70 protein-coding genes, 2 tRNA genes and 1 pseudogene are annotated in these 86,737 nt (G+C 64.9%); 22 read left to right on the top strand and 51 right to left on the bottom strand.

Annotated elements, in window-relative coordinates; genetic code table 11:
- Both VGG53_RS08425 and VGG53_RS08420 read right to left on the bottom strand, forming a co-directional pair.
- Positions 1-284: MoxR family ATPase (locus VGG53_RS08425; RefSeq protein WP_331517588.1), on the bottom strand; the 284-nt coding region annotated here is incomplete at its 3' end.
- Between the two features lie 21 nt (positions 285-305).
- Entirely contained in the window at positions 306-1,553 is a 1,248-nt protein-coding gene (locus VGG53_RS08420; RefSeq protein WP_331517587.1) for a glutamate-5-semialdehyde dehydrogenase, read from the bottom strand.
- A gap of 200 nt (positions 1,554-1,753) precedes the next feature.
- Here VGG53_RS08420 and VGG53_RS08415 point away from each other — a divergent pair, with 200 nt between their 5' ends.
- The gene (locus tag VGG53_RS08415; protein ID WP_331517586.1) at positions 1,754-3,190 is read left to right on the top strand and encodes a hypothetical protein; all 1,437 of its coding nucleotides are present in this window, start codon (positions 1,754-1,756) and stop codon (positions 3,188-3,190) included.
- 10 nt (positions 3,191-3,200) lie between these two features.
- Here the strand turns inward: VGG53_RS08415 and VGG53_RS08410 are convergent, their stop codons facing one another.
- The gene (locus tag VGG53_RS08410; protein ID WP_331517585.1) at positions 3,201-4,601 is read right to left on the bottom strand and encodes a mechanosensitive ion channel family protein; all 1,401 of its coding nucleotides are present in this window, start codon (positions 4,599-4,601) and stop codon (positions 3,201-3,203) included.
- Entirely contained in the window at positions 4,598-6,778 is a 2,181-nt protein-coding gene (locus tag VGG53_RS08405; protein WP_414688918.1) for an adenylate/guanylate cyclase domain-containing protein, read from the bottom strand. The genes VGG53_RS08410 and VGG53_RS08405 overlap by 4 nt, the downstream gene beginning before the upstream one ends.
- A gap of 141 nt (positions 6,779-6,919) precedes the next feature.
- Between VGG53_RS08405 and VGG53_RS08400 the strand changes: the two genes are divergently transcribed.
- Positions 6,920-7,774: a ribokinase gene (locus tag VGG53_RS08400; RefSeq protein ID WP_331517584.1), complete on the top strand. Its 855-nt coding sequence runs from the start codon at positions 6,920-6,922 to the stop codon at positions 7,772-7,774.
- Positions 7,775-7,896: 122 nt separating this feature from the next.
- On the opposite strand, the gene VGG53_RS08395 is transcribed toward VGG53_RS08400, so the two are convergent.
- The 4 genes from VGG53_RS08395 to VGG53_RS08380 are packed head-to-tail and all read right to left on the bottom strand — an operon-like array spanning position 7,897 to position 11,387.
- A complete protein-coding gene (locus VGG53_RS08395) occupies positions 7,897-8,568 on the bottom strand; it encodes a TIGR04282 family arsenosugar biosynthesis glycosyltransferase (protein WP_331517583.1) in 672 nt (223 codons plus the stop codon).
- Positions 8,565-9,227: a glycosyltransferase family 2 protein gene (locus tag VGG53_RS08390; RefSeq protein WP_331517582.1), complete on the bottom strand. Its 663-nt coding sequence runs from the start codon at positions 9,225-9,227 to the stop codon at positions 8,565-8,567. The genes VGG53_RS08395 and VGG53_RS08390 overlap by 4 nt, the downstream gene beginning before the upstream one ends.
- Positions 9,228-9,252: 25 nt before the next feature.
- A complete protein-coding gene (locus VGG53_RS08385; RefSeq protein WP_331517581.1) occupies positions 9,253-10,281 on the bottom strand; it encodes an NAD-dependent epimerase/dehydratase family protein in 1,029 nt (342 codons plus the stop codon).
- Positions 10,278-11,387, bottom strand: a complete 1,110-nt coding sequence (locus tag VGG53_RS08380) for a hypothetical protein (RefSeq protein WP_331517580.1) — start codon at positions 11,385-11,387, stop codon at positions 10,278-10,280. Before VGG53_RS08380 ends, VGG53_RS08385 begins: the two co-directional genes overlap by 4 nt.
- A gap of 235 nt (positions 11,388-11,622) precedes the next feature.
- On the opposite strand from VGG53_RS08380, the gene VGG53_RS08375 reads away from it, so the two are divergent.
- Genes VGG53_RS08375 through VGG53_RS08360 form a run of 4 tightly spaced genes read left to right on the top strand, consistent with a single transcriptional unit; the run spans position 11,623 to position 15,651 of the window.
- Positions 11,623-12,321, top strand: coding sequence for a class I SAM-dependent DNA methyltransferase (locus VGG53_RS08375; RefSeq protein ID WP_331517579.1), 699 nt, complete (start codon positions 11,623-11,625; stop codon positions 12,319-12,321).
- Complete coding sequence (locus VGG53_RS08370) at positions 12,318-13,682, top strand: molybdopterin-dependent oxidoreductase (protein WP_331517578.1); 1,365 nt, start codon at positions 12,318-12,320, stop codon at positions 13,680-13,682. The genes VGG53_RS08375 and VGG53_RS08370 overlap by 4 nt, the downstream gene beginning before the upstream one ends.
- Positions 13,683-13,692: 10 nt before the next feature.
- A complete protein-coding gene (locus tag VGG53_RS08365; protein ID WP_331517577.1) occupies positions 13,693-14,244 on the top strand; it encodes a hypothetical protein in 552 nt (183 codons plus the stop codon).
- Positions 14,245-14,295: 51 nt separating this feature from the next.
- Entirely contained in the window at positions 14,296-15,651 is a 1,356-nt protein-coding gene (locus VGG53_RS08360) for a hypothetical protein (protein WP_331517592.1), read from the top strand.
- 29 nt (positions 15,652-15,680) lie between these two features.
- On the opposite strand, the gene VGG53_RS08355 is transcribed toward VGG53_RS08360, so the two are convergent.
- From VGG53_RS08355 to VGG53_RS08345, 3 genes are all read right to left on the bottom strand, one after another.
- Complete coding sequence (locus tag VGG53_RS08355) at positions 15,681-17,723, bottom strand: NAD(+) synthase (protein WP_331517576.1); 2,043 nt, start codon at positions 17,721-17,723, stop codon at positions 15,681-15,683.
- Between the two features lie 52 nt (positions 17,724-17,775).
- Positions 17,776-18,969, bottom strand: a complete 1,194-nt coding sequence (locus tag VGG53_RS08350) for a PPE family protein (protein WP_331517575.1) — start codon at positions 18,967-18,969, stop codon at positions 17,776-17,778.
- Positions 18,970-19,050: 81 nt separating this feature from the next.
- Complete coding sequence (locus tag VGG53_RS08345; protein ID WP_331517574.1) at positions 19,051-20,253, bottom strand: PPE family protein; 1,203 nt, start codon at positions 20,251-20,253, stop codon at positions 19,051-19,053.
- A gap of 421 nt (positions 20,254-20,674) precedes the next feature.
- Here VGG53_RS08345 and VGG53_RS08340 point away from each other — a divergent pair, with 421 nt between their 5' ends.
- Both VGG53_RS08340 and VGG53_RS08335 read left to right on the top strand, forming a co-directional pair.
- On the top strand, positions 20,675-21,214 hold the full coding sequence (locus VGG53_RS08340) for an isochorismatase family cysteine hydrolase (protein ID WP_331517573.1): 540 nt from the start codon (positions 20,675-20,677) through the stop codon (positions 21,212-21,214).
- A gap of 18 nt (positions 21,215-21,232) precedes the next feature.
- Entirely contained in the window at positions 21,233-22,081 is an 849-nt protein-coding gene (locus VGG53_RS08335; RefSeq protein ID WP_331517572.1) for an NAD-dependent protein deacetylase, read from the top strand.
- On the opposite strand, the gene VGG53_RS08330 is transcribed toward VGG53_RS08335, so the two are convergent.
- Positions 22,078-23,337: a cytochrome P450 gene (locus VGG53_RS08330; protein ID WP_331517571.1), complete on the bottom strand. Its 1,260-nt coding sequence runs from the start codon at positions 23,335-23,337 to the stop codon at positions 22,078-22,080. The two genes, VGG53_RS08335 and VGG53_RS08330, sit on opposite strands and share 4 nt — an antisense overlap.
- Before the next feature lie 98 nt (positions 23,338-23,435).
- On the opposite strand from VGG53_RS08330, the gene VGG53_RS08325 reads away from it, so the two are divergent.
- Entirely contained in the window at positions 23,436-24,071 is a 636-nt protein-coding gene (locus tag VGG53_RS08325) for a TetR/AcrR family transcriptional regulator (protein WP_331517570.1), read from the top strand.
- Here the strand turns inward: VGG53_RS08325 and proB are convergent.
- The 12 genes from proB to VGG53_RS08265 form a co-directional block, all read right to left on the bottom strand.
- Positions 24,068-25,213: a glutamate 5-kinase gene (proB, locus tag VGG53_RS08320; RefSeq protein ID WP_331517569.1), complete on the bottom strand. Its 1,146-nt coding sequence runs from the start codon at positions 25,211-25,213 to the stop codon at positions 24,068-24,070. The two genes, VGG53_RS08325 and proB, sit on opposite strands and share 4 nt — an antisense overlap.
- The gene (gene obgE / locus VGG53_RS08315) at positions 25,191-26,696 is read right to left on the bottom strand and encodes a GTPase ObgE (RefSeq protein ID WP_331517568.1); all 1,506 of its coding nucleotides are present in this window, start codon (positions 26,694-26,696) and stop codon (positions 25,191-25,193) included. The genes proB and obgE overlap by 23 nt, the downstream gene beginning before the upstream one ends.
- 45 nt (positions 26,697-26,741) lie before the next feature.
- Positions 26,742-27,008: a 50S ribosomal protein L27 gene (gene rpmA / locus VGG53_RS08310; RefSeq protein WP_331517567.1), complete on the bottom strand. Its 267-nt coding sequence runs from the start codon at positions 27,006-27,008 to the stop codon at positions 26,742-26,744.
- A gap of 16 nt (positions 27,009-27,024) precedes the next feature.
- Positions 27,025-27,336 carry a 50S ribosomal protein L21 gene (gene rplU, locus VGG53_RS08305; RefSeq protein ID WP_025736107.1) on the bottom strand — a complete coding sequence of 104 codons (312 nt, stop codon included), beginning with the start codon at positions 27,334-27,336 and terminating at the stop codon, positions 27,025-27,027.
- Between the two features lie 171 nt (positions 27,337-27,507).
- Positions 27,508-30,363, bottom strand: coding sequence for an Rne/Rng family ribonuclease (locus tag VGG53_RS08300; RefSeq protein WP_331517566.1), 2,856 nt, complete (start codon positions 30,361-30,363; stop codon positions 27,508-27,510).
- Positions 30,364-30,658: 295 nt separating this feature from the next.
- Positions 30,659-31,069 (bottom strand): nucleoside-diphosphate kinase, encoded by a 411-nt coding sequence (gene ndk, locus VGG53_RS08295; RefSeq protein ID WP_331517565.1) that lies wholly within the window; start codon positions 31,067-31,069, stop codon positions 30,659-30,661.
- Positions 31,070-31,190: 121 nt separating this feature from the next.
- A complete protein-coding gene (locus VGG53_RS08290; protein ID WP_331517564.1) occupies positions 31,191-31,595 on the bottom strand; it encodes a DUF4233 domain-containing protein in 405 nt (134 codons plus the stop codon).
- Entirely contained in the window at positions 31,592-33,025 is a 1,434-nt protein-coding gene (folC, locus tag VGG53_RS08285; RefSeq protein ID WP_331517563.1) for a bifunctional tetrahydrofolate synthase/dihydrofolate synthase, read from the bottom strand. The genes VGG53_RS08290 and folC overlap by 4 nt, the downstream gene beginning before the upstream one ends.
- Complete coding sequence (locus VGG53_RS08280) at positions 33,022-35,685, bottom strand: valine--tRNA ligase (RefSeq protein WP_331517562.1); 2,664 nt, start codon at positions 35,683-35,685, stop codon at positions 33,022-33,024. The genes folC and VGG53_RS08280 overlap by 4 nt, the downstream gene beginning before the upstream one ends.
- A 64-nt stretch (positions 35,686-35,749) precedes the next feature.
- Entirely contained in the window at positions 35,750-36,322 is a 573-nt protein-coding gene (locus VGG53_RS08275; RefSeq protein WP_331517561.1) for a DUF937 domain-containing protein, read from the bottom strand.
- A 118-nt stretch (positions 36,323-36,440) separates the two neighbouring features.
- Complete coding sequence (locus VGG53_RS08270) at positions 36,441-37,700, bottom strand: trans-acting enoyl reductase family protein (protein WP_331517560.1); 1,260 nt, start codon at positions 37,698-37,700, stop codon at positions 36,441-36,443.
- On the bottom strand, positions 37,697-39,697 hold the full coding sequence (locus VGG53_RS08265) for a S9 family peptidase (RefSeq protein ID WP_331517559.1): 2,001 nt from the start codon (positions 39,695-39,697) through the stop codon (positions 37,697-37,699). The genes VGG53_RS08270 and VGG53_RS08265 overlap by 4 nt, the downstream gene beginning before the upstream one ends.
- Before the next feature lie 99 nt (positions 39,698-39,796).
- On the opposite strand from VGG53_RS08265, the gene VGG53_RS08260 reads away from it, so the two are divergent.
- Entirely contained in the window at positions 39,797-40,192 is a 396-nt protein-coding gene (locus VGG53_RS08260; RefSeq protein ID WP_331517557.1) for a helix-turn-helix domain-containing protein, read from the top strand.
- A complete protein-coding gene (locus tag VGG53_RS08255) occupies positions 40,189-40,722 on the top strand; it encodes a PaaI family thioesterase (RefSeq protein ID WP_331517556.1) in 534 nt (177 codons plus the stop codon). Before VGG53_RS08260 ends, VGG53_RS08255 begins: the two co-directional genes overlap by 4 nt.
- A 67-nt stretch (positions 40,723-40,789) precedes the next feature.
- Here VGG53_RS08255 and VGG53_RS08250 read toward each other — a convergent pair whose 3' ends face one another.
- The 6 genes and pseudogenes from VGG53_RS08250 to clpX form a co-directional block, all read right to left on the bottom strand.
- Entirely contained in the window at positions 40,790-41,476 is a 687-nt protein-coding gene (locus tag VGG53_RS08250; RefSeq protein ID WP_331517555.1) for a transglycosylase family protein, read from the bottom strand.
- 905 nt (positions 41,477-42,381) lie between these two features.
- Positions 42,382-43,002 (bottom strand): molybdenum cofactor guanylyltransferase, encoded by a 621-nt coding sequence (mobA, locus tag VGG53_RS08245; protein ID WP_331517554.1) that lies wholly within the window; start codon positions 43,000-43,002, stop codon positions 42,382-42,384.
- Between the two features lies 1 nt (position 43,003).
- Positions 43,004-44,083 (bottom strand): 2-oxoacid:ferredoxin oxidoreductase subunit beta, encoded by a 1,080-nt coding sequence (locus tag VGG53_RS08240; protein ID WP_331517553.1) that lies wholly within the window; start codon positions 44,081-44,083, stop codon positions 43,004-43,006.
- 46 nt (positions 44,084-44,129) lie between these two features.
- Complete coding sequence (locus tag VGG53_RS08235) at positions 44,130-46,109, bottom strand: 2-oxoacid:acceptor oxidoreductase subunit alpha (protein WP_414688917.1); 1,980 nt, start codon at positions 46,107-46,109, stop codon at positions 44,130-44,132.
- A 293-nt stretch (positions 46,110-46,402) separates the two neighbouring features.
- Positions 46,403-47,499 (bottom strand): annotated as a pseudogene (locus VGG53_RS08230) (MFS transporter).
- Between the two features lie 24 nt (positions 47,500-47,523).
- Positions 47,524-48,807 carry an ATP-dependent Clp protease ATP-binding subunit ClpX gene (gene clpX / locus VGG53_RS08225; protein WP_331517551.1) on the bottom strand — a complete coding sequence of 428 codons (1,284 nt, stop codon included), beginning with the start codon at positions 48,805-48,807 and terminating at the stop codon, positions 47,524-47,526.
- Between the two features lie 207 nt (positions 48,808-49,014).
- Between clpX and mmuM the strand changes: the two genes are divergently transcribed.
- Positions 49,015-49,959, top strand: coding sequence for a homocysteine S-methyltransferase (mmuM, locus tag VGG53_RS08220; RefSeq protein ID WP_414688916.1), 945 nt, complete (start codon positions 49,015-49,017; stop codon positions 49,957-49,959).
- Positions 49,960-49,975: 16 nt separating this feature from the next.
- Here the strand turns inward: mmuM and clpP2 are convergent, their stop codons facing one another.
- The 4 genes from clpP2 to VGG53_RS08200 form a co-directional block, all read right to left on the bottom strand.
- Entirely contained in the window at positions 49,976-50,611 is a 636-nt protein-coding gene (clpP2, locus tag VGG53_RS08215; protein ID WP_331517550.1) for an ATP-dependent CLP protease proteolytic subunit ClpP2, read from the bottom strand.
- The gene (locus tag VGG53_RS08210; protein WP_331517549.1) at positions 50,608-51,213 is read right to left on the bottom strand and encodes an ATP-dependent Clp protease proteolytic subunit; all 606 of its coding nucleotides are present in this window, start codon (positions 51,211-51,213) and stop codon (positions 50,608-50,610) included. The genes clpP2 and VGG53_RS08210 overlap by 4 nt, the downstream gene beginning before the upstream one ends.
- A 95-nt stretch (positions 51,214-51,308) precedes the next feature.
- Complete coding sequence (tig, locus tag VGG53_RS08205) at positions 51,309-52,733, bottom strand: trigger factor (protein WP_331517548.1); 1,425 nt, start codon at positions 52,731-52,733, stop codon at positions 51,309-51,311.
- A 64-nt stretch (positions 52,734-52,797) separates the two neighbouring features.
- Positions 52,798-52,871 (bottom strand) — tRNA-Pro (locus tag VGG53_RS08200).
- A gap of 125 nt (positions 52,872-52,996) precedes the next feature.
- Between VGG53_RS08200 and VGG53_RS08195 the strand changes: the two genes are divergently transcribed.
- Both VGG53_RS08195 and VGG53_RS08190 read left to right on the top strand, forming a co-directional pair.
- Positions 52,997-53,067: transfer RNA gene (locus VGG53_RS08195), tRNA-Gly, on the top strand.
- A gap of 154 nt (positions 53,068-53,221) precedes the next feature.
- Complete coding sequence (locus VGG53_RS08190) at positions 53,222-54,397, top strand: serine hydrolase domain-containing protein (RefSeq protein ID WP_331517590.1); 1,176 nt, start codon at positions 53,222-53,224, stop codon at positions 54,395-54,397.
- A 523-nt stretch (positions 54,398-54,920) separates the two neighbouring features.
- Here the strand turns inward: VGG53_RS08190 and VGG53_RS08185 are convergent.
- From VGG53_RS08185 to VGG53_RS08170, 4 genes are all read right to left on the bottom strand, one after another.
- Entirely contained in the window at positions 54,921-55,247 is a 327-nt protein-coding gene (locus VGG53_RS08185; protein WP_331517547.1) for a hypothetical protein, read from the bottom strand.
- Positions 55,248-55,605: 358 nt separating this feature from the next.
- Positions 55,606-56,406, bottom strand: a complete 801-nt coding sequence (locus tag VGG53_RS08180) for an Fpg/Nei family DNA glycosylase (protein WP_331517546.1) — start codon at positions 56,404-56,406, stop codon at positions 55,606-55,608.
- Positions 56,407-56,411: 5 nt separating this feature from the next.
- Positions 56,412-56,894, bottom strand: a complete 483-nt coding sequence (locus VGG53_RS08175) for a ribose-5-phosphate isomerase (protein ID WP_331517545.1) — start codon at positions 56,892-56,894, stop codon at positions 56,412-56,414.
- Between the two features lie 28 nt (positions 56,895-56,922).
- Positions 56,923-57,534: a DsbA family protein gene (locus VGG53_RS08170; RefSeq protein ID WP_331517544.1), complete on the bottom strand. Its 612-nt coding sequence runs from the start codon at positions 57,532-57,534 to the stop codon at positions 56,923-56,925.
- 99 nt (positions 57,535-57,633) lie between these two features.
- On the opposite strand from VGG53_RS08170, the gene pepN reads away from it, so the two are divergent.
- Positions 57,634-60,216 carry an aminopeptidase N gene (gene pepN / locus VGG53_RS08165; protein WP_331517543.1) on the top strand — a complete coding sequence of 861 codons (2,583 nt, stop codon included), beginning with the start codon at positions 57,634-57,636 and terminating at the stop codon, positions 60,214-60,216.
- A 14-nt stretch (positions 60,217-60,230) separates the two neighbouring features.
- On the opposite strand, the gene VGG53_RS08160 is transcribed toward pepN, so the two are convergent.
- The 3 genes from VGG53_RS08160 to VGG53_RS08150 are packed head-to-tail and all read right to left on the bottom strand — an operon-like array spanning position 60,231 to position 61,605.
- Positions 60,231-60,698: a DUF5130 domain-containing protein gene (locus tag VGG53_RS08160; protein WP_331517542.1), complete on the bottom strand. Its 468-nt coding sequence runs from the start codon at positions 60,696-60,698 to the stop codon at positions 60,231-60,233.
- The gene (locus tag VGG53_RS08155; protein ID WP_331517589.1) at positions 60,685-60,906 is read right to left on the bottom strand and encodes a hypothetical protein; all 222 of its coding nucleotides are present in this window, start codon (positions 60,904-60,906) and stop codon (positions 60,685-60,687) included. The genes VGG53_RS08160 and VGG53_RS08155 overlap by 14 nt, the downstream gene beginning before the upstream one ends.
- Before the next feature lie 42 nt (positions 60,907-60,948).
- Entirely contained in the window at positions 60,949-61,605 is a 657-nt protein-coding gene (locus VGG53_RS08150) for an HNH endonuclease (protein WP_331517541.1), read from the bottom strand.
- A 151-nt stretch (positions 61,606-61,756) separates the two neighbouring features.
- Between VGG53_RS08150 and VGG53_RS08145 the strand changes: the two genes are divergently transcribed.
- The 3 genes from VGG53_RS08145 to VGG53_RS08135 are packed head-to-tail and all read left to right on the top strand — an operon-like array spanning position 61,757 to position 64,824.
- Positions 61,757-62,161, top strand: coding sequence for a globin (locus VGG53_RS08145; RefSeq protein ID WP_414688915.1), 405 nt, complete (start codon positions 61,757-61,759; stop codon positions 62,159-62,161).
- Positions 62,161-63,735, top strand: a complete 1,575-nt coding sequence (locus tag VGG53_RS08140) for a glycoside hydrolase family 13 protein (RefSeq protein WP_331517539.1) — start codon at positions 62,161-62,163, stop codon at positions 63,733-63,735. The genes VGG53_RS08145 and VGG53_RS08140 overlap by 1 nt, the downstream gene beginning before the upstream one ends.
- A 51-nt stretch (positions 63,736-63,786) precedes the next feature.
- Entirely contained in the window at positions 63,787-64,824 is a 1,038-nt protein-coding gene (locus VGG53_RS08135) for a pyridine nucleotide-disulfide oxidoreductase (protein WP_331517538.1), read from the top strand.
- Between the two features lie 6 nt (positions 64,825-64,830).
- Here VGG53_RS08135 and VGG53_RS08130 read toward each other — a convergent pair whose 3' ends face one another.
- The 6 genes from VGG53_RS08130 to VGG53_RS08105 form a co-directional block, all read right to left on the bottom strand.
- Positions 64,831-65,502, bottom strand: coding sequence for a hypothetical protein (locus VGG53_RS08130; protein WP_331517537.1), 672 nt, complete (start codon positions 65,500-65,502; stop codon positions 64,831-64,833).
- Positions 65,490-65,903, bottom strand: a complete 414-nt coding sequence (locus VGG53_RS08125) for a thioesterase family protein (protein WP_331517536.1) — start codon at positions 65,901-65,903, stop codon at positions 65,490-65,492. The genes VGG53_RS08130 and VGG53_RS08125 overlap by 13 nt, the downstream gene beginning before the upstream one ends.
- Positions 65,900-70,714 (bottom strand): NAD-glutamate dehydrogenase, encoded by a 4,815-nt coding sequence (locus VGG53_RS08120; protein WP_331517535.1) that lies wholly within the window; start codon positions 70,712-70,714, stop codon positions 65,900-65,902. Before VGG53_RS08120 ends, VGG53_RS08125 begins: the two co-directional genes overlap by 4 nt.
- A 45-nt stretch (positions 70,715-70,759) precedes the next feature.
- A complete protein-coding gene (gene ettA / locus VGG53_RS08115; protein ID WP_331517534.1) occupies positions 70,760-72,436 on the bottom strand; it encodes an energy-dependent translational throttle protein EttA in 1,677 nt (558 codons plus the stop codon).
- Between the two features lie 139 nt (positions 72,437-72,575).
- A complete protein-coding gene (locus VGG53_RS08110; RefSeq protein ID WP_414688914.1) occupies positions 72,576-72,971 on the bottom strand; it encodes a single-stranded DNA-binding protein in 396 nt (131 codons plus the stop codon).
- A gap of 148 nt (positions 72,972-73,119) precedes the next feature.
- On the bottom strand, positions 73,120-73,845 hold the full coding sequence (locus VGG53_RS08105; protein ID WP_331517533.1) for a hypothetical protein: 726 nt from the start codon (positions 73,843-73,845) through the stop codon (positions 73,120-73,122).
- Positions 73,846-74,047: 202 nt separating this feature from the next.
- On the opposite strand from VGG53_RS08105, the gene VGG53_RS08100 reads away from it, so the two are divergent.
- Entirely contained in the window at positions 74,048-75,802 is a 1,755-nt protein-coding gene (locus VGG53_RS08100) for a hypothetical protein (protein ID WP_331517532.1), read from the top strand.
- 179 nt (positions 75,803-75,981) lie between these two features.
- Positions 75,982-76,476 (top strand): hypothetical protein, encoded by a 495-nt coding sequence (locus VGG53_RS08095; protein ID WP_331517531.1) that lies wholly within the window; start codon positions 75,982-75,984, stop codon positions 76,474-76,476.
- Positions 76,477-76,593: 117 nt separating this feature from the next.
- Here VGG53_RS08095 and VGG53_RS08090 read toward each other — a convergent pair whose 3' ends face one another.
- From VGG53_RS08090 to VGG53_RS08075, 4 genes are read right to left on the bottom strand one after another with little or no spacing between them, the layout of a single operon-like run.
- Complete coding sequence (locus VGG53_RS08090; RefSeq protein ID WP_414688919.1) at positions 76,594-77,817, bottom strand: hypothetical protein; 1,224 nt, start codon at positions 77,815-77,817, stop codon at positions 76,594-76,596.
- The gene (locus tag VGG53_RS24015; protein ID WP_414688913.1) at positions 77,793-78,164 is read right to left on the bottom strand and encodes a YegP family protein; all 372 of its coding nucleotides are present in this window, start codon (positions 78,162-78,164) and stop codon (positions 77,793-77,795) included. The genes VGG53_RS08090 and VGG53_RS24015 overlap by 25 nt, the downstream gene beginning before the upstream one ends.
- A complete protein-coding gene (locus tag VGG53_RS08080) occupies positions 78,112-79,413 on the bottom strand; it encodes an McrC family protein (RefSeq protein ID WP_414688912.1) in 1,302 nt (433 codons plus the stop codon). The genes VGG53_RS24015 and VGG53_RS08080 overlap by 53 nt, the downstream gene beginning before the upstream one ends.
- Positions 79,385-82,009 (bottom strand): McrB family protein, encoded by a 2,625-nt coding sequence (locus VGG53_RS08075; protein WP_331517529.1) that lies wholly within the window; start codon positions 82,007-82,009, stop codon positions 79,385-79,387. The genes VGG53_RS08080 and VGG53_RS08075 overlap by 29 nt, the downstream gene beginning before the upstream one ends.
- A gap of 870 nt (positions 82,010-82,879) precedes the next feature.
- Here VGG53_RS08075 and VGG53_RS08070 point away from each other — a divergent pair.
- A complete protein-coding gene (locus tag VGG53_RS08070; RefSeq protein ID WP_331517528.1) occupies positions 82,880-83,488 on the top strand; it encodes a hypothetical protein in 609 nt (202 codons plus the stop codon).
- Positions 83,489-83,618: 130 nt separating this feature from the next.
- Positions 83,619-86,737 (top strand): DEAD/DEAH box helicase (locus VGG53_RS08065; RefSeq protein ID WP_331517527.1); only part of this gene is annotated, 3,119 nt, incomplete at its 3' end.

Below are 86,737 nucleotides of genomic sequence, written 5' to 3'. Positions count from 1 at the left end.
ATCTGCTTGGCGTGGTTCCACTCGTAGAGCGCACGGGCCTCGTCGACGCCTTCGTAGCACTGCAGGCGGACCAGTTCCGATTCGGTGGCCTGCGCGACGGCGCGGGCCAGTTCGGTCTTACCCACACCGGCCGGGCCTTCCACCAGAAGCGGCTTGCCGAGCCGGTCGGCGAGGAAAACCGCAGTGGCGGTGGCGGTATCGGGCAGGTAACCGGTTTCCGCCAGCCGCCGACCGACGTCGTCGATATCGGCGAACAGCGGGGCAGGCCGCGCGGGCACACTCACTTTTTCGTTCTCCTAAGCAGGTCAGGCCGGGCGGGTCTGACCGTCTCCCCAGACGATCCATTTCGTCGAGGTCAATTCCGGCAGTCCCATCGGACCGCGGGCATGCAGCTTCTGGGTCGAAATGCCGATCTCGGCGCCGAACCCGAACTGCTCGCCGTCGGTGAACGAAGTCGACGCGTTCACCATCACCGCGGCCGCATCGACGCCCTCGGTGAACCGTTGGGCGGCAGCCATATTGGAGGTCACGATGGCCTCGGTATGCCCGGTTCCGTATTCGTTGATGTGAGCGATGGCCGCATCGACCCCGTTGACCACCGCGACGGCGATCTCCATCGTCAGATATTCGCGACGCAAGTCAGCCTCGCCGGGCTCGAGGTGCACCGTCACGCCGGCGTCTTGTAACGCGCCGACAAGCCGCGGCACAGCCCGGTCGGCGATCGCCGCATCGACGAGCAGTGTCTCGGCAGCGTTGCACACGCTTGGCCGACGAGTCTTGGAGTTCAACAGGATTCGCTCGGCCATGTCGAGGTCGGCGGCATCGTGCACGAAGACGTGGCAGTTGCCGACCCCCGTCTCGATGGTCGGCACCTGCGAGTCGCGGACCACTGCGTCGATCAGGCCCGCTCCCCCGCGCGGGATCACCACGTCTACCAGACCGCGGGCCTGAATCAGATGGGTGACCGACGAGCGATCGGCAGCCGAAATCAATTGGACGGCATCGGCCGGCAGGTCTTCGCTCACCAGGGCCGCACGCAATATCGACACCAGCGCCTCGTTGGACTTCGCCGCCGAGGCACTACCGCGCAACAGCGCGGCGTTGCCGGACTTCAGCGCCAGCCCGAACGCGTCGACGGTGACGTTGGGCCGGCCCTCGTAGACGATCCCGAGCACGCCGAGCGGAACGCGCTGCTGACGCAGGGCCAGCCCGTTGGGCAGGGTGTAGCCACGCAGCACCTCGCCCACCGGATCGGGTAGCCCGGCGACCTGGCGCAGGCCTGCTGCGATCCCCTCGACGCGCGGGGGGTCCAGCGCCAGCCGGTCGATCATGGCGGCCGGTGTGCCGGCGGCGCGCGCTACCCGCACGTCCTCGGCGTTGGCCGCCAGTATCTGGTTGGTGCCGACAACGATCGCGTCCGCGGCGATACAAAGCGCCTGGTCCTTGGCGACCGTCGGAAGCGAGGCCAGCACGTGGGCGGCCACCCGGGCCCGGCGCGCCGCGTCGTGCACCTGCTGGCGCACGTCGGGGGCCGAGAAGGCATGCACACTCATTGATCAAGGGTAGCGGGCACGCCATCGGCCGGTTGACACGGCTCTGTGCGACGTTGCGGCCGAGCCGACAACGCGACATCCCAGCTGCAATTGCGGACTGCACCTGACCGCCAATGGGGTACCCTCACCTGCGAAAAAGCTAGCGGGTCAGCATCAACCGAATCGAGACTCCACTGGTCGGCCGTCGTATCAACCGCCCCTTGGCCGCAGCCGCTGGTGGGCTGGTCGGCGCCGCCTTCCTGGCTACGGCCACTACGGCTACCGCCTTCGCCGACAGCTACCAGATCAGTCCCGATCCGAGTTCCAGCGAAGTAGTCACCGGATTTTTCGGCGAACCCGCGACTCCTCCCGCTGTCGCCGGAAGCGTCCAGGGCGGACAGGTATTCGACGTCTTTGACAAGACCACCGGTCAGACAGTGGGAACGTTCGACGCCGACGAAAGCACCCAGCCGTCGTTGTACGGCGCCGCCCACGAGTTACTCCTGGTCACCAGCGACCTGTCCGGCACCGGGGGCACCGCCACCGGGGATACTCCGCCGGTCGGCTCGGTGATCGATATTGCCGATTACGGTCACGGCTACCAGACCATCTTCTCCGCCCTCGCCGGGTCCGACGGCGACGTGCTCACGAAAACCTTGACGACCCCCTTCGGCACGGTGTCCATGCCGGCCTATTACGACGTCGCCGCAGGTCTTGGCAGTCACACGTTGGACGACACGCCACTGCAACTCACCGACGGCTACTACTTGGCTCCTGCCACCGAGGCGACCGAAAACATCAGCGCAGTAACCGGGGTGCCGCCGGCTGACATCGCCGTTGAGGGAAATGACGTATTCGAGGTCTACAACGCCAGCGATCAAGCGATGGGCGCGTTTGAAGCAGACGTGACCAACACGTCGGATGTCCTGTTCAACTACACCGAGGAAATTTTCGTCACCCAGGACGTCTCGGGCACCGTAGGGACCGCCGCCGGGGATACACCGGCGGTGGGCACCCTCTACAACGTCTTCTACCTTTTCGGTTCCCACTCGATCTACAACCTCTACTCCGTGACGCCGTCGTCGTCGGGCAATGTCGTCTCGGATACCTTGGTGTCCCCCTACGGCGAGATCAAAATTCCCATCCCCTGGGACGCGACCACGGCAACGGCCGTCAACTCGTTCACGATCCCCACTGACGGCGAGAGCATCGTCCCGGTCGGCAACGAACAGATCTTCGGATTCAACGGGGTTCCGCCGCTGGACTCAAGCGTCCAGGGATTCCAGATGTTCGAAGTCGACGACGCGTCCGGCAACCCGATCGGGACCTTCGACGCCGACATCACCACGGCGACAGGCCTTTTCGGCAATTCCAGCGAGGCGGTTCTGGTCACCGCCGACTCGGGCGCTGCCGGCCTCACGGCAGGCGATCTTCCGCCGGTGGGCTCGGTGTTCGACGTGAACGACTACGGATTCGGCTACGAGACCATCTATTCCGACCTCGTCTCGACGACCGGCGCGAACGTGGTCACGGAGACCTTCGTGACACCGATGGGCGACTTCGCCCTACAACCCTTCATAGACCTTGCCGCAAACGTCCCGGAGGGCTCGTTCTTCATCCCCACCTCGCTCACCGACCTGGTGTCCAGCCTATTCTGACTCTGAGTTGTCAACGGGCTCGGGATATCTCGGCGCGGGACGTTTCTTTTCGCCGGTCTTCGATGATGCGGCCCAACTCCTGCAGCAGTAACGGTGTGCGCATCACCAGGTCTTCGATGTGCTCGCGATCGATCTCCAACGCAGTCACCTCTTCCAGCGCATACGCGCCGGACAGGCTGGGTTGACGGGTGAGGGTGGTCAACCCGAGGAATGAACCTTCGTCCAGCAGGCTGAGTGGGATCACCGAACCGTCGCCGGTGGTCGTGGTCAGGCGGATACTGCCCTTGATCAAAAACGTCATCCCCGTTGGCACTTCGCCGGAGTATTGGACGACTTCGTCGGTTCCGTACCGAACTATTTTCGCGTGCGGGACCAGTGACTGCTGGTCGGTGAGGCTCAACCGCAACGCAGGCGCCACCACGGTTCGCATCGCCATCTGCACCCGCGCCGGGGTGGAGAAGTCATCGCCGGCGCCGTCGAGGTGCAGACCTTCGCGCCGTGCCGCGTACCAGATCCACCGCAGGAATATCGCTTTCGCGGCACCGTGGTCGGCGGGCGACTTCAGCGCGATGCTGACCTGATACTCGCCGGCGCCGCCGGCCGTCGAGCTCGGCGCGACATCGGTTTTGCGTTGCGGCAGCGTGCTTGCCAGCCGTACCAGCAGACGACGCACCCGGTCGGGTGGGTCGGCCACCGAGAACGTGGTCGTGATCGACAACGTGTACGCACCGGGCGGACGGCTCAGATTCGTGAACGAGGTGGCAGCCAGCACCGAGTTCGGTGTGATCTGCAAACCGTGGCCGGTCTGGATGTGGACGGCACGCCAATTCGCTTCGACGATGCGTCCACGTGCCGCCGGTGTGTCCAGCCAGTCGCCAATCCGGAATGGCTGCTCGAACAACATGAACAAGCCGGACACGATCTGGCCCACCGAGTTCTGCAACATCAGGCCGATGACTACCGACCCCACACCCAGCGCGGTGAACAAGCCGCCTACTCGGATACCCCAGATGTAGGAGAAGATGAGAGTCAGGCCGACAGCTATCAGCAAAAACCTTGTGACATCACGGAATATCATCGGAACTCGCTGGCGCCACGACCCCTGCGGCGCAGCGTCGAACAAGGTGGCGTTGAGGCCGGACAACAGCAGTAGCAGCACCACGAAGCCGAGCACCGTCGCAAGCACCCGTACCGAAGTGAACTGGGCGGGCACCCGCGCCACCTTGACCAACAGCACCAGCAGCGCGCCCAACGGCACGATGTAATTGCGCAGCAGATGCACCGGTCTGGCCAAGGCGCTTCGCCGGCCGGCCAGGAATTGGCTCCATTCGGTGAGACCGATCAGCACGATGGGCAATCCAAGGACCAGACCGATGGCCCAGTACAGCCACAAGGGGTCGACGGCGTTCACTTGCGTTCCGCCAATCGCCAGATCGGCTGCGCAGAGCCGGCGACGGTGATGCTTCCCGCCGGGGTGAACTGCCGAATGTCACGCATCACCTCGTACACGTCTGAAGTGACATAGATACCGGAATCCGATGCGCCGCTGCGCATCTGATGGGCCAAGTTCACCGCGGCGCCCCACATGTCGTAGATGACGCTGGACCTGCCGACCAGTCCGCTGATCACGTTGCCGGTATTGACGCCGGCCCGAATGCTGAGGTGATGGCCCCTACCGGTGTTGAAGCGCTCGATGATGCGCTGCATCTCGACGGCGAAGTCGATGGTTCGGGGCACGCTATCCAGCCGCGGGACGTTCAATCCGCAGCTGGCGAGATAGCCGTTGTGCACGGTGCGAATGGGCTCGACGCCAAGGGTTTCGGCGGCCGAATCAAGTTCCCGCACCAACTCGTCGACGATGCCGACCATTTCGTCGCCGGACAGCCCGCTTGACATCTCGTCGAGGCCGACGATGTCGGCGAAGATAACCGCGACGTCCTGGTGTTCTTGCGCGATGGTCTGCTCGCCGTCGCGGTAGCGCTGCGCGACCGGTTCGGGCATCAACGACAACAGCAGACGGTCGTTTGCATCACGCTGTTCGGTGAGCAGGCCCTCCTTGATCTCCAGGCTCCGACTCATTTCGTTGAAAGTCGCTGTGAGATCGCCGATTTCGTCGCGGGAGGTGACCGGTATCGCGACGTCGTAGTTGCCGGCGCTGATTTCCTCCGCGCCGGCCTGCAGCCGCCGGATGGGCCGCACGAATGCCTGGGCGATCAGCATCGCGAGCACGCAGAGGACGAAGACCATTGCGGCGGCCGTCACGACCAGGGTCCGGGTGAATGCCTCGATCCGAGCATAGGCCTCGGCCCTGTCCCGTGTCGCCAGGATCGACCAGCGCAGGTCCGAATTCGGCACGGTGAGCGGGGCGTAGGCCACGAGTTCAGCGTCTCCCAGATAGCCGGTATCCATCACTGTTCCGGTCTGCCCCCGCTGGGCAGCATGAAATGCCTCGGACTGCACCGGCTGAACCAGCGTTGTGCCGTGCCACCGCAGCGCTTTGGCCACGATGTCGGGCGGGGTGCCTGCCGCAACAGCGTCGCGCCGATATTTGTCGGGATCTTGCAGAAACAACCGCGAATCAGAGCGCATCAGTCCGTCCGAGCCGGCCAGGTAGGTCTCCGCGGTCTGACCCATACCGGCGGCTTTCCAGTGCTGATCGGCGGTCATGATCCGGTTGACCTTCGAGATCGGCAGCGGCAGCGCCATCACGCCGGCCGTCCTGCCGCCGACGTTGATCGGCGACACCAGCCACGCGATGGGCATCCCGCCGGCAGCCTGAAAAGTCTGGAAATCGGTGATCCAGACAAAATCGACCGCGTCGGCGGCCATCGCCTTTTCGTAGGCACCGCGCAGATTGGATTCGCGGTACGGCCCACTGAGGATGTTGGTGCCCAACGCCGCACCCTTGTTCACGTTGAAGACCACGTTGCCCCGGGTGTCGAGCAGCATCGCATCCCGGTATTCGAAGCGGGTGGCGATCTCGCGAAAGTAGTTGTTGAAGCGCGCATTCGCCGCCGACCACGCGCTGCCGTCGTCTGCATCCTCGGGCGCAGCCGACGTGCCCGAGGACGGGACGGTGTAGTGGAATTGGAGATATTTCTGGGCGTTGCTGCTGGGCAAGACAGCGGTCATGTCCAGCTTCTGGCCGGTTGTCTGCTGGATCGGTTTGATCAGCTTGTCGGTGTAGTAATTCTCCAATGCCTGCTGTTGGCCGGGATCGCTCGGCGCATTGGCCAATTGGTCGAATCCGGCGGTAAAGGCCTGCACCGCATCTTCAGCGGTCGATCCACGGGTGTAGACCACCAGCGAATTCGTCAAATCGGCGAACAGCATGTCGATCGCGCGCTTCTGTGCCTCGCGCAGTTGCGTCATGCGCTCGGCGGCGACGGGCATCAGCGTGTTTCGGCCGGATATATATTCGACGACGCCAATCACCGCCAACGAGGCGAGGCTGGACACCAGCAGCATCAGCATGATCTTGGACTGGATGCTCAACCGGGACAGCTGCCGCGGCTGACGACGCCTGCCCCTTTCGGCCGGCGCCGTTTGGTCGTGTGCTCCCAGGTCAGTTGAGCCCCGCGCCGCCAATCGGCTTCCTTTCGCTGCCGGTCCAAAAAGCCCACATCACGCAGCAGAATAACGCGAACGCTGTAGCGACATCGGATTTGCCGAAAACCGTTATCAACACGTCGTTTGTGTATCCGAGCGCTACTCCCTAACGTCGGCGGAATGACACGGGTGTGCGTGGTGGGCAGCGTGAATATGGATATCGGGTTCGATGTCGACACGCTCCCCCGCCCGGGTGAAACGGCCTTGGCGGCGTCGGTGCGCTCGACACCCGGGGGCAAAGGCGCCAATCAGGCGGTGGCAGCGTCCCGCGCGGGCGCGCACGTGCAGTTCGTCGGTGCCGTCGGCGACGACCCGACGGCAGCGCAATTGCGCGAGCACTTGAACTCGAACGGCGTCGGCACCGACGGGCTGATCACCGTAGCCGGGCGTAGCGGCAACGCCGTCGTCATCGTCGACTCCGCCGGCGAAAACATCATCGTGGTGGCCGCGGGCGCCAATGGTCAGCTCACGCTGGACTCGGCGGCGCTGCGCAGAATCGTTGCCGACTGCGATGTGTTGTTGCTGCAGTTGGAGATTCCGGTCGCCACCGCGACAGCGGCTGCCCGCGAAGCGCATTCGGCGGGGGCGATCGTGGTCCTCAACGCCTCACCGTGGGGCTCCGACGAGGCCGAGCTGGCGCAGCTGGCTGAGGTGACCGACGTCTTGGTGGTCAACGAAACCGAAGCCGCGCACTGGGTTTGGCCCGTCGCGCATCGGGTGACCACTCTCGGTGCGCGCGGCGCCAGCTACACCGGCGACGACACGGAGTTCACGGTTACCGCACCGGTCGTGGACGCGCTCGACACCTCGGGCGCCGGCGACGTGTTCGCCGGTGTACTGGCCGCCGGCTGGGCCGGTGACCACGACCACGCGTTGCGGCGAGCCTGCGCCGCCGGTGCGCTCGCCACACTGGTGCCGGGTGCCGGGAATTGCGCGCCGTACGCCGAAGCGATCGACGAAGCGACGCTGCCTTAGCGTGACTCGCGCCGGACGTCGTGGGCGATGGCGAGACCGTCGGCGGTGTCCAGCTCGGCGGCCGTCTGGCTTCGATGGGTGTCGACGACGCCGCAGCTTGGGATCCGGAATTGGTTGTGCCGTCAGAGTCCGGCCGCGTGGGTGACCCGAGCGAAACGACCGGCGGGATCACAGGCATTACGTACCGCGGCGACATCGTCAACGACGTCGACGTCTGCCAGAGTCTCGACTGTAGTCACGTCAACACCCCTGTTGCGCAACGCTTTCGCTGTGAGCTCGCCGGTATCAGGTCGCGACATCGGGACACTGCGCAAGTATTGCGCCGTTGCCGGCTTATTTAGGCCGAGGATCCACCAACCGCCGTCGCACGCCGGCCCGAGCACAGCTTGCGCCTCCAGCAGCCGACGTGCGCAGCTGGCCAGCAGTTGATCCGTCACCTGAGGCGTGTCCATTCCGATTTGCAGCACGGGATGCCCTTCGCACACGGCGCCCGCGTCGCCGTGCGCGTTGACGAGACGGTCGGCGAAGTCGTTGCCGCGCTGCGCGATTACCGTAAAAGACTCGAGCCGACGAAGGATATCGTCGGCGCCCGCAGCGGCGTTCAGGTCACCGGTAAGCGCGACGACCCGCGCGGCTACCGGCGTAGCCGCCACCGCGTCCAACGTGTCGAGGAGCGCCGCGGCGGCGATCTCGGCCGCGACGCGGTCGCCGACACTCGCGGCGAGTCGGGTCTTAGCCTTGCCGGGCTCTGGCGCTTTGGCGACCACCAGCAGGGTCACCGGTATAACGCTCACGAGATCACCTTCCAAAAGTCCAGAATCGCGATGACGCTGCCCCGAAGGGAACCGCTGACCTTTGACTTACCGCCCGTGCGAGGACCGTAACTCACGTCGAACTCAACCACTCGCCAGCCGGCCGCCGCGGCCCGCACAAGCAGTTCCAGCGGGTACCCCGAACGCCTATCGGCCACACCAAGATTCAGCAGGGCCTCGCGCCCCGCTACCCGCATCGGCGCGATGTCGTGGACAGGCAGGCCGTGGCGGTTTCGCAGCCGCCAACTCATCATCACGGTGCCCAGCCGGGCGACCAATGGCCACTGCAGCCCACGCACGGGGCGCCGTCGGCCGATCGCCAGGTCGGCTCCTTGGTCGAGTGCGGCTACCAGACGCGGCAGGTCCCCTGGGTCCATCGATCCGTCGGCGTCGATAACCGCGACGATCGGGGTTGTCGCTGCGACCACCCCGGCTTGGACCGCCGCGCCGTAACCGGGCCGCGGCTCGGCAATCACCGCGACGCCGTGACGGCGGGCCACCCCGGCGGTGTCGTCGGTGCTGTTGTTGTCGACCACCAGGGCCCGGTAGCCGGCAGGTATGGCCGCCAGCACCGCCGGCAGCGACTCCTCCTCGTTGAGGCACGGCAGCACCACGGTGACCAGATCGGTGGGGTTGCGCATTTGGTCCGACACTAGGCCAGACCCGCTACCGCAGCGGCGCGAACGCGAACCGACGCAGGCCCTCGCGCGGATCGATTGCCGCACGGAACCCCAGCACCTCGGCTGCCCGCGCGGGCTCGGCGACGATGTGGCGCACGTCGCCGCTGCGATACTGCCCAGTGATGCGCGGGGACAGCGCACCGTCGCGGGCTTCGCACAGTGTGGCGGCCACCTCCAGGATCGAGATTGGCCGCCCCGAGCAGACATTGACCGCGGTGAAGCCGTCCCGGTCGGTTGTCGCCGCGACATTCGCGGCGGCCACGTCGTCGACGTGGACAAAGTCACGCATCTGGCCCCCGTCCTCGAAAACCTTTGGTGTCTCACCCTTCTCGAGTGACGAACGGAAGATCGCCGCCACCCCGGAATATGGAGTGTCGCGGGGCATTCCGGGACCGTAGACGTTGTGGTAGCGCAGTGCCACTACCGAACCGCCTGTCGACTCCGACCAGGCCAGCGCGTAGTGCTCCTGTGCGGTCTTGCTGGCCGCGTAGAGGCTGCGCGGGCGCAGGGGGGAGTCCTCGTCGACGAGCCGCCACTGCAGCTCCTCGCCGCCGAGCGGGCAGCGATGCTCGAAAATACCCGCGTCCAGGTCAGCACGCCGCCGCGGCAACGGGTCAACCCGTCCGTGGTCAGGACAGGCGTAGCCGCCCTGTCCGTACACCACCATCGACGACGCCAGCACCAGACGACGGATTCCGGCGGCAAACATTTGCGCCAGCAGCACCGTGGTGGCGAAGTCATTGTGGCCGGCGTAAGCCGGGGCGTCGGCGGCGTTCACGCCGGCCCCGACCATTGCGGCCTGATGGCAGACCAGGTCGACACCGGCTAACAGCGGCGCCAGCGCCTGGCCGTCCCGGATGTCGACGCGGTGGCATCCCGGCGGCCACCGTGGATTTGGTCCATGCGCGGCGGGCAACAATAGGTCGACACCGACCACGTCGTGCCCGGCGGTGCGCAGCGCCGCACCCACCCTTGAGCCGATGAAACCGGCCGCCCCGGTCAGCAGCACTCTCACGGCAGATTCGTGTCCTTTCGATGTTGGCGACAGCGTCGACGTTGCCCGTTCAGCCCGCAGGCAGCAGGTCCGGAGTGACGATCTGCAAGCCGCTGCTGCCCCCCCGGGGCACTACCCGTCACCAGCACGTCGCCCGAACGCGGATCGACGGCCACCGAATTGGGCTGTTGCACGGTCGGCACATCGCCGAGTATCCGTGGTTTCGTCGCATCCGAGACGTCGACCACCCGCAACAGGTTGGTTGCGGTCAGGGTGGCGTAGAGGCGGCGGCGCGCCGCGTCGTAGGCCAGCCCGTAGGGTTTGCCCGGAACGTCGACCTTCGCGACCTGGGTAAGCTGCGGATCGATGCGCTCGATGAAGACGACGCCGCCGTCGGTGTCGGCAAAAGCGGCCAGGTCTTCGGACAACGCAACTGCGTGGGTCAGTTTTACCCCGACCGGGCCGTGCGCCAGCTGTCGGCGGGTCGTGCCGTCGTAGACCCACACTCCGTTCCCCTGCACATCGGCTACCGCGGCGTAATCACCCAACGCCGCGACACCGCCTGGCTGGACCGGGCCGGCGGGAAGCGACCCCACCACGGCGGCGCCCCGCACGAAGACCACGCCACCGCCGTGCTCATTGGTGACGACGATCGTGCCCCCGGCGGTCTGGACTGCATCGTGCGGTTGACGGCCTACACCTGCCGCGGTGGAGGTCACGCGGCCGTCGGCGAGGGTCAGCTCGGATAGCTCGTTAGAACTCTCGAGCGGCACCAGCACCGGACCGTTCGGTCCGGCCAGGCTCAGGTGCCGGACCGCTCCGACCGTCGGAACCGTCTGACGCACCGCACCTGTGACGGCGTCGATCAGCTTGATGCCGTTGGGATTTCGCACGACGACCGCTCCAACTCCGGACGTTCCGACAACAATGCCTTCGGGCGCGTTGCCGACCGGCACCACTCGGCCGGCCGGCGGCACGGCCGGCGGCCCGGCAGTCGCGGGCTCAGCGGCGGCTGTGGCCGCGCGGGCCGAGGTCGTCGCGGCCGCCGGTGAGCGCGTATCGCTGCTGCAGCCGATGACCAGCAGACCGATCGCCACGAAGCACACCAGCGCGGGACGCGAGCTCATCCCCCCACTGTGCCCGACTGCGATCCCTTACCTCTTCGAGTCTTGCCAAGTTTGGAGAGCGCTTCGCCGGCAATCCTGATCACGATCAGCAACGAATGGCAGTTAAATGCATCGAGAATGAAAATGGGTGGGTGGGAGATGAACGTCGACTGTTTCAGACTGGACCTCCTCTGTCGACCGAAACTGGCCGCGGGCGAACCGGCGTGCAGCGCCCACTGCTGGATCGAAGGTTGCGATGACAACTGACGCCTGCCAGGGGGCCGCAGTGCGGTCAGCAGACGTGATTTATCAGTCGGCCGCGGCGGGCAGCTCCTGCTGGTCGCGCAATCATCTCGGAGACCGCCGTGAGTTGCCGATGGCCCGGTGGATGGGAGGACTGGAAACCACACCACAGGATCGGCTCGCCGACGAGCACATGCTCCGGCACTGCTCGTCGCGCCCAACCTTGGACCTGGGGTGTGGCCCCGGGCGATTCACTGCCTCCCTGCAACAGCGTGGCTTGCCCGCGCTCGGGGTCGACAGTTCGGCGGCCGCAGTGGAAATGACACGTCGACGCGGTGGAACCGCCATTCACCGCGACCTATTCGCTCCGTTGCCTGCTGAGGGCAGCTGGGAACAAATTCTGCTCACCGACGGCAATATCGGTATCGGCGGCAACCCGGTCCAGACGCTGCGGCGGGCCGCAGACATACTTGCTCAAGACGGCATTGTCGTTGTCGAGATCGATTCCCCGACAACCGTTTCTTGTTACGAATGGCTGCGCTGGGAGACCGAACACTATCTGGGGCACTGGTTTCCGTGGTCACGCGTCGGGGCCGCCACGCTCGGCGACATCGCGCGTGCCGCCGGGTTTTGCGTCACTCAAATTATCAACATCCACAACCGGGTTATCGCCGTGCTGACAGCAGCAGCTCGCGGTAGCGTGAATCGGTGAACCCGCCGTCTCACCCCGGGGCGGACCCGCCACCGACGTCGTCGCAAGGATCCACCGAGACGGCTGACGGCTTTCCTGCGACGGCGTGGCGCGCGCTCGAGCGTCACCGCCCGCCCGGGATCGATTTGCTGCAGCGATGGCGAAGTCCGTTGCGAGGGCCCTGGCTGACATCGGTGTTCGGCTCGGTGCTGCTCTTCGGACTGCCGGTGATCATCCTGACCGGGCTGCTGTCCTACATCGCGTATGGCCCTCAATTCGGTCAAGCGATCCCGAAGGACGTCGGATGGCTCAAACTGCCCAACTTCGATTGGCCGAGCAGGCCGTCATGGCTCTACCGCCTCACCCAAGGCGTGCACGTCGGCTTGGGTCTGATCATCATTCCGGTAGTGCTGGCCAAACTCTGGTCAGTCATGCCCCGGCTGTTCGCCTGGCCACCACTGCGGTCGATCGCGCAGCTGCTGGAGCGGCTGTCGTTGTTGATGCTGGTGGGCGGGATCATCTTTGAGCTGGCCACCGGCGTGCTGAACATCCAATACGACTACATTTTCGGGTTCAGCTTCTACACCGCGCACTACTTCGGGGCGTGGATCTTCATCGCGGGCTTCGCAATACACGTCCTGATCAAATTTCCGAAGATGGTTACCGCGCTGCGGTCCCGGTCGTTTCGTGCGGTGCTGCGCACCACGCGCGCTGACACCCGACCTGAGCGGCCGGACGCCGACGGGCTGGTCGCCGCCGACCCCGCGGCGCCGACGGTGAGTCGCCGGGGAGCACTGGGCCTGGTCGGGGGCGGCGCGTTGTTCGTCGCGGTACTCACCGCCGGACAAACGCTCGGCGGTGTCACCCGCGGTGGCGCCCTGCTGTTGCCGCGAGGACGTAGCCGCGGGGACGGGCCCAACGATTTCCAGGTCAACAGGACCGCGGCAGCCGCCGCGATCACGCCCGCCGAGACCGGTGCCGACTGGCGACTCAGCGTGCGAGGTCCGTCGCGGCTGATCCTGCTGAGCCGGCCCGCGCTCGAAGCGATGCCGCAGCATACCGCCCAACTGCCGATCGCCTGCGTCGAAGGTTGGTCAAGCACTCAGACGTGGAGCGGAGTTCGCCTCGGCGATCTGGCCACCTTGGCCGGGCTGCCCAACCCCGCCCGTGCCAGCGTGCGATCACTGGAGCGGGCAGGCGCGTTCAGTCATGCTGTCCTGCAAGCCAATCAGGTACGCAATCCCGACTCGCTGCTGGCCCTGCGGGTCAACGGTGTGGACCTATCCGCTGACCACGGCTACCCCGCGCGCATCATCGTGCCCGCACTGCCGGGAGTGCACAACACCAAATGGGTGCGGTCCATCGAATTCGGGCGGCCGTGACGTGCGGGGGTTGACCGGCAAGTTTGCCGCCTGCTATGGCAACAATCCACTACATCTACTGGGCACGATCGCGGCGTGGGCATTGGCGGGGTATGTCGTGATCCTGCTCGGTCCCCACGCCTTGTGGAATCACAAGGTGTGGTGGCAGTCGATCGCGGTCTGGTTTCTGGCCGCGATCGTCGCTCACGATCTGGTCCTGTTTCCCCTCTACGCCCTCGCCGACCGCTCCTTCACCGGCGCCCTTGCCGGCGTGCGGAATCGGTGGGCGGGGCCCCCGCCGCGCGTGTCGCCGCTGAATTATCTGCGTGTCCCGACCCTGGCTGCGGGGCTGTCGCTGCTGCTGTTTTTCCCCGGCATCATCCAACAGGGACGGTTCAGCTATATCGCAGCCACCGGGCAGAACCAACAACCCTTCTTCGGAAGATGGCTAGCGCTGGTCGCCGCCGTCTACAGCGTCAGCACACTTGCCTACGCCGCCCGACTCGCCACCGCGGGGCGCCGCGGGCAAACGACCGACATCCACGTCGACGCCGACGATGACACCGGCGCACAACCGCGATAGCCAGCGAGCAAAATCGGTTGACCTACTGTGTCTGATCATGGCCAGGCTGTCGTGAAGATCGGGCGCCGCGAAGCCGTCGCGGTGTCGCTGGGTGTCGCGCTGGTAATAGCGGCTTTCGCGGTACCGCATATGAACCTGGGCATAGTCACCCCGTTGATCCACAGCTCACCGAAGCAGGTCAACGACTATGCCGACGCCGCACCAATTTTCGGTTGGTGGAAGGCCCACGTCGGCTGGGGCAGTATCCCTGCCATCGCGATTGGCATCGCAGCTGTGCGGTGGGGGCCCGGCGCGGCGCAGCAATGGTCATGGCGGGTCGTCACGCTCGTCACCTGGTTGACGTCGTGCGCCTGGGCGTTCGCTCTGGCCATGATCGATGGTTGGCAGCTCGGGTTCGCGGGCCGGCTGGTCTCCCGACACGAGTACCTGCGGCAGGTGTCGACCGTCACCGATATCCCGTTGATGCTGCGCACTTTCTCGAGCCGCATCCTGGACTTCCAGCCGCATTCCTGGATCACCCACGTGTCGGGGCATCCGCCCGGTGCGCTACTGACCTTCGTTTGGCTCGATCGCATCGGTCTGAGCGGCGGCGCGTGGGCGGGAGCTTTCTGCTTGCTGGTCGGTTCGAGCGCGGCGACCGCCGTGATCGTCGCGGTGCGCGCGGTGTCCGATGAGCCGACCGCTCGGAGGGCCGCACCGTTCGTTGCGGTGGCGCCGACCGCGATCTGGATTGCCGTCTCCGCGGACGCTTACTTCACTGGCGTCGCCGCGTGGGGCATCGCCTTGCTGGCACTCGCAGCGAACCGCACCGTGCGCTGGCCGATCGCCGTCGCGGCCAGCGCCGGGCTGCTGCTTGGTTGGGCAATTTTCTTGAACTACGGACTGGTGTTGATGGGGTTGCCCGCGCTGGCGGTGCTGATTGCGGCGCATAACCGCCGGGCGGCACTGACCGCGTTGGTCGCTGCGGTGCCTGCCTCGGCGGCAGTGGTGCTCGCCTTCGCCCTGGCAGGGTTCTGCTGGTTCGACGGCTATACCCTTGTCCGGCAACGCTACTGGCAGGGCATCGCGGTAGATCGGCCCTTTCAGTATTGGAGCTGGGCGAACCTGGCTTCCGTCACGTGTGCGATCGGTCTGGGCAGCATCGCTGGATTGGGCCGGGTCTTCGATATCGCGGCAATCCGCCGCCGCTCCGGGCTACAACTACTGGTGCTGGCCGCGGTCTTCGCAATCCTATGCGCCGATCTGAGCATGCTGAGCAAAGCCGAAACCGAGCGCATCTGGCTACCGTTCATGGTGTGGTTGACCGCGGCTCCGGCATTACTGCCTCGGTCATCCCATCGCTGGTGGCTGGCCGCCAGCGTAAGCGGCGCTCTGGCCATCAACCATGTCATCCTGACGAACTGGTAGGCCATGGCAGCGGGACCGGATGTAAAGACTCAGTCCTCGGGAACCTCGCGCTCGATCGAGTCGAGCCAGGCTCGGGCCGACATGTCCGACGGGGCGCGCCAGTCCCCGCGCGGTGACAGTGAGCCGCCGTAGGACACCTTGGGTCCATTGGGCAGGGCAGAACGCTTGAACTGGCTGAAGGAATAAAAACGCTGCACGAAAATCTGCAGCCAGTGACGAATCTCCTTGAGCGAGTACGACGGCCGCTTGTTCTCCGGGAATCCCGGCGGCCAGTTGCCACGGTCGGAGTCGCTCCAGGCGTGCCACGCCAGGAACGCGATCTTCGACGGCCGGAATCCGTAGCGCAGGACGTGGAACAGCGAGAAGTCCTGCAGGGCAAAGGGTCCGACCTTCGCTTCACTGCTCTGCAACTCTTCTTCTTCGCCGCTCGGCACCAGCTCAGGAGTGATTTCGGTGTCCAGCACCGACTGCAGCACCGCCCCCACTTCCGGAGCGAACTGGTCTGAGGAGATGACCCAGCGGATCAAATGCTGAACGAGCGTTTTCGGCACACCGCCGTTGACGTTGTAATGCGACATCTGATCGCCGACGCCGTAGGTGGACCATCCCAAACCCAGCTCGGAAAGATCGCCGGTGCCCAGCACGATGCCGCCGCGCTGGTTCGCCAGGCGGAACAGATAATCGGTGCGCAGCCCGGCCTGGACGTTCTCGAAGGTGACGTCGTAGACCTTCTCGCCACGCGAGAACGGATGATCCATCTCCTTGAGCATCAGCTTTGCGGTTTCGGTGATGTCGATCTCGGCGAACGTGACACCGAGCGCGTGGCAAAGCTCGACCGCGTTGCGTTTGGTGCGCTCGCCGGTTGCGAAGCCGGGCAAGGTGAACGCCAGAATGTCGCTGCGCGGCCGCTCTTCTCGATCCATCGCGCGCGCAGCGACTATCAGCGCGTGCGTGGAGTCGAGTCCGCCGGAAACCCCGATCACGATCTTCGGGAAGTGCAACGCGCGCAACCGCTGCTCGAGCCCCGCGACCTGGATGCTGTAGGCCTCATAACAGTCCTGCTGCAACCGATTCGGATCGGCCGGCACAAACGGAAATCGTTCGACTGCGCGGCGCAAACCGATGTCACCGGCAGGCGGGTCCAACGGAAATTCGATCCGCCGGAACGAGTCTGTCAGAATTCGGTGGTGGCGCCGGTTGTCGTCGAAGGTGCCCATCCGCAGCCGCTCTGCGCGCAGCAGCTCGAGGTCGACGTCGGCGATGCTGCGTCGCTCTCCTTTGGGGAATCGCTCGGACTGCGCAAGCAGCGCACCGTTCTCCCAGATCATCGTCTGGCCGTCCCACGCCAGGTCGGTCGTCGACTCGCCTTCTCCGGCAGCGGCATACACGTAAGCGGCCAAACACCGCAGCGAGGCCGAACGGGCAAGCAGCGAGCGGTCATCAGCACGACCGATCGTGATCGGGCTGCCGGATAGGTTGGCCAACACCGTCGCACCTGCCAGCGCCGCCTCGGCGCTGGGCGGAACCGGCACGAACATGTCCTCGCATATTTCGATGTGCAGGACGAAGCCGGTCAGGTCGGACGCCGCGAACAACAGGTCCGCACCGAACGGTGCTTCCATTCCGGCGATCCGAATGGTGCCGCGCTCGTCGTCTCCGGCCGCGACCTGCCGACGTTCGTAGAATTCGCGGTAGGTGGGCAGATACGACTTGGGCGCCACACCGAGCACGACGCCGCGATGGATGACCACGGCGGTGTTGTAGATGCGCTGCCGGTGGCGCAGCGGGGCGCCGACCACCAGCACCGGCAGCAGATCCGTGGAGGCAGCGATAACATCGAGCAGGGCATCCTCGACGGCGTCCAGCAACACGTCTTGCAGCAGGATGTCCTCGATGGAGTAGCCGGACAACGTCAACTCCGGGAAGACGGCCAGCGCGACACCGTCGTCGTGGCATTGCCGGGCCAGCCGCAGTACCGCGTCGGCATTGGCGGCGGGGTCGCCGATCGCGGCATGGTGAGTGCAGGCGGCGACTCGGGCAAAGCCCTGGCTGTAGGCGTTGTAGAAGTCCATTTCCCCTCCATTGTCGCCCTCGAGCTATCCACGGGCGACTATCGGGTACCGCCTATCCGCCGAGTGCAGGCCGTGGCATCCGGTAGCGGCGGTCTCTCATGCGGAAGACCGTGTTGTCGCCGTGCCGCCCGCCGGGATTGCCCATCTGCGCCACGGCAGGCATGCCCGTCTGAGCGGACGTCTCCGGCTTGGCTACCCATGACGGCAGCGCCCGGAAACCTGTCTCGACCGCCGTCGCCGGCTCGGCAGGGGGGCTTGCCGCCGACGTCGCCGCTGCCCAATTCGGCGGAGTGGACAGGCCGCCGATCGGAAACGCGCGACCCGCGCTGGCAAGCACCGGTTCGGAAACGCCTTGCGGCGCAATCGTTTGAGCCGCGGCGGCAGCACCCCCAAGCGGCGCTGCCATCGCCGGCAAATCCTGGGCCTGGACACCGGACTGCATCAGCCCGGTACCGAAGTTGCCCGCCTGAAAAACCGCGTAGGAAAACTGGTACGCCGGGATCAGCGGCCCGGTAAGAGTATTGAAGTCGCTGACGGCTGTGATGATCGGGCTTGTCGAGGTGTTCGCTGCGGAGACGTTCGTGGACCCGCCTGAGGCCAGGCTCTGCAACTGTTGTGGCAGTGCGGACATCAGCTGCGAAAGCGCGGTCTGGGAATGTCCCACGGACGTGTCGACGGCCTGGGAAACCGCGACGCCCTGGGCGGATTGCGCGGTCGAACTCGTGGTCTGCGGTGGCTGGCTGAACTGACTGAGATCGGCCGCTGACGAGGATGACGCAGCATAGCTGTACATTGCCGCGGCATCTTGGGCCCACATTTCGGCGTAGACGGTTTCGGTGGCAGCGATCATCGGCGTGTTCTGTCCGAAGAAATTAGTCGCCACCAGGGTCGCCAACAGCGTGCGGTTGGCAGCCACCGCGACCGGTGGCACGGTTGCCGCGAACGCTGCTTCGTAGGCGGCCGCGGCCGCCCGCGACTGGCCCGCGACCTGCACCGCCTGCTCCGCCGTTGTGCTCAGCCATGCCGCATACGGTGCGCTCGCAGCGGCCATGGCGACGGCGGATCCGCCGGACCAAGTCTGGCCGTGCAACTCAGAGATCACCGCGGAATAGCGGGCGCCGAACGTCTCGAGTTGAGCGGCCAGTCCGTCCCAGGCCGCGGCCGCGGCCATCATCGGACCCGAACCCGGGCCGGAATACATCCTGGCCGAGTTGATCTCGGGCGGTAACGCCCCGAAATCAAACATCCACTTCCTTCCAAAGGCGCTAAAGCGTTGGCCGACAGGCTATTACGCCCCGTTAAACTCAAGCGGGCACAAGGACAACGACTACCCGCCGAGGACAGGACGCGGCATCTTGAATCGGTCGGCCGGCACGCGCAGGATGTTGCTGACCGTCGGACGCGACCACATGCCCGACTGCGGAGCCATCCCCACCATCGGACCGGCACCCGGCATGCCCGTCGCGGACGATGCCGGAACCGCGCCAAGGTCCATCTCCGAGAGCCAGTGCGGATCTTCGACGGCGCTGGCGATCGGAGTAGTCGATGCCCAGGTCTGCGGTACCGACAACCCGCCGATCGGTTCGGCCCGGCCCATGCCGGCAAGCACGGGCCTCTCGATGCCTTCCGACACCCACGATTGGGTCTTGGCGCCGGCGGCAGCGCCCGCGGCCCCTGCTTCTTCCTCCGCGATCTTCGGCAGATCCTTCGCCTGGAGTGCGCTGCGGTAGGCGCCGGTGAGGAAGCTTCCCCCGCTGGTGAACGTGCGGCTGAAGGCCGCGCCGAGATTCGCCGGCGCCGCGAGGGTATTGAAGTTACTGAAAGCCGTGAGCAGCGACGACGATGCTGACGTGGTGGCGCCCGAGGATCCCGTCGTCGAGAGACTCTGCAGCTGCTTCGGCACGGTCGCCAACAGCTGCGACAACATCGATTGCGACGTTGACGAGCCGGAGCTGCCGGCGGCTTGAGTGACCGCGGCAGCCTGTGCGGATTGCCCGGTGGCCGTCGTGGTCTGCGGCGGTTCGCTGAACGGTGTCAGTGCGGTCGCCGTCGACGATGACCCCGCATAGCCGTACATCGCCTGGGCATCCTGGGCCCACATGTCGGCGTAGGCCGCCTCGGCGGCCGCGATCCGGGCGGTGTACTGCCCGAACACATTGGCATCGACCAGCGCCGCGTACTCGGCTCGGTTGGCCGTGACCAGCGCCGGCGGCACCATTGCTGCGTAGGCGGCCTCGAAGGCCGCGGCTGCCGCCCGCGCTTGGCCCGCGGTTTCTTCGGCCTTCGCCGCTGCCGTCGCCATCCACTCGACATACGGTCCGGCCGCGTCGACCATCGCGGTAGAGGCATTGCCCGACCACGTGTCGCCCTGCAGGCCCGAGATCACCGCCGAGTAGCCGCGCACGATCGATTCCAGTTGGCCCGCCATCGACTGCCAGGCCGAAGCCGCCGCCATGATCGGGCCGGACCCCGGACCGGCGTACATCCTGCTCGAGTTGATCTCGGGCGGCAGAGCACCGAAATCCAGCACTGGCGTTACCCCTCTCTATGAGCCGCAGCGGAAAAGGCGGCGGAATGACGAAGAAATCAGCGTCAATTTCGTTGAGCTTGAAGCCTTTAGAGCTAGCAAGCCCCCGATGCTGTGCGGACATACCCTTCCGGGCGGCTTGTCCGGAACCTACGTGAAATCGCTGGTGATCATTCACAGCATCACCGCATCTCCCCGCATCGCGGCCCGCTCGCCAGCAAACCGATTGACAGGATCGCAAACTTCTCAGCGATCGAAACAATTGACAGACTCCACGTTTCTGAGCGTAGCCGTGGAGGTGGACAGGAACGAGCAACCCAAACCAAAACCTAGCAAAGGCATAGAATCCGCCTGATTAAAAAGCAGCAAACCGCATGCCGACCGACCCCTGTGTCAACCCGGCGCAACCGGGTATCCCTACCGAATGAGCGACACCGCGGTCCTCGTCATCGACATGATGAACACCTATCGGCATCCCGACGCCGAAGCCCTCATCCCCAACGTCACCAAAATCATTGAGCCGCTTAGCCATTTGGTGCAGCGCGCGCACGAATCCGACGATGTTGACTTGGTGTATGTCAACGACAACTATGCCGATTTCACTGCCCAGTTCTCCGACCTCGTCCACGCGGCATGCCACGGCGAGCGGCCCGATCTGGTGAAACCGATCGTGCCGACGCAGAACAGCCGGGTGGTGACCAAGGTGCGCCACAGCGCGTTCTATGCGACACCGGTCGCCTACCTGCTCAATCGTCTGGGCACCAAGCGGGTGATCCTGACCGGCCAAGTCACCGAACAGTGCATCCTGTACAGCGCGCTGGACGCCTACGTGCGCCACTTTCCGGTGGTGATTCCGACCGACGCCGTCGCCGGAATCGACGCCGAATTGGCCGACGCGGCGCTGAAGATGATGAAAGCCAACATGGACGCTGAGCTGACGACGGCGAAGGACTGTCTCGGCTAGGGCCGTACCCTCGAACGGGTGACGGCCGTGCGTGCGGAATCTCCGGAGCTGATCGCCGTGTTGGCCGGTCGCCGGGTCGCGGTGCTGACCGGCGCAGGCATGTCGACCGATTCCGGTATCCCCGACTATCGGGGGCCCGACTCGCCGCCGAGCAATCCCATGACGATCCAACAGTTCATCTCCGATCCGGTGTTCCGGCAGCGGTACTGGGCCCGCAACCACGTCGGCTGGCGTCACATGCACGACACCCGGCCCAACGCCGGACACCGCGCAGTGGCCACCCTCGAGCGCAATGGCGTGGTCGGCAGCGTGATCACCCAGAACGTCGACCTGTTGCACACCAAGGCCGGCAGCAACAATGTGATCAACCTGCATGGCAGCTATGCGCGCGTGGTTTGCCTGAACTGTGGAGAGTCCATCAGCCGCGCGGCGCTGGACGACGAACTCGACGCGCTGAACCCGGGTTTCACCGAGCAGGTCCAGGCCGTCGGCGGGCCGGCGGTCGCCCCGGACGCTGACGCGGTGGTCGCGGACACCGCATCTTTTCGCTACCTCGACTGCGCATCATGCGGTGGCATGCTCAAACCCGACATCGTGTATTTCGGTGAGAGTGTTCCTAAAGATGTTGTTCGACAAGCTCTTTCACTTGTCGAGAATGCGGACGCGCTGCTGGTGGCCGGCTCGTCGCTGACGGTGTTCTCCGGCTACCGCTTCGTGCGGCACGCCGCGGCGCACCGCATCCCGGTCGCCATCGTCAACCGCGGGCCCACCCGCGGCGACGAGCTCGCCGCGGTGAAGGTGGACGGCGGTTGCTCGGAGCTGCTGACGTTGTTGGCTGAGGAACTCGCCACGGCGCCGGTTCGCTAGAACGTACACGGCATGCTGCAGATGCCGTGAATGAAATTGCCGGCCACGTATACCGGGTCGCCGGCCTCGATATCCGGCAGCTGACGCAAGAGCTCACCGAAGATCGCCCGTAGCTGCGCCCTGGCCAAGTTCGCACCCAGGCAGAAGTGCACGCCGCCGCCGCCGAACCCGACGTGAGGATTGGGGTTGCGGCTGAGGTCAAGGCGCTCGGGATGCTCGAACACGTCGGTGTCGTAGTTGCCCGAGGAGTAGAACATCACCACCTTCTCGCCGGCGCGGATGGCCTGGCCGCCGATCTCGACATCCTTTGCGGCCGTGCGACGGAACGTCATTACCGGGCTGGCCCAGCGGATGAACTCCTCGACCGCCCCGCCGATGCGGTCGTCGAAATCCTCCAGCAGCCAGGCACGCTGGTCGGGATAGTCGGTCAGGGCCTTCAGCGCGTGAGTGGTGGTCTGGCGGGTGGTGTCATTGCCGGCCACGGTCAGCAACACGAAGAACGCGGCGATGTCAGCGTCGGCCAACCTGTCGCCGTCTACCTCGGCCGTCACCAGGCTGGTGAACAAGTCGTCACCGGGATGCTCGCGGCGCTCAGCGGCAAGCATCCCGGCCACCTGATGCACATAAGTCTGCGCCTCGAACAACACCTCCAGCGGGTGGCGACCCTTCAGGTACTCCGGGTCGCCCGACGAGACCATGGCGTCGGCCGCGTGCGCGAGCTGTTGGCGCTCCGACTCGGGGATGCCCACCATGTCCGACAGCGTGCGAATGGGCAGCTCCTTGGCGCAGAGGTCGACGAAATCGGCGCCGCTGCCGGCGTCTTTGAGTTCCTCCACGATGGTCTTCGCATTCGCCTTGATCGAATCCTCGATGCGCCGGACCTGCCGCGGGGTGAATGCGGCGCTGACGAGTTTGCGCAGGAACGTGTGCCGCGGCGGGTCCATGGCCAGGAACGATTGCGACGCTTCCAGGAGCTCCACCGGGAAGTTCTCGAACATGACGCCCTTGCCGGACAGAAATGACTCGTTGTCGCGGCTGATCGCGACGATGTCGTCGCGGCGGGTGACCGCCCAGTAGCCGGGGTCATCGGGATCAGGCAGCATGGCGTCTTCCACCGGCGGGTGCCAGCTCACCGGGCGTTCGGCGCGAAGCTCGGCGAACGCCACGTCCCGCTCCTGCGCGCTGGTCGACCAGAACGCGCGGGACGACAGGTCGATGGGGTCGTAGGCGCGGGGGGCGGCGGCCGTCGCTGTCATGCGGAATCCTCCATCGGGTATGACGCCGGTCACAGTTTCAGACACCGAAGACTTTAGGACTAGACAGAGTGTCTAGTCAAGATGTCATACTAGGTGCCATGCCGTCGGTCACCCGTAAGCCGCAAGCCAACCGGCAGGAGCGGCGCGAGCAGATAGAACGTCGGCTGCTCGATGCCACCGAACGACTGATGCGAGACGGCACCAGCTTCACCGAACTCAGCGTGGACCGACTATCCACCGAGGCGGGAATCTCGCGGGCCAGCTTCTACATTTACTTCGAGGACAAGGGTCACCTGCTGCGCCGGTTGGCAGGCCGGGTGTTCGGCGATCTCGCCGACAGCGCCGAGCGCTGGTGGGGTGTGGCCTGGCGGCACGACCCCGAGGACGTCCACGCGGCGATGGCCGCCATCATCGCCAGCTACCGGCGTCATCAACCGGTACTCGTCGCGCTGAATGAGATGGCCGGCTACGACCCGCTGGTGGGGGCGACCTACCGCAATCTGCTGACCGCCATCACCGGGCGGCTCACCCGGGTGATCGAAGACGGCCAGGCCGACGGTTCAGTCCGCGGCGAGCTACCCGCAGCCACCACCGCCAGTGCGCTCACGTGGATGGTCGAGCGGACCTGTCAACAGAATCTCCCCACCCAACCGGCCGCATATGACACCGAGCTGGCCACCACATTCACCGAAATCGTCTGGGCTGCGCTGTATCTCGCGCCGACAAAGTCCTAGACGGCAACCAGGTCGTCGGCGTGCACCGCGGGCCGGCGCAACTCGGCGGGCAGCTCCGAGGTCGATCGGCCGATCATGGTCGCCAACTCGGCGGCGTCGTAGGCGACGACTCCGCGCGCCACCAGCGCCGCGTCGGGTCCGTTCAAGTCGACGACGTCACCGCCGTGAAAACGGCCGGCCAGCGCGGTGATTCCAGCGGCCAGCAGCGAACGGCGTTGACCCAGAACGGCACTCACCGCGCCTTCGTCGAGGGTAAGCGCACCGGCGGATTCTGCGGCGTAGCGCACCCAGAACCGGCGGGCCGACATGCGGTTGGGCCGCGCAGCGAACACCGTGCCCACCGAGGCATCCGCCAAAGCCACCGCGGCATCAGCGGCGCCCGCCAACAGCACCGGAACACCGGCGTCAGCGGCCAACAGCGCCGACGACAACTTCGACGCCATGCCGCCGGTGCCCAGGTGGCTGCCCCGTCCGGCAATCACACCGTCCAGATCATCGGGGCCGGAAACCTCTGGGATGAAGCGTGTTTCGTCGGCCTTGCGCGGATCGGCGTCGTAGAGTCCGTCGATATCGCTCAGCAATACCAGCGCGTCGGCACCGACCAGATGCGCCACCAATGCCGAGAGCCGGTCGTTGTCGCCGAACCGGATTTCGTTGGTGGCGACGGTGTCGTTCTCGTTCACGATCGCCACCGCATGCAGTGCGCGCAATCGGTCCAGCGTGCGCTGGGCGTTGGTGTGCTGTACCCGCATCGAAATGTCGTGCGCGGTCAGCAACACCTGACCGACGTTGCGCTGGTAGTGGGCGAACGCGTTACTCCACGCGTTGACCAGCGCAACCTGTCCGACGCTGGCCGCGGCCTGCTTGGTGGCCAGATCGGCGGGCCGCTTGGTCAGCCCCAGTGGCCCGATGCCGGCGGCAATGGCTCCCGACGACACGATGATGACGTCCGAGCCCGCGGTCATCCGCGCCTCGATGGCGTCGACCAGTCCGGCCAGCCGGCCGGCATCGAACATGCCGGTCGGAGTCGTCAGCGCGGTGGTGCCGACCTTGACCACGACGCTGCGCGCGGTGCGGACAGCCGCGCGTGCCGCGCTCACGATTCGTCGCCGGCAGCGCTCATGTCCGCCGCTCCTCCGCATCGCTGCGTCCACCTCGCCGCTGCGCGGCTGGAGGTGCCCCCACTGCATCGTCACCGGCCGTGCGGCGTTGCCGCCTGGCCGCCTTGCGTTCATCGGCGCCGACCCGGTCGGTGTTCTCCAGGCGTGCGTCGGTACCTCGTCTGGTCATCACGGTGTCGATGCCGGACGGCGTCTGCGGCTCCCAGTCGAAGGTGACGTCGCCGATGGTCACCGCGCATCCGGGTCGAGCGCCGAGTCGCACCAATTCGTCCTCGACGCCCAGCCGGGCCAACCGGTCGCCGAGGTAGCCGACCGCCTCGTCGTTGTCGAAGCTGGTCTGGGCGATCCAGCGTTCGGGCCGCCGACCGCGGACCACGAATCCACCCTGCCCGTCGGATTGCACGGTGAAACCCGACTCGTCGACGGGCATCGGGCGGATCACCGGCCTCCGCGGCACCAGCACCGGCTGCGCCGCCTGGTACTCCGCGACCATCTCGGCGAGTCCGAAGATCAATGGCTGCAGCCCTTCTCGAGCAACGGCTGACACCGCGAACACCGGCCAACCGCGCTCGGCGATCTCGTCGCGAACGAACTCGGCCATTTCGCGCGCGTCGGGTACGTCGATCTTGTTGAGCACCACCGCCCGTGGCCGCTCGACGAGGTCGCCCAGAGCCGAATCGCCTTGCAGCGTAGGCGTGTAGGCGGCCAGCTCGGCTTCCAGCGCATCGATGTCGGAGATCGGGTCGCGCCCGGGCTCGGCGGTCGCGCAGTCGATGACATGCACCAGCACCGCACATCGCTCGATGTGGCGCAGGAAGTCCAAGCCCAGTCCGCGGCCCTGCGACGCCCCGGGGATCAGGCCCGGCACGTCGGCAACGGTGAACGTCCGCTCCCCCGCCGAAACCACCCCGAGATTGGGGGCCAGCGTGGTGAACGGGTAGTCGGCGATTTTCGGCTTGGCCGCTGAAATCGTGGACACCAGTGAGGATTTGCCGGCTGACGGAAATCCGATCAAGCCGACGTCGGCGACGGTTTTGAGTTCCAGAGTGAGGTCGCGGGATTCGCCCTTCTCGCCGAGCAGTGCGAACCCGGGCGCCTTGCGCGCGCGCGACGCCAGCGCGGCGTTGCCCAATCCGCCGCGACCGCCGGCGGTGGCTTCGAATCGGGTGCCAACACCGACCAGGTCGGCGAGCATCCGGCCGTCCTCGTCGAGCACGACGGTGCCGTCGGGAACCTTGATTTCAAGATCGTCGCCCGCGGCGCCGTCCCGGTTGCTGCCCATGCCCTGCTTGCCCGACGGGGCATCGACATGGGGGCGGAAGTGAAAGTCGAGCAGGGTGTGCACCTGCGGGTCGACGACCAGCACGATGCTGCCGCCGCGGCCGCCGTTACCGCCGTCGGGCCCGCCGAGCGGCTTGAATTTCTCGCGATGGACCGAGGCGCAGCCGTGCCCACCGGAGCCTGCTCGCACGTGGATGACGACGCGGTCGACAAACCGAGGCATCGGAGTTCCTCTTACTCGTCAGGCGTGCAGTCACGCCTGACGCGCTCAGTCGGTCGAAGGCGCGGCCGAGACGATGTTGACCGTCTTGCGCCCGCGCTTGACGCCGAACTGGACAGCGCCGGCAGCCTTGGCGAACAACGTGTCATCGCCGCCGCGGCCAACGTCGACGCCCGGGTGGAAGTGCGTGCCACGCTGGCGGACCAGGATCTCGCCGGCCTTGACGATTTGACCGCCGAACCGCTTGACGCCCAGCCGCTGAGAATTTGAATCGCGGCCGTTGCGTGAGCTGGAAGCGCCCTTTTTGTGTGCCATGTCCTCGTCGCCTCTGCTACTTGATGCCGGTGACCTTGAGAACCGTCAGCTGCTGACGGTGGCCCTGGCGCTTGTGGTAACCGGTCTTGTTCTTGAACTTGTGGATACGGATCTTCGGGCCTTTGGTGTGCTCGAGCACCTCACCTGTCACCGCGACCTTGGCCAGCGCGGCGGCATCGGAGGTGACGGTGGCCCCGTCGACCACCAGTGCGACCGGCAGCGACACCTTGGCGCCGGGCTCGGACTCGAGCTTCTCAACCTTGACGACGTCGCCCACGGCGACTTTGTACTGCTTGCCGCCGGTCTTGACGATTGCGTAGGTCGCCATGGTTACGTCTACCTCTATTTCTGGATCTTGCTGGTTCTTGCTGGTTCTTGCGGGCGTTGCGCAGCCAATGGTGCGCGAGGTGGTCTGGGGGTGTCGGCCAAAACCGGTCAGCCGGCCTGGCGACAACGGGTTCAGGGTACGTGACCAGCGGCTAAAGGGTCAAACCGGCCGTCATTCCTCGTGGATCGGCGGACCGGCCGGTCGCGCCGCTGCCCGGCGTCGACGCGGGCGCCCCGCGGCGGTCCCGCTGACGACGGGCTCATCGGAGTCAGCGGAGTCGTCAGTGTCCTCGTCGTCCAGGTCGAGGTCGTCGTCCTCGTCGTCATCGTCATCGTCATCGTCATCGTCATCGTCATCATCGAGCTCGTCATCGTCGAGGTCCTCGTCGTCGTCGAGATCGACCTGGTCGGTGTCGTCGTCGTCAGAGTCGTCTTCGTCGTCGCTGTCCTCGAAGTCGTCCTCGTCCGGGTCTTCGTCCGCCGCGTGACGCGCGACCTGCTTCTGACGCCGCACGTCGGTCTTGGATTCGTCCCGGCCCTGATCGCCGAGCTGCTGATCCATCTCCTCGGTGTGCCCAGACTCGTCGGTGTCGTCATCGTCGTGGCGACCATTGGCCGCGGCCATCGCCTTGAACATCGGATGCTCACCGGGCGCATGGGCGGGCACCGTGGCGACCGCCTCCTGCTCGTCGGCCTTGCCCTTCTTCGAGCGCCGGCCCCGCCTCCCGCCGGACTCGGATTTGCGACCGGAAGCCGGCGCGGAGTCCACGGGGTCGGCATGCAGCGTGATGCCGCGGCCGCTGCAGTGCGGACACGTCGTGGTGAACGCCTCGATCAGCCCGGTCCCCAGCCGCTTGCGGGTCAACTGCACCAACCCCAGCGAGGTCACTTCCGACACCTGGTGGCGGGTGCGGTCGCGGGCGAGCGCCTCGGTGAGCCGACGCAACACCAGATCACGGTTGGACTCGAGGACCATGTCGATGAAGTCGATGACGATGATCCCGCCGATGTCGCGCAGCCGCAGCTGGCGCACGATTTCCTCGGCGGCTTCGAGGTTGTTCTTGGTGACGGTCTGCTCGAGGTTGCCGCCGGACCCGGTGAACTTGCCGGTGTTGACGTCCACGACGGTCATCGCCTCGGTCCGGTCGATCACCAACGTGCCACCGGAAGGCAGCCAGACCTTGCGGTCCATCGCCTTGGCCAGCTGCTCGTCGATGCGGTACACCGCGAAAACGTCCGGGCCCGCCGCTCCCTCGGAAGGCTCTGCGGGCTCATACTTGTTCAGCTTCGAAACAAGCTCGGGCGCAACCGAATTCACGTATTCGTTGATGGTGGTCCAGGCGTCCTCGCCGGAGACGATCAGCTGCCGGAAGTCCTCGTTGAACAGGTCGCGGATGACCTTGACCAGGACGTCGGGCTCCTCATAGAGCGAAACCGCGGCGCCGGCCGCCTTCTCCTTGGTCTGCTGAGCCTTCTCGGCGATCTGCGTCCACCGCTCCTGCAGCCGGTTGACGTCGCCGCGGATGTCGTCCTCTTTGACTCCCTCAGAGGCGGTGCGGATGATCACCCCGGCGTCCGAGGGAACGACCTCGCGCAAGATTTCCTTGAGCCGCTGGCGTTCGGTGTCGGGAAGTTTGCGGCTGATACCGGTCGACGATGCGCCCGGCACGTAGACCAGGTACCGACCGGCCAGCGACACCTGAGTGGTCAGCCGGGCGCCCTTGTGGCCGACCGGGTCCTTGCTGACCTGCACGACGACGTAGTCGCCCGGCTTGAGCGCCTGCTCGATCTTGCGGTTGGACCCGCCGAGTCCGGCGGCTTCCCAGTTCACCTCGCCGGCGTAGAGCACGCCGTTTCGGCCGCGGCCGATGTCGACGAACGCCGCCTCCATCGACGGCAACACGTTCTGCACAATGCCCAGGTAGATGTTGCCCACCAGCGAGGCAGAGGCCGCGCTGGTGACGAAGTGCTCGACGACGATGCCGTCCTCGAGCACGGCGATCTGGGTGTACCGGCTGCCAGGATGCGGCGGTTCGGCGCGGACCTTGTCACGAACCACCATCACCCGATCGACCGCTTCGCGGCGGGCCAGGAATTCGGCTTCGGTCAGGACAGGCGGGCGGCGGCGTCCGGCGTCACGCCCGTCGCGGCGGCGTTGGCGTTTGGCCTCCAGCCGGGTCGAGCCGTCGATGCCCTGGATCTCGGAGTTGGCGGAGTCGGACTTGTTCTTGGCTCGCGGCGCCCGCTCGTGCACCACGGTGTTCGGCGGGTCGTCCGGTGACGGACCGTCCTCGGAGTCGTCGCCGGAGCCGGACTTGCGGCGACGACGGCGTCGGCGGCGCTTGGTGGCGCCGTCACCCGAGGCGTTGTCATCGTCGTCGGCGGAATCGGAGTCGTCGCCGTCATCGTCGGAGTCATCGTCGGAGTCATCGTCGGAGTCAGCTTCCGACCTGTCCGATTTGCCGCCGTCGCCGTCGGCGCCCTTGTCGGCGCCGTTCTGCTCGCCGCGGCCGCGGCCCCGGCCGCGACGCCCGCGCCGGCGCCGCCGGTTGGCCGGACGATCGGCCTGGTCATCGTCGCCGTCGCCGTCGCCGTCGTCGTCGAAGTCGTCGTCATCGTCGGAATCCGCGGAGTCCTCGGTCTTATCCGGGGCCTCGCCCCGCTTGACCGGCTGCGGCGCGACGAACAGCGGCATGTATTCGGGCCGATCGACCGTCGTGGTCTCCAGCATGGTCCGCGACTCGGGTTCTTCCCCGTCACCGGCGCCGCCCGCATCGGTCTCGGCGGCCGTCGCAGTGACACTCGCGGGCGGGTTGGCCAGCAGGTCACGAACACGAACCGCGTCGACTCGTTCCACCGTGGAATGAGCGCTGCGGATCCGCCCGTCGAGCTCGACCAGCGCGTCGAGGACCTGCCGGCTGGTCGTCCCCAGCGCCCGTGCCAGGGAATGGACCCTTAGCCGATCTGGCAGATCCTCGTGCTGCGACGAGTCTTCTGGAACCTCTGAGGATGGGCCACCGTCTATCACGTATTCTCCTCAAGCCCCCGGGCGCGTCCTTTCGACGCGGCCACTCGAGGGCTTCGCTTTGGGCCCGGGTCACTTTCTCCCGGGCTTGTGATGGTCTCGCTCCGAGCGGTTCGGGACGAACGCACTCAGTGCCGGTCTGAATGATGGCTGGACACTCGGCGCCGCATCGCGAGTCGCGGTGGTCGCGCTTGTCGAAGTCTTCATTCGGGCGTCGGTAGCCGGTCCGGCGACGTTCACCCGGTTACCAGTATCCCATATCGATGTGCCGGGTCGGACCAAGTGCGCCGACCCGTTACTAAGCCTTGCTGAACCAGAGCGCGATCTCGCGCTGCGCCGATTCCGGCGAATCGGAGCCGTGCACCAGGTTGAACTGCGTCTCGAGGCCGAAATCGCCCCGGATGGTGCCGGGCAAGGCCTTGTCCACCGGGTCGGTGCCACCTGCAAGTTGCCGGACCGCCGCGATTGCCCGCCGGCCCTCGATAATCGCCGCGACCAGCGGCGATGACGTGATGAACTGCACCAGGGAATCGAAAAACGGCTTACCGTCGTGCTCGGCGTAGTGACTGCGGGCCAGCGTGTCGCTGACGATCCGCAATTCCAGCGCGGCGATGGTCAGGCCTTTGCGCTCGATACGGCTGATGATCTCGCCCACCAGGCGCCGCTCGACCCCATCGGGCTTGATCAACAGAAGCGTCCGCTCAGTCATCAGCGCCACTCTCCCCCGCAAGCGGGAGGTACCCCCACTTCATCGCTACGCTCTGCATCGTCGTCGGCGCGGTCACGGCGCACAGCGTACCGAACCAACGCCGCGGGCCGAGGACAGCGGATCAGTCCGGCGGCCCGTCTTGACCTGGAAGCAGTCCGAGTCTCTCCCGGCGCCGGACTTCAGCACGGACGTAGATAATCAGCGCCCACACCGCGGCGAACAGCAAGCCGATGAAACCCACGCCCGGGTAGATGACGAAGCCCGCGATCGGTATCAGCTGCACAGCAAGGTCCGCCCAGATGGCCCAGGACCGGCCCTGCAGTCCGGCGAGCAGGATCAGCACCACCGCCAGTCCCACCAGGTATGTCAGGGCGCCCGCGGTCAGCCCCCCGCCGACCGTCCCGACCACCGGCAGCGCCAGCAGCACCACGATCGCCTCCAGGATCAGTGTGCCGGCCGTGACCCCGCGAAAGCTTTTCCACGGGTCGGGCTTCGGCCCTTCGGGCGGTTGGGCGGGGGACGTCACGCGGGGTCACGACCAAACAGCGAGCGTGCGGCGCCGGCGGTGACCACCGAACCGGTGATGACGACACCGGTTCCGGAGAACGCCTCGTCCTCGGCATCGGCGTCGTCGATCAGCGCGGTGGCGGTGTCGATGGCGTCGCGCATGTTCTCGGCGGTGATCACCCGGTCGGGTCCGAAATACTGCTCCGCGGCCAACGCCAGCGACTCCACATCCAAGGCTCGCGGTGATCCGTTGTGAGTGACCACGATTCGATCAAACACCGGCTCGAGCGCGGCCAGAATGCCGCCGACGTCTTTGTCTCCCATCACGCTGACCACGCCGGCCAGGAACCGGAAATCAAATTCCTCAGCCAGCGTCTGCGCCAGCGCCGCCGCACCCGCGGGGTTGTGCGCAGCATCGACGAATACCGTTGGTGCGCTGCGCATCCGCTCCAGCCGGCCGGGGCTGGTCACTGCGGCGAACCCGGCCCGCACCGCATCGACATCGAGTTGACGCTGCGCGCCGGCACCGAAGAACGCCTCGACCGCGGCCAGCGCGATGGCCGCATTGTGCGCTTGATGTTCGCCGTGCAGCGGCAGAAACAGGTCGGAGTACACCCCGCCGAGGCCCTGCAGTTCGAGCAGCTGGCCACCGATCGCGACCGTACGGCTCAACACCGCGAACTCTGAATCCTCGCGCGCGACAGCGGCATCGGCACGTACGGTCTGGGCCAGCACGACCTCCATCGCCTCGGGCACCTGGCGACCGATGACCGCCACGCTGTCCGGAGCGTCGTCGTCGGCTTTGTGGATGATGCCGGCCTTTTCATCCGCAATGCCGGCGATGTCCTCGCCGAGGTATTCGACGTGGTCGATGCTGATCGGTGTGATGACCGCGACCGGAGCGTCGATCACGTTGGTGGCGTCCCATCGCCCGCCCAGGCCTACTTCGACGACGGCCACCTCGATCGGGGCATCGGCGAATGCCGCATACGCCATCGCGGTGAGAACCTCGAACTTGCTCATGGCCGGACCGCCGCTGTCGTGCGACTGTTGGTCGACCAGCTGCACAAACGGCTCGAGTTCGGCGTAGGTCGCCACGTAGGTCGCCGGGCTGATCGGCTTTCCGTCGATCGCGATGCGCTCCACCGCAGACTGCAGATGCGGGCTGGTGGTGCGCCCGGTGCGCCGTTGCAGAGCGGTCAGCAAGGCATCGACCATCCGCGCCACCGAGGTTTTGCCGTTGGTCCCGGCGATGTGGATCGACGGGTAGCTGCGCTGCGGTGAGCCGAGTAGGTCCATCAGCGCCGAGATGCGCGTGAGGCTGGGCTCGATCTTGGTTTCCGGCCAGCGCTGGTCGAGGAGATGCTCGACCTGTAGCAGTGCCGCGATCTCGTCCGGGGTGGGAGGAGCCAGGTCGGCGGCTCCTGAGTCGTCAGGCTCCAGGGTCACTGCAGCCCGGCCAGCCTGGCCGTTATCCGGTCAGCATCCTCGCGCGCCACCCGTTGACGCTCCCGTTGCTTGTCGACGACGGCGGGCGGCGCTTTGGCGATGAAGTCCATGTTCCCCAATTTTGCTGTGGTAGAAGCTAATTCCTTCTGCGCGGCGGCCAGGTCCTTTTCCAGGCGGCGACGCTCGGCGGCCACGTCGATGGTGCCCGAGGTATCCAGCTCGACGACCACGATGCCACCTTTGAACCCGACCTCCAATGACGCCGAGGGGCTGAACTCCGCCTCGGGATCGGTCAACCACGCGAGCGAGGTGACGGCGCCGACCTGGGTGCTCAGGTCGGCGGTGTCGATGCCGGACAGCCGCGCCGGCACCTTCTGCCGGTCGGCCAGTCCCTGATCACTACGGAACCGGCGAATTTCGGTGACCAGTTTCTGCATATCGGTGATCCGCTGTGCCGCAACGGGGTTCGTGTCGATTCCGGAGCCCGCCGGCCAATCGGCAATGACAAGGGACTTCTGACCGGTCAGCGCCTGCCAGAGCGCTTCGCTGACGAACGGGATCACCGGGTGCAGCAGGCGCAGCAGGGTGTCCAGCGCGGCGGCCAGCACAGCAGTGGTGTGCGAGAGTCCGTCGGCAACCTGCGTCTTGGCCAATTCGAGGTACCAGTCGCAGAATTCGTCCCAGGTGAAGTGGTAGAGCGCTTCGCATGCCCGGCTGAACTCGTAGCAGTCGAAGGCCGAATCAACTTCGGCGCGAACTTCTTCCAGCCGGCCCAGGATCCAGCGGTCGGCATCGGTCAGCTCGTTGTTCTCCGGCAACGGATCCAAGGCTGCGCCGTTGAGCAGTGCGAACCGGGTGGCATTGAACAGCTTGGTGACGAAGTTGCGTGACGCCCGGACGTGGTCTTCGCCGACGCTGAGATCGCCGCCGGGACTGGCGCCGCGGGCCAATGTGAACCGCAGCGCATCCGCGCCGTAGACGTCCAGCCAGTCCAACGGATCGATGACGTTGCCCTTGGACTTACTCATCTTTCGGCCGGACTCGTCGCGGATCAGCCCGTGCAAAAAGACGTCGGTGAACGGCACCTGCGGGCCGCGGGCGCCGTTCAGCGTGATGGCTTCATCTGCGCCAATGAATGTCCCGAACATCATCATGCGGGCCACCCAGAAGAACAAAATGTCGTATCCGGTCACCAAAACGCTTGTCGGATAGAATTTTTCCAAATCGGGCGTCTGGTCCGGCCAGCCCAGCGTGGAGAACGGCCACAGCGCCGAGGAGAACCAGGTGTCCAGGACGTCGAGATCCTGCTCCCAGCCGTCGGGCGGCGTCTCGTCCGGACCCACGCAAATCTGCTGACCGTCCGGCCCGTACCAGATCGGAATACGGTGACCCCACCACAACTGCCGCGAGATGCACCAGTCGTGCATGTCGTCGACCCAGCCGAACCAGCGCGGCTCCAGGCTGGCAGGGTGAATCACGGTGTCCCCGTTGCGCACCGCGTCGCCGGCGGCTTTGGCCAGCGATTCGACTCGGACCCACCACTGCAGCGACAGCCGCGGCTCGATCGGCTCCCCGCTGCGTTCCGAGTGCCCCACGCTGTGCAGGTAGGGGCGCTTCTCGGCGACGATTCTGCCCTGCGCCGCCAGGGCTTGGCGCACGGCGACACGCGCGTCGAAACGGTCCATGCCGTCGAATTGCGTTCCGGTGCCGACGATATGGCCCTTGGTGTCCATGATCGACGGCATCGGCAACTGATGACGTAGCCCCATCTCGAAGTCGTTCGGGTCATGCGCGGGGGTGACTTTGACTGCGCCGGTGCCGAATTCAGGATCGACGTGGTCGTCGGCGACGACGATGATCTGACGGTCCAGGAGCGGATGCGGCAGCGTGGCGCCCACCAGTCCCCGGTAGCGGTCGTCGTCGGGGTGCACCGCGATCGCGGTGTCGCCGAGCATCGTCTCTACCCGGGTGGTGGCCACCACGATGTGCGGCTGCGAGTCGTCCAGCGAGCCGTAGCGGAACGACACCAGTTCGCCTTCGACATCTTCGTAGCGGACCTCAAGATCCGATATCGCCGTTTCCAATACCGGCGACCAATTGACCAGCCGCTCGGCCTGATAGATCAGCCCGGCGTCGTAGAGCCGCTTGAAGATCGTGCGCACCGCCCGCGACAGACCGTCGTCCATGGTGAAGCGCTCGCGGTTCCAGTCCACGCCGTCGCCGAGCCGGCGCATCTGCCCGCCGATGGCGCCGCCCGATTCCCGCTTCCAGTCCCACACCTTGTCGATGAACAGCGTGCGGCCGAAGTCTTCTTTGGTCTTGCCGTCGAGAGCGAGCTGCTTTTCGACGACGCTCTGGGTGGCGATCCCCGCATGGTCCATGCCGGGCTGCCACAGCACTTCGTAGCCCTGCATGCGCTTGCGACGGGTCAGGGCGTCCATCATGGTGTGCTCGAGTGCGTGGCCCATATGCAGGCTGCCGGTCACGTTGGGCGGCGGCAGCACGATCGAATATCCGGGTTTCGCGCTGGCGGGATCGGCGGCGAAGTAACCGGCATCCAGCCAGCGCTGATATATCGAGCTCTCGGCCGCACCCGGATCCCACGCCTTGGGCAGGTCGTCAGCCCGCTTGTCTGCGGCGCGTTCTGGGCTTGCGGTCACCCGTCAAGTCTAGAAAGCACCGGGGGCAACAACGAACACCGCCCATGCCGGGCGGCACCGACTACTACTTCTTGCCGAACAATCCGCCGAGGATGTCGCCCGCCTTGGAGCCCAGCGCATTGCCCAATACGCTGCCCAGCGATTTGTTGCCGCCGGCCATTCCACCGAGAATGCTGCCCAGCACGTCGTTGAGCGCGCCTCCGGAGCCAGCCTCCTCCTTGGCCGGTGCGCCCTTTTGGCCCAGCTGCTTTCCGACGTAGGCCAGGACGATCGGAGCCAGGATCGGCAGCAGCTGCTTCAGCAGATCGCTGTTACCCCCGCCGCCGCCGGCCAGCGCATTGGCGACCTGGGTGACATCGTTGCCGCCGAAGATCTTCGCGATGGCCTGTTGACCATCCTGCTGATCGACCTGGTCGAACTTCACCCCACCGTCGAGCAGGCCACTGGCGGCGTGGTTGTCGGCCGCGGACTCGATGTTGCTGGCGTGCTCGGGGTCTTGCGCGTTCTCGTGCAACCCGCCGACCAGCACCGGTACCAGCAGTTGCACCGCCTTGTTGACTTCGGATTCGTCGACGCCGATCTTGCTTGCAATGTCACCCGTGGGAATCTGAGACAGAAGATCTTCAAGGCCAGACATGGACCCGTCCACCTAACGTTGCTGGAATGGTTTGGTTTGGTTCAGTTCTGACACTAGCCCAGCTGATCTTGTCCGACAGCGGTTCTTTGCAGAGCAGATCGCGCAGCGCAGCGCGGCGTCAGCGGTGCATCAACCGCGCAGTCTCCAGCCGGACCCCGGCGGCCGGGAAGCGCGCCAGTAACGCGTCACCCATGGCCGCCGCCGGTGTCAGCACACCATGCAGTTCCGAGAGCGCTTCGCGATCCATCGCCAAAGCCAGCCCGCTCTCGCCCAACAGCACCGAGGTGGCCTTGTATCCGGGGTCGCCCTGTTGGGCCATGGTGGCGACGTAACGGGCGCCGGAGGTCGTCGTCGTGTACGTCTCCGCTTTGTAAAAGCCGCGCTCACGAGCGGCCGCACTGGGGCCGGTCCCGGGTTTGGGCAACACCCGGTCGACCAGTCGGCGTGGCAGCAGCCGGAAGTAGCGACTGCCCAGTGCCGACACCGCGTTGCCGACCCCGTTGATGACGGTGGAGGTCAACGGCGCCACGGCCGACGAACCCAGGCTCATGTGTTCGCTGTACCGGAACCGCCTACCGTACGCCCAGTCTTGTAATGCGTTGCTGCGTCGCACGATTCGGGTGTTGGTTGGCGCCATCGCGAAGCCGGCCGTCCACAGGCCGGTCAGCTCCGGCGCGATCTGGCCGCCGCGGCGCCGGCGCAAATCGGGCTGCGCACCGAGTTCGGGCTCCGCACCGCGGTCGGGGCTCAGCGTGTAGGGATCGGCGAACTGGCGACGCGCGTCGGCGTCGCTGGAGACGGTGGTGAACACCTCAACCCCTGAGGCGATGGTGCCGCCGGAGAACCCACCGGAGAACCCGCGAACGACGAAGTCGGTATTGCCGAGCTCGCCACTGTCGTCTTCGAGCGCACGGCGATATAGCGCATACACGGTGAGATCCGAAGGGATGGAGTCGAATCCACACGCATGCACGATCCGGGCGCCGGTGTCGAGGGCCTGCTTGTGGTACAGGTCGATGCTGTTGCGAACGAACGGCGGCTCGCCGGTCAGGTCGGCGTAATCGGTGCCCGCCGCCGCGCATGCGGCGACCAGCGGCAGCCCGTATCGGGTGTAGGGGCCGACGGTGGTGATGACCACCTGCGTCCGGGCGGCCATGGCAGCCAGCGTCGAGGGCGACGAGGCGTCCGCCGTCAGAACCTGCCAGGACTGTGCTGACTCGCCCAGCGTCTCGCGGACCGCCACCAGCCGATCGGTTGAACGGCCGGCCAGCGCGATCCGGACGTTGCCGCCGGCCCGGGCCAGGTATTCAGCGGTCAACTTGCCCACGAAGCCGGTTGCGCCGTACAAGACGATGTCGAATTCGCGCGTTGCAGTCACGGCCGCGACGCTACTCCGAGCGTCTCCGGCCATTCGGCGCTCTCCCCCAGCACATGCTCGGCCAGGAAGGCGATCACCACCTGGTACCAGATCTTCGTGTGTTGCGGCGCGATGACCCAGTGGTCCTCGGACGGGAAATACAGGAAGCGGTGCGGGCTGCTGCCGTCTTCGGCGGCCGGCAGCGCCGAGGAGGCCAGCAGCTCATACCAGAGCCGCAGGCCCTCGCCGATCGGCACCCGGTAGTCCTTGTCGCCGTGTATGACCAGCATCGGCGTGTCGATGTGGTCGACGAAATGGTGCGGCGAGTTATCGGCGGTCATTCGCGGCGTCATCTCCCGGCGCCAGTAATAGGCCGTGTCGGTGGTCGGCCCGAATTGGTCGAGCGCCCACAGGCTGGCGTGGGTCACGATGGCCGCAAACCGGTTGGTGTGACCCGCTATCCAGTTGGCCATGTATCCACCGAAAGACCCGCCCATCGCCGCGATCCGAGTCGCGTCGATGCGCGGATGTCCACACGCCGCGTCGGTCGCCGTCATCAAATCGTCGAACGGCGGCCCGCCCCATGCTCCCCAGCCGCGCTGGATGAAGTCTTGTCCGTAGCCGGTCGACAGTGCCGGGTCGGGTAGCAGCACCGCGTAACCCTGGGCGGCCATCAGCCATGGGTTCCATCGCCAGGCCCAGCTGTTCCAACTGCCCAACGGACCGCCGTGAACCCACAGCAGAAGCGGCGCCGGCGCATGGTCTTCAGGCAGCACCAACCACGACCGCACCGTCGTACCGTCCGCGGCGGTCGCGGCCATCTCGGTCAAAGTGCCTGGCAGCGTTGGCAAGTCGATGCAGGGCAGCGCCGTGATGGCGCCACCGGGATCAACACGCACCGGATGTGGCGGCGTCGCATAGGAGCTGCGCAATGCGTACAGCACGCCGCCGGGCGCGGCGACGACATCCGTGTAGCCGAAATCGTCATCGGTGAGCTGGGTGACGGTCGACGTCGCCAGCTCTACGACGAATATCGGTGCCCGGCCGTTCTGGTCGGCCGTGACGATCAGTGCCGCGCCGTCGCTGGACCAGGTCAGCGAGTTCGGGCGTCGATCCCATGTGTCGGCGACCGATCGAACTCGATCGCCGAATCGTAAGCATTGCAACGTCATTCGTGGAGCGCACTCGGGGGTGGAAATGGTGTCCCGGGTGAAGGCAACCGCCGCCCCATCTGGCGAGATCACCGGCTGTTCGAGGCTGGCGTCTGAATCCTCAGCGATCACGCGCCGCTCGCCGGAAGCCAGGTCGACCCGCATCAGCACCGACCGTTGAGTGGGTCCGGGGCCGGAGAGGCGCCACGCCGTCACCAGGAAGCTGCCGTCGGCGCTAATATCGAATCCCGATTCCAGCAGCGCCACACCGGGGCTCGGCGTCAGATCGCGCGCCCCCGCCGCGTCGAGAAGGTGCGGTTCATCCGGGCCGATGTCCTTGTTCCAGAAGCGCACTGGATAGTCCGAGTGCAGGATCGCCGTCACCTGGCCGTCCTTGCGCAGATCGCGCAGGCGCCGATCGTCGTCCAGGTCGTGGGCCGCCGGCAGCAACGGGGCCGCGATGACGACCGCGTCGGCGCTTCGTGCGGCGCGCACCCCGCTGATCCCACCGGGCGTGCTCAACACCTCGACGGCCTCGCCGCCACCCGCGGGCAGCCGCCACAACGATACGGGCGGCTTCTTGCCGTCATCGGTGTGCTCGGCGCCAGGTCGCGACGAGATGAACAGCAAGTCGCCGTCGACGGTGAATGCCGGCGACGAGTCCCCGTTGGCGCTGCGGGTGAGTCGGCGTGCGGGTCGTTGGCCGGCCGGATCGATTTCCCAAATGGCGCAAACGTGTTCGGTGCGCTTGTCGTTGAGTTCGGCAACCATGGTCACTACCCGTGACCCGTCCGCGGCTACGGCGAGGCCGGTGACACGCGCCAGCGCCAGGTAGTCGTCGAGGTTGTCGAATGCCGTTGCGGTCATGAATCGTTGGTAACACACAGCGCGGCTCGGGGCGCGCTGCCCACGGTGAACCGACACTGAAGTTTGATTTTCAAACTTTGAGATGACATGCTGCTGTTCATGCCACGCGTCGCACTGGACGATTTGCCCGGCCGGTGCTGTCCGATCGCCGCCGCCCTGGAGGTGGTGGGTGAACGCTGGGCATTGTTGATCGTCCGCGAGTTGGCATTGGGCAATGGCCGCTTCCAGGACATCGTCCGGGGCACCGGCGCACCCCGGGATCGGGTCGCAGCCCGGATCAAGGCGTTGGACGCGGCCGGGGTGATCCGGCGCGTTCCCTATCAAACGGCGCCACCGCGATTCGACTACCAGCTCACCGACTCTGGCCGCGCACTGCTTCCGGTGCTGGATGCGCTGCTGGTTTGGGGACGCGACCATGCGGTCGACCCGAACGATCCGGGCCGTGACCGCTACCGATGGGCGAAGACCACGCAGCAAGCAGAAAGGGCACGATGACTACGGCGGGCAAAGATGCGGCGACGGAATACGAAGATTGGGGCCAACCACAATCACGGACAGTCACCTGGCACGACCCGGCCTCCACCGCTGCGCGCGGCCTGGCCATGCCCGGGATCGACTATCTCAAGGCGATGATCGCCCGCGAGCTTCCGCCACCCCCGATGGCCGTGCTCATGCAGTTCGATCTGGTCGACGTCGAGCCCGGCAAAGTCGTTTTCACCTGCCGGCCCGACGCATCGATGTACAACCCCAACGGCGCCATCCACGGCGGCCTGGTGTGCACGATCCTCGACTCGGTCGCCGGGCTGGCGCTGCACAGCACGCTGCCCGTCGGCAAGGGATACACATCCATCGAGATCAAGGTGAATTATCTGAAGCCGGTCCGCCTTGATGCCGGACCGTTGAGCGCTACCGGGACCGTGGTGAAGTCGGGTGCACGGGTGGGCTTCACCGAGGGCGTCGTGACCGACGCTGCGGGCAAGGCCGTGGCCACCGCGACCAGCACTCTGCTGATATTCGACCTTTAACCCCAAAGACACCGAAGGCGGTGGTGGGCCTGAGCCCGACCACCGCCGTCAGTGGGTGATGCTTTGGTCAGCCGCGACGGCCGCACACCGGCCAGGCGCCGATGCCCTGGGAGTGCAGCACGTTTTCCGCCACCCGGATCTGCTCGTCACGGCTCGCGCCGTTCGCGGAACCCGAGCCACCGTTGGCACGCCAAGTGCTCGGGGTGAACTGCAGACCACCGGAGTAGCCGTTACCGGTGCTGATGCCCCAGTTGCCACCGGACTCGCACGAAGCGATCGCGTCCCAGTTGACGCTGTAGGCCCTTTTCACCGGCGCAGGAGCCTGCTCGGGAGCCGGCGCGTCGTTGGCGGGCGCAGGCGCATCCGGCGGGGGCGGCGCGTCGGGAGCAGGAGGCGCGTCCGGGGCTGGGGCCGGTGGTGCATCCGGGGCCGGCGGGAGGTCAGCCGGTGGCGGCGGGAGGTCAGCCGGTGGCGGCGGAGCGTCCGGGGCTGGGGCCGCCGGTGCATCCGGGGCCGGCGGAGCATCCGGTGCCGGCGGGAGGTCAGCCGGTGCCGGCGGCGCGTCCGGCGCATCCGGAGCGGGCGGTGCGTCCGGCGCCGGCACAAACCCGGCCAGCTCGAACGGTGTAGACGGCACGTTCGGGGTGACCCGCTCGTAGTCTGCGGAGGCGATCGCGGTCGACAAGGTCAGCGGGGCCGCAGCGAGCACTCCGGTGAGCGCAGCCATGCTGAGCGTCTGGCGGACGTTCTTCAAGATCGTTCCTTTCGCGGGTGCGCGCGCCGAAGCAAGCCCAGCGATATGGGCGGATGCCGATTTCTCGGCGGGTTTGATGCTTCGAATCGCGCCGTCTCGTTCAGGCACGACAGCAGGGACATGAAATGCCGGCCGGGCTGATGCCCGGCAGCTATACGGGGGCGTCGTCGCCGTCCGCAGCCCCCGCTCACACGCGGGTCCGTGGATTCGATTTTTTTGCCTTTGCAGGCCGGAAGCGACCGTACGAGAACGCATTGCATTCGTCATCTCGTGACACGCCGACATCTCGGGCCGATCTCGGTCCGATCACGGTCACCACAGCTAATTGATCGCCAGGTCAAACACGCCTTTGTCGCTGTCGTCGGTTCTTTGATCGAGAGCTGGATGGTGAGTCAAATCACGCACTTTTCGTGAGCTGCGCCACGCGCCCGGGCCGGGACGGAGCCCACCGAACACACCCACCCGACCGCCCGCTGCTGCGGGTAAAACGTTATCAAGATCACAAGTCAACCCGGGCGTTTCGTTTGCGGTTTGTCCTCGCGCGGGTGTCAGGAAAGCACAGCCGGTACGAAACAGGTTGTCGTGCAACGATTTTGACAGGCGCAAGCGGACGGTTGCCGGCTTTCCGGCGAATTCGGTCGTGGACTGGACACTCCAATACCGGTGTCATCAATATCATCGTCGTATGCTCGACCAACCAACTGCCACAATGCAATACGAAAAGGCGCCAGCCATCACTTCAGATGAACGAAGTTGCGCCGCAACCGTATCCGGCCGAATAAGTCACATGTCTTCTAGGCAAATAAAACTCGCAAATTTTGACCCGCAAAAATTCCAATCGACTATTTCGCGACAAGCGTCGCCGCCGACTAGTGCAACTCGCCAACAACGGCGGTTCGGATGATTTAGCGCCCGATGCGCAGCAGGCTGCGCACACCGGCTGCCGGCCTGACGTCGGCAGGCGGACGGGAGTCGGCAATCACGACTCGTTGGGAATCGACCCGATGGACCAACGCTGGGATGTTGCGCTCACCCGCAGCGACGAGATCATCGATCTGCGCGGCCAATCCGGTTCGATACACCGCGGCCAGATAATGATTGCTGCCGTCCCACGGCAACACGATGTCCGCGTCGACCTCGGCTGCTCGGGCCGCGACCGCATCGATCACGTCGGCGGTGAGGAACGGTACGTCGACCGTGCAGAGGAACGCCCGTTCGGCACCGGCTTCGGCGGCGGCATGCAACCCGCGTGCGATCGCCAGTAGCGGGCCCACTCCGCGCACATCGTCGCGTACGACGCGCGCTGGTAGCTCGGGCAGCCACTGCCCCGGCGCGGCGACCACGAAAACCGGGTGACAACGCTGTCCGACGATGTGCACGACATGCTCGACCATCGTGGCGTGTCGTTGAGAGCCTGACAGGGCTGCGGGGACCGGCTTCAGAGACTTGTCCCGACCATCACGCAGCGATGCGCCGCCCGCCAGCACCACGCCGGCTAACGAAGCCGGCGTACCCGCAGCAGCCACCTCAGTTCACAGTCCAGGTGTCGCGTCCGTGCAACAACGACTGCAAGGCGGCGCGATCGAACGGCGAGGACTCGCGTGCGGCGCGGATCTGGGTACGCACCGCGTCGTCATAGGTGGGCCGGTCGACCTGACGGAAGATACCCATCACCGTGTGCTCGAGGTTTTGCTGGGAGAGCCGCGAAAGTGCGTACGCGTAGGCGGAATCGGTGGCGTGCGCGTCATGCACCACGATCTCGTCGACGCTGACGTCGGCGGTCTTGGCGACTTCGAGACCGAATCCGGAGCGGACCACGCAGTAGTCGTCGTTGGCGCCGAAAACGATCGGCTCGCCGTGGTGGACGTTGATCACCCGCTCTTCGGCACCCTCTTTGCGCAGCGCGTCGAACGAGCCGTCGTTGAAGATCGGGCAGTCTTGCAAGATCTCGACCAGCGCGGACCCGCGATGCTGAGCGGCGGCCCGCAGCACTTCGGACAGGCCCTTGCGGTCCGAGTCGAGCGCGCGGCCGACAAAGCTCGCCTCGGCGCCGAGCGCCAGCGATACCGGGTTGAACGGCTGATCCAGCGAGCCCATCGGTGTCGACTTGGTCACCTTGCCGACCTCAGAAGTCGGCGAGTATTGGCCCTTGGTCAGGCCGTAGATCCGGTTGTTGAAAAGCAGGATGGTCAGGTTGATGTTGCGGCGCAACGCGTGGATCAGGTGGTTACCACCGATCGACAGCGCGTCCCCGTCACCGGTGACCACCCAGACCGAGAGGTCCTCGCGGGCCAGGGCCAGACCAGTCGCGATAGCCGGCGCCCGGCCGTGGATCGAGTGCAGACCGTAGGTCTCCAGGTAGTACGGGAACCGGCTGGAGCAGCCGATGCCGCTGACGAAGACGATGTTCTCGCGCCGTAACCCCAACTCGGGCAGGAAGTTTCGCATCGTATTGAGGATGACGTAATCGCCGCACCCTGGGCACCAGCGGACTTCCTGGTCGCTGGTGAAGTCCTTGGCCTTCTGCGGTTGGTCGGTGGTGGGGACGCGGCTGTGCTTGGACAAGATGTCCGCCAGGCCCAAGTCCGCGCCAATCAGGTCAGTCATATGCGCCGCTCCTCCTCATCGCTTCGCTCTGCATCGTCGCTGGCGGTCATGCGTTAGCTCCCGCTCCAGCCGTGGCGGCCGCCAATCTTGCGACCATCGTCTTGTCTTGCTCGATTTCGGCCAGCGTGCCGCCCAGCGCGGCGCGGATCAACCGCCCCACCTCGTCGGCCAGGAATGCGACACCTTGCACCTTCGTGACCGATTGCACGTCGACCAGATACTTGCCGCGCAGCAACAGCGCCAGCTGACCCAGGTTCATCTCCGGGCAAACCACCTGCGGGTAACGCCGCAGCACCTCGCCCAGGTTCGCCGGGAACGGCCGCAGGTGGCGCAGATGAGCGTGGGCGACCTTGATGTCGTTGCGCCGCGCACGCCGGCAGGCTTCCCCGATCGGGCCATAGGAGCTGCCCCACCCGATCAACAGCAGCTCGGCGTCGCCGGTCGGGTCGTCGACTTCAAGATCGGGAACGGAGATCCCGTCAACCTTGGCTTGGCGCAACCGCACCATCAGGTCGTGGTTGGCGGGGTCATAGGAGATGTCTCCGGTGCCATTCGCGGATTCCAGCCCACCGATGCGGTGTTCGAGACCGGGAGTACCCGGGACGGCGAACAGCCGAGCCAGCGTCTCGGGGTCGCGAGCATAGGGCTGGAAGGGCTCGTCAGGGTTGGCGAAGGTGTGCTGAATCGGTTGCAGCGCATCGACATTCGGAATTCGCCACGGCTCTGAGCCATTGGCGATCGCGCCGTCGGACAGCACAATCACCGGGGTGTGGTAGGACACCGCGATACGCACCGCTTCCAGGGCCGCGTCGAAGCAGTCCGACGGTGATCGCGGCGCGACCACGGCCACCGGCGACTCGCCGTTGCGACCGTAGAGCGCCTGCAGCAGATCGGCCTGTTCGGTCTTGGTCGGCAGACCGGTCGACGGACCACCTCGCTGCACGTCGATGACGATCAGCGGAAGCTCGGTCATCACCGCCAGGCCCAGCGCCTCGGACTTCAGCGACAGGCCGGGACCCGAGGTGCTGGTGACTCCGAGTGCACCACCGTACGAGGCGCCCAATGCGGCGCAGATACCACCGATTTCGTCCTCGGCCTGGAAGGTCAGCACGTTGAAGTTCTTGTGTTTGGACAGCTCGTGCAGGATGTCTGACGCCGGCGTGATCGGGTAACTGCCCAACACGACCTGAAGGTCGGCCAGCTGACCGGCGGTGACGATTCCGTAGGCCAACGCGGTATTGCCCGAGATCTGGCGGTACTCGCCGGCGGGCAGTTTCGCCGGTGAAACTTCGTAGGTGGTGGCGAAGGCCTCGGTGGTTTCGCCGTAGTTCCAGCCCGCTTTGAGGGCCAGCACGTTGGCTTCAGCGACGTCGGGCTTGCGACCGAACTTCTCCCTGATGAATTGCTCGCTGGTTTCGATCGGTCGGCCATACATCCACGACAACAGGCCCAGCGCGAACATGTTCTTGGCGCGCTGGCCGTCCTTCTTCGACGCGCTGATGGCCTCGACGGCGCCCAGGGTCAGTGTGGTCATCGGGACGGCCTCGACCTTGTAGTCGGACAGCTCCCCGGTGTCCAGTGGGTTGTTGTCGTAGCCGACTTTGGCAAGGTTGCGTTTGGTGAACTCGTCGGAGTTCGCGATCACCAGCCCACCGATCGGCAGGTCGATGATGTTGGCTTTCAGTGCCGCCGGGTTCATCGCGACCAGCACGTCCGGCCGGTCGCCGGCGGTCAGGATGTCGTAGTCGGCGATTTGAATCTGGAACGACGAGACGCCGGGCAGAGTGCCCTGCGGGGCGCGGATCTCTGCCGGGTAGTTCGGCTGGGTGGCCAGGTCATTACCGAAAAGCGCTGCCTCGGAAGTAAACCGGTCGCCGGTGAGCTGCATGCCGTCGCCGGAGTCCCCGGCGAAACGGATGACGATTTGTTCTAGTTTCTCCCGCTTGTGCGGTCGGGGCAGCGTCGCATCGGGTCGATGCGAATCTGAATCAGATTCTGACCTGGCTCCGTTTTCACTCGGACCCACGTCGCCGCCTTCCATAGCTGTTCACCGCACCGGCACGTGGTTGAAACCGACGCGAACCGCCCGAGTGCAGCCTCGACCGATTTTTATGTCACTGGCAGTACCGATTATTGCACTTCTCTTAGGGATTGATGGACAGTCGTCTATAGCCTCACGGTACCGCTTCGCGGCCAAAACACGAGGTCAAACACGCGCTGCAAACGCGCGGGAAGGCAAAGTGTGGCGTTCGTCACTTTTGCCGGCGGGCGAAGTCTAAGAACGATAGTTACGCGTGGGTAACATTTGCTAGCGGGCCTCTACCCCCGCGTCTCCCCCGTTCGGGGGAGGCCGCCGGCCTGGGTCAACCCGCCGTTCGTGGCGGCATCGGGGCCGGTTTCGGGCATGGCTGCGGCGTACAGCGCCAAGCCCACCGCGGCGAGAATTCCCAGCGAGATGAACGCGGCGTCGTAGCCAGCGGCGACCACGATCCGGCCGGCGATGATGTTCGACAGCGCCGCGCCGACGCCCCACGCGGTGGTGAGTGCGCCTCCAGGCTGACGTTGAACCGCCCCGTCCCATGCGTCAGGTCCTGCACGACGAGCGGGAACAGCGCGCCGAAAATCCCCGCTCCGACACCGTCGAGAATCTGCACGCCGACCAGCCAATAGGGGTTGTCGGACAGCGTGTAGAGAAAGCCGCGCGCGGTGAGGAAGGCGAATCCAACCAGAAAGATCGGTTTTCGACCCCAACTGTCCGCCTTCGCCCGCCAAATACGCCGTCGGCACCATCACCAACTGTGCGGCCACAATGCACGTCGACATCAACGCGGTATCGACGTCTTTGTTCTGCAGTGCGAGGACTTGTCCAACCAGCGGCAGCATCGCGGCGTTGGCGAGGTGGAAGGCGACCATGGCCGCACCGAAGATCAGCAATCTGCGATCGCGGAGCAGCGCCGACAACGCGGACGGCCGCGGGCATGGTTGAACGACTCGTTGCGTCCGATCCGGCGGGAGAACGATCGGGTCCCGACGAGGCCCAGCGTGATTGCGGCCAGCGCGGGAGCGAAGACCGAGCCGGCGATCCCGGTCAACGCCTGCAGCAACGAAATCGCGAAGAAGCGGGGAAACAGCGGAATGGCCAGCGTTCCGGCGGTGACCGTCACCGCCCCGACGACGATCAGCGCTCGCTTGGCTGTGGTGCGGTCCACCATCGCGCCGACCGGCGTCTGCGCCGCGATCGCCGCGATGCCACCGATCCCCATCACGAGCCCGATCGAGGCTTGATCCCAGTGGTGTGTCAGCAGCAGGTAAATCGACAGCTACGGACCAAGGCCGTCGCGCACATCGGCCAGGAAAAAGTTCAGTAGATCCAGAGCGCGAGAAACGCGGGCCGGTACCGCGTCAGCAAGGCTCAACGGTAACCGGACTGGCCGGCGTTACTACGCGCTCTTGTCGCGGCGCTCGGTGCGCGTTGGCTTGCGCGGCACGATCGTCGGCAGCACGTTGTCCTGGACGGTCTCCTTGGTCACCACGACCTTGGCGACGTCGTCGCGGCTGGGGATGTCGTACATCACCGGCAGCAGAACCTCTTCCATGATCGCGCGCAGGCCACGAGCCCCGGTGCCGCGGTGAATCGCCTGGTCGGCAATCGCCTCCAAGGCGTCCTGGGTGAATTCGAGTTCGACGTTGTCCATCTCGAAAAGCCGGGTGTATTGCTTGACCAAGGCGTTCTTCGGCTCGGACAAGATCTTGACCAGCGAATCCATGTCCAAGTTCGTCACCGAGGCGACCACCGGCAGTCGGCCGATGAATTCGGGGATCAGGCCGTACTTGATCAGGTCTTCCGGCATGACCTCGGCGAAGTGGTCGGTGGTGTCGATCTCGGCCTTTGACCGCACCTCGGCCCCGAAGCCCAAGCCATGCTTGCCGACGCGATCGGAGACGATCTTCTCCAGGCCGGCGAATGCGCCCGCCACGATGAACAACACGTTGGTCGTGTCGATCTGGATGAACTCCTGGTGCGGGTGCTTGCGCCCGCCCTGCGGCGGCACCGACGCCTGGGTACCCTCCAGAATCTTCAGCAGCGCCTGCTGAACGCCTTCACCGGAGACATCACGGGTGATCGAGGGGTTCTCGCTCTTGCGGGCGATCTTGTCGACCTCGTCGATGTAGATGATGCCCGTCTCGGCGCGCTTGACGTCATAGTCGGCGGCCTGGATCAGCTTGAGCAGAATGTTTTCCACATCTTCACCGACGTAGCCGGCCTCGGTCAGCGCGGTGGCGTCAGCGATCGCGAACGGGACGTTGAGCATCTTGGCCAGGGTCTGAGCCAGATAGGTCTTTCCGCAGCCGGTGGGTCCCAACATCAAGATGTTGGACTTGGTCAGCTCGACGGCCTCACTCGAGCGAGAATCGCGGCCCTTCTCCCCGGCCTGAATTCGCTTGTAGTGGTTGTAAACCGCGACGGCCAGTGTCCGCTTGGCGGTGTCCTGGCCGATGACGTAGCCCTCTAAGAATTCCCGGATCTCGGCGGGCTTGGGCAATTCGTCGAGCTTTACGTCGTCGGCGTCAGCGAGTTCCTCTTCGATGATCTCGTTGCACAAATCAATGCATTCATCGCAGATGTACACGCCAGGCCCCGCAATGAGCTTTTTGACCTGCTTCTGGCTCTTCCCGCAGAACGAGCACTTCAGCAGGTCGCCGCCGTCTCCGATGCGCGCCATGGTGCTGGGGGCCTACTTCCTGTTCACCGTTTTGGTTGTGCTATGTCGCGTGTAGTTCCCGACGCTACCCGCTTGCTCCACGGCGATGCGACCGATAGAGGTGAATCGCGTCGGTGATATTCGTGTTGTGCGGGCTGAACATATCGCTTGAGGCGGCCCGACGCTTGCCTGAACGCGCCGCCGTGTCTCTGGCGTGTCGCGGACGTTATGCGACTGAGAGGCAGACCGACGCGGCAGCAATACATTAGGCCTGTGGGGTTCGTCGTGACCGAGGATAGCGTGTTGGTCGCCGACGGCGGCTTGGCGACCGAGCTCGAGGCGCGCGGCCACGACTTGTCCGATCCGTTGTGGTCCGCGCGGCTGCTTGTCGATGCGCCCGAGGAAGTCACCGCGGCGCACCTGTCGTTCTTTCGCGCCGGGGCGACGATCGCGACCACGGCCAGCTATCAGGCGTCTTTCGACGGCTACGCCGCCCGCGGGATCCGCCGCGACGAGGCGGTGCGATTGCTTCGGCGCAGCGTCGAAATCGCCGTCGCCGCGCGCGCCGAAGCGGGCCGCAGCGGGTCGTCCACCAGGCAACGCTGGGTCGCTGCGTCGGTGGGGCCCTACGGCGCCGCACGCGCCGACGGCTCCGAATACCGCGGGCGCTACGGGCTCAGCGTTGCGCAGTTGGAGGCCTGGCATCGCCCCCGGCTGGAGGCACTGGCCGATGCCGGCGCCGACGTGCTCGCATTGGAGACCATTCCCGACGCCGACGAGGCCGAGGCGCTGGTGAACATCGTGCGCTCGTTGGGTGTGCCGGCATGGCTGAGTTACACCATCGCCGGTTCGCGCACCCGGGCCGGCCAGCCACTCGACGATGCGTTCGCGGTGACGGCCGGGGTGCCGGAAATCGTTGCGGTTGGGGTCAATTGCTGCGCACCAGCAGATGTGCTGGCAGCGATCGGTCCGGCCGTCGGCACCGGCAAACCAGTGATCGTGTATCCCAACAGCGGCGAACACTGGGACCCGGCTCGCCGCGCTTGGTTTGGTGAGTCGCAGTTTTCGGCAACGTTGGCTGCGCAGTGGGTAGCAGCGGGCGCGCGAGTGGTCGGTGGATGTTGCCGGGTGCGTCCGACCGACATCGCCGAGCTGGCGGCCGGCCTGACCTAGCCCGCGCGGGTAACCGTCAGGCCGTCGACGCCGACAGCTTCCGGTACTCCAGCACGGTGTCGATGATCCCGTAGTCCTTCGCATCTTGGGCGGTCAGGATCTTGTCGCGGTCGGTGTCCTTACGGACCGTCGCGGCGTCCTTGCCGGTGTGGCGGGCCAGCGTCGTTTCCATCAGCGTGCGCATCCGCTCGATCTCGGCGGCCTGAATCTCCAGGTCGGAGAACTGACCCTGGATCACGCCGGACAGCGACGGCTGGTGAATCAGCACCCGGGCGTTGGGCAGCGCCATGCGCTTACCCGGCGTGCCCGCAGCCAGCAGCACCGCCGCGGCCGAGGCGGCCTGACCCAGGCATACCGTCTGGATGTCGGCGCGCACGTACTGCATGGTGTCGTAGATCGCCATCAGCGAGGTGAAACCGCCGCCGGGTGAGTTGATGTACATGGTGATGTCGCGGTCGGGATCCAGCGACTCCAGCACCAGCAGCTGAGCCATGATGTCGTTGGCCGAAGCGTCGTCCACCTGGACACCGAGGAAGATGATGCGTTCCTCGAACAGCTTGTTGTACGGGTTCGACTCTTTGACGCCCCAGCTGGAGTGCTCGACGAACGACGGCAGGATGTAGCGCGCCTGCGGTTGGATGTCGGGGTTCATGATGGTGTGACTCCATTGGTCTCGGCGCGGGTGATGATGTGGTCGACGAATCCGTATTCCAGGGCTTCGGGGGCAGTGAACCAGCGGTCGCGATCCGAGTCCGCCACGATGCGCTCGATCGTCTGGCCGGTGAATTCGGCGTTGAGCCGGAACATTTCCTGCTTGATGACCGCGAACTGCTCGGCCTGGATAGCGATGTCGGCGGCGCTCCCGGTCACCCCGCCCAACGGCTGGTGCATCAGGATGCGAGCGTGCGGCAACGCGTAACGCTTGCCCTTGGTGCCCGCGGCCAGTAGGAACTGGCCCATCGACGCCGCCATGCCCATGCCGTAGGTGGCGACATCGCACGGCGCGAGCACCATCGTGTCGTAGACCGCCATGCCGGCGCTGATCGAGCCGCCGGGCGAGTTGATGTACAGCGCGATGTCTTTGGTGGCGTCTTCGGCCGCGAGCAGCAGAATCTGCGCGCAGATCCGGTTGGCGATGTCGTCATCGACCTGCGACCCCAGGAAGATGATCCGCTCGGAGAGCAATCGCTCATAGACCGAGTCGACGAGGTTCAGACCCTGCGCGCTCGCACGCATTTCAGTCCCACGGCTCACAGTGGGTTACCTGCTTTCTCGAGTTCCATATTCACCGACACTAACCAACCGGGGCGATCGCGCACTCCCCGAAGCCCCCGCGTTCGCTCACAGCGTCACTTCGTGTCGTCCGGCGGGTCCTCGGATGACGCCGTGGCGTCGACAGCTGCGGCGTCGTCAGCGTCATCGTCGGACTCGTCGGTCTCCTGGCCTTGCGGGTCGCTCTTGCCGAAGAACTCGGAGGTGTCGATGACGTTTCCATCGGTGTCTTTGACGGTGGCCGCCTCGACGGCCGCGGCGATGGTCCGCCCGCGACGCACATCGGCGAACATCGCCGGCAGCTGGTTCTGCTGCTGCAGGTAGCCGAGCAGCTCCTGCGGTTGGATGCCGTACTGCCGCGACGTCATCACCAGCCGTTCGGTGAGGTCTTCTTGGCTCACCTGAACGTCGAGGTCGTCAGCCAGCGCGTCCAGCAGCAGTTGCGTCTTGATCGCCTTCTCGGCCTCCGCGCGGGTGTCGGCGTCGAATTTCTCGCGCGAGGAGCCCTGCTTGTCGAGGGCTTCGGCCAGCTTGGCTTCGTCGTGGTCGAGGCCGTGCAGCGCGTTGTGTAGAGCGCTGTCGACCTGAGCCTGCACGATCGCTTCCGGCAACGGCATGTCGACGCCGTCGACCAAAGCCTCCAGCGCGGCGGTGCGGATCTCCTCGGCCTGATGGACGCGCTTGACGCGGCCGACCTGCTCGGACAGGTTGGCCCGCAATTCGTCGATGGTGTCGAATTCACTTGCCAGCTGGGCGAATTCGTCATCGGGCTCGGGCAACTCACGTTCTTTGACCGAGCCGACGGTGACGGTGACCTCGGCCTGCTTGCCGGCGTGCGGACCGGCGGCCATCTCGGTGGTGAAAGTCTTGGACTCGCCGGCCGACAGGCCAATGATCGCGTCGTCGAGACCCTCGACAAGCTTCCCGGAGCCGACCTCGTGTGACAGGCCCTCCGTCGCCGCCTCCGGCAGGTCCTCGCCGTCGATGTTGGCCGACAGGTCGATGGAGACGAAGTCGCCGGACGCGGCCGGCCGCTCGACTCCGGTCAGGGTGCCGAACCGGGCACGCAGCGACTGGAGTTCGGCGTCGACATCCTCATCGCTGATCTTGATCGGGTCGACGGTGATCTTCAGCGCGCTCAGGTCCGGCAGCGTGAAATCGGGGCGGACGTCGACCTCGGCGGTGAAGACCAGCTCCTCGCCGTATTCCTTCTTGGTGACCTCGATGTCGGGCTGGCCGAGTGGTCGCACCTCGGATTCGGTGACGGCCTGGCCATAGCGGCTGGGCAACGCTTCGTTGACGACCTGGTCGAGGATCGTCTCGCGACCGACGCGCGCCTCCAGCAACTTGGCCGGGGCCTTGCCCGGACGGAAGCCGGGGAGCCGCACCTGCTTGGCGAGCTCCTTGTAGGCCCGGTCGAAGTCTGGCTGCAACTCCTGGAAAGGCACCTCTACGTTGATGCGAACCCGGGTGGGGCTCAGCTGCTCGACGGTGCTCTTCACGCGTGCGCTCCTCGGTTGTACTGATGTCTTGTCGTGCTCGAGCCAGTTGGGTGTGGCGTGCCAGTCGGGGTGACAGGATTTGAACCTGCGGCCTTCCGCTCCCAAAGCGGATGCGCTACCAAGCTGCGCTACACCCCGCGGTGACCTCGCGATCCTACGGCCAAGCCCCGCCGACGCTGTAGCGGCCTCACGTCCAGGTCACGGGTCGACAACATTTGGATTTGATGTCTGCCGCGACGTACAGTCGCGCTCGACTAATACATGCGGGCGTAGCTCAATGGTAGAGCCCTAGTCTTCCAAACTAGCTACGCGGGTTCGATTCCCGTCGCCCGCTCGTGCCGGGCGCGGGATACCGGGGCCGACTAAGCTGTGAATGCCAAACAGGCCAACGTCGGCCGGCGGCCGATGGACGCAGCCGGAGGCCAAGCAGGCCGGCCGGGCGAGGCTGAGGAGGCCGACCTATTCAGCACCCAGGCGCCACGGCCGACATCGACATCCACGGCTCGTGTGCGGCGCGCTTCGAGGGAGTGCGCGACGCGTTCGCGCAGAACTTCCTGCAGGGCAAAGAAATCGGTGCGGCGGTCGCGGCCTGGGTGGACGGCGAACTGGTCGTCAATCTGTGGGCCGGCACGGCCGATGCCGCCGGCACCCGGCCGTGGCGGGTGGACACGCTGTCCACCGTGCTATCCGGCACCAAAGGCCTGACCAGCACCTGCGTTCATCAAATCGTCGAGCGCGGCGAACTCGATCTCAACGCGCCGGTGGCGCGCTACTGGCCCGAGTTCGCGCAGGCCGGTAAAGAAGCCATCACCCTCGGCATGGTGATGAGCCACCGGTCCGGCGTGATCGGGCCCCGCCGGCGGATGGACTGGACTCAGGTCACCGACTGGGATTTGGTGTGCGAACGGCTGGCTGCCGCCGAACCGTGGTGGGAACCGGGGACGGCGCAGGGCTATCACATGACGACCTTCGGGTTCATCCTCGGCGAGGTGTTCCGCCGAGTCACCGGTCGCACCGTCGGGCAGTACCTGCGCACCGAAATCGCCGAGCCGCTCGGGGCCGAGATCCACATCGGCTTGCCTCGAACCGAGCAACATCGTTGCGCCGACAGGGTCGCCAAGCCGCACATCCGCCAAATGCTGGCTGATGTCAAAGCTCCCGGCTACCCCACCTCGCTGGCCGAGCACCCGAAGGCCGGCCTGGCCGTGTCGATGGGGTTCGCGCCCGACGACGAAGTCGGCTCCAACGATCTGGACCTATGGCGTGAGCTCGAATTCCCAGGAACCAATGGGCAAGTGTCGGCGCTGGGGTTGGCGACGTTTTACAACGCGTTGGCGCAGGAGAGACTGCTCAGCCGCCCGCACATGGATCTGATCCGGGTGCCGCAGGGCGGACTGGAGAAGGATCTGGTGCTCGGTCCGCGCGTTGCCGACCACGGTTGGGGCCTGGGCTACATGCTCAACCAGCGCTGCGTCAACGGACCCAACCCATGGATCTTCGGCCACGGCGGCCTCGGTGGCTCATTCGGCTTCGTCGACCTGGAGAACCGGATCGGCTACGCGTACGTGATGAATCACTTCGACGCCACCAAAGCCAACGCCGACCCACGCAGCGTCGCTATGAGCAACGAGATCTACGCGGTGCTCGGAGTCAAGCAGCGCTGACGATTTGTCTAGCTGGACGAGTCGGCGCCTGCCGATGAGTCGCTACCACCTGATGAGTCGCCCCCTCCCGATGAGTCACCTCCGCCGGAAGAGTCGCTACCACCCGAAGCATCCGCTCCTCCTGATGCGCCGGCCCCACCCGAGTCGTCGGCTCCCATGGACGGCCCGCCGGCGTCGGCCGGTCCACTGACGTCAGGTCCAGAGCTGCTGGCATCCGGGCCAGAGCTGCTGGCATCAGGCCCAGGGACCGATGCGTCAGGGCCAGGGGCATTGGCATCCGGTCCAGGGGCCGACGCGTCAGGGCCTGCAGTGGCGGCATCCGGCCCAGAGGCGCCCGGTGCAGGCTCAGATCCCTGGCCCGCCGGTCCTCCGGCCCCGCCCGGCTCGCCGCCCGACGGCGGTCCGGCTGGTTCGGCACTTCCAGGTGCTCCGGCTCCGCCCGGCTCGCCGCCCGACTGCGGCACGCCCGGTTCGGCACTCCCAGGCCCTGCGGGCTCATGGCCACCGGAACTCCCGGGGCCGCCTATTCCTGGACCTCCGGGCTCACCCGGTCCGCCGGGCCCGCCCGGCTCATGCCCACCGGGACCCCCGGGACCCCCAGGCTCACTGGGTCCGCCCGGTTCGCTACTCCCAGGCCCGCCGGGCCCACCCGGCTCATGCCCACCGGGACCCCCGGGCCCACCCGGACCACCGGGCCCGCCCGGTCCACCTGGCTCGTGACCACCGGGGCCATGCCCGCCGTGGCCACCACCCGGTTCGTGTCCGTCGGGCCCACCCGGTTCGTGTCCGCCGGGCCCTCCCGGTCCGCCAGGATCACCCGGTCCGCCGGGCCCGCTCGATCCTGGGCCACCTGGGCCACCCGGCCCGGCGCCGCGGGGTCCACCCGGCCTGCCAATTCTCGGCGGCGGTTGGACGATCGTCGGATCGTTGGAAACGTTCGGTGGTGCCACCCAGGTGCCGTGGCAGCTGTTCCAATCCCAGTTAGTGCCCCACGACGGGTCCCAGAAGTCGTTCGGGCACCAATTCTGTCCCGGTTGCGCGTGAGCCGCGGCGCTGCCGCCCAGACCCGTCAATCCCAACGCTGCGGCGATCGCTGCCGACGCAATCGCACTGCTCACGAACTTGTTCATGGGTTATGCGTACGCCGCGAGGCTATGCACTGGCCCAGCGGGGCCTAGCGGCCAGATGAGAAGCCGGCGGCCCTGCGGTCAGGTCTGGCAAGTTGGGCACCAGAAGACGTTGCGCCCTTCCAATTCGGCTGTGCGGATTAGGGTTCCGCATACCCGGCAGGGATCACCGGCGCGGCGATAGACATACGTGCGCGGTCGACCCGGACCGTACGACGGTGCGCCGTAGTCGTGCTCGGGGCGCACCGTGATGATCTTGCCGCGACGTAACCCGACTTTCATCAAGTCCACCAAGTCGATCCACGCCGCGTCGAACTCCGCTTCACCGATTGCCCGACCCGACCGGTACGGATCGATGCCATGACGGAAGAGCAGCTCGTTGCGATAGACGTTGCCGACGCCGGCGATAATGGTCTGATCCATGAGCAGTGCTCCGATTGGTCTGCGCGACTTGGTAATTCGAGTCCACGGCCAGGCCGGGTCGGCGTCGCGACGGAGCGGGTCGGGCCCGAGTCGGGCGACCACGTCGGCGACCTGAGCGTCGTCGATGACTTCACACACCGTCGGCCCGCGTAAGTCGGTGCCGTACTCGGCGCCGATCAGTCGCATTCGCACCGCCCCGACCGGGTCGGGCATCGGGTCGCCCGCCGATCGTGTCCACTCGGTGAACTTGCCGTACAAGCCGAGGTGCACATGCACCGTCGCGCCGCCGAGGTAGTGGTGGAACAGGTGCTTGCCCCAGGCGGTGGCCTGTCGCAGCACCTGCCCGTCGACGGATGCCGCCGCGAACCTGCCTTGCGGACTGGACACCCCTACCGCGGCACCCGCGTAGCGGCGCTGGTGCAGCCGGGCCAGTCGGTGCAGCGTATGCCCTTCGGGCACGCCGGCTACCCGCCGTCGGCGCCGGGGACCGGCGGCGCCTGATGGGTGCGCTCGTATTCGTCGAGTATGTCGATACGCCGTTGGTGGCGTTCAGCTTTCGACCAAGGGGTGGTCAGGAAAGCGTCAACGATGGCCAGGGCTTCGGGCACCGTATGCATCCGGCCGCCGATGCCGATCAACTGAGCGTTGTTGTGCTCGCGGGCCAGCGACGCGGTCTCCACGCTCCACCCCAGCGCACAACGCGCTCCCGGGACTTTGTTCGCGGCAATCTGTTCACCGTTGCCGGATCCGCCCAACACGATGCCCAGGCTGCCCGGGTCGGCCACCGTGCGGCTCGCGGCCGCGATGCAGAACGCCGGGTAATCATCGTCGGCGTCGTAGCTGAACGCGCCGCAATCGATGGGTTCGTGGCCGGACGTTGTCAGGTGCTCGATGATCTGCTGTTTGAGTTCGAAGCCGGCGTGGTCGGATCCGAGGTAGACGCGCATGACCGTGATCCTGCACCGGCGATCGACGCTAGTCGAACGCGGGGGCCTCGGTGCGGGTCCGCTTGAGCTCCCAGAAGTGGGGATAGGCCGCGAAGGTCACCGAGGCGTCCCAGAGCTTGCCCGCCTCTTCGCCGCGCGGAATCTTCGACAGCACCGGGCCGAAGAACGCCGTCCCGTTGATGTGAATGGTCGGCGTGCCGACGTCTTCGCCGACCGCGTCCATCCCGGCGTGGTGGCTCTTGCGCAGCGCGTCGTCGTAGGCATCGCTGGTGGCCGCGTCGGCCAACTCGGCCGGCAAATCCAGCTCCTGCAGCGACTGCTTGATGACGTCGTCGAGGTCCTTGTTGCCCTCGTTGTGAATGCGGGTGCCCATCGCCTTGTACAGCGGTGCGAGGACCTCAGCGCCATGGGCCTGCTCGGCGGCGATCGCCACCCGCACCGGCCCGAAGGCCTTCGAGAGCTTCTCCTTGTACTCCGCGGGCAGGTTCTCGCGGTTCTCGTTGAGCACCGCCAGGCTCATCACCCGGAAGTTGACCTCGATGTCGCGAACCTTTTCTACTTCCAGAATCCAGCGGGACGTGATCCAGGCCCACGGGCACAGCGGGTCGAACCAAAAATCAGCAACTGACTTCTCGGGCATGCGGGGTCCTCTCCTCGACGGTCGCCTCACCGTGCAACACAACCCTAGCCGCGACGGTCCAATTCCCGCCGGGCGTATCGAGACGCCTAGGTTGGATACGTGGCACTCCCCAACCTCACCCGTGACCAGGCCGTCGAACGGGCCGCACTGGTCAGCGTCGACAATTACCGAATCGCCTTGGACCTCACCGACGGCGACGGCAAGCCGGGCGATCACACCTTCCGGTCCATCACCACCGTGACGTTCGATGCACTCGCCGGTGCCGACACCGTCATCGACATCGCCGCCGGCACCGTCCGTAGCGCGACCCTCAACGGCCGCGAACTCGACGTATCCGGCTACGACGAATCGACGGGCGTCGCGCTGAGCGGGCTGGCCGAGCACAACGTCGTCGTGGTCGACGCCGACTGCCGCTACTCGAACACCGGCGAAGGCTTGCACCGCTTCGTCGACCCGGTCGACGGCGAGGTGTATCTGTACTCGCAGTTCGAAACCGCTGACGCCAAACGGATGTTCGCCTGCTTCGACCAACCCGACCTCAAAGCCACGTTCGATGTAACGGTGACCGCGCCGCAGCACTGGCAGGTGGTGTCCAACGGTGCCGCGGTAAGCGCCGAGGGCGGCGTGCACACCTTTGCGACCACGCCGAAGATGAGCACCTACCTGGTGGCGCTGATCGCCGGGCCGTACGCGCGCTGGGACGACATCTACCGCGACGAGCACGGCGAGATCGCGTTGGGCGTGTTCTGCCGGGCCACACTGGCCGAATTCATGGACGCCGACCGGCTGTTCACCCAGACGAAGCAGGGTTTTGGCTTCTACCACAAGAACTTTGGTGTGCCGTACGCGTTCGGTAAGTATGACCAGTTGTTCGTGCCGGAGTTCAACGCGGGGGCGATGGAGAACGCGGGCGCGGTGACGTTCCTGGAGGACTACGTCTTTCGCAGCAAGGTGACCCGGGCGTCCTATGAGCGACGCGCCGAGACGGTGCTGCACGAGATGGCGCATATGTGGTTCGGCGATCTGGTCACCATGCGGTGGTGGGATGACTTGTGGCTCAACGAATCTTTCGCCACCTTCGCCTCGGTGCTGTGTCAAAGCGAGGCCACCGAATTCACCGAGGCGTGGACCACGTTCGCCAACGCCGAAAAGTCCTGGGCCTACCGCCAAGATCAGCTGCCCTCGACGCATCCGGTGGCCGCGGACATTCCCGACCTGGCAGCCGTCGAGGTCAACTTCGACGGCATCACTTATGCCAAAGGCGCCAGTGTGCTCAAACAACTGGTGGCCTACGTCGGTCTGGAGCACTTCCTGTCCGGACTGCGCGATTACTTTCGCGCTCACGCGTTCGACAACGCCACCTTCGACGATCTGCTCGCCGCGCTGGAGAAGGCATCGGGCCGAGACTTGTCCGACTGGGGCCGGCAATGGCTGAAGACGACCGGGCTCAACACTCTTCGCGCGGACTTCGACGTCGACACCGAGGGCCGGTTCACCCGATTCGCGGTCACTCAAAGTGGTGCCACACCCGGCGCGGGCGAGACGCGGGTACATCGCCTGGCGGTCGGCATCTACGACGACCACGGCGACGGCAAGTTGGTTCGGACGCATCGCGAAGAACTCGACATCGGTGGCGCAAGCACGGAAGTTGCTGCGCTGGTTGGCGTTTCACAAGGCAAGCTGGTCTTGGTCAACGACGACGATCTGACCTACTGCTCACTGCGGCTGGACACCGAGTCGCTGCGGACCGCTCTGGACCGCATCGCCGACATCGCCGAACCGCTGCCCCGTACGTTGGCGTGGTCGGCGGCCTGGGAGATGACCCGCGACGCCGAGCTGCGGGCCCGCGATTTCGTGTCGCTGGTCGCCGGCGGCATCCAAGCCGAAACCGAGGTCGGGGTCGCACAGCGGCTACTGCTGCAGGCACAGACCGCGCTGCGTTCTTACGCGGAGCCACAGTGGGCGCGCTCAGAGGGTTGGCCGGCATTCGCCGACCGGCTGCTGGAGCTGGCGCGGGCCGCGGCGACAGGCTCGGATCACCAGCTGGCGTTCGTCAACGCGCTGTGCACCTCGGTGCTTTCGACCCGCCACGCGACGGTGCTGGCTGACCTGCTCGATCACGACCCGGCCGACTTGGGCCTGGCCGGCCTGGCTATCGACACCGATCTGCGTTGGCGCATCGTCACTGCGCTGGCCGCCGCCGGCCAGATCGACGCCGACGGGCCGGAAACGCCCTTCATCGACGCCGAAGTCAAGCGCGACCCGACTGCGGCTGGTCAACGGCACGGCGCGCAAGCCTCGGCCGCGCGACCACAGCCGGCCGTCAAAGAGAAGGCGTGGACACGAGTCACCGAAGACGACACGCTGCCCAACATCGTCGGCCGGTCGATCATCGCCGGCTTCGTCGAACCGGGTCAGGCCGAGCTGCTCAGGCCGTTCGGCACACGCTACTTCGCGGCGATCCGCGGCATATGGGAACGCCGGTCCAGTGAAGTGGCGCAGACGGTGGTGGTCGGCCTGTACCCGTCATGGGACATCAGCGACGACGGCATCGCCGCCGCCGACGCATTCCTCGCCGATCCCGAACTGCCCCCGGCGTTACGCCGACTGGTGCTCGAGGGTCGCGCCGGAATCGAGCGGTCGCTGCGGGCACGTCGATTCGACGGCGGCGCGGTGGCCTGACCGGGAAGTGCCGGCTAGGCAGGCGAGATGCCGGCGCTGGTCACGCGCACCGCGCTGACCAGCCCGTCGATCAGCTTGCCGTCCTTGAACGCCGACGCCGCGGCGGCGACACCCAGTGGCGCAGCCGATTCGGCTCCCCGGCCCCGGACCTGTGAGCCGTAGACGATCTCGATCGCGTGCTGATCCGGTGAGACGGCGATCAGCACCGCGTCGTCGGGTGTCGGCACCTCCGCCAAGATCTCGCGCGCCCGGGCGCCGGTGTCGGTGCCCAGGCCGCCGATGTAGACGGCGAAACGTGCACCCGCGGCGCGCGATCCGTAGGTCAGCGCGTCGTCAAGGGTGACCAGATCGTTGATCGGAAACGGGTAGTGCACCGACACTTCGCCAGGCTCGGTGACGCCGGAGATGCGTCCACTGGTCGTGATCACCGAGCCGGGCGGCAGCTCGGCGGGTGTCACCGTTGCGAGCTCACCACGTGCCACTTGCGCCACCTCCCACGCTGAACTCGGATGCGCCGTGAGCGCCGTGACCGACGACCTCGTCGGTGCCCGCCCACAGGATCGGAGGATGCGTCCAGGGTTCTGACATCGTGTAGGTCGCCGGGTGCGGACCCTTGCCTGACCAGATCAGCGCCGCAAGCAGGACGACCAGCAACAACGGGACACCCAGAAACAGCGCGTGGATTTCCATGCTCACGACGCAAACCGTATCCCACCGCGCATCGTCACCGAGCTAGGCCGCACCTTCGCCGAGGTATCGCGCCCAGGACGGGTCGAGCTCTTTGACCGTCGACAGCAGCCGCCAGTGCTGCCCCTGGGGCGACGTCGGCGCCAATCGCAACGACCAGCCCAGCTCCGTCAGCAACTTGTCGCCTTTGCGGTGGTTGCAGTCCGAACAGCACGCTACGCAGTTCTCCCACGAGTGGTCGCCGCCGCGACTGCGCGGCACCACATGGTCGACGGTGTCCGCCTTGGCCCCGCAGTAGGCGCAACAGAAACGATCCCGGTGCATCAGTGCCGCGCGCGTCATCGGGACACGGGCCCGATAGGGCACCCGGACGAACGTGCGCAGCCGGATCACCGAGGGCACCGCGATCGATCGGCTTGTCGAGTGGATGACGGGTCCGGACGGATCGTCGTGCACCACGTCGGCCTTGCCGCAGACCAACATGATGATCGCCCGCCGGACCGGCAACGCGGTCAACGGCTCATAGGTGGAATTCAGCAGCAGCACCCGTCGGCGATTCCAGATCGATCCGGCTTCATGCGAGACGGGCGGGTGGGTGTCGACACTTTGAACGCTGTGCAGGGTCGAGCCGATCGCGGGCCCGGTGAGGCCCGCCGCGGCAGCCAAAATGTGGTGGCTGCGGCGTTTTTTGCGCTGCGCCATACGTCCTCCGCCGAACAGTCCATCACGATTCGCCAGCCAGCGCACGCCAAATTGGCCGGTGTTGGCTGGTCAATCCGGTGAATAGCCGGTGGCGGCTTCCGCGACCAAGGTTCATACGGCGCTCAGCTGCCCGCTCTGGGCATGGCTCACAATGGAGACGATGGAACAACCAGAACACACCTTCTACGACGCGGTCGGCGGCGCAGAGACGTTCCACGCGATCGTGGCGCGCTTCTATGAACTGGTCCCCGAGGACGAAATTCTGCGGCGCGTGTATCCCGAGGACGATCTGGCGGGCGCCGAGGAACGGCTGCGGATGTTTCTCGAGCAGTACTGGGGTGGCCCCCGAACCTATTCCGATCGGCGCGGCCATCCGCGGCTGCGGATGCGACATGTGCCGTTCCAGATCGGCCCCTTCGAGCGCGACGCCTGGCTGCGGTGCATGCACACCGCGGTCGCGTCCATCGATTCGGCAACTCTCGACGACGCGCATCGCAAGGCGTTGCTCGATTACCTGGAAATGGCCGCTCACTCCCTGGTCAACTCGGAGTTCTGATGGGTTCCCAGCAACAGCGGCCGTGGTGGGCGGACGCGGTGTTCTACCAGGTCTATCCGCGATCATTCGCCGACGGAAACGGCGACGGCGTTGGTGACATCGACGGAGTGGCAGCACAGCTGGACTATCTGGACCGACTCGGCATCGACGCGATCTGGTTCAGCCCGATCATGGTGTCCCCGATGGCCGATCACGGCTACGACGTGTCGGATCCGCGGGACATCGACCCGTTGTTCGGTGACCTGTCCGCTTTCGAGCGGCTGATCGCGTCGGCGCACGAGCGGGGCATCAAGATCACCATGGATTTGGTGCCCAACCACACCAGCTCGGAGCATCCGTGGTTTCGCGAGGCACTGACCGCCGAACCGGGCAGCGCCGAGCGCAACCGCTACATCTTCCGCGACGGTCGCGGGCCGGGCGGGGCGGCGCCGCCCAATAACTGGCAGTCGGTGTTCGGCGGCCCGTCCTGGACCCGAATCGTCGAGCCGGACGGCAGACCCGGTCAGTGGTACCTGCATCTTTTCGACGTCGAACAGCCCGATCTCAACTGGGACAACCCGGAGGTTTTCGACGACCTCGAAAAGACGTTGCGGTTCTGGCTGGAACGCGGCGTCGACGGCTTCCGCATCGACGTCGCGCACGGGATGGCCAAACCGCCGGGCCTTCCGGACACGGATGTCGAGATGCGGCCGCGGTTGCTCAGCGACGGTGATCCACGGTTCAACCATCCCAATGTGCATGCGATTCACCGCGATATCCGCAAGGTGATGGACGACTACCCCGAGGCGGTGACCATCGGCGAGGTCTGGGTCTTCGACAACGCCAGCTGGGCCGAGTATCTGCGCGCTGACGAACTGCACCTGGGTTTCAACTTCCGCATGGTGCGGGCCGAATTCGACATCACCGAAATCCATGAAGCGATCGAAAACACCCTGACCGCCGCCGCAATTGAAAATGCCACTCCCACATGGACATTGGAAAATCACGATGTCGTACGGGCACCCAGTCGTTACGGCGAGGGTGCGGTCGGACTGGATCGGGCGCGCGCGATGGCGTTGGTGACGCTCGCCCTGCCCGGCGCGGTGTTCCTCTACAACGGCCAGGAATTGGGACTGGCCAACGTCGAGTTGCCCGACGAAGCACTGCGGGATCCGACGTGGGAACGATCGGGTCACACCGTCCGTGGCCGCGACGGATGTCGCATCCCGATTCCGTGGCGTGGCGACACTCCCCCGTTCGGTTTCTCCACATCGGCTGACACCTGGTTGCCGATGCCGCCGGAATGGATGGCGCTGACGGTCGAAAAGCAGCTCGCCGATGCCCATTCGACGCTGTCGTTCTTCCGGAACGCTCTCGAAATGCGTCGTAGCCGTGTGGAATTCGCCGGGGAAGGCATCGACTGGCTGGATGTGCCCCGCGGCGCACTTGGGTTCGCCGGCCGCGGCGGCGGGCTGCGCTGCGTGCTCAACACCGGCACGCGGCCACTGCCGCTGCCGGACGGCGAAGTCCTACTGGCCAGCGCACCCACCGTCGGCGGGACGTTGCCGCCCAACGCCGCTGTGTGGCTTATCTGACCCAGGCCCCACGGGTAGCGGGTGTGCGTTCGGTTCTCTTAAATGATGTGGATGACAACCTACGAGTGGACGGTCGTCGGAGCCGGGCCCGCCGGGACCGCCGCCGTGGGCAGGCTCCTTGACCAGGGAATCGCGCCGGACAAGATCGCCTGGATCGATCCGGCTTTTGCCGGTGGTGACCTCGGCGAGAAGTGGCGGTCGGTTTCGAGTAACACGCAGGTCGGAATGTTCCTCAGTTACCTGAACGGGTCTTCGGCATTTCGCTTCTCATCCGCGCCTCCGATGCCGCTCCAAGAAGTGGACCCGCAGGAGACGTGCGCTCTGGCGCTGATCGCGCAACCCGTGGTGTGGATCATCGAGCATCTACGTCAGGCGGTTGATGACTTTCAAACATCGGCGACCACATTGTCCCTGGCGAACAGGCAGTGGAAAATCCAGACGCAGCAAGGCGACATCAGCTCCACCAACGTGATCCTTGCCGTTGGGGCAGCTCCCAAAAAGCTTTCCTACCCCCATCTGACAGAGATCCCGCTGGAAGTCGCCCTCGACCCGCAGAAGCTCGCACAACAGCCGCTGGAGAATGCCACGGTCGCGGTTTTTGGGTCGTCCCACTCGACGATGATCGCCCTACCGCATCTGCTGCGCCAGCCGGTGCAGCGAGTGATCAACTTCTATCGAAGTCCACTCAAATACGCTATATACCTTGATGATTGGATTCTTTTCGACGATACCGGCCTCAAAGGGCGGGCGGCAGAGTGGGCGCGGGAGAATATCGACGGCGTGCTTCCCGAACGACTCGAGCGATGTTGGACCGGCAGTGAGGATTTCGCCGACAAGCTCGCCGCATGCGACCGCGCCATATATACGGTCGGGTTCGAGCGCAGAAAGCTGCCCGAGATCAAGCCATGGGGCCAACTGGATTACAACCCGACCAACGGGATCATCGCTCCCGGCTTATTCGGGCTGGGTATCGCGTTTCCGGCGTATGCGGTAGACGCCTACGGCTACGGCCAATATCGGGTGGGCCTGAAGAAATTCATGGACCACCTCAACGATGTGCTGCCCCTGTGGTTGCGCTATCCGCCGTGACGCGGCTCAGCGCAGCACCAGCGCCGGGTCACCGCGACGCCGGTACACCGAACCGAACCGGGCGTCGATGCGCAACCAGGCCGGCAGCACACGAACCCGCACGATCTCGTCGGCATCGACAGCCTCTGCCGACGGTGGCAGGAAACCCATTGCCGTCAGCGCGAATACACATCTCATCGGCACACCGACGCTGCCTTCTGCCGAGCTGACTCGGATCACCTCCTGGTCCAGCAGCGACACTGGAGGACCATGAGCGCTGCCGTGCTCTTTGGCTAATTGTCCGCCGCGTTGGGCCAAATCGAGCATCAGGCGGGCCGGTACGTCGTCGAGGTGGGCGAAGCCGGAGTCCGGTGGCAGTGCTCCCCGCCACGCGGAATCCATCGGAAAGCCCGGATTGACGTATCCCGAGCCGTCGATGGCAGCCAGTCCGCGCTCCAATTCGTCTGCGCCGACTGACAAGTCGTCAGGCCGGACAATGCCGGCCACTACCCTGCTGGCCAGCACGTCCAGGCCGGTGGACGCCCACGCGATGAATTGCCCGGGCGAACGCGTACGCAACCGGATGACCGTAGCGGCGTCGAGCCGGGCCGCCCGCTCGACGAATGCGGCCAGGTCCGCGCGATGGGCGGCGATGGACTCTGGCCCCAGCCACAAGCCGCGATCGGCTATCTCAGCCACCGCTGCAGGTATTCCCGATGATGCGGGGCCAGGCGCACCAGCCGCTGCTCGTCGATGTTGAACGCTGCCAGTTGCGACTCGCCGATGACGGCGGGCTTCGATTCCCGAGGAGCATTCACCGCACGCACTTCGTAGCCGATCGTGAAATCGACTGCTCGCAAACGCTTCACCCACATGGCGACCTGTAACGGGGAATCGGTCAGGCGCAGCTGACCTTTGTAGGTGACACGCACGTCGGCGATCAGCAGGCCGACGGTCGCAATATCCCCCGCGAAGGCCGGCGAGAGGAACGGGACGCGAGCCTCTTCCATGATGGTGACCATGGTCGCGTGATTGACATGCTGGTACATGTCGATGTCCGACCAGCGGACCGGGACCGCCGCGACGAAACCGGTACTCAACCTGCTGCTCCTCGACCGCTGGTGCGGGTCATCGAGCGAATCTGGCGCGCCGCCACCGACAATGTGGCCAAATCCCTTTGACCGCTTTCGTATATCTCGATCAATGTTCGCCGTGCCCGCTCCACCCGCGACACGCTGGTGTGTTCCCACTCGGCGATCTTCTCCTCGCCGGTTTCATCCGGCTCACCGACAGCGAGCACTTCGAAACACAACGACCGCAGCGACGAGTAGATATCGTCACGAATCGCCAAGCGCGCCAACGAATGCCAGCGATCGCTTCGTGGCAGTTCGGACACCGCGGTCAACAGGCCGTCGGTTCCCAGCCGGTCCATCAACGCGAAATAGGTGTCAGCGACCTCGGCGGGATCGTGGTCGTCGATGTCGGCGACGTCGATGATGTCGAGCAGGCTGTACCGGTACAGGCCGGTGGCAACCATGTAGGCAAGGTCCTCCGAGGCGCCCTGCCTGACGAACTCAGCCGCTTCCTTCTCGACGATCGCCTTGTCGTCACCGCGCAGCCACTCCGACATCCGCGGCGTCAGTGCGGCCACTTTGGTTGCGAATCGGTTGATTTCGGCGCCCACTGCCAACGGCTGCGGACGATAGTTGAGCAACCAGCGCCCGGCACGGTCGATCAGCCGACGGGTATCCAACGTCATCTGATCGGACACTGCGATCGGCAGCCCGGCCGAGCGAATGCTATGCCACAGCTGCTCCACGCCGAAGATCGCGTCGGTCGCGGCGTAGGTGCGTACCGCATCCACCGGACTGACCCCGGTGTCCTGGGTCATCCGGTAGTCGTAGCTGATGCCGGCAGTGTCCACCAGATCGTTCACCAGGATGGTGGTCACGATCTCCCGCCTCAGTTGGTGCGAACGGATCGCCGGACCGCACCGGGCCCGCAGCTGCGACGGGAAATATTGCGGCAGCTTGCCGGCGAACACCTCTTGATCCGGTAGATCGGTACCTAGCAGTTCGTCTTTGAGCGCCAACTTGACGTGCGCCATCAACGTCGCGAGTTCCGGCGACGTGAGCCCCAGGCCGACCTCGAGTCGACGCGCGATCTCCTTATCGGAGGGCAGCGCCTCGAGCTCGCGGTTGAGCCCGCGCTCGGCGACGAAATATTTGATCTGGTCGGCGTGTACGGGCAACAGGCTGGGGGCATTGGCGCGACTGGTGCCGATCAAGTCGTTCTGGTCAGCGTTGTCGGCGAGCACCAAGTCAGCGACCTCGTCGGTCATCGACTCGAGTAGCTGCGTGCGTTCACCTGGGTCGATGTTGCCCGCGGTCACCTGCGCGTCGACCAGAATTTTGATGTTGACCTCATGATCTGAGCAATCCACACCGGCCGAGTTGTCCATCGCATCGGTGTTGATCCGCCCGCCACACAAGTCGAACTCGACCCGACCGCGCGCCGTGACACCGAGATTGCCGCCCTCGCCAACGACTTTCGCGCGCAGTTGGTTCGCATTGACCCGAAGCGCATCGTTGGCCCGGTCGCCCACATCGGCATCGGATTCTGCCTCAGCCTTGACGTAGGTTCCGATCCCGCCGTTGAACAACAGATCCACCGGCGCCCGCAGAATCGCGCGCACCAGATTCGGTGGCGCCATCTCGGTGACGTCTTCTTCGATTCGCAACGCCTCGCGCACCTGGTCGCTGATCGGGATCGCTTTCTGTTCGCGGCTGTACACCCCACCGCCCTCGCTGATCAACGATGTGTCGTAGTCCTCCCAGCTGGAGCGGGCCAGGTCGAACATACGTCGTCGTTCCTGCCACGACGCGGCGGGATCGGGGTCGGGGTCCAAAAAGATGTGCCGGTGGTCGAAGGCGGCCAGTAAGCGAATGTGGGTGGACAACAGCATGCCGTTGCCGAACACATCACCGCTCATGTCGCCGACGCCGACCACGGTGAAGTCCTCGGACTGGGTGTCGACACCCATCTCACGGAAGTGCCGCTTGACCGCTTCCCAGGCACCTTTGGCGGTGATGCCCATCGCTTTGTGGTCGTAGCCGACTGATCCGCCGGAGGCAAAGGCGTCGCCCAGCCAGAAGCCGTAGGACTTTGCGACGTCGTTGGCAATGTCGGAAAACGTGGCGGTGCCTTTGTCGGCGGCCACCACCAGATAGGCATCGTCGCCGTCTCGCCGCACGACTCCCGGCGGGGCGGTGACCTCGCGGGTGGTGTGATCGACATTGTCGGTGATGTCGAGCAGTCCGGAGATGAACAGCTTGTAGCAGGCGACTCCTTCGTTGCGATTGGCGTCGCGGTCGGCGGCCGGCTCACCCGAGGGCAGCGGCGGTTGTTTGACGACGAAACCGCCCTTGGCGCCGACCGGCACGATGACCGCGTTCTTCACGGCCTGAGCCTTGACCAGGCCCAGGATTTCGGTGCGGAAGTCCTCCCGACGGTCCGACCAGCGCAGTCCACCGCGCGCCACGTAGCCGAATCGCAGGTGCACCCCCTCGACCCGGGGCGAGTACACGAAGATCTCGAACTTCGGACGCGGCAGCGGAAGCTCCTCGATCAGCTGGGCATCCAATTTCAACGACAGCACATTGCTACTGCGGGCCGACCACTCTTGTGTCACAAAGTAATTGGTGCGCAGCGTGGCCTGAATCAGTTCGGCGAACGCGCGCAGGACACGATCAGTATCCATGCTCACCAACGCGTCGATATCCGAGGCGACCGCCGCCGCGGCGGCCTGCGCGTCACGGCTCTTCGGCGAGCTCGACGGATCGGGATCGAACAAAGCCTCGAACAACGTGACCAATGACCGTGCGGTGTGCGGGTTTTCGTTGACCACCGATTCGATGTGCGACTGACTATACGGAAAACCGGCCTGCCGCAGATATTTCGCGTAGCAGCGTAGCAGCACAACCTGCTGCCAGTTCAGGTCGGCACGCATCACCAGCTCGTTGAACCTGTCGATCTCAGCGCGGCCTTCCCAGATCGCGGTCACCGCATCGGCGAAGCGCTGGGCGGTCGCCTCACGTTCAGGTCCGGGTTTCGCCAGCGGGACAGTGGGTTGCGGCGCGATCTTGAACTGGTAGATCCACACCGGCAAGCCGTCCGGGCGATTCACCGTGAACGGCCGCTCCTCGAGCACGACCACACCCATGGACTGCAGCATCGGCAGCAGCTGGCTCAGCGATGCCGTTCGGCCGCCCAAATACCATGTCAGCCGGACGGTCTCGTCATAGTCGTGGTCGGACAGCACCAGCTTGACCGAGTCGTCAGTCAGCTCTTCGAAGATGGCGATGTCATTGATCGCATCGGCCGGGGTGACGGCCTGTTTGTACGCCTCGGAGAACGCGGCCGTGTAATGCTCAGACTCGAGGGGCTCCACCCCGGCCGCGGCCGCCTCGCCGAGCAGCCGGTCGGACCAGGTACGCGCGGCCTCGGTCAGCAGTGCCTGGACCCGCACCCGGTTGGTGTCGGAGGTGTCGATGTGTGTGGAGTTGTCTTCGCGCAACCGGACCATGAAATGCAATAGCGCCCAAGGTGATTCGGTGACGCGAGCGGTAAATTCGAGGCTGGTGCCGCCGAATTCCCGAACCAGGATGTCTTCGATTTGCAAGCGCACTGCCGTCGTGTAGCGGTCGCGCGGCAGGTAGACCAGGCACGAGACGAAGTACTCCAGACGGTCAGCGCGCAAGAACAGCAACGCCCGTCGTCCTGATCCGAGGTCGACCACGGACTTGGCCATCGCCAGCAACTGCTCGGCGCTGCGCGCGAAAAGCTCCGAACGGGGCACGGTCTGGATGACGTCGAGCAGCAGTTGTCCGGGGTAGCCGGCGTCGAGGTCAGCCAACGTGAGTACCTCGTGGACGCTGCGCGAGATGATGGGGATCTCAAGGACATCGGCGTTCATCGCGGCCACCGTGAACAACCCGATGAGGCGATGCTCGAAGACGCTGCCGTCGGCGTTCTCCCGGACGGCGAAGACATAGGGATAGGCACCGAAACGCAGATAACTGGCAACATCGGTCTGCGCCAACGCCAACAGTTCGTGCTCCTCGGTCAGGCGCGGACGGGAACGCTTGCGGTGGCGCAATACACCGAGGCTGGTCGTCGCTGCATCGCCCGACACACGTCCGTCGTGGACTGGACAGCGTTGATACCCCAGCAGCGTGAAATGCCCGTCGGCCAGCCAACGCAACAACATGGCGACATCGCCGCCGTTGGCGCCCGGGTAGTGCCCGTTCGCGTTGGTTTGCACGTCGTCGGCGAGGTCGGTCAGAACGGCGATCATCGCTGTCGAGTCCGCTGCGACCCGGCGCAAGTCGGCGAGCACACCCGGCATCAAACGTTCGGCTTCATGTAAGGCGTTGCGGTCCACCGACGGCAGGAGCTGGACGTGGATCCAGGTCTCGTCGATCCCGTCGCCGCCGGAATCGTTCGGCCGCACCGTGAGCAGGTCTCCGGCATCGTCCCGGCGGACGTGAAAAACCGGGTTCATGATCGCCGTGTAGGCCACTCCGAGCCGATGCAGCAGGACGGTGACCGAATCCATCAGCATCGCGCCGTCGTCGGTGACCACCTGCAGGGCGGGACCGAATCCGCCCGGGTCGTCGAGTGGGTAGACGGCGACCCGGCTCTGCCCTGCCGGCCGATGCGAACCCAGCCGGTAGTGCGCGCTCAACAGCGCCGGCGTCACCGCGGGAGCCGGATTGGGCGCGGACACGGACTCTACTTCGGCCCCGTTGTCGTGCGGGCCTTGGTAGGTCTCGGTGTAGGCCGTGACGATCCAGTCGGGGATGTCGTCGCTGTCGGTGAACTTCGTCCAGTTCAGAGCATCAACCGTCATGCCGACCGCTCCTCAGCACGCATACCAACGCTGGCACGCCTGACCCTAGTCGCGAGTGAGCCTTCGGTGAGTCACTCTGTGCGGACGCGCCGCCTCGGCTCCGAGCCGCTCGATCTTGTTCTCCTCGTAGGCGCCGAAGTTGCCCTCGAACCAGAACCACCTGGCTTCGTTGTCGTCGTCGCCTTCCCACGCCAGGATGTGCGTGCACGTCCGGTCGAGGAACCAGCGGTCGTGGGAGATCACCACCGCGCAGCCGGGAAATTTCTCCAGCGCGTTCTCCAGCGAGCCCAGCGTCTCGACGTCGAGGTCGTTGGTCGGCTCGTCCAGCAGGATCAGGTTTCCGCCCTCTTTGAGGGTGAGCGCCAGATTGAGCCTGTTGCGTTCACCACCAGACAACACCCCGGCCGGCTTCTGCTGGTCGGGACCCTTGAAACCGAACGCCGACACGTAGGCCCGCGACGGGATCTCGTTCTGCCCCACCTGGATGTAGTCCAGTCCGTCGGAGACGACTTGCCAGACTGTCTTCTTCGGATCGATGCCGCCGCGCGCCTGGTCGACGTAGCTCAACTTGACGGTCTCGCCGACCTTGACGGTGCCGCTGTCGGGCTGTTCGAGTCCGACGATCGTCTTGAACAGCGTGGTTTTGCCGACGCCGTTGGGACCGATGACGCCGACGATGCCGTTGCGGGGCAGCGTGAACGACAGGTCCTTGATGAGCGTGCGTCCCTCAAACCCCTTGTCCAGGTGGTCGACCTCGACCACCAGGTTGCCCAGCCGCGGGCCGGTGGGGATCTGGATCTCCTCGAAGTCGAGCTTGCGGGTCTTCTCGGCCTCGGCCGCCATTTCCTCGTAACGCTGCAGGCGGGCCTTGCTTTTGGCCTGACGCGCTTTGGCGCCGGAACGCACCCAGGCCAGCTCCTCGGTCAGCCGCTTCTGCAGCTTGGCGTCCTTGCGGCCCTGCACGCCGATCCGCTCGGCCTTCTTCTCCAGGTAGGTGGAGTAGTTGCCCTCGTAGGGATAGGCGCGGCCGCGGTCGAGCTCCAGGATCCACTGGGCCACGTTGTCCAGGAAATACCGGTCGTGGGTGACCGCCAGCACCGCGCCCTCGTACGCGGCCAGGTGCTGTTCGAGCCACTGCACGCTCTCGGCGTCGAGGTGGTTGGTCGGCTCGTCGAGCAGCAGCAGGTCCGGTTTGGACAGCAGCAACTTGCACAGCGCCACCCGGCGCCGCTCACCGCCGGACAGGTGCGTCACCGGCTCGTCGGGCGGCGGGCAGCGCAGGGCGTCCATGGCCTGCTCGAGCTGGGAGTCCAGATCCCACGCGTTGGCGTGGTCGAGCTCTTCCTGCAGGCGGCCCATCTCGTCCATCAACTCGTCGGAATAATCGGTGGCCATCAGTTCGGCGACCTCGTTGAAGCGATCGAGCTTGACTTTGATGTCGCCGAGGCCTTCCTCGACATTGCCGCGAACGGTCTTCTCCTCGTTCAGCGGCGGCTCCTGCAGCAGGATGCCGACCGTTGCATCGGTGGCCAGGAAGGCCTCGCCGTTGTTCGGCTTGTCCAGCCCGGCCATGATCCGCAAGACGCTCGACTTGCCTGCCCCGTTGGGGCCGACGACACCGATCTTGGCGCCCGGATAGAAGCTCAAGGTGACGTCGTCGAGGATGACTTTGTCGCCGTGCGCCTTGCGGACCTTTTTCATCGTGTAGATGAACTCAGCCATACCGCGGTGTTGCCTTTCTGGTTGGCGAGGGATTGCTCGCGCCCCATCCTAGGCATCTTGTCCGGCTCCTCCTCACGCCGCTGCTCGGCGCGCATCGTCACCGGACGGGCATCTTGTCCGGCTCCTCCTCACGCCGCAGCTAAGCTGACAGCGGCAACGCCGTCTCCGCATCGCCCTTGTCGGCGTCTTCCGCGCTGCGGGCAGCACTGGCTTCCGCAGTGGCGTCTGGCACCGAGGTGACCGTCTTTTCGACGCGTGCAATGCAGCGCGACAGATCGGGGCCGACAGCGGTCGCGCGCATCTCCAGGGTCGAACGAGGGTTACCGTCGCGGTCCTCGTACTCACTGGTGTGCACGTGCCCGGTCACGATGACCGGCGAGCCCTTGCCCAGCGACGCCCCGACCCCGGCCACCAGACGACCCCCCCAGCAGTTGACGCTCAGGAACAGGGAATTGCCGGGCTCCCAGGTGCCGTCGGCGACACGACGCCGGGAATTGCTCGCGACCCGGAATTTCAGCACCTCCTGGTCCCCCACGGTGCGACGTATCGGGCCGTTGACGATGTTGCCGACGACAGTCGGTTTGAGTGTGTTTAGTGACTTGGCTCCAGTGCCAGCAACGCAAGGGCTTGTGCCGGTATTGCTGCCATCACGTTCACCGCAGATGACCAGAGGTTGCCACGGATCAGCCTGGGCAGTAGGCGTTGTAGTAGGTCGACTCGTCGGCCCTGGTCACCGGTGCGGGCCACTCCGTCGCTGGCACTTCTTCGACGCGGACTGTCGAAGAGTTGTCTGCAACTTTTAAGAGGGTGATCCGATAGAAATCGTCACCATCGCCACGCTTCCCTATGATGATCTTTTCCTCACCAACGCTGAAAGATACTCTCGGACAGCCAATCTGGTGAGTCGTCAGGTTGAGCACAGCTGTGGACCCGTATGCAAGTTCGCCGCCGATGATGAGTGCGCCATCGAAAAACTCTGCACTGCTGCTGGAGACGATTTCCGTCTCCACCGACGGACGGGGCGGCAGCGCCGACGCATTGCTCTTTGTGGTGGTTGTGCTTGTTGTGGTGGTTGGATCAGGCGAGTGCGATGCCGGAAGAGGGCTTGTTGTCTGCGGTGACGGCGCGGGCGAGTCGACCGCAATGGTGCTAATTGCGGTGATGGCCACCGCCAGGGCCAAGGAAACGACTGACGCTATGGCGTATGACGTTCGCTTCCAACCTGCACCCTGTCGATACGCCGCAAAAGCCACGGCACCGGACACCAGGGCAGCGGAGACCGCTAACAGTTGCGCAAGACCGCCTTTGGCAATGGTGGCGATCAGCGTGCAAATTGCGACAACGACGGCCAACCACCCGACGCTCGGCAGCAGATGTAAATCCGGCCGGTCGGGGTCATCACCTGGCACCAGCCGAGCATACGCAAACGCCATTCGTTAAGAGCCGCTTGGCAAGGGCTTGACCTGGGTGCGGTGTCCCGTCCTCGGCGTGGTCGCCCGTCTAGTCGGCAAGGGCTGTATTCGTTTGGACAAATACGCGAAGGGTGAGCGAGGTCTGCCGCTGCGAGCTGCTAGACATGTTGAAGGGAAATGCAGAAGCGGGGGGCCGGGCGTGAGTTCTTCTGATCGAGATGCACCCAATGAACCCGCTGAGAACAAATCCGCACCGATCACGCCGACGGACGACACCCGACCGGCTCCCGAGGTCGACACCGAGCAGATCGAAAGGAAGGTCAGAAGGGCATTCGAACTTGTGCCCCCAATTGGCGAGGGTTGGCGGCGTTGGTACGACCTGCCATACCGACTGCTCAACTGGCTGCTCTTCTCGTGGCCGCGGCGCTTGCTGCATTGGCGACTGATCCCCCGACTCGGTAACGCTCTTAACTACTTAGGTGCCTTCAATCATTACGAGCGACTTAAGGTCGAGCCCCTCGATGATCCGATGGAGAACCTTGTCATTCCGGAGGGCGAAGAAGTAACGCAAGGCGGTATCTGGGTCGTGGAGTTCTTTCCGCCGAGCTGCTTCTCAAGCCTTACGGAAGCTCTGGCGAAGAACGGTTGGGACGAGCCAAGTCGGATGTACGGGTTCGACGACGGTACGAATGCCCAAAAGGTCACGCTAGCCCGCCGGGGCAAGGGCTTCTCGTGGTCAAACATTGGCGCTGTGGCGGACCCCAAGTCTCGCTACTCAAGCATTGACGCCAAGCATGAGGTACTCCCTGAGGAGTTCCGCCTAATCCAGCTGACTGCTGTCCAACTCGGACAGAGCCTGACCGCGGTCACCGCATTCTTTCGGTTAAGCGACCGTGGTCAAGAGGCGCTAAACAACGTTTGGAAGGCGCAGCACGAACCCACTTTCGAGTGGCAAGGGCTGCGGCCGCCTCACTCAGAGCCTCGTCTATTCGCGGCGATCCGAGCTACTCAGCGCGAGCGCAAGAGACTTCACGACCTTGCTCGATCTTGGCTTGCGGACCGGTGCGGTGGGTTTTTTTCTACTACTAAAGCAGGGCAGCCAGTCGTGGATTTCACCATGTTCGCCAAGTTTGATCCGACAGCTGCTGCGCCGACACGCGAGTTAGGCGATCCCCTACGCGCCCTTGGGATGGAGGGCGATCACGTATTCAACTACATCTCGCCGCAGCTTCCGGGAGCGGTGTTGGTCCGTGGGGAATCACTTCGCCCTTATGACAGCGAAGATCTCACCAACTGTTGGGGGCTGGTGGGCGCATACGAGGTCTTTGCAGACCACAACGACGAGATTGGGCACGGCCAAAAGCCCTACTCAGTTGCCACCCTGGGCGCGATGTCGGACGACGCCATTCGGGACTTTCTTCTGAACGTCGCCGCCGTCCGTTATACGGAGCAGCTCAGTGAGATCTACTCGGACGCGCGAGACACCGCTCAAAGAAAGCACCGGGAGTTCAAACCCCGCAAGGTAGAAAAGCTCAGGCGTGAGTTGCTCACAACGAGCCTCGACTTGCCGGTTGTAGCCCGTGACACCGCGTTCCTGTGGGAGCCCGCGTGGAGGCTGTGGAACGGAATCGATGTGAAGGCGGTGTCGGTTCCTGGAGACCTTTACCCGGAGGAGGGCTTCGACCTGATCAAGGAGTTCGAACACAAGTCCAACAAGGCGTTTGAACAACTTGTTAGGGATGACGTCGCTTATCGTGACGTGCTTTCGACAGCTTCTGCACTTGGTGCTAGCGCGGCAAGTGCTCGCCTTGGTAGACGTGCCCTCTTCGTTTCTGGCACTTCCCTCCTTGTTTCGGTCGTATCTGTATTGACGGCGGACCACGCTTCAGCCTGGCATCACATCTCGGTCGTCCTTTCCGACTTGCGGCACTTCTGGTTGGACCATGCAAGCTGAGGACTACGCAACCGAGGTCCCACGCGTACCTGAGGAGTCAGTAGGCAGGCGACGGTGTCTGCCTGGGGGCGGAGCGATGGTGATGGCTCGGCCGGGGTGGCGAGTGCGTTGCAGTGCCTCCCTGTCACTGCTGCATGTGTGACCGGCGCAAAGCGCCGGCCACTCGCCGGCTCGACGACATGCGTGACCTCTTATCATCAATTGAAGCGTTAGGACTTCCGCAAGCCAATTATGTTATGCGAGCACTGATCCCAGCGGAGAATCAATCTTCATTGCGCTCACTCAGGATCGTCAGATCCATAGAGCTGAGCTTCGATGGAGCAGGCGACGCGATCAGGGCGACGGCAGACATTATCGATCCGTTGGGTCGGCGCGCCAAGAAAGAACACAACCGACACTCACAGGCGATGAATCGTTTGGAGGAAGAGGCAAAACAAGAGCAGCTCGCGCATCTGGATGAGATGAATTGGTTGGAGGAAGAAGCCAAACGGACTGCTGTTGGTAGGGCGAGATTGGATCTTGCCCTCGAACTGGCCGAGCATCTTGACGACTCAGGACCAGTGCTTAGAGAAATAGCAGAGCAAGCCTTGCGAGGATTGATCCGAGGAGCGAGTGCGCTTGACACATTCGAAGTCAAAATACTTGAGGGTCCCACGGATTTGGAATCCGGCTGAACCGTAAACGGCAGCCTTCCGCTGTCACGGTGCAGGGTGGAGCAGCCTGCACCCTTCACGATCAGCCCCCGACAAATGTCGCGTTCGACGGGTTAGCGGCGTTGCGGTCGCGTGGCTTCAAAACATACTGAATCCCAGTCGTTTACGGAACTCAGCGAGTTCTCCGTACCCCGGCGGCCTCACGGTCGGCATCGCTATCGATTTTGTCGCCGGGTCATGCTCGGCCACATACTGTTCACACCACTCCAGCCACTCGACGGCGGCGACTCGCTCTTCCTGGTCCGCCATGACATCGACTCGTCGGCGCAATACGTTGAGATAGGCCCGTAGACGCCCGGCTAGTTCCCACGCGTTAACGTCGGCGATGAGCTGGTCCCCGAGTGTCCGCTGCCTGTACTCCTCAAGTGCGATCTCGTCTTCACGCTCTCGCCGTTCGCGAGCCGCGATCTGCCGTTGCCGCTCGGCTGCCTTCCGCTCGGCATCGATGGCTGCCCACCGCTCGAAAACCGGCATGACGTCGCAAAGGCGCGACTCCAACCGAAGCTTCGCGGTGTCTTCCCACCCAACCTTGGAGCTGTAGCCGCTATCAGTCGCCAACGTCATATGCAGCCTGCCGGACTTCACATAGTCGTGCGTCGGAATGCGATACCACGTATCCCGCTTGGCTTTTTCCAGCTCCTTCGCGGTTGCAACATGCGGCACACGATCCTGTGGTTCCGAGACTGCCAAAGCACAGCGGACGTCATCGATCTCGAACACCAAGCAACCAATGATGCCGCCCGTCGGCTCGCCGTACCCATGGCGGTTGGGGCGTTTTGAGACACTCACCCCGTGCCTACGGGCATCCGCTTCGCGGGCAAGCGCGTGCAGAAGCCTGAAGGCACGCGGACGAAGCGCCGCGCTGACGTGATCGAGCCGTTTGTCGGTTCTTAGTTCGGCAACGACCGGGTGCCATCTGCCGATGCGCTCCGGCAAGAACCCGCTTCTCCAATCGCGACTCACCCCCGACAGGCGCAGGACGATGCGGTCTGGCTTCAGCCATTCATGCAGGATGACTTGCTGGCTGTCCGGTGCCATCTGCCGACGATTGATGATGGATACCAGATGCTTGTAGTTCGTGTCATCGTCAGCGATGTTCCGTTCTAGGATTCCTCCAGCATCGACGATGTTTTTCACCAGTTGGTGGGTCGGCTTCAGCGCGGCTGCCTCTGCTAACTTGCGCTGGCGTAGCGGCTTCGCAACCGCGACTGGGGCGGTCGCCGGGGGCGTCGAGCGGACGCGGTGAAGCTTGTGCCCCGGCGGGTAGTTGCCGGTCACTAGATAATGAGTACCAGCAGGCAGTATCGACGCGTTCCAGACACCACCGCGCTTCGAGACCGCGACCAGTCCGCGCCATTCAAGTGCAGCCGCAGTTGTCTTATAGGTGTGGTCAGGCCATCGCTCTTCCTGGCACCCCTCACTAATCCATCGAAGGATGTCGATCTGTCGCTGGTTGAGTGGAGCATCAAGGGCCACAACACCATTGGATCAGCCGACGTGACGTCGTGCACGCGGAGATTTGTTCTCAGCGAGTGAGTGCCGTCCTCGGCGTGCCCTTTGGTCTCATATCCTTCGCTTGAGACGATTACCTCGCCGTTAGCGGCTTTGAGGTGAAATCGGAACTCTCCGCGTGTTTTTGAACACCTCAAACTTGCCTGCCGTCTCCTGTCCTTTGGCGATAGCCTCAAGCACCGTGGCGGCCGATTTGGTCTGGTCAAGCACGCTCCGCCACGGGAGAGATAGGTTGATGCCCACAGCGTCGATGTCGATGTGGCCCCCTAGGCCAGGAAGAGCCGCGCGCTGTGACGTATGCGGTTTCTGGTCGGCGTAGATGAGAAGCCCTCTCGGAACGCCCAGGGCCGCGCAGTAGGCAAAGAGCTGGTAAATGTCTGGCTGTTTGAAGTCGCCGATGTCATCGGTGCGTTTGTACTTGACGTCGGCGACCGCGACGGGCCTGCCGTCCTTCAGGACCACCAGGTCGGGGCGCATAGCGACACCATTCAACGGCTCATTCGAGTCGACGACCCGGGCTTGGTCGGTCAGTGCTACTGGTAGCTGTGGCTTCACCTCAAATCCAGCTTCCAAAAGCTCCTCGCTCACAACGATTTGGACGAATCGCTCGAACACGCGGTCCATTTGGACTGTGAATGCGCGTCCGACAATGCGCCCCGCCTCGTCGCGGAGCGAACGGAACGAGAGAATAAGCGTCGCTAGCCAGTACGCCGGTTCCCAGTGCGCGGTCAGGTGAGTGAAGTGCACATCACGGCGAAGATCGACTTCGGTGGGATCTGACTGGACTGTCGTAAACATACGACGATGTCGGTCGCGAACACGTGCGCTCAGCTCCGCGGCGAGCCCCGGAATCGCAAGCGCCGCCGAATGCGCCTCCTTCAGGATTCGATTCAGCGGGATGTCGTCGGTGTAGTCAGCGAAGCGGCATTCTAGGGGGTAGGGCTGTAGTTGCCGGCGGCGCAACTGCTCAGCAATGTCAATGCGACCTCGAATAGTCGCAAGGGTGTCGGATACCTCAAGGTAGTCGCGTGCAAGCCCAAATACCCTCATGCGCTCCATCTCGGCATCGAAAAACCGAACAAGGGACGCGAAGAGATCCTCCGTCTGCGCGAACGGGAAATACTCTGGGGCCCAGCGCAGACGACGTGCGTAGGACAGCAGAAAGAAGAGGTCGGGAATGTCCACCTTCGGTCGGATCAACACATTCACGGATGGCAAGACAACCGTGCCGACTTGGTTGCCCGCTGTGAGCTGGTAGCGCCCCTCAGCGGTTACCCCGAGCTGTAGCGACGCAGCCGTTGAAGCGGCAAGATCTCGTACTTGCTGAGCGTCGAGCGTCAGCTCCTTCTTCTCGTATTCACGAAGCGTAATCGTCGCGGGATCCACCAGCGATGCTTTCCTGTTGCATAGCCGGTTGATTGGACGCGGCAACGGACTTTCTGACGGCGGCGAGGGTGTAGCTTGACAACTTTTGCTCTTGGCCGAAGAGCTGGTCTTGCAGGAAGGGCTCAATGTCAGTTCGCCAAATGCGTTCAACCCTATCCTGATTCAGCGGTGCCGCACCGCGGGGACCAACGACAGGCGACCCAGGCATGAAGTAGCTGTGGCCGATTTGGAGCTGCTTGCCAGGGAAGTCCGCGGCAAGCTTTTCGTTGAGTCGGTCCACCCAGTCGGCGAGTTCCAGCATCGACGGCTCGTTGGCCTGAAGCCATCGTCTTAGGAGTCCGTCTAGCGGTGACACGTTGGGCGCAAGCTGCACGAAATGGAACCGCCGGCGGAGAGCTGCGTCGATCACCCCAATGGAGCGGTCGGCGGTGTTCATGGTCCCGATGATCACGAGGTTGCTCGGCAGAGTGAATCGCCGCTTTTCCCATTTGTCCGGGTACATGAGGTCTATTGATTGATCGCGGTACTCGAGCAAGTACAGCAGCTCGCCGAAGATCCGTGGGAGGTTGCCTCGGTTAAGCTCGTCGATGAGGAGCACGTACAGGTTGTCAGTGTCACGGGAGGCATCCGCCGCGAGCTTAGTAAGCGGGCCGTCCTCCGGCTCGTACCTCAGGATCCCTGTTTCGTTCACTCCCGGCCGGTAGCCACGGACGAAGTCCTCATAGCTGTAACTCGGGTGGAACTGCACGATGCGACGTTGTTGCGGGTAGGGGGCGAGGACCTCCATGAGGCGGTTGGCTATGAACGTCTTACCGGTTCCGGGCGGCCCATAGAGAACGATCTGGCCCTTCTCAAAGAGCATCTCGCGCAGTCCAACTAGGAACTGATCGTCACTCAGATAGAGCTCGCCAGCGAGCGAGACCAGGGCGGCATCGTCAAGCACAGCGGAAGTTTCGTCCGCATCGGCGGTGTCCTTGGCAAAAAACTCGGCGAAAACATCGCTCCACCAGAAGATGTAGGACTTCGCCCAATCCCACTCCCACCCGTATTCCTGTGGCAATCGACGTAGTACGCGGTCCCAAGCCTCGAACCGTGCGCCAATTGTTGCGCTAGCCGGCAGCGCGGGGAGCTTCCCGACGCGTTTGAGGATGGCTTCCTTGACGTGCATGCGATTCATGCCGCTGTGATTCGCCTGATCTACGAAGCACATAAGCATGCTGGGAACGGCCAAATCATCGGTGATGTACCGGCGGGGGCGTTGCAAAGCCAGCATTTCATCGACGCGCGTTGCGACGTTGCCGGTTCCGAAGAGCAACGTCTTCAACGCGCTCTTGAGTTTCGGTAGATCCTCCTCAAGTGCCCGCCAGGACTCGGCATTCGCGCGCTTCGGCGCGGGTGTTCCGGGGCCGAGCCGGAACAGACCCGTTTCGGCGTTCGTATGGCTATCGACTTGATTGAGAAAGGTAAAGAACCCGTCGGCCGTCAGCTCGTTAAGCGAATCCTCGGTTCCAAAAGTCGATTCGAAAACGGCCTTGGCGGCTTCCCAACCTTTGCGGTACTTGTCCAGTAGGGCCTCATCAACCGTCTCCTCGAACTTCGCGAGCGCCGCCTCCAGCGGGTCGATCGGCGGCGGTGCTTCTCCGTAGACGAAGTCGATCAGCGGTGCCACTGCATTTAGCAGCGAATACATTTCTTGGGCAATACCCGTGCCCAGCGCTTCAACCTCCTCGGGGTCGAAGTACCGCGATACGCTCGCGCCAGCGCCCTCGGGTGAGGCCGCGTAACTGAGCCAGTTTCGGAGGTCGTTGAACTCAGAGGCTCCTGCCTCGCTTCGCCACCGCTTGCGGAACCGGTATTCCGGCCCAAGCGACACTGCACTGATGATGGAGTCTGGAAGCTCTGGCAGACGTTCCCGCAGTTCGGCGAATGAAGCTTGAAGCCCGGCTAGCTTCTCGGCGGATAGTTGTGCCGATCCCGCACCGAGACAGAAACAGAGTTCTGCACCGTCCGCGCGGATAATGAGGGCGACCTGAAGAGCGAACGATTGATGACCTGCCGCGGTTGGATACGCACAACCCCAAAGGTCCGGCGGGGAGATCGCGTTGGGATTGACTCGAGACTCATAGTGGGCCAGCTTGGTGGTTCCTGGGTGTCCGCTGGCCAGCCAGGCGAACAGGTCCACGAGCGATGACCGAACGTCCTTGAAATGGGCACGATCTTCGAGCTCGACCCCAGCCGGCCAAGCGACCCTGTTGGTGTAGCGCTGGAATAGCGCGCAGTCCGCCGCACGGAATCGGACTGGTGGCGGTGACGTCGCTGCAACTGCGTGGTCGTACTTCATTGCCAGCTCGGCCACTTGGGGGACTTCTTGGTCGAGGTAGGCGGCCAGCCCATGGGAGATGCCTTCTGAGGCGCGCATCTGGCGCAGCTTCGGAAGTTGCTGAGATGCGCGCCATGGGTGGGTGGTGGGTTGGTCGCCCAGGATTTGCGCCATGTCGCGGCGCTGGTAGCCGAGTTCGCGGTCGGTGATTCCGTCGATGTCGCCGCGGGCGACGCGGCCGATAACCGTTGAGGCTTGGGCCAGCCATCGGTGCATTTCGTCGCGTACCTCCGGCGGTACAGGTGCGATGGAAATGTTTCCTCCGTCTCCAACAGATGCGATGTTGTCGTCAGTTCATCCCAGCTAGCTGCGAAACTTCACTGACCCTCCGCGGGTCCCTTGATACGACATTATTCCGAGCGAGGGAGTCCGCAGGGAGTGTCTGAGGAATCCTGGCCCGGCGTTCCTCCAACCCTCCTGAATGAAGCTGGCCCCACGAATCTCCCGATCCGCGGGGCCAGCCCGGCAAGGGGTCATCGGGTAACGATCCCCGTAGACAGCGAGGTGCAGCCCTCTGACGCCCGGCCTGTCCCGTGAGTGATCAGTCCGCTTTTTGCCGTAGAGGCTACGATCCGCCTGGTCGGCCATGGCCTACCTTTGTGGATCAGTAGCTCTGTCGGAGACGTTACCACAGGAGAAGGGAACCTAAACGCGTCTGAGCTGGTAATATTGGCAAAAAGGTCAGGCTGCTCCTAGGGTTGTCGATCAGTAGCCCATACCTCTGTAGATGAGACGGCCATACGTCTATGGATTACTTGCACCTACGTCTGCGGCGTATACTATGGAGGACTACATGAATTACCGTGTGACCCCCATATGCGAGGACCGATGGTATCAGAGAAGGCACGGGCCGACTTCGAACACCGAATAGCCCTGTCCCGCGATCACGCCGATGACATCGATAAGACATCGGGACGCCGGACAAGTGCCCCGGTCCGGCTTGTGTTCGCATGTAATCGCACTCAGCAGAAAGCGGATACGCCATTGGCGAAGTTGGTCATCACAGGCGGGCGCGGTGCGGACGTCGGCCTGAAGCTGTACCTCGCTTTTATATGGCGTAGCTCTGCCGAGCCATTTACGACGACCTTGCCTGCCCGCAAGTGGGCCGAATTGCTGGCGCTGCCAGAGCCCGACACCAACGGTGCCAGGCGAGTCGCGGACGCCATCAAGGCCCTGCGGGACAACCATCAACTCATCGCGGTCGACAACCGTCCCGGCGAGCCCTCACAGATCACCCTCTTGCACGAGTCTGGATCAGGTCAGCCCTACACAAGGCCCCGAGGCAGAACGGCTCCCGAGCTCTATCTCAACGTTCCCGCAGCGATGTGGACCAGCGGACACATCCAGCGACTCACCGGACCAGGGGTCGCCATGCTGCTGGCGGTTCTGTCCGAGCAATCCAAGCCCGGTGATCCCGTGTGGTGGTCAACGACTCGCTGGGCCGAACGGATTAGCCTCGCATCAGCGACTCGCGCTCGCGGTACACGCGAACTCAAAGACGCCGGGTTACTCACCGTGAAAAAACGCCCCATCACCGTCAACGGAAAGGGCTTCGCCGCCGAGCAGGTCCGCAGCATCTATGCCGTCACCGGGGCCGCCAAGCTCCCGACGCAACCAGATAGGGCAAAGACGCCCAAAGCGAACTCACCTAACAAGAGAATCCGAGAGACGAAGGCAGCAAGGACATCTACCTAGTCTCTACGGTTGGGGCTGCGTTCGTTACGCCGAACCACACGGGCGGGAACTTCCTACGGTGCCTGGAGATTGATAGCGGCACGCAAAAGACGCCCATCACCGTCGTAGCCGTCGACTAGCATCCCGCGCCATGGCGACGTTCAGCGACCTGTTCGCCCGCCTCGACCCAGACCCAAGGGTCCGAGGCAAGCAGTTCGAGCATGTCTGCAAGTGGTTCCTCATCAACGACCCGACGTATAAGAGCACCTTGCGGCGTGTGTGGTTGTGGAGCGAGTGGACGGGCCGGTGGGGTGGAGACGCCGGGATCGATCTGGTTGCCGAGGACCACGACGGGCGGCTGTGGGCGATCCAGGCGAAGGCGTACGCCCCCGAGAACACCATCACCAAGGCCGACGTGGACAAGTTCCTGGCCGAATCCTCGCGGGCGGTGTTCTCCTATCGACTCCTGATCGCCACCACCGACAAGTTGCACCACGTAGCTCGGCGCACGATCAACGACCAGGAGAAGCATGTCGCCTTCGTCGGGTTGAGCGACCTCCTCACTTCGGAGGTGAGTTGGCGCACCAACCCGTTCGACATCCGCCCGTCCCCGCCGCCGAAGCCGGCCAAACCGAGGAAGGATCAGCGCGATGCGATCCGCGATGTCGTCAAGGGGTTTAGAAGGTCGGATCGCGGCCAGCTCATCATGGCTTGTGGAACAGGGAAGACGCTGACCTCTCTCTTCATCATGGAGAAGCTGGACGCCGAGCGCGTTTTGGTCCTAGTACCCTCCCTGTCCTTGCTGAAGCAGACCATGCAGGTCTGGCGAGTCAACGCCACGACACCGTTCGAAGCACTGCCCGTCTGCTCCGACGAAACGGTGGGAAGGTCCGAGGAGGACGCGGCGGTTTCTCACACCAGCGAGCTGGGAGTCCCGGTTACCACCGATCCCGCCGACATCGCCGCGTTTCTGCGACGGCGGTCGGGACGGCGTGTGGTGTTCTCGACGTACCAGTCCTCCCCGCGCGTTGCCGAGGGGTTCGCGCTCGGACGCGTGCCCACTTTCGACCTGGTGATTGCGGACGAGGCGCACCGTTGTGCGGGTTCGGCATCGACGGCCTTCGCCACAGTTCTCGATCCATCGGAGATCAAAGCCAAACGGCGATTGTTCATGACGGCAACACCCCGGTATTTCACCGGTCAGGTGATAAAAGCGGCGCAGGAAGCCGATCTTGAAATTGCGTCCATGGACGACGAAACCGAGTTCGGCACCGTGTTTTACCGACTGACGTTCGGGGAGGCGATAAAGCGCCGCCTCCTGACCGACTACCAGGTCGTAGTTGTCGGCGTGGACGACGCCACCTACCTCCAGTGGGCGGAGAAGGGGATGGTCATCACCCGCGATGGAAAAAGGATCACCGACGCGCGAACCCTAGCTGGGCAAATCGGTCTGGCGAAGGCGATGCGGAAGTACGACTTGCACCGCACCATCTCGTTTCACTCCCGCGTCGCCCGTGCTCGCGAGTTCGCTTCGGAAATGCCAGAAGTCATCGCATGGATGCCTGCCCGTCAGCAACCGAAGGGTGCGCTGTGGTCACGACACGCCTCCGGTGAGATGTCGGCAGGTGAGCGTCACGTCCTCCTCCAGCATCTAAGCCGACTCGATGATGGCGAGCGGGGGCTGTTGACCAATGCCCGGTGCCTTTCCGAAGGGATCGACGTACCAACCCTGGACGGGGTGGCGTTCATCGACCCACGCCGCTCGGAGGTGGACATCGTTCAGGCGGTGGGACGCGCGATCCGCAAGTCTGACGACAAAGACATCGGGACCATCGTTATTCCGGTGTTCATCGACGCCGACACTGATCCCGAATCCGCACTTGACGACTCAGCGTTCAAGCCGGTGTGGGAGGTGGTCAAAGCCCTCCGCGCCCACGATGAGGATCTCGCTGAAATACTTGACAGCCTGCGGCGGAATCTAGGTAAGGGTGGTCGGCTGCGACTACCCGGCAAGATTCACCTCGACTTGCCGACCAAGGTTGGCGTCGATTTCGCCAAAGCCTTCGGTGTCCGCCTCGTCGAACAGACCACGGGTTTATGGGAGTTCTGGTACGGGCTGCTGGAGCGGTACGTCACGGAGAATGGGACGGCACAGGTCAACAAGGGCTACGAGTTGGATGGACACCAGCTTGGCAGTTGGTGTGCAAACCAACGCGCAAGGCACAGACGCGGCGAGCTGGCCGCCGACAAAGTGAACCGTCTCGATTCACTGAAGGGGTGGGTCTGGGATCGCCATGACAGTCGCTGGGAGGCAGGGTTCCAACACCTGCTGGAGTACGAGGATGAGAACGGGCACGCCCTCATCTCCTCGCTGGAGGTGTTCAAGGGATACCCACTCGGGGCTTGGGTGGCTATCCAGCGTCGCGACGGTCGGAGTGGGAAACTAAGTGAGGAGCGCCGGGATCGGTTGGACTCAGTCTCTGGCTGGGTGTGGGGCCTGGAGGATGAGCGGTGGGAGAAGTATTTCCGCCTTTTGCAGGAATACATCGCTGTCCACGGAAATCCGCATGTCACACAGACATACACCACCGATGACGGAGTCCGGCTCGGCGCTTGGGTCAACGCTCAGCGTGCCCGATACAACCAAAAGAGACTAGAACCTGATCGCGCAGAGCGCCTGGCGAAACTGCCGGACTGGGTATGGAAAGCGTCGGAAGCCAAGTGGGACCAAGGCTTTCAGCACCTTCGTAACTTTGCTGAGGCCCATGGCAATGTAGGGGTTCCGATCGGCTACGAAATAGACGGATTCAAGCTGAGAGACTGGCTAACAAATAACCGGGCCAAGTTCGCCAAGCTGACCCCAGACCGCCAGCGTCGACTCAAAAGTCTGCCCGGCTGGGACGAATACTCACAGGATGTCAAGTGGGAGGCGGGTTTCCAGCGGATGCTCGACTATGTAAGTGAGCATGGTGACGCCAAGGTCGAACGGCCCTACGTGGTCGATGACGGCTATCCCTTGGGTTCTTGGGTAGGCACCCAGCGGCAGCAGTTCAAAATCGGAATCCTCGCTCCCGGCCGCGCGAAGAGGCTGGCGAAGCTACCGGGATGGCGGTGGGAACCGCGCGCGGGTAAGTGGGAAGAGGGGTTTGACCACTTGGTGGCGTACATGAAGCGGAACGCGGGTGAATTTCCCCCCGGGGACTACGTGGACGACGACGACTACCGGCTCGGAGCCTGGGTTCACATGCAGCGAAACCTAAATCGAAAAGG

Origin of the sequence: Mycobacterium sp. (assembly GCF_036490025.1) — a bacterium.
Taxonomy (GTDB): Bacteria; Actinomycetota; Actinomycetes; order Mycobacteriales; family Mycobacteriaceae; genus Mycobacterium.
Note: the sequence above shows the minus strand (reverse complement) of the source record. Positions and strands in the feature narration are given on the sequence as shown.

What these genes read in the sequence shown, in the direction of transcription:
- VGG53_RS08120 (WP_331517535.1), bottom strand. Translation starts at nt 70,714, where the DNA reads ATGACGGTTGATGCTCTGAACTGGACGAAGTTCACCGACAGCGACGAC.
- VGG53_RS08325 (WP_331517570.1), top strand. Translation starts at nt 23,436, where the DNA reads ATGCCGTCGGTCACCCGTAAGCCGCAAGCCAACCGGCAGGAGCGGCGC.
- VGG53_RS08260 (WP_331517557.1), top strand. Translation starts at nt 39,797, where the DNA reads ATGCCACGCGTCGCACTGGACGATTTGCCCGGCCGGTGCTGTCCGATC.
- VGG53_RS08420 (WP_331517587.1), bottom strand. Translation starts at nt 1,553, where the DNA reads ATGAGTGTGCATGCCTTCTCGGCCCCCGACGTGCGCCAGCAGGTGCAC.
- obgE (WP_331517568.1), bottom strand. Translation starts at nt 26,696, where the DNA reads ATGCCTCGGTTTGTCGACCGCGTCGTCATCCACGTGCGAGCAGGCTCC.
- VGG53_RS08170 (WP_331517544.1), bottom strand. Translation starts at nt 57,534, where the DNA reads ATGCCCGAGAAGTCAGTTGCTGATTTTTGGTTCGACCCGCTGTGCCCG.
- VGG53_RS08375 (WP_331517579.1), top strand. Translation starts at nt 11,623, where the DNA reads ATGACAACTGACGCCTGCCAGGGGGCCGCAGTGCGGTCAGCAGACGTG.
- VGG53_RS08140 (WP_331517539.1), top strand. Translation starts at nt 62,161, where the DNA reads ATGGGTTCCCAGCAACAGCGGCCGTGGTGGGCGGACGCGGTGTTCTAC.
- VGG53_RS08390 (WP_331517582.1), bottom strand. Translation starts at nt 9,227, where the DNA reads ATGCGCAACCCCACCGATCTGGTCACCGTGGTGCTGCCGTGCCTCAAC.
- VGG53_RS08175 (WP_331517545.1), bottom strand. Translation starts at nt 56,894, where the DNA reads ATGCGCGTCTACCTCGGATCCGACCACGCCGGCTTCGAACTCAAACAG.
- VGG53_RS08155 (WP_331517589.1), bottom strand. Translation starts at nt 60,906, where the DNA reads ATGGAAATCCACGCGCTGTTTCTGGGTGTCCCGTTGTTGCTGGTCGTC.
- ndk (WP_331517565.1), bottom strand. Translation starts at nt 31,069, where the DNA reads ATGACTGAGCGGACGCTTCTGTTGATCAAGCCCGATGGGGTCGAGCGG.
- VGG53_RS08265 (WP_331517559.1), bottom strand. Translation starts at nt 39,697, where the DNA reads ATGACCGCAACGGCATTCGACAACCTCGACGACTACCTGGCGCTGGCG.
- VGG53_RS08095 (WP_331517531.1), top strand. Translation starts at nt 75,982, where the DNA reads ATGCGTGACCTCTTATCATCAATTGAAGCGTTAGGACTTCCGCAAGCC.
- VGG53_RS08145 (WP_414688915.1), top strand. Translation starts at nt 61,757, where the DNA reads ATGGAGACGATGGAACAACCAGAACACACCTTCTACGACGCGGTCGGC.
- VGG53_RS08330 (WP_331517571.1), bottom strand. Translation starts at nt 23,337, where the DNA reads ATGACAGCGACGGCCGCCGCCCCCCGCGCCTACGACCCCATCGACCTG.
- VGG53_RS08355 (WP_331517576.1), bottom strand. Translation starts at nt 17,723, where the DNA reads ATGGACTTCTACAACGCCTACAGCCAGGGCTTTGCCCGAGTCGCCGCC.
- VGG53_RS08150 (WP_331517541.1), bottom strand. Translation starts at nt 61,605, where the DNA reads ATGGCGCAGCGCAAAAAACGCCGCAGCCACCACATTTTGGCTGCCGCG.
- clpX (WP_331517551.1), bottom strand. Translation starts at nt 48,807, where the DNA reads ATGGCGCGCATCGGAGACGGCGGCGACCTGCTGAAGTGCTCGTTCTGC.
- VGG53_RS08400 (WP_331517584.1), top strand. Translation starts at nt 6,920, where the DNA reads ATGACACGGGTGTGCGTGGTGGGCAGCGTGAATATGGATATCGGGTTC.
- VGG53_RS08135 (WP_331517538.1), top strand. Translation starts at nt 63,787, where the DNA reads ATGACAACCTACGAGTGGACGGTCGTCGGAGCCGGGCCCGCCGGGACC.
- VGG53_RS08275 (WP_331517561.1), bottom strand. Translation starts at nt 36,322, where the DNA reads ATGTCTGGCCTTGAAGATCTTCTGTCTCAGATTCCCACGGGTGACATT.
- rpmA (WP_331517567.1), bottom strand. Translation starts at nt 27,008, where the DNA reads ATGGCACACAAAAAGGGCGCTTCCAGCTCACGCAACGGCCGCGATTCA.
- rplU (WP_025736107.1), bottom strand. Translation starts at nt 27,336, where the DNA reads ATGGCGACCTACGCAATCGTCAAGACCGGCGGCAAGCAGTACAAAGTC.
- VGG53_RS08255 (WP_331517556.1), top strand. Translation starts at nt 40,189, where the DNA reads ATGACTACGGCGGGCAAAGATGCGGCGACGGAATACGAAGATTGGGGC.
- VGG53_RS08380 (WP_331517580.1), bottom strand. Translation starts at nt 11,387, where the DNA reads ATGAGCTCGCGTCCCGCGCTGGTGTGCTTCGTGGCGATCGGTCTGCTG.
- VGG53_RS08075 (WP_331517529.1), bottom strand. Translation starts at nt 82,009, where the DNA reads ATGCACCGATGGCTGGCCCAAGCCTCAACGGTTATCGGCCGCGTCGCC.
- proB (WP_331517569.1), bottom strand. Translation starts at nt 25,213, where the DNA reads ATGCGGAGGAGCGGCGGACATGAGCGCTGCCGGCGACGAATCGTGAGC.
- clpP2 (WP_331517550.1), bottom strand. Translation starts at nt 50,611, where the DNA reads ATGAACCCCGACATCCAACCGCAGGCGCGCTACATCCTGCCGTCGTTC.
- ettA (WP_331517534.1), bottom strand. Translation starts at nt 72,436, where the DNA reads ATGGCTGAGTTCATCTACACGATGAAAAAGGTCCGCAAGGCGCACGGC.
- VGG53_RS08240 (WP_331517553.1), bottom strand. Translation starts at nt 44,083, where the DNA reads ATGACTGACCTGATTGGCGCGGACTTGGGCCTGGCGGACATCTTGTCC.
- VGG53_RS08350 (WP_331517575.1), bottom strand. Translation starts at nt 18,969, where the DNA reads ATGTTTGATTTCGGGGCGTTACCGCCCGAGATCAACTCGGCCAGGATG.
- mmuM (WP_414688916.1), top strand. Translation starts at nt 49,015, where the DNA reads ATGCGACTGAGAGGCAGACCGACGCGGCAGCAATACATTAGGCCTGTG.
- VGG53_RS08340 (WP_331517573.1), top strand. Translation starts at nt 20,675, where the DNA reads ATGAGCGACACCGCGGTCCTCGTCATCGACATGATGAACACCTATCGG.